General features: G+C 72.6%; 99 protein-coding genes, 2 pseudogenes and 2 riboswitches (1 of these 103 cut by a window edge). Of the genes and pseudogenes, 33 read left to right on the plus strand and 68 right to left on the minus strand.

Going from position 1 to position 113,914, the window contains the following annotated elements; genetic code table 11:
* The 5 genes and pseudogenes from IE177_RS26060 to IE177_RS26080 all read right to left on the minus strand — a co-directional run.
* Positions 1-679, minus strand: the start of a protein-coding gene (locus IE177_RS26060; protein WP_190017866.1) for an ATP-binding protein. 1,877 nt of this gene lie to the left of the window's left edge; the window shows 679 of its 2,556 coding nt (coding positions 1-679); the start codon lies at positions 677-679; the stop codon falls past the left edge of the window.
* Positions 680-898: 219 nt separating this feature from the next.
* Positions 899-1,623, minus strand: a pseudogene (locus IE177_RS26065) (hypothetical protein).
* A 157-nt stretch (positions 1,624-1,780) separates the two neighbouring features.
* Entirely contained in the window at positions 1,781-2,545 is a 765-nt protein-coding gene (locus IE177_RS26070; protein ID WP_190017867.1) for a DUF3710 domain-containing protein, read from the minus strand.
* 1 nt (position 2,546) lies between these two features.
* Complete coding sequence (gene dut, locus IE177_RS26075) at positions 2,547-3,107, minus strand: dUTP diphosphatase (protein WP_190017868.1); 561 nt, start codon at positions 3,105-3,107, stop codon at positions 2,547-2,549.
* Positions 3,104-3,688, minus strand: coding sequence for a PaaI family thioesterase (locus IE177_RS26080; protein ID WP_190017869.1), 585 nt, complete (start codon positions 3,686-3,688; stop codon positions 3,104-3,106). Before IE177_RS26080 ends, dut begins: the two co-directional genes overlap by 4 nt.
* 58 nt (positions 3,689-3,746) lie before the next feature.
* Between IE177_RS26080 and IE177_RS26085 the strand changes: the two genes are divergently transcribed.
* A complete protein-coding gene (locus IE177_RS26085; RefSeq protein WP_190017870.1) occupies positions 3,747-4,211 on the plus strand; it encodes a DUF3093 domain-containing protein in 465 nt (154 codons plus the stop codon).
* 50 nt (positions 4,212-4,261) lie between these two features.
* On the opposite strand, the gene IE177_RS26090 is transcribed toward IE177_RS26085, so the two are convergent.
* The 4 genes from IE177_RS26090 to IE177_RS26105 form a co-directional block, all read right to left on the minus strand.
* On the minus strand, positions 4,262-5,176 hold the full coding sequence (locus IE177_RS26090) for a hypothetical protein (RefSeq protein WP_190017871.1): 915 nt from the start codon (positions 5,174-5,176) through the stop codon (positions 4,262-4,264).
* Positions 5,177-5,189: 13 nt separating this feature from the next.
* On the minus strand, positions 5,190-5,486 hold the full coding sequence (locus tag IE177_RS26095) for a DUF4193 domain-containing protein (protein ID WP_005481602.1): 297 nt from the start codon (positions 5,484-5,486) through the stop codon (positions 5,190-5,192).
* 393 nt (positions 5,487-5,879) lie between these two features.
* Positions 5,880-7,127, minus strand: a complete 1,248-nt coding sequence (locus IE177_RS26100) for a sensor histidine kinase (protein WP_190017872.1) — start codon at positions 7,125-7,127, stop codon at positions 5,880-5,882.
* Positions 7,128-7,133: 6 nt separating this feature from the next.
* Positions 7,134-7,787, minus strand: coding sequence for a response regulator transcription factor (locus IE177_RS26105; protein WP_003993508.1), 654 nt, complete (start codon positions 7,785-7,787; stop codon positions 7,134-7,136).
* Between the two features lie 414 nt (positions 7,788-8,201).
* Between IE177_RS26105 and IE177_RS26110 the strand changes: the two genes are divergently transcribed.
* Complete coding sequence (locus tag IE177_RS26110; RefSeq protein WP_190017873.1) at positions 8,202-8,375, plus strand: hypothetical protein; 174 nt, start codon at positions 8,202-8,204, stop codon at positions 8,373-8,375.
* 82 nt (positions 8,376-8,457) lie between these two features.
* On the opposite strand, the gene IE177_RS26115 is transcribed toward IE177_RS26110, so the two are convergent.
* Both IE177_RS26115 and IE177_RS26120 read right to left on the minus strand, forming a co-directional pair.
* A complete protein-coding gene (locus IE177_RS26115) occupies positions 8,458-9,273 on the minus strand; it encodes an inositol monophosphatase family protein (RefSeq protein WP_190017874.1) in 816 nt (271 codons plus the stop codon).
* A gap of 8 nt (positions 9,274-9,281) precedes the next feature.
* Positions 9,282-10,409: a ferrochelatase gene (locus tag IE177_RS26120; protein WP_190017875.1), complete on the minus strand. Its 1,128-nt coding sequence runs from the start codon at positions 10,407-10,409 to the stop codon at positions 9,282-9,284.
* Positions 10,410-10,579: 170 nt separating this feature from the next.
* Between IE177_RS26120 and IE177_RS26125 the strand changes: the two genes are divergently transcribed.
* The 3 genes from IE177_RS26125 to sepH all read left to right on the plus strand — a co-directional run bounded on the left by IE177_RS26125 (position 10,580) and on the right by sepH (position 14,552).
* Positions 10,580-11,818 (plus strand): MFS transporter, encoded by a 1,239-nt coding sequence (locus IE177_RS26125; protein WP_190017876.1) that lies wholly within the window; start codon positions 10,580-10,582, stop codon positions 11,816-11,818.
* Complete coding sequence (locus tag IE177_RS26130; RefSeq protein ID WP_190017877.1) at positions 11,778-13,097, plus strand: D-arabinono-1,4-lactone oxidase; 1,320 nt, start codon at positions 11,778-11,780, stop codon at positions 13,095-13,097. The genes IE177_RS26125 and IE177_RS26130 overlap by 41 nt, the downstream gene beginning before the upstream one ends.
* A gap of 414 nt (positions 13,098-13,511) precedes the next feature.
* Positions 13,512-14,552 carry a septation protein SepH gene (gene sepH, locus IE177_RS26135; protein WP_190017878.1) on the plus strand — a complete coding sequence of 347 codons (1,041 nt, stop codon included), beginning with the start codon at positions 13,512-13,514 and terminating at the stop codon, positions 14,550-14,552.
* 63 nt (positions 14,553-14,615) lie between these two features.
* Here the strand turns inward: sepH and IE177_RS26140 are convergent, their stop codons facing one another.
* On the minus strand, positions 14,616-15,467 hold the full coding sequence (locus tag IE177_RS26140) for a sulfurtransferase (protein ID WP_190017879.1): 852 nt from the start codon (positions 15,465-15,467) through the stop codon (positions 14,616-14,618).
* Between the two features lie 319 nt (positions 15,468-15,786).
* Here IE177_RS26140 and IE177_RS26145 point away from each other — a divergent pair, with 319 nt between their 5' ends.
* Positions 15,787-16,578 (plus strand): VOC family protein, encoded by a 792-nt coding sequence (locus IE177_RS26145; RefSeq protein WP_190017880.1) that lies wholly within the window; start codon positions 15,787-15,789, stop codon positions 16,576-16,578.
* A gap of 300 nt (positions 16,579-16,878) precedes the next feature.
* Here IE177_RS26145 and IE177_RS26150 read toward each other — a convergent pair whose 3' ends face one another.
* Genes IE177_RS26150 through IE177_RS26170 form a run of 5 tightly spaced genes read right to left on the minus strand, consistent with a single transcriptional unit; the run spans position 16,879 to position 22,693 of the window.
* Complete coding sequence (locus tag IE177_RS26150) at positions 16,879-17,529, minus strand: thymidine kinase (protein ID WP_190017881.1); 651 nt, start codon at positions 17,527-17,529, stop codon at positions 16,879-16,881.
* 37 nt (positions 17,530-17,566) lie between these two features.
* Positions 17,567-18,757 carry an alkaline phosphatase family protein gene (locus IE177_RS26155; protein WP_190017882.1) on the minus strand — a complete coding sequence of 397 codons (1,191 nt, stop codon included), beginning with the start codon at positions 18,755-18,757 and terminating at the stop codon, positions 17,567-17,569.
* On the minus strand, positions 18,757-19,353 hold the full coding sequence (locus IE177_RS26160; RefSeq protein ID WP_190017883.1) for a DUF5998 family protein: 597 nt from the start codon (positions 19,351-19,353) through the stop codon (positions 18,757-18,759). The genes IE177_RS26155 and IE177_RS26160 overlap by 1 nt, the downstream gene beginning before the upstream one ends.
* Before the next feature lies 1 nt (position 19,354).
* Positions 19,355-19,762, minus strand: coding sequence for a hypothetical protein (locus IE177_RS26165; RefSeq protein ID WP_229816277.1), 408 nt, complete (start codon positions 19,760-19,762; stop codon positions 19,355-19,357).
* Positions 19,763-19,786: 24 nt separating this feature from the next.
* A complete protein-coding gene (locus IE177_RS26170) occupies positions 19,787-22,693 on the minus strand; it encodes a bifunctional acetate--CoA ligase family protein/GNAT family N-acetyltransferase (protein WP_190017885.1) in 2,907 nt (968 codons plus the stop codon).
* Between the two features lie 181 nt (positions 22,694-22,874).
* Here IE177_RS26170 and IE177_RS26175 point away from each other — a divergent pair, with 181 nt between their 5' ends.
* Positions 22,875-23,156: an HPr family phosphocarrier protein gene (locus IE177_RS26175; RefSeq protein ID WP_190017886.1), complete on the plus strand. Its 282-nt coding sequence runs from the start codon at positions 22,875-22,877 to the stop codon at positions 23,154-23,156.
* 148 nt (positions 23,157-23,304) lie between these two features.
* Here the strand turns inward: IE177_RS26175 and IE177_RS26180 are convergent, their stop codons facing one another.
* The 4 genes from IE177_RS26180 to IE177_RS26195 form a co-directional block, all read right to left on the minus strand.
* A complete protein-coding gene (locus tag IE177_RS26180; RefSeq protein WP_190017887.1) occupies positions 23,305-23,991 on the minus strand; it encodes a GntR family transcriptional regulator in 687 nt (228 codons plus the stop codon).
* Between the two features lie 200 nt (positions 23,992-24,191).
* The gene (locus IE177_RS26185) at positions 24,192-24,947 is read right to left on the minus strand and encodes a M23 family metallopeptidase (RefSeq protein WP_190017888.1); all 756 of its coding nucleotides are present in this window, start codon (positions 24,945-24,947) and stop codon (positions 24,192-24,194) included.
* Positions 24,948-24,959: 12 nt separating this feature from the next.
* Positions 24,960-25,122, minus strand: a riboswitch (cyclic di-AMP (ydaO/yuaA leader).
* A gap of 212 nt (positions 25,123-25,334) precedes the next feature.
* Positions 25,335-26,723 (minus strand): M16 family metallopeptidase, encoded by a 1,389-nt coding sequence (locus tag IE177_RS26190; RefSeq protein WP_190017889.1) that lies wholly within the window; start codon positions 26,721-26,723, stop codon positions 25,335-25,337.
* The gene (locus IE177_RS26195; RefSeq protein ID WP_190017890.1) at positions 26,720-28,114 is read right to left on the minus strand and encodes a M16 family metallopeptidase; all 1,395 of its coding nucleotides are present in this window, start codon (positions 28,112-28,114) and stop codon (positions 26,720-26,722) included. The genes IE177_RS26190 and IE177_RS26195 overlap by 4 nt, the downstream gene beginning before the upstream one ends.
* A 339-nt stretch (positions 28,115-28,453) precedes the next feature.
* Between IE177_RS26195 and IE177_RS26200 the strand changes: the two genes are divergently transcribed.
* Complete coding sequence (locus IE177_RS26200) at positions 28,454-30,913, plus strand: DNA gyrase/topoisomerase IV subunit A (RefSeq protein ID WP_190017891.1); 2,460 nt, start codon at positions 28,454-28,456, stop codon at positions 30,911-30,913.
* Here IE177_RS26200 and IE177_RS26205 read toward each other — a convergent pair.
* Together IE177_RS26205 and IE177_RS26210 are read right to left on the minus strand one after the other, a co-directional pair.
* Positions 30,910-32,058: a CobW family GTP-binding protein gene (locus IE177_RS26205; RefSeq protein ID WP_229816271.1), complete on the minus strand. Its 1,149-nt coding sequence runs from the start codon at positions 32,056-32,058 to the stop codon at positions 30,910-30,912. The two genes, IE177_RS26200 and IE177_RS26205, sit on opposite strands and share 4 nt — an antisense overlap.
* A gap of 147 nt (positions 32,059-32,205) precedes the next feature.
* Entirely contained in the window at positions 32,206-33,372 is a 1,167-nt protein-coding gene (locus IE177_RS26210; RefSeq protein WP_190017892.1) for a citrate synthase/methylcitrate synthase, read from the minus strand.
* Between the two features lie 121 nt (positions 33,373-33,493).
* Here IE177_RS26210 and IE177_RS26215 point away from each other — a divergent pair, with 121 nt between their 5' ends.
* From IE177_RS26215 to IE177_RS26230, 4 genes are all read left to right on the plus strand, one after another.
* Positions 33,494-34,750, plus strand: coding sequence for a citrate synthase (locus tag IE177_RS26215; RefSeq protein WP_190017893.1), 1,257 nt, complete (start codon positions 33,494-33,496; stop codon positions 34,748-34,750).
* Between the two features lie 53 nt (positions 34,751-34,803).
* The gene (locus IE177_RS26220) at positions 34,804-35,745 is read left to right on the plus strand and encodes a ferredoxin family protein (RefSeq protein WP_190017894.1); all 942 of its coding nucleotides are present in this window, start codon (positions 34,804-34,806) and stop codon (positions 35,743-35,745) included.
* Between the two features lie 81 nt (positions 35,746-35,826).
* Complete coding sequence (locus tag IE177_RS26225) at positions 35,827-37,524, plus strand: ATP-binding protein (protein WP_190017895.1); 1,698 nt, start codon at positions 35,827-35,829, stop codon at positions 37,522-37,524.
* The gene (locus IE177_RS26230; RefSeq protein WP_190017896.1) at positions 37,521-38,201 is read left to right on the plus strand and encodes a response regulator; all 681 of its coding nucleotides are present in this window, start codon (positions 37,521-37,523) and stop codon (positions 38,199-38,201) included. Before IE177_RS26225 ends, IE177_RS26230 begins: the two co-directional genes overlap by 4 nt.
* Positions 38,202-38,219: 18 nt before the next feature.
* Here IE177_RS26230 and IE177_RS26235 read toward each other — a convergent pair whose 3' ends face one another.
* From IE177_RS26235 to IE177_RS26245, 3 genes are read right to left on the minus strand one after another with little or no spacing between them, the layout of a single operon-like run.
* Entirely contained in the window at positions 38,220-39,278 is a 1,059-nt protein-coding gene (locus IE177_RS26235; protein WP_190017897.1) for an ABC transporter substrate-binding protein, read from the minus strand.
* Between the two features lie 50 nt (positions 39,279-39,328).
* Entirely contained in the window at positions 39,329-40,192 is an 864-nt protein-coding gene (locus IE177_RS26240) for an ABC transporter permease (protein ID WP_190017898.1), read from the minus strand.
* On the minus strand, positions 40,182-40,997 hold the full coding sequence (locus tag IE177_RS26245; protein WP_190017899.1) for an ABC transporter ATP-binding protein: 816 nt from the start codon (positions 40,995-40,997) through the stop codon (positions 40,182-40,184). Before IE177_RS26245 ends, IE177_RS26240 begins: the two co-directional genes overlap by 11 nt.
* Positions 40,998-41,155: 158 nt before the next feature.
* Here IE177_RS26245 and IE177_RS26250 point away from each other — a divergent pair, with 158 nt between their 5' ends.
* A complete protein-coding gene (locus IE177_RS26250; RefSeq protein ID WP_190017900.1) occupies positions 41,156-41,848 on the plus strand; it encodes a response regulator in 693 nt (230 codons plus the stop codon).
* Positions 41,849-41,908: 60 nt separating this feature from the next.
* Here the strand turns inward: IE177_RS26250 and IE177_RS26255 are convergent, their stop codons facing one another.
* From IE177_RS26255 to IE177_RS26285, 7 genes and pseudogenes are all read right to left on the minus strand, one after another.
* Positions 41,909-43,501 carry a monocarboxylic acid transporter gene (locus IE177_RS26255; protein WP_190017901.1) on the minus strand — a complete coding sequence of 531 codons (1,593 nt, stop codon included), beginning with the start codon at positions 43,499-43,501 and terminating at the stop codon, positions 41,909-41,911.
* Complete coding sequence (locus IE177_RS26260) at positions 43,498-44,046, minus strand: DUF485 domain-containing protein (RefSeq protein WP_190017902.1); 549 nt, start codon at positions 44,044-44,046, stop codon at positions 43,498-43,500. The genes IE177_RS26255 and IE177_RS26260 overlap by 4 nt, the downstream gene beginning before the upstream one ends.
* A 68-nt stretch (positions 44,047-44,114) precedes the next feature.
* Positions 44,115-44,804, minus strand: coding sequence for a response regulator transcription factor (locus tag IE177_RS26265; protein WP_190017903.1), 690 nt, complete (start codon positions 44,802-44,804; stop codon positions 44,115-44,117).
* Entirely contained in the window at positions 44,801-45,952 is a 1,152-nt protein-coding gene (locus IE177_RS26270) for a sensor histidine kinase (protein ID WP_190017904.1), read from the minus strand. Before IE177_RS26270 ends, IE177_RS26265 begins: the two co-directional genes overlap by 4 nt.
* Positions 45,953-46,035: 83 nt before the next feature.
* Positions 46,036-46,158: pseudogene (locus IE177_RS26275) on the minus strand (DUF1453 domain-containing protein); the annotation flags it as partial.
* Between the two features lie 319 nt (positions 46,159-46,477).
* Positions 46,478-46,846, minus strand: a complete 369-nt coding sequence (locus IE177_RS26280) for a hypothetical protein (RefSeq protein WP_229816278.1) — start codon at positions 46,844-46,846, stop codon at positions 46,478-46,480.
* Positions 46,847-46,982: 136 nt separating this feature from the next.
* The gene (locus tag IE177_RS26285) at positions 46,983-49,106 is read right to left on the minus strand and encodes a DNA gyrase/topoisomerase IV subunit B (RefSeq protein WP_190017906.1); all 2,124 of its coding nucleotides are present in this window, start codon (positions 49,104-49,106) and stop codon (positions 46,983-46,985) included.
* A gap of 439 nt (positions 49,107-49,545) precedes the next feature.
* Between IE177_RS26285 and IE177_RS26290 the strand changes: the two genes are divergently transcribed.
* Complete coding sequence (locus IE177_RS26290; protein ID WP_190017907.1) at positions 49,546-49,776, plus strand: DUF7455 domain-containing protein; 231 nt, start codon at positions 49,546-49,548, stop codon at positions 49,774-49,776.
* Between the two features lie 128 nt (positions 49,777-49,904).
* On the opposite strand, the gene IE177_RS26295 is transcribed toward IE177_RS26290, so the two are convergent.
* The 7 genes from IE177_RS26295 to IE177_RS26325 form a co-directional block, all read right to left on the minus strand.
* Positions 49,905-50,753: a serine protease gene (locus tag IE177_RS26295; RefSeq protein ID WP_190017908.1), complete on the minus strand. Its 849-nt coding sequence runs from the start codon at positions 50,751-50,753 to the stop codon at positions 49,905-49,907.
* Between the two features lie 124 nt (positions 50,754-50,877).
* Positions 50,878-52,419 carry an RNA polymerase sigma factor gene (locus IE177_RS26300; RefSeq protein WP_190017909.1) on the minus strand — a complete coding sequence of 514 codons (1,542 nt, stop codon included), beginning with the start codon at positions 52,417-52,419 and terminating at the stop codon, positions 50,878-50,880.
* A 420-nt stretch (positions 52,420-52,839) separates the two neighbouring features.
* Positions 52,840-53,727, minus strand: a complete 888-nt coding sequence (locus IE177_RS26305; protein ID WP_190017910.1) for a FadR/GntR family transcriptional regulator — start codon at positions 53,725-53,727, stop codon at positions 52,840-52,842.
* 162 nt (positions 53,728-53,889) lie between these two features.
* On the minus strand, positions 53,890-56,319 hold the full coding sequence (locus IE177_RS26310; RefSeq protein WP_190017911.1) for an ATP-binding cassette domain-containing protein: 2,430 nt from the start codon (positions 56,317-56,319) through the stop codon (positions 53,890-53,892).
* 158 nt (positions 56,320-56,477) lie between these two features.
* Positions 56,478-57,236, minus strand: a complete 759-nt coding sequence (locus tag IE177_RS26315; protein ID WP_190017912.1) for an NUDIX hydrolase — start codon at positions 57,234-57,236, stop codon at positions 56,478-56,480.
* 139 nt (positions 57,237-57,375) lie between these two features.
* A complete protein-coding gene (locus IE177_RS26320; protein WP_190017913.1) occupies positions 57,376-58,977 on the minus strand; it encodes a DUF4192 domain-containing protein in 1,602 nt (533 codons plus the stop codon).
* Between the two features lie 116 nt (positions 58,978-59,093).
* Entirely contained in the window at positions 59,094-61,253 is a 2,160-nt protein-coding gene (locus IE177_RS26325; protein ID WP_190017914.1) for a RecQ family ATP-dependent DNA helicase, read from the minus strand.
* Between the two features lie 323 nt (positions 61,254-61,576).
* Here IE177_RS26325 and IE177_RS26330 point away from each other — a divergent pair, with 323 nt between their 5' ends.
* Positions 61,577-62,197, plus strand: a complete 621-nt coding sequence (locus tag IE177_RS26330; RefSeq protein WP_190017915.1) for a hypothetical protein — start codon at positions 61,577-61,579, stop codon at positions 62,195-62,197.
* Between the two features lie 641 nt (positions 62,198-62,838).
* Here IE177_RS26330 and IE177_RS26335 read toward each other — a convergent pair.
* The 5 genes from IE177_RS26335 to IE177_RS26355 form a co-directional block, all read right to left on the minus strand.
* The gene (locus IE177_RS26335) at positions 62,839-63,474 is read right to left on the minus strand and encodes a hypothetical protein (protein ID WP_190017916.1); all 636 of its coding nucleotides are present in this window, start codon (positions 63,472-63,474) and stop codon (positions 62,839-62,841) included.
* Positions 63,475-63,542: 68 nt separating this feature from the next.
* Positions 63,543-64,244, minus strand: a complete 702-nt coding sequence (rnhB, locus tag IE177_RS26340; protein ID WP_190017917.1) for a ribonuclease HII — start codon at positions 64,242-64,244, stop codon at positions 63,543-63,545.
* 230 nt (positions 64,245-64,474) lie between these two features.
* Entirely contained in the window at positions 64,475-65,392 is a 918-nt protein-coding gene (locus tag IE177_RS26345; protein WP_190017918.1) for an ADP-ribosylglycohydrolase family protein, read from the minus strand.
* A 12-nt stretch (positions 65,393-65,404) separates the two neighbouring features.
* Entirely contained in the window at positions 65,405-66,064 is a 660-nt protein-coding gene (locus IE177_RS26350) for a histidine phosphatase family protein (protein ID WP_190017919.1), read from the minus strand.
* Positions 66,065-66,151: 87 nt separating this feature from the next.
* The gene (locus IE177_RS26355; protein WP_190017920.1) at positions 66,152-66,757 is read right to left on the minus strand and encodes a YdbC family protein; all 606 of its coding nucleotides are present in this window, start codon (positions 66,755-66,757) and stop codon (positions 66,152-66,154) included.
* A 151-nt stretch (positions 66,758-66,908) separates the two neighbouring features.
* Between IE177_RS26355 and IE177_RS26360 the strand changes: the two genes are divergently transcribed.
* Positions 66,909-67,442, plus strand: coding sequence for a TerD family protein (locus IE177_RS26360; RefSeq protein ID WP_190017921.1), 534 nt, complete (start codon positions 66,909-66,911; stop codon positions 67,440-67,442).
* A gap of 180 nt (positions 67,443-67,622) precedes the next feature.
* Here IE177_RS26360 and IE177_RS26365 read toward each other — a convergent pair whose 3' ends face one another.
* Both IE177_RS26365 and nrdR read right to left on the minus strand, forming a co-directional pair.
* Positions 67,623-70,526: a vitamin B12-dependent ribonucleotide reductase gene (locus tag IE177_RS26365; RefSeq protein ID WP_190017922.1), complete on the minus strand. Its 2,904-nt coding sequence runs from the start codon at positions 70,524-70,526 to the stop codon at positions 67,623-67,625.
* A gap of 166 nt (positions 70,527-70,692) precedes the next feature.
* Complete coding sequence (nrdR, locus tag IE177_RS26370) at positions 70,693-71,241, minus strand: transcriptional regulator NrdR (protein WP_190017923.1); 549 nt, start codon at positions 71,239-71,241, stop codon at positions 70,693-70,695.
* Positions 71,242-71,807: 566 nt separating this feature from the next.
* Between nrdR and lexA the strand changes: the two genes are divergently transcribed.
* Positions 71,808-72,587, plus strand: coding sequence for a transcriptional repressor LexA (lexA, locus tag IE177_RS26375; protein WP_190017924.1), 780 nt, complete (start codon positions 71,808-71,810; stop codon positions 72,585-72,587).
* A 238-nt stretch (positions 72,588-72,825) separates the two neighbouring features.
* Here lexA and IE177_RS26380 read toward each other — a convergent pair whose 3' ends face one another.
* Positions 72,826-74,802 carry an ATP-dependent DNA helicase gene (locus IE177_RS26380; RefSeq protein ID WP_190017925.1) on the minus strand — a complete coding sequence of 659 codons (1,977 nt, stop codon included), beginning with the start codon at positions 74,800-74,802 and terminating at the stop codon, positions 72,826-72,828.
* A 286-nt stretch (positions 74,803-75,088) separates the two neighbouring features.
* Here IE177_RS26380 and IE177_RS26385 point away from each other — a divergent pair, with 286 nt between their 5' ends.
* The 8 genes from IE177_RS26385 (at position 75,089) to IE177_RS26420 (ending at position 83,201) form a co-directional block, all read left to right on the plus strand.
* Positions 75,089-75,988, plus strand: coding sequence for a LysR family transcriptional regulator (locus tag IE177_RS26385; protein WP_190017926.1), 900 nt, complete (start codon positions 75,089-75,091; stop codon positions 75,986-75,988).
* A 125-nt stretch (positions 75,989-76,113) separates the two neighbouring features.
* Complete coding sequence (locus tag IE177_RS26390) at positions 76,114-76,575, plus strand: cobalamin B12-binding domain-containing protein (protein WP_229816272.1); 462 nt, start codon at positions 76,114-76,116, stop codon at positions 76,573-76,575.
* 29 nt (positions 76,576-76,604) lie between these two features.
* Positions 76,605-77,915, plus strand: a complete 1,311-nt coding sequence (locus IE177_RS26395) for a methylaspartate mutase (RefSeq protein ID WP_190017927.1) — start codon at positions 76,605-76,607, stop codon at positions 77,913-77,915.
* A gap of 100 nt (positions 77,916-78,015) precedes the next feature.
* Positions 78,016-78,951, plus strand: a complete 936-nt coding sequence (locus tag IE177_RS26400) for a transporter substrate-binding domain-containing protein (RefSeq protein ID WP_190017928.1) — start codon at positions 78,016-78,018, stop codon at positions 78,949-78,951.
* A gap of 32 nt (positions 78,952-78,983) precedes the next feature.
* Positions 78,984-79,979, plus strand: coding sequence for a DMT family transporter (locus tag IE177_RS26405; protein WP_190017929.1), 996 nt, complete (start codon positions 78,984-78,986; stop codon positions 79,977-79,979).
* Positions 79,976-81,019: an aspartate-semialdehyde dehydrogenase gene (locus tag IE177_RS26410; RefSeq protein ID WP_190017930.1), complete on the plus strand. Its 1,044-nt coding sequence runs from the start codon at positions 79,976-79,978 to the stop codon at positions 81,017-81,019. The genes IE177_RS26405 and IE177_RS26410 overlap by 4 nt, the downstream gene beginning before the upstream one ends.
* A complete protein-coding gene (locus tag IE177_RS26415; protein WP_229816273.1) occupies positions 81,016-82,155 on the plus strand; it encodes an amino acid kinase family protein in 1,140 nt (379 codons plus the stop codon). The genes IE177_RS26410 and IE177_RS26415 overlap by 4 nt, the downstream gene beginning before the upstream one ends.
* A 5-nt stretch (positions 82,156-82,160) precedes the next feature.
* The gene (locus tag IE177_RS26420; protein WP_190017931.1) at positions 82,161-83,201 is read left to right on the plus strand and encodes a TauD/TfdA family dioxygenase; all 1,041 of its coding nucleotides are present in this window, start codon (positions 82,161-82,163) and stop codon (positions 83,199-83,201) included.
* Between the two features lie 603 nt (positions 83,202-83,804).
* Here the strand turns inward: IE177_RS26420 and IE177_RS26425 are convergent.
* The 5 genes from IE177_RS26425 to IE177_RS26445 all read right to left on the minus strand — a co-directional run bounded on the left by IE177_RS26425 (position 83,805) and on the right by IE177_RS26445 (position 89,098).
* On the minus strand, positions 83,805-84,827 hold the full coding sequence (locus IE177_RS26425; protein ID WP_190017932.1) for an enolase C-terminal domain-like protein: 1,023 nt from the start codon (positions 84,825-84,827) through the stop codon (positions 83,805-83,807).
* 153 nt (positions 84,828-84,980) lie between these two features.
* Complete coding sequence (locus tag IE177_RS26430; protein WP_190017933.1) at positions 84,981-85,976, minus strand: LuxR C-terminal-related transcriptional regulator; 996 nt, start codon at positions 85,974-85,976, stop codon at positions 84,981-84,983.
* 115 nt (positions 85,977-86,091) lie between these two features.
* The gene (locus tag IE177_RS26435; RefSeq protein ID WP_190017934.1) at positions 86,092-86,775 is read right to left on the minus strand and encodes an HAD family hydrolase; all 684 of its coding nucleotides are present in this window, start codon (positions 86,773-86,775) and stop codon (positions 86,092-86,094) included.
* Entirely contained in the window at positions 86,772-88,043 is a 1,272-nt protein-coding gene (locus IE177_RS26440) for an acyl-CoA dehydrogenase family protein (RefSeq protein WP_190017935.1), read from the minus strand. The genes IE177_RS26435 and IE177_RS26440 overlap by 4 nt, the downstream gene beginning before the upstream one ends.
* A complete protein-coding gene (locus IE177_RS26445; RefSeq protein ID WP_190017936.1) occupies positions 88,040-89,098 on the minus strand; it encodes a ScbA/BarX family gamma-butyrolactone biosynthesis protein in 1,059 nt (352 codons plus the stop codon). Before IE177_RS26445 ends, IE177_RS26440 begins: the two co-directional genes overlap by 4 nt.
* A 249-nt stretch (positions 89,099-89,347) precedes the next feature.
* On the opposite strand from IE177_RS26445, the gene IE177_RS26450 reads away from it, so the two are divergent.
* Together IE177_RS26450 and IE177_RS26455 are read left to right on the plus strand one after the other, a co-directional pair.
* Positions 89,348-89,962, plus strand: a complete 615-nt coding sequence (locus tag IE177_RS26450) for a TetR family transcriptional regulator (protein WP_190017937.1) — start codon at positions 89,348-89,350, stop codon at positions 89,960-89,962.
* Between the two features lie 164 nt (positions 89,963-90,126).
* The gene (locus tag IE177_RS26455; protein WP_190017938.1) at positions 90,127-90,756 is read left to right on the plus strand and encodes a ScbR family autoregulator-binding transcription factor; all 630 of its coding nucleotides are present in this window, start codon (positions 90,127-90,129) and stop codon (positions 90,754-90,756) included.
* A 23-nt stretch (positions 90,757-90,779) separates the two neighbouring features.
* On the opposite strand, the gene IE177_RS26460 is transcribed toward IE177_RS26455, so the two are convergent.
* From IE177_RS26460 to IE177_RS26470, 3 genes are all read right to left on the minus strand, one after another.
* A complete protein-coding gene (locus IE177_RS26460) occupies positions 90,780-91,544 on the minus strand; it encodes a GNAT family N-acetyltransferase (RefSeq protein WP_373305183.1) in 765 nt (254 codons plus the stop codon).
* A gap of 96 nt (positions 91,545-91,640) precedes the next feature.
* Positions 91,641-93,557 (minus strand): IucA/IucC family protein, encoded by a 1,917-nt coding sequence (locus IE177_RS26465; protein WP_190017940.1) that lies wholly within the window; start codon positions 93,555-93,557, stop codon positions 91,641-91,643.
* A gap of 158 nt (positions 93,558-93,715) precedes the next feature.
* On the minus strand, positions 93,716-95,233 hold the full coding sequence (locus IE177_RS26470; RefSeq protein ID WP_190017941.1) for a diaminobutyrate--2-oxoglutarate transaminase family protein: 1,518 nt from the start codon (positions 95,231-95,233) through the stop codon (positions 93,716-93,718).
* Between the two features lie 397 nt (positions 95,234-95,630).
* Here IE177_RS26470 and IE177_RS26475 point away from each other — a divergent pair, with 397 nt between their 5' ends.
* Positions 95,631-96,860, plus strand: coding sequence for a trypsin-like serine peptidase (locus IE177_RS26475; RefSeq protein WP_190017942.1), 1,230 nt, complete (start codon positions 95,631-95,633; stop codon positions 96,858-96,860).
* Between the two features lie 68 nt (positions 96,861-96,928).
* Here the strand turns inward: IE177_RS26475 and hflX are convergent, their stop codons facing one another.
* The 6 genes from hflX to miaA all read right to left on the minus strand — a co-directional run bounded on the left by hflX (position 96,929) and on the right by miaA (position 105,165).
* The gene (hflX, locus tag IE177_RS26480; RefSeq protein WP_190017943.1) at positions 96,929-98,419 is read right to left on the minus strand and encodes a GTPase HflX; all 1,491 of its coding nucleotides are present in this window, start codon (positions 98,417-98,419) and stop codon (positions 96,929-96,931) included.
* 159 nt (positions 98,420-98,578) lie between these two features.
* On the minus strand, positions 98,579-100,081 hold the full coding sequence (locus IE177_RS26485) for a M1 family metallopeptidase (protein WP_190017944.1): 1,503 nt from the start codon (positions 100,079-100,081) through the stop codon (positions 98,579-98,581).
* A 132-nt stretch (positions 100,082-100,213) separates the two neighbouring features.
* On the minus strand, positions 100,214-102,409 hold the full coding sequence (locus IE177_RS26490; protein ID WP_190017945.1) for a RelA/SpoT family protein: 2,196 nt from the start codon (positions 102,407-102,409) through the stop codon (positions 100,214-100,216).
* A gap of 285 nt (positions 102,410-102,694) precedes the next feature.
* Positions 102,695-103,564, minus strand: coding sequence for a diaminopimelate epimerase (gene dapF, locus IE177_RS26495; RefSeq protein ID WP_190017946.1), 870 nt, complete (start codon positions 103,562-103,564; stop codon positions 102,695-102,697).
* Between the two features lie 51 nt (positions 103,565-103,615).
* Positions 103,616-104,119: a hypothetical protein gene (locus IE177_RS26500; protein ID WP_190017993.1), complete on the minus strand. Its 504-nt coding sequence runs from the start codon at positions 104,117-104,119 to the stop codon at positions 103,616-103,618.
* A 107-nt stretch (positions 104,120-104,226) separates the two neighbouring features.
* Positions 104,227-105,165 carry a tRNA (adenosine(37)-N6)-dimethylallyltransferase MiaA gene (miaA, locus tag IE177_RS26505; RefSeq protein WP_190017947.1) on the minus strand — a complete coding sequence of 313 codons (939 nt, stop codon included), beginning with the start codon at positions 105,163-105,165 and terminating at the stop codon, positions 104,227-104,229.
* 132 nt (positions 105,166-105,297) lie between these two features.
* Here miaA and IE177_RS26510 point away from each other — a divergent pair, with 132 nt between their 5' ends.
* Positions 105,298-105,585, plus strand: a complete 288-nt coding sequence (locus tag IE177_RS26510) for an antitoxin (RefSeq protein ID WP_190017994.1) — start codon at positions 105,298-105,300, stop codon at positions 105,583-105,585.
* 85 nt (positions 105,586-105,670) lie between these two features.
* Here IE177_RS26510 and IE177_RS26515 read toward each other — a convergent pair whose 3' ends face one another.
* From IE177_RS26515 to IE177_RS26530, 4 genes are all read right to left on the minus strand, one after another.
* Positions 105,671-106,384 (minus strand): class III extradiol dioxygenase subunit B-like domain-containing protein, encoded by a 714-nt coding sequence (locus tag IE177_RS26515; RefSeq protein ID WP_190017948.1) that lies wholly within the window; start codon positions 106,382-106,384, stop codon positions 105,671-105,673.
* Between the two features lie 48 nt (positions 106,385-106,432).
* A complete protein-coding gene (gene miaB, locus IE177_RS26520; protein WP_190017949.1) occupies positions 106,433-107,962 on the minus strand; it encodes a tRNA (N6-isopentenyl adenosine(37)-C2)-methylthiotransferase MiaB in 1,530 nt (509 codons plus the stop codon).
* Positions 107,963-108,051: 89 nt separating this feature from the next.
* Entirely contained in the window at positions 108,052-108,807 is a 756-nt protein-coding gene (locus IE177_RS26525; RefSeq protein WP_190017950.1) for a CbtA family protein, read from the minus strand.
* A gap of 25 nt (positions 108,808-108,832) precedes the next feature.
* A complete protein-coding gene (locus IE177_RS26530; RefSeq protein ID WP_190017951.1) occupies positions 108,833-109,054 on the minus strand; it encodes a CbtB domain-containing protein in 222 nt (73 codons plus the stop codon).
* Positions 109,055-109,089: 35 nt separating this feature from the next.
* Positions 109,090-109,245: riboswitch (cobalamin riboswitch) on the minus strand.
* Positions 109,246-109,339: 94 nt separating this feature from the next.
* Between IE177_RS26530 and IE177_RS26535 the strand changes: the two genes are divergently transcribed.
* Positions 109,340-109,927 carry a histidine phosphatase family protein gene (locus IE177_RS26535; RefSeq protein WP_190017952.1) on the plus strand — a complete coding sequence of 196 codons (588 nt, stop codon included), beginning with the start codon at positions 109,340-109,342 and terminating at the stop codon, positions 109,925-109,927.
* A gap of 100 nt (positions 109,928-110,027) precedes the next feature.
* Here IE177_RS26535 and IE177_RS26540 read toward each other — a convergent pair whose 3' ends face one another.
* Complete coding sequence (locus IE177_RS26540; RefSeq protein ID WP_190017953.1) at positions 110,028-110,777, minus strand: PP2C family protein-serine/threonine phosphatase; 750 nt, start codon at positions 110,775-110,777, stop codon at positions 110,028-110,030.
* Positions 110,778-110,907: 130 nt separating this feature from the next.
* Here IE177_RS26540 and IE177_RS26545 point away from each other — a divergent pair, with 130 nt between their 5' ends.
* The 3 genes from IE177_RS26545 (at position 110,908) to IE177_RS26555 (ending at position 113,472) form a co-directional block, all read left to right on the plus strand.
* Entirely contained in the window at positions 110,908-111,267 is a 360-nt protein-coding gene (locus IE177_RS26545) for a DUF6204 family protein (RefSeq protein ID WP_190017954.1), read from the plus strand.
* Between the two features lie 50 nt (positions 111,268-111,317).
* On the plus strand, positions 111,318-111,761 hold the full coding sequence (locus tag IE177_RS26550; RefSeq protein ID WP_190017955.1) for a MarR family winged helix-turn-helix transcriptional regulator: 444 nt from the start codon (positions 111,318-111,320) through the stop codon (positions 111,759-111,761).
* Positions 111,762-112,047: 286 nt separating this feature from the next.
* On the plus strand, positions 112,048-113,472 hold the full coding sequence (locus IE177_RS26555; protein WP_229816274.1) for a hypothetical protein: 1,425 nt from the start codon (positions 112,048-112,050) through the stop codon (positions 113,470-113,472).
* Positions 113,473-113,497: 25 nt separating this feature from the next.
* Here the strand turns inward: IE177_RS26555 and IE177_RS26560 are convergent, their stop codons facing one another.
* Complete coding sequence (locus IE177_RS26560; RefSeq protein ID WP_190017956.1) at positions 113,498-113,905, minus strand: pyrophosphohydrolase domain-containing protein; 408 nt, start codon at positions 113,903-113,905, stop codon at positions 113,498-113,500.
* Between the last annotated feature and the right edge of the window lie 9 nt (positions 113,906-113,914).

Raw genomic sequence — 113,914 nt, forward strand, 5'->3', positions numbered from 1 at the left:
TCCGGGAGACCCGGTGGGCGCTGCGGTATTCGTTCAGGTACTCGTCGACCCGGTCGGCCACCCACAGCAGCGCCAGCTCGCGCAGTGCGGTGAGGTTGCCGGGCCGGAAGTAGTTGGACAGGGCGGCGTCGACCTTGTCCGGCTGGTAGATGTTGCCGTGCGCCATGCGGCGGCGCAGGGCCTGCGGCGACATGTCGACCAGCTCTATCTGGTCGGCCCGGCGTACGACCTCGTCGGGCACGGTCTCGCGCTGCCGCACCCCGGTGATGGACTCCACGACGTCGCCGAGTGACTCCAGGTGCTGGATGTTGACGGTGGAGACGACGTCGATGCCGGCGGCCAGCAGCTCCTGCACGTCCTGCCAGCGCTTGGCGTTGCGGGAGCCGGGGATGTTGGTGTGGGCGAGCTCGTCCACGAGGACGACGGCGGGCGCGCGGCGCAGCACGGCGTCGACGTCCATCTCGCCGAAGGTGCCGCCCCGGTACTCCAGCTGTCTGCGCGGCACCTGTTCCAGGCCGTGGAGCAGCGTCTTCGTGCGCGGCCGGTCGTGGTGCTCGACGAACGCGACGACGCAGTCGGTACCCCGCTCGAAGCGGCGGTGGGCCTCGGAGAGCATGGCGTAGGTCTTGCCCACGCCCGGTGCCGCGCCGAGGTAGATCCGAAGCTTGCCGCGTGCCATTGCCCCATTGTCTTCCGGTGACTGCCGCCTACGCAGCGTCGACCCTACGGCCGGCCGGCACGGTGAACGGGCGGATGGGGGCGGGTGGCGGGCATCTTTGACGCAACCCTGATGAGCGGCCTGGTCAGCGGAGTGTTCGAGGGCCGCACGGTCGGCCTGCCGAACGGGCCGGGCGCCGGTGCCGCCGGGCGCCAGGCCGCTCGGTGGCCGGGGCGGCGGTCAGGAGGGGTTGTCGCCGTGGGTGAGGGTCTCCCAGGCGACGAAGAGGTTGTTGCTGCCGGCCGGGCGGTTGTTCAGGGTCAGGGCCCCGGTGCTGGTCATGGCGACGCCGCGGCGGTTGTGCAGGGCGTTGTAGCCGACCTCGGTGACCGGGCCCAGCCCGGGCTTGAGGGTGCCACCGCACAGCCAGCCGGGGACGGCGGCGCCGAGCTGGTACCCGGACTGGAAGCCGAGCGCCTGCCGCAGCCGCTCCCCGACGTCGGTGCCGTACAGGTCCCGGCCCTGGATGCGGCTGGTCTCGGCGATGTGCGAGATGGCGGAGATGCCGTAGCCGGTGTGGGTGAGGTCCCGGCAGGTCTCCTGGGTGAGCCCGGTGACGAAGGTGGACTGGCCCTGCCAGTAGGCCACGATCTTGTCGCGGGTGTTCAGGTTCTGGCTGGGCACGGTCTTCGGCAGGTCGCCGTCGGAGGCGAGGTAGACGTAGGCGGCCGTGCGGGGTCGGCGTACCTGCTCGCCAGCATCTGGTCGAAGGCACCCTTCCAGGGCTGGGCGCCGGCAAGCACCTTGCCGCGGGCGAAATCCAGCTGGCCCTGGGAGACGGTGACTCCGGGGTGGGCGAAGGCGGCGGGGGCGAAGCGGGCGGCGGGGGCGGAGCGGGCGGCGGGGGCCGCTAGGACGCCCAGCAGCAGGGAGGTCACGACGGCGAGCAGTGGGGTACGGCGCACGGTGACTCCGTTCTCGTCCGTGAACACGGAGCGCCCTCATGAACGAGGCGTTGACCGGAGACCGTAGGTACAGACCATTGCCCCGTCAAGGGCTCGCGCGCGAGTGCGTACACGAAAGGGCCGCACCCCGGCGGGGTGCGGCCCTCATGGAACTCCGCTACCGGACCTCGGTGATCTCCGGTCCGCGCTGCAGCTGGCCCATGCCGCCGGAGAAGCGCGAGCCCTCCTCCTGCTGGACGCCCTCGGGGACCATCTGGGCGTCGTTGGGCAGCTTGAGGACGATCGGGTCACGGGGCGCCATCGGACCCTCGCCGCGGACCACGACCGTGTCGCGGAAGATCTGCTCCAGCAGGCCGGCGGCCTGCGGCTGCACCGCGCCCTGGCCGGAGATCACACCGCGCAGGAACCAGCGCGGCCCGTCCACGCCGATGAACCGGACGACCTGGAAGCCGCCCGTGCCGTCCGGCAGCTGCACCGGCACCTGGGCCCGCAGCTCCCAGCCCAGCGGACCCTCGACCTCGTCGACGATGCCGCCCTGCTGGGTGATGCCGGCCCCGATCTCCTCGCGGACCTCGCCCCAGATGCCCTCGCGCTTGGGCGCGGCGAACGCCTGGAGCTGGACGGCGCTGTCCTGCAGCACCACGGTCGCGGCGACGATCGCGTCACCGGCGACCTCGACCCGCAGCTCCATGCCGTCGACGCCCGGCACGAACAGCCCGCCGAGATCCACGCGGCCCTCGCCCGGGTCGCGCACCTCATCGCTGTCCCACGGCCCGTCGGGCCGGGGCCCGGGCTCCAGCCGGACGCGCTCGCGCTCGGCCTCCACTTCCTCGTCCGCCTCGGTGTCGACGCTGTCGACGACCTGCTCGGCCTCGCCGGCCGCGTCCTCGGCGGCACCCTTCTTCTTGCGACGTCCGAACACGTCACTGTCCTTCCCGGTCGGATACGACCGAAGCGTATCGATTCCCACCCGTCGGACCGCCCTCGGCGGCCCGACCGCTTGTGCCGCTCTCGTCGCCCACCGCGGCATGGCCACCGGTGGACCCGAAGCCCCCTTCGGCCCGCGCCGAGCCGGGAAGTTCCGCCACCTCGCGGAAGCGGACCCTCTCGACCTGCTGGACGACCAGTTGGGCAATCCGGTCGAAGCGCTCGAACCGCACGGACTCGCGCGGGTCGAGATTCACCACGATCACCTTGATCTCCCCACGGTACCCGGCGTCAACCGTCCCCGGGGCATTCACGAGGGCGACACCGCAGCGGGCCGCGAGGCCGGACCGCGGGTGCACGAAGGCCGCGTACCCCTCGGGGAGGGCGATCGACACTCCCGTGGGCAGCACGGCCCGCTCCCCGGGCCCGAGCTCGCACGCCTCGGTGGTGCGCAGGTCGGCCCCGGCGTCCCCGGGGTGTTCGTACGCCGGAAGCGGTACGTCCGGGTCGACGCGCCGGATCAGTACGCCGAGTTCCCGGCGGGATCCACCGCTCACGGGTTCACCTCGAAGGCGCGGGCACGCCGGACCTGGTCGGGGTCGCTCATGGCCGCCTGGATCTCCTCCTCGCGGCCGTGGTCGATGAAGTGATCCACCTTGACCTCGACGAAGAGGGCGTCGGCGCGGACCGCCACGGGTCCGCCGTGGCCGCCGATGCGCCCGATGGCGGTGCAGTAGATCTTCCGTCCGGCGACGGCGGTGACCTCGGCCTCCAGGTACAGCGTGGTGCCGACGGGCACGGGCCGTACGAAGTCGGTCTCCAGCCGTCCGGTCACGGCGATGGTCCGCAGCATCCAGTTCAGCGAGCCGAGGGTCTCGTCCAGGGCCGTGGCCAGCACCCCGCCGTGCGCCAGGCCGGGGGCGCCCTGATGGGCGGGCTGGACGGTGAACTCGGCGGTCAGCGAGACGCCCTCGCCGGCCCGGGCCTCCAGGTGCAGTCCGTGCGGCTGCCCGGGGCCACAGCCGAAACAGTGCTCGTAGTGGGCGCCGAGGAGTTCCCCGGGCGCGGGCGCGTCGGGGTGCCGGACCGGTGTCACCGCGTCGGCGGGAGGCTGGAGGCTTGCGGAACTACCATTCACAGGCGCAGACCTTACCCGCGCGTCGGCGGTATGCGGATCCCGTGCCAAGCTTGGCTCCATGCAGCCCTCCGCCGCCCCCTACGAAGAACGCCTCACCGCCCCCAACTCGTGGTGGCTGATCAGCTTCCTCGTGGGGGTCTCCTTCGCCCTGATCCTGCTGCCCTTCGGCACCCTGCCGCTGCTCGGCGGCCTGGTCGGCGGCACGGCCGCGGCGGCGGTGGTGGCCAGCGCCTACGGCTCGCCGCGCATCCGGGTCGTGGGTGACTCGCTGATCGCGGGCGAGGCGAAGATCCCCGTCTCGGCGCTGGGCGGCTGCGAGGTCCTGGACGCGGAGGAGGCCCGGGCCTGGCGGACGCACAAGGCGGACACGCGCGCCTTCATGCTGCTGCGCGCGTACATCCCCGGAGCGCTGCGCGTGGAGGTCACCGATCCCGAGGACCCGACGCCCTACCTGTACCTGTCGACGCGTGAGCCGGAGAAGCTGGCGGCCGCGATCGACGCGGCCCGCAAGGCGCACGCGTAGCGGCTCGCGGGTCCTGGGGTGCCTGCTCCCCACAGGGGGGTTCCCCGGGCTCAGCGTTCCTCGGGCAAGTCGCGCAGGTCCAGCTCGTCGGCCGGTTTCTCCAGGGGCGGCAGCTGCGGCAGCCGCTCCCACGGCACCTGGATCCCACGCAGGTCGGCGCGGATGCGCGCCGCCAGTCTCCTGGTGTCCCGGCGGTTCATGGCCGCCCCGACGGCGGCTCCCACCATGAACGGCATCAGGTTGGGCAGGTCGCGGACCATCCGCTTCATGATCTGCTGACGCAGTTCGCGTTTCATCCGGCCGCCGAGGGCCGTGTCGTACGTCGCCGGCTTCATGATGTCGACACCGCGCTCCCCCGACCATGAGGACAGGTACGCGGTACTGCGGACGCGGAGGCCGCCCGGCGGTCGTACGCCGTACACCTCGTGCAGTTCGGCGATGAGCTTCAGCTCGATCGCGGCGACCCCCGTGATCTCCGCGGCGAGCTGGGTCGGCATGACCGGGGGTACCGGCAGCATGGCCGCCGCCCCGATCCCGGCACCGACCGCCGAGGTCCCGGCCGCCGCACCCGCCACCAGCTTGTCGGCGAGCTCCTCGGGCCCGAGACCCGGGAACTGCCCGCGCAGGGTCGCGAGGTCGCGTACGGGCACACGCGGGGCGATCTCGATGATCCGGTCCGCGAGGTACGCCAGACCCGCCCGAGCGCCGCTGCCGCCCTTGCGGGCGCCTTCCCGGGCCATGTCCCGGGCCTTCTCGCGTACGACGGCGGCCCGTCGCCGCGCGGCGGGCGCGGGCTGGGGAGCCGGCGCGGCAGGACCGGCCGGGTCCTGTGCCGGCTCGAGCGAGGCTCCCGCACCGGGTGAGCCCCGCCCGTCGTCACGCGCGCCGTCAGGGCCGCCGGACGGCCCTTCGTCCGCTCTCCGCAGGGAGAAGCGGTGCTTCCTCGGAGGGGTCGAGCCAGACACGGCCGACCAGTCCTCAGTCGCAGTCGCGGCAGATCGGCTGACCGTTCTTCTCGCGGGCGAGCTGGCTGCGGTGGTGCACCAGGAAGCAGCTCATGCACGTGAACTCGTCCTGCTGCTTCGGCAGCACACGGACGGCCAGCTCCTCGTTCGACAGGTCGGCGCCGGGCAGTTCGAGGCCCTCAGCGGCCTCGAACTCGTCGACGTCCACCGCCGAGGTGGACTTGTCGTTCCGCCGGGCCTTCAGTTCTTCAAGGCTGTCCGAGTCGACGTCGTCGTCGGTCTTGCGTGGAGTGTCGTAGTCGGTTGCCATATCGCTCTCCCCCTCTGGGTGGTCTGCGGTGTCTCCAGCGCACGTAACGCGTGAGAGGCCGGACTTGTGCCCGACCTGAGGCGGAGATTTTGCCTCACATCAAGGTCTGTTACTCAATCGACACCCAACCCGACCCCTCACGGGTGATCGGCTTGGTTGGCGGTGAGGACCGTACACGGTTCGAATGCCGCACCTCAAAGGCGCCTCACCGTGTACTTCCCGTGATCAGGAGGCCTGAAAACCAGGACTTTCCCGGCTTTCTCCCTGGTGTCATGATCACGGAGAGTGCATGGCTTGAAATCCGCCCATGTGATTGATCACACAGGAACAACCTCATTCAGGTCTGGGAAAATTCCGCGCAAAGCGAACATCCCCCTCGTGTGTCGACCCGGATCACAGCGGCAGGGTGACGTGCATCACCAGACCGCCGCCCTCCCGGGGCCGCGCCACGATGTGACCGCCGTGCGCGCGGGTCACCGACCGGACGATGGACAGGCCGAGGCCGACGCCCTTGTCGCTGTTCGTGCGCTCGGTACGCAGACGCCTGAACGGCTCGAAGAGGTTGTCGATCTCGTACGCCGGCACCACCGGCCCGGTGTTCGAGACGGTGAGCACCGCCTGACCGTGCTCCACACCGGAGTCCACCTCGACCCAGCCGTCCTCGGGCACGTTGTACCGCACGGCGTTCTGCACGAGGTTCAGCGCGATCCGCTCCAGCAGCACGCCGTTGCCCTGCACCACGGCCGACTTGCGCTCGCCGCGGATCTCCACGCCCTTGGCCTCGGCCTCGCCGTGCACCTGGTCGATGGCCTGCGACGCGACCTCGGCCAGGTCGACGGGCTTGCGCTCGACGATCTGGTTGTCACTGCGGGCGAGCAGCAGCAACCCCTCGACCAGCTGTTCACTGCGCTCGTTGGTGGCCAGCAGCGTCTTGCCGAGCTGCTGCAGCTCCACCGGCGCGCCCGGGTCGGAGAGGTGCACCTCCAGGAGGGTGCGGTTGATCGCGAGCGGGGTGCGCAACTCGTGGGAGGCGTTGCCGACGAAGCGCTGCTGGGCGGTGAAGGCACGCTGCAGGCGCTCCAGCATGTCGTCGAAGGTGTCCGCCAGCTCCTTCAGCTCGTCGTCCGGGCCGTCCAGCTCGATGCGGCGGGACAGGTCGGAGCCGGCCACCTGGCGGGCGGTGCGGGTGATCCGGCCGAGTGGGGACAGCACCCGTCCGGCCATCGCGTAGCCGAACGCGAAGGCGATGACGGCGAGGCCCAGCAGGGCCAGCAGCGAGCGGCTGAGCAGGTTGTCCAGGGCGGCCTGGCGCTGCTGGTCCACGCAGTGCGCGATGGCGTCGTTGAACTCCGACAACGACAGGCGGGTGGTGTTGATCACCGAGCAGCTGTCGCTGGAGACCTTCAGCTCCTGATAGCTGACGATCTTGAACAGCGGCTGGTTGCCCGTGCTGATCGCCTGCGCGGCCAGCAGGTAGATGATCGACAGCAGCAGGATGCCGGCGATCAGGAACATGCCGCCGTAGAGCAGCGTGAGCCGTATGCGGATGGTGGGGCGCAGCCACGGGAAGGGCGGCTGCGGCCTCCTGGGGTCCCAGGTGGGTTTCGGTGGCGCCTGCGGCGGCGCTGGGGTGGTGGCCATGGCCGGTCAGATCCGGTAGCCGGAGCCGGGGACCGTGACGATCACGGGCGGCTCGCCGAGTTTGCGGCGCAGGGTCATGACCGTCACGCGCACCACGTTGGTGAACGGGTCGGTGTTCTCGTCCCAGGCCTTCTCGAGCAGCTGCTCGGCGGAGACGACCGCGCCCTCGCTGCGCATCAGCACCTCCAGGACGGCGAACTCCTTGGGTGCGAGCTGGACCTCCTTGCCGTCGCGGAAGACCTCGCGGCGGTTGGGGTCGAGCTTGATGCCGGCCCGCTCCAGGACGGGCGGCAGCGGCACGCTCGTACGGCGGCCGAGGGCGCGGACGCGCGCGATCAGCTCGCTGAAGGCGAAGGGCTTGGGCAGGTAGTCGTCGGCGCCGATCTCCAGGCCCTCGACGCGGTCGCTGACGTCGCCGGAGGCGGTGAGCATGAGCACGCGTGTGGGCATGCCCAGCTCGACGATCTTGCGGCAGACGTCGTCGCCGTGCACGAGCGGGAGGTCACGGTCGAGGACGACCACGTCGTAGTCGTTGACGCCGATGCGCTCCAGGGCGGCCGCACCGTCGTACACGACGTCGACGGCCATGGCCTCCCGGCGCAGTCCGGTGGCCACCGCATCGGCGAGCAGTTGCTCGTCCTCGACGACGAGTACGCGCACGTCGCTTGTCCTTCCTGTGTCCACCCGCGTAGCGCGCCGTGGGCGCGTGCGGGCAGGGCCGTTCGTGGGGTGTGGCCTCCATCCTGCCCTTTTCGGTCATAAGTCGGCTGTAAGGCGGTGGCCGGCCGGGGGGAGGGCGGCTCCCGGGCCGGGAAAAGAGATTTTTTCCTCCGGTCGAGGTTTCCGGGTGAGGGAGCTGGGGGAGGACGGCTTTACATCCCGCGATCACGCTCTGCATGTGCCGCAGCACCATGCGGTACTTCGCTCTCCGCTTCCGCAGAGTCGGTCACGGGTGTCCGGCGCCGTCGCCGCCCAGCAGGGCAGCGCTGGGCACCTGCGTCAGACGTGATCGCCCCTTCCCAACAGGCACACCCCCGTGCCACCGACCCACGACCCAGGACGAGGGGGCGCAGCATGGACGCTTTCACCGCAGGACTTCTGCAGCGCATAAGGACGACCGAGTCCGACCTGACGCGGGCTCGTGACGAGGGTGACGACTTCCTCGTCGAGGTGGAGCAGGCAGAGCTCGACGACCTGCGCCGCCTCGCCGCCGAACACGGTGTGGAGGTCGGCGCGTCACGCGTCTGATCGGCCCGGAAGCGCAAGAGGGGACCCCGGCGAATCCAGCGCCGGGGTCCCTTTGCGTCGCCGGTCGGCGCCGGGCCGGCGCTCAGTCGTGCCAGGCCCCGAAGTCCTCCAGGAGCCGCTGGAGCGGCTCGAAGACACCCGGGGTGCCCGCCACCGTCAGTTCGCGCGACGGCCGGTCTCCGGGCCGTCCACCTGTCAGCGCGCCCGCCTCCCGGGCGATCAGGTCACCCGCGGCGTGGTCCCACGGGTTGAGACCCCGCTCGTAGTACGCGTCCAGCCGGCCGCAGGCCACGTCGCACAGGTCGACCGCCGCCGATCCGCTGCGCCGGACATCCCTGAGCAGCGGGACGAGCCGGCCCGCCACCTCGGCCTGGTGGGCGCGGACCTCGGCGACGTAGTTGAAGCCGGTGGCGACCAGAGCCTGGTCGAGCGGGGGCGCGGGACGGCAGGCCAGCGGCCGTTCGCCCTCCCACGCGCCCGTGGCCCACGCACCGCGGCCGCGCACGGCGTGGTACGTCTCGCCGCGCATCGGCGCCGCCACGACCCCGACGACGCTCTCGCCGTCCTGCTCGGCCGCGATGGACACCGCCCAGGTGGGCAGTCCGTACAGGTAGTTGACGGTGCCGTCGAGCGGATCGATCACCCAGCGGACGCCGCTCGTGCCGGGGGCGCGGGCGCCCTCCTCGCCGAGGAAGCCGTCGTCGGGCCGGCGTCCGGAGATGAGACCGGTGATCAGCTTCTCCGCCGCGATGTCCATCTCGGTGACGACGTCGACCGGGCTGGACTTGGTCCTCGCCACGGCCAGGTCGGCGGGGCGGCCGTCCCGCAGCAGCTCGCCGGCGCGGCGGGCGGCCTCCTGGGCCAGTTCGAGCAGGTCCTGGTGCAGGGCGTCGGTCACGGGTCTCCTCAGGCGTAGGGGCTGTCGGCGCCCGCGGCGGCCGGACGCGGCGCACGGGCGGGGCAGCAGCCGGCCGGGCACAGGTGGTGGCTCGGGCCGAGGGCGCCCAGGGCGCAGGGGGTGACCCGCAGCCCGCGCTCCACCGCGGCGCGCTCCACGATCAGCTCGCGCACGGCCGCGGCGAACCGCGGGTCGGCGCCCACGGTGGCCGAGCGGCGCACCGGCAGGCCCAGCTCCTCGGCCTTGGCCCGGGCCTCGGTGTCGAGGTCGTAGAGGACCTCCATGTGGTCCGAGACGAACCCGATCGGGGCCATGACCACGGCCGGGACGCCCGCCGCGTGCCGCTCCTGAAGGTGGTCGCAGATGTCGGGCTCCAGCCACGGGATGTGCGGGGCGCCCGAGCGGGACTGGTAGACGAGCTGCCACGGGTGGTCGACGCCGGTGCGCTCCCGGACGGCCTCCGCGATCAGCCGGGCGACGTCCAGGTGCTGCCCGACGTAGGCGCCGCCGTCGCCGTGCGCCTCGACGGGGCCGGAGGTGTCGGCGGCGGACACCGGGATGGAGTGGGTGGTGAAGGCGATGTGGGCGCCGTCGCGGACGTCCTCGGGCAGGTCGGCGAGGGAGCGCAGCACCCCGTCGATCATGGGTTCGACGAAGCCGGGGTGGTTGAAGTAGTGGCGCAGCTTGTCGATCTCCGGCAGGTCCAGTCCCTCGGCCCGCAGGGTGGCCAGCGCGTCGGCGAGGTTCTCGCGGTACTGGCGGCAGCCCGAGTAGGAGGCGTAGGCGCTGGTGGCAAGTACCAGGACGCGGCGGTGGCCGTCGGCGATCATCTCGCGCAGGGTGTCCGTCAGGTACGGCGCCCAGTTGCGGTTGCCCCAGTAGACCGGCAGGTCCAGGCCGTGCTCGGAGAAGTCCTTGCGCAGCGCGTCCAGCAGGGCGCGGTTCTGGGCGTTGATGGGGCTGACCCCGCCGAACAGGAAGTAGTGCTGTCCGACTTCCTTCAGGCGTTCCTTCGGGATGCCGCGCCCGCGCGTGACGTTCTCCAGGAACGGGACCACGTCGTCCGGGCCTTCGGGACCGCCGAAGGAGAGCAGGAGCAGGGCGTCGTACGGGGTGGCATCGAGCGCGTCTGGCATGCCTTGATCCTCCCACCCGGCGCCGACAGCGGGGAAACGACGGGGCGGGGAGTCGGATTCGGCCATGTCCGGCTGAATTTCCCGGCCGTCCGACGGGTGTACTTAGGGTTACCTCACTCGTAAGCTGTATCAGTTGCATTCGCGCCTTACCGAGTCGTCCCGGAGACCACGTGCCCAGCCCCTACAGCGCCCTGTTCGCCGAGCCCGGCACCAAGGCCTTCTCCGCCGCCGGCTTCGTCGGCCGGATGCCGCTGTCGATGATGGGCATCGGCGTGGTCACGATGGTCTCCCAGCTCACCGGGCGCTACGGGCTCGCGGGCGCGCTGTCGGCCACCATCGCGCTGTCCGCGGCCGTGGCCGGGCCGCAGATATCCCGCCTGGTGGACCGGCACGGGCAGAGCCGGGTGCTGCGCCCCGCGACCCTGGTGGCCCTGGCCGCGGCGGCCGGGCTGCTGCTGGCCGTGCACCTCGGCGGGCCGGACTGGGTGCTGGTCGCGTGCGCCGCCGGGATCGGCACGGTGCCCAGCCTGGGCGCGATGATCCGGGCCCGCTGGGCGGCGCTCTACCGGGGCACGCCGAAGCTGCACACCGCGTACTCGTTCGAGTCGGTCGTGGACGAGGTCTGCTTCATCTTCGGGCCGATCGTCTCCATCGGGCTGTCCACGGCCTGGTTCCCGGAGGCGGGCCCGCTGCTGGCCGCCTGCTTCCTCGCGGTGGGCGTCTTCTGGCTCACCGCCCAGCGCGCCACCGAGCCGGAGCCGCACCCGCGCGAGCGGCACGGCGGTGGCAGCGCCCTGCGCTCGCCGGGACTGCAGGTGCTGGTGGCGACCTTCACGGCGACCGGCACGATCTTCGGCGCCGTGGACGTGGTCACCGTCGCCTTCGCCGACGAGCGCGGTCACAAGGGCGCCGCGAGCGTCGTGCTGGCCCTGTACGCGGCCGGTTCGTGCGTGGCCGGAGCCGTCTTCGGGCTGCTGCGGTTCGCCGGTGCGCCGGAACGCCGCTGGCTCCTGGGCGTGGCGGCCATGGGCGTGAGTATGATCCCCCTCCTACTGGTCGGAAACCTGCCGCTTCTGGCCGTGGCGCTGTTCGTTTCGGGGCTGTCCATCGCACCGACGATGATCACGACGATGTCCCTCATCGAAGAGCACGTACCTCGCGCGAAACTCACCGAGGGCATGACCTGGGTGAGCACCGGCCTCGCGGTCGGCGTCGCGCTCGGCTCCTCCGCGGCCGGCTGGGTGATCGACGCGGCCGGGGCGCGGGCCGGGTACGGGGTCCCCGTCGTCTCCGGGGCCGTCGCGGTCGTGGTCGGTTTCCTCGGGTACCGCCGGCTGCGCAGGCCGGCCGCGGGTCGGGGAGGCACCGTTGAGCACCACAGCGAGCGCGAAGAACGGCACCTGGCGTAACTGGGGCGGCAACGTGACCGCCCGGCCCGCCCGGCAGGTCGCGCCTGCCTCGGTGGACGAGCTGGCGGCGGCGGTGCGCCGGGCGCGCGAGGACGGCCTGAAGGTGAAGGCGGTCGGTACCGGCCACTCCTTCACGTCGATCGCCGCGACCGACGGACTGTTGATCCGGCCTCACCTCCTGACGGGTATCCGCACGATCGACCGGGAGTCCATGACGGTCACGGTCGAGGCGGGCACCCCGCTCAGGAGACTCAACGCGGCCCTCGCGCGCGAGGGCCTGTCGCTCACCAACATGGGCGACATCATGGAGCAGACCGTCTCCGGGGCCACCAGCACCGGCACCCACGGCACGGGCCGCGAGTCCGGCTCCATCGCCGCGCAGATCGAGGGGCTCGAACTCGTCACGGCCGACGGCTCGGTGCTCACCTGCTCGCGGAAGGAGAACCCGGAGGTCTTCGCGGCGGCCCGAATAGGCCTCGGGGCGCTGGGCATCGTCACCGCGATCACCTTCGCCGTGGAGCCGATCTTCCTGCTCACCGCGCGCGAGGAGCCGATGCCCCTCGACCGGGTCCTCGCCCAGTTCGACGAACTGTGGGCGGAGAACGAGCACTTCGAGTTCTACTGGTTCCCGCACACCGGCAGCACGAACACCAAGCGCAACAACCGCAGCGCCGGCCCCGAGCGGCCCGTGGGCCGGCTGGCCGGCTGGTTCGAGGACGAGTTGCTCTCCAACGGCGTGTTCCAGGTGGCCCAGTGGGCCGGCCGCGCCGTCCCCGCCACCGTGCCGGCGATCGCGCGCGTCTCCAGCAGGGCCCTGTCCGCACGGACGTACACGGACATTCCGTACGAGGTCTTCACCTCGCCGCGCCGGGTGCGGTTCGTGGAGATGGAGTACGCCGTCCCGCGCGCGGCCCTGACGCAGACGCTCCGGGAGCTGAAGTCCATGGTCGAACGCTCGGGCCTGCGCGTCAGCTTCCCGGTCGAGGTGCGCACCGCACCGGCCGACGACATCACCCTGTCCACCGCCTCCGGCCGGGACAGCGCCTACATCGCCGTGCACATGTTCCGGGGCACGCCCTACCAGGCCTACTTCACCGCGGCCGAGCGCATCTTCACCGCGCACGAGGGACGGCCGCACTGGGGCAAGGTGCACACGCGGGACGCGGAGTACTTCGCCCGGGTGTATCCGCGCTTCGCGGAGTTCACGGCCCTCAGGGACCGCCTCGACCCGGAACGGCTGTTCCAGAACGACTACTTGCGGAGGGTTCTGGGCGCCTGACGCGCGGGAAGCCGATAGTTCCGTTTCCGCGCGATTGCGTGAAGTGCGCCACGTTCATGATCGACGAACCCGCCCACGGAGGGCCGATACGCCTTCCTTGCCAGAAGTTGGGCGGCGCGCCCATCCACCCACATGGTCCAAATGGAGTACTGTTGCGAGCCCTGGGCCCGGTCTCCCACCAGGGTGCCCGCGGCTCTGCAGGACCGCCGGGAGGGGGGCTGGTTGCACAGGGTGACGCATTTGGTCACTTAGCGTTGCGAACAGGTAACCGTGCCATAACGGCGGTCCAGGGCCCGTGCCCGACACGCCGGGCAACTCGGCAAGGTTGTGGCAGGCTGCACCCGGGCAGGCCACACTCGACTAGCGGAAGCAGCGACGCACGTGACGTCGGCAGGCACCACCCGGGAGGTCCCCATGCCCGAACTGCGTGTCGTGGCCGTCTCGAATGACGGCACACGACTGGTGCTGAAGGCTGCCGACGCCACGGAGTACACGCTTCCGATCGACGAGCGGCTGCGTGCCGCCGTGCGCGGCGACCGTCCCCGTCTCGGCCAGATCGAGATCGAGGTCGAGAGCCATCTGCGGCCCCGTGACATCCAGGCCCGTATACGCGCAGGCGCCACCGCGGAAGAGGTGGCGCAGCTCGCCGGCATCCCCGTCGACCGGGTGCGGCGTTTCGAGGGGCCCGTGCTGGCCGAGCGCGCCTTCATGGCCGAGCGCGCCCGCAAGACCCCGGTCCGCCGTCCCGGCGAGAACTCCGGCCCCCTGCTCGGCGAGGCGGTCCAGGAGCGGCTGCTGCTGCGCGGCGCCGAGAAGGACACCGTGCAGTGGGACTCCTGGCGCCGTGACGACGGCACCTGGGAGGTGCTGCTCGTCTACCGGGTCGCGGGCGAACCGCACTCGGCGAGCTGGACGTACGACCCGCCGCGGCGGCTCGTCCAGGCCGTGGACGACGAGGCACGCTCGCTGATCGGCGAGTCCGACGACCTCGCCGTACCCGAGCCCAGCTTCCCGTTCGTCCCGCGCATCGCCCGGCTGCCGCGCGAACGTTCGATGGACCGCGCGCTCGACCGCGGCGACCGGGAGCGGCCCGGCCTGCCGGCGCCGCCGTCCGACCCCGCCGAGGAGAGCGCGGGCGAACGCGACTCGCTGACCAGCCTGCTGGAGGCCGTGCCGAGCTTCCGGGGCGACCTGGTCGTTCCGGAACGCGTGCCGGAGGACCCCGACGAGCCCGTGGAGGAGGTCGTCGAGGAAGAGCCCCCGGCGCCCGCCGCCTCGGCCGGTTCGGCCTACGCGGACGTCCTGATGCCCCGCTCGGTCGGCAGCCACCGTGACCGCCTGATCGGGTCCACCGACCGCCAGGCCGAGGCCGACGGCGTGCGCCCCGGCCGCCGCGCCGCCGTCCCGAGCTGGGACGAGATCGTGTTCGGCACGCGCCGCAAGAAGCAGGAGTAACCGGCGCCGACGTCCTACGGGGGAGGGGGCACGGACGTGTGCCCCTCCCCCGGTGTGCTGCCGCTACTGCGGGTCCGCGCCCACCGCCACCGGGCGGGACGGGTCGGAGGACCACTCGGACCAGGATCCGACGTACAGGGCCGCCGGGATGCCCGCCACGGCCAGCGCGAGCACCTCGTGGGCGCCGGAGACGCCCGAACCGCAGTACACCCCCACCTCGGCGTCCGCGCACACCCCCAGGGCCTTGAAGCGGTCCCTCAGCTCCGCCGCGGGCAGGAAGCGGCCGTCGGGGCCGACGTTCTCCGTCGTGGGCGCCGACACCGCGCCCGGGATGTGCCCGCCGACCCGGTCGATCGGCTCCACCTCACCCCGGTACCGCTCCCCCGCGCGGGCGTCCAGCAGCACACCCGTGCGGGCCAGGGCCGCGGCCCCGTCCGCGTCCAGCAGCCCCGCGGCGGCCGGCGCCGGTACGAAGTCGCCCTCGGCCGGGTCGGGCACGCCGTCGGACAACTCGCCCTCCCACGAAGGCAACCCGCCGTCGAGGACCCGCACGTCCGGGTGACCCGTCCAGTGCAGCATCCACCACGCTCGCGCGGCCGCCCAGCCCTGCCCGCCGTCGTACACGACGACCGGCCGGCCCGCCGACACGCCCGCACGGCGCATCGCGGCGCCGAACTCCGCCAGGTCCGGCAGCGGGTGACGCCCGTTCACCCCGGGAACGCCCGCCAGCTCCCGGTCCAGGTCCACGAAGACCGCGCCGGGGATGTGCCCGGCCGCGTACTCGGCCCGCGTGTCGGGCTCCGGCGCGCCCGCCGCCTTCGCCAGACTCAACTGCCAGCGCAGGTCCAGCAGCACGGGCGGGTTGGCGCCGCTCAGCTCATCGGCGAGTTCGGTTGCGGTGATGATGGCTCTCATGGCGTCCATCCATACGCCAGGGGTGGCCGCGGCGTCCAGGTCCGGCTACTCTGCTCGGCCGGACGGCTCGATCACGGCACGTGAGGAATCGGGCACGGACCGTACGGCCGACGGGGCAGTCGCCGGCCGTCGCCGGGAAGCGGCGGAAGACGGCGGACCAGGCATCCTCCCCCGGTGGCGCCGTGCCGCGCCGCGGTACGGCGGGCGGCATCACGGAGGATGCGGGCACCGGCACGGGCGTACGCGCGATCGGCGCGGACACCCCTTCCGGGGGAGCGGAAGCGACACGGTCCCGCGAGGGGCCGGGAGAGAGTGATCGATGACCGAGACACGGGAGTCGGCCGGTCCGCACGCGCTGCGCGCGCCCGGCACACCCTGCTGGGTGAGCCTGATGGTGCACGAGCTGGCGGCCACCGAGGAGTTCTACGGTGAGCTGTTCGGATGGGAGTTCCGGCCGGGCCCGCAGCAGCTCGGCCCCTACGTGCGGGCCCTGCTCGACGGGCGGGACGTGGCGGGCATGGGCCGGCTCGCCCCGGACCAACGCCTGCCCGTCGCCTGGACGCCGTACCTCGCCTCCGACGACGTGGACCGCACGGCTGAAACGGTACGGCTGTGCGGCGGCACGGTCGCGGTCGGCCCGCTGGACGCCGCCGAGGCCGGGCGGATGGCCATCGCCTCCGACCCCTCCGGGGCGGTGTTCGGAATCTGGCAGCGCGACGCCCACCCGGGCACGACGGTCTCCGGCGTACCCGGTACGCCCGTGTGGAACGAGCTGCTCACCTACGAGACGGAGAGCGTCGCGACGTTCTACGGCACCGTGTTCGGCTACGAGGAGGAACCGGTGGTGTCCGCCGGCTTCGACTACGTGACCCTGCGCGCCGGCGGCCGTCCGGTGGCCGGCCTGCACGGTGTCGGTCACGCCCTGGCCCGGGACCGCGGCTCGTACTGGCGGACGTACTTCGAGGTCGCCGACGCGGACGCGGCGCTGCGCCAGGTCGCCGGCCTCGGCGGCCGCATCGTCCGGCCGCCCCACGACAGCCCGCACGGCCGGGTCGCGACGGTGGCGGACCCGGAGGGCGCGGAGTTCTCGGTGATCGAGAATCCGTGCTGACCGGCCCGCCGCCCCCACTCGCCGCCCAGAGCCGCCTTGGCCTCGCCGCCGTCCCAGCCGACCGGTATGTGCCGGGGGGCGGCAACTTGGCCGCGCCGGGAAGCTCGCGACGCTCGAGCTCACAGCGGACTCGCAGGACGAACCGTTCTCCGTCGATGTCGAACTCTGGGTGTCGAGCCCGGCGGGCGGACGTGAGAAGGACCCGAAGATCCTGGTCAACGTCGTATCCGGCTGCTGGCGCGCGCCCAAGGGGACGGACCTGGACGCCCAGTACTGATCAGTGAGCGGACCGGGGCCCGCTCAGGCCGGTGAGACCGGGAGGACGTCCGGGGAGAGGGCCGCCGCGCCGGACGTGGCGGCGGTCATGCGGCGGCGGTGGTGGCGGCGGCACAGCACCTCGTAGCCGATCTCGCCCGCCGAGTGGTTGACGTCGCCGACGACGACCTGGGCGCCCTCGACCACCATCTCGCCGTCTATCGTGCGGGCGTTGTGCGTGGCGCGGGCGCCGCACCAGCACAGCGCCTCCACCTGGAGCACCTCGATGCGGTCGGCCAGCTCCACCAGCCGCTGGGAGCCGGGGAAGAGCTTGGAGCGGAAGTCGGTGGTGATGCCGAACGCGTAGACGTCCAGACCGAGGTCGTCCACCACGCGCGCGAGCTGGTCGATCTGGCCGGGCGCGAGGAACTGGGCCTCGTCCGCGATCACGTAGTCGGCCCGGCGGCCCTGCGAGAGGTGGTCCACCAGGTAGGCGTACAGGTCCTGGTCGTCCGCGACCTCCACCGCGTCGGTGACCAGGCCCAGCCGGGAGGACAGCTTGCCCTCGCCCGCGCGGTCGTTGCGGGTGAAGATCATGCCGACGAGGCCGCGCGCGGAGCGGTTGTGCTCGATCTGCAGAGCCAGCGTCGACTTCCCGCAGTCCATCGTTCCGGAGAAGAACACCAGCTCGGGCATGAGGGGTTGAGCACCTTTCGGCAAGGATGGGGCGGAGTCAGGAACGTACTTCGAGCAGCGGGACCAGCTGCTCGGCGGGGGTCATCGAACCGTGGTTGCCGACCAGCGCCGACTCCTTGGGCTCCCGCTCGGAGGCGATGATCAGGACGTCGTCGTGCGCGGCCGCGATCACGTCCCCGAGCCGCGCGTACACGCGCTCGTCGACGTGCGGTCCGAACCAGCCCGCCGCGATCGCCTCGTCCCGGGAGGCCACCCAGAACTGCTCGCCGAGCACCTCGCGCCAGCAGGTCAGCACGTCGTTCGCGGCGCCCGGCACCGCGTACACGTGCCGCGCCCGGCCCTCGCCGCCCAGCAGCGCGACTCCCGCGCTCAGTTCCCAGTCCGCGTCGAAGTCGATGCGGTGCTCCTCGTCGAAGGGGATGTCGACCATGCCGTGGTCGGCGGTGACGTAGAGCGCGCTGCGGGGCGGCAGCTGCTCGGCGAGGCGCTGGGCGAGCCGGTCGACGTACATGAGCTGGCCGCGCCAGGTGTCGGAGGCCAGGCCGTAGCGGTGTCCGGCGCCGTCGAGTTCGGCGTAGTACGTGTACACCAGCGAGCGGTCCCCGGCGGCCAGTTGCCGGGCCGCGAGGTCCATGCGCTCCTCGCCGGTCAGCCGCCCGTGGAAGCTGCCGCCGCTGAGCGCGACCTTGGTGAGCGGGGTCTGCGCGAAGACCGGGGAGGACACCTGGGCGGCGTGCACACCGGCCTCGTGGGCCAGCTGGAAGACGGTGGGGTACGGCTGCCACGGGCGCGGCTCGGTGTACGGCTGCCAGCGCAGCTGGTTCATCAGCTCGCCGGTGGCCGGGTTGCGCACGGTGTAGCCGGGCAGGCCGTGCAGGCCCGGCGGCAGACCGGTGCCGACGGAGGCGAGGGAGGTCGCGGTGGTCGCCGGGTAGCCGGCGGTGAGCGGGCGGCCGGTGCCGCCGCGCGAGCCGGCGAGCAGCGAGGTCAGGAAGGGGGCCTCGTCGGGGTGGTCGCGCAGCTGCTCCCAGCCGAGCCCGTCGACCAGGAAGACGCAGACCCGGTCGGCCGGGGTGAGTTCCGTGATCGTGGCGGTCAGCCCGGGGACGCCCATCCCGGCGGCCACGGTGGGCAGCAGGTCGGCGAGGGAGCCGGTGCCGTACTCGGGCAGCGGCGCGGAGTCCAGGGCGAGGGGTTCCGGGTGGTCCCAGGCGGAGAGCTGGGTCATCAGCGCGCGAGGTCCGCGGTCGCCTCGGAGATGGCCTGGGCGAAGGCCAGCGCCTGGCGGACCGTCTCCGGGCCGTCCCCGGCCTCGCTGACGCGCAGGCTGAGGTCGTCCGCCGTGGAGTTGCCGGTGTAGCCGTGGTCGGCGTCGCAGTTGGGGTCGCCGCAGGCGGCGGGCTCCAGGTCGATCCGGCTCACCGCGCCCCAGCCGATGGTGAGCACGACCTCGCGGGGCAGGGTGCCCGGCTTGTACTGCTCCGGGTTCGCGACCACGCGGCTGACCACGACCGAGGAGATCCGGCCGAGCTTCACGGACTCGGTGGAGGTGGTGGCGTACGGGGTCGGGGAGGTGCTGTCGGCGGCCTGCTCGTCGGTGTGGCTGACGATGAAGCGGTTCCCGGTGAGGACCAGCACGGTGACGTGGCGGCGCACCTCGTTCTGGTCGAACGTCGTCTCCTGGTGGACCAGGTACGACCGGACGGGCTCGCCGCCCACGGCGGCCTCCACCGCCTCGGCCACGAGGGCCGGGTAGTAGCCGCTGCGCTCGATCGCCGCGCGCAGCCCCTGGGTCGTCGTACTGGTCTTGGCCATGGCGTCCATCCTAATCCGTGGGCAAGGGCGGTCCGGGCCAGTCGCGGGGACCGGGGACGGCCGGTGCGCACGCCGGTGGCGCCCGCCGGACGAGCCCCGGCCGGATGTCCAGCCGCTCGGCGGCGACGAGGCAGGAGACGGGTTCCGGTCCGCCGGCGTCCGCCTCGAACGCGACGACGACGTGCGGGGTCTCACCGAGCGCCCGTGCCAGGCGGTCCGTCTCCTCGGCCGTGGGCGCCCGGAAGGCGGGGTCCTGGAAGGCGGGCGGACAGGACACGAAGACCGGGTCGGCGAAGACGGCCTCCAGCCCGTGGTGGTACGTCAGGTCGTACCCGGCGGCCAGCCGCAGCTCCCCCGCGTTGCAGACGATCACCTCCCAGTCCCACCAGCTGCCCTCGGGCAGCCGGTGGCCGGCCATCTCCACGCGGCCCCCTCCCACGGATCAGTAGGCCGTCATGGTGCGGGGGCCGTGGTCGTCGCGGGCGGGCGGGGGCGCGAGGCGCACGGTGGCGTCGAGGACGCTCACGCCGTGCGGGGCGACGACGACCGGCTCCAGGGTGACGGCGACCACTTCGGGGTGGTCGTCCACGAGCCGGGAGACGCGCAGCAGCAGCTCCTCCAGCGCCGGGGTGTCGACGGGCGTCGAGCCGCGCCAGCCGAACAGCAGCGGCGCGGTGCGGATGGACCGGACCAGCGAGGTCGCCTCGCGGTCGGTGACCGGGATCAGCCGGTGCGCCATGTCCCCGAGCAGCTGCGAGGCGGCCCCGGCCAGGCCGAAGGAGAGCACGGCCCCGGCCGCCGGGTCGATCACGGCGCGCACGACGGTGTCGACGCCCCGGGGTGCCATCGCCTGCACCACCGGCCGCAGCGCCTCCGGCTCACCGAACAGTCCGGTCAACTCGGTGTACGCCCGCCGCAGTTGCTCCTCGTCGGCGAGGTCCAGGCGGACCCCGCCCAGGTCGGCGCGGTGCCTGAGGTGCGGGGCGGTCGCCTTGAGGGCCACGGGGTAGCCGAGGGCGCGGGCGGCCTCGGCGGCGGTGTCCGGGGTGGGCGCCGCGAGCGCCCGGCGGACGTGGACGCCGTACTTGGCGAGCAGCTCGCAGGTCCCGTCGGCGGGGATGGTGAGCCCCTCCCCGCGCGCGAGCAGTTCGCCGATCAGGCGGGCGGCGCCCTTCTCGTCGATGTCGTCGTACTCCGGCACCTTCCCGGGATCGGTGGCGTCCCGCCGCCACTGCCCGTACCTGACGGCCTCGGCGAGGGCCCGGACGGCCCGCTCGGCGGCGGGGTAGGCGGGGATGAGCCGGGTGCCCTCCGGAGCGGCCGGCACGGCGCCGGGCCCGCCGCTCCGCGCTCCCTCCGCCGCGGCGCCGGCCGCCGCCACGGTGGGCGGGCGTTCCACGGGGCGGACGGGCCGGGCATCGCCTCCGGTGGCCCGGGCACCGGCCTCGCCGGCGGTTGACCGGTCCACGGCCTGCGGTGCGGTGCTCGCCGCGGCCGACAGCGCCTCCGCGAGCCCCCCGAGTTCCACGTGGACGACGAGCACCGGCTTGCCCGGCACCGCGGCCGCCGCCGACCGCAGCGCCTCCGCCAGCTCCGCGTCTCCCGGCGACCCCTCGCCGATCGCGGGGATCGCCGTGACGACGACGGCGTCGTTCGCGCCGTCGGCCAGCGCGGCGGAGAGCGCCCGGTGGAAGTCCTCCGCCGTCGCCCCGGTCGTCAGGTCCAGCGGACGCGAGGGGCGCAGCCCCTCCGCGAGGCACCGGTCGTACGTCAGCACGCCGAGCGACTCGGAGTTGCCGAGGATCGCCACGCGCGGCCCGGCGGGCAGCGGCTGCCGGGCGAGCAGCAGGCCCGCGTCGACCAGCTCGGTGATCGTGTCGACCCGGATCACCCCGGCCTGCCGGAGCAGCGCGGAGACGGTCTCGTGCGCCAGCCGCGTGGCCCGGACCGCGTGGCCCTGCGGCGCGGCTCCCGTGCCCTGCACCACGACCAGTGGCTTGGCCGCCGCGGTGCGCCGGGCGAGCCGGGTGAACTTGCGCGGGTTGCCGATGGACTCCAGGTACATGAGGACGACGTCGGTCTCCGGGTCGTCGTACCAGTACTGCAGGACGTCGTTGCCGGAGACGTCGGCGCGGTTGCCCGCCGAGACGAAGGTGGAGACGCCGGTGACCCCGGTGACCCCTCCTCCGCGCCGGTGCAGCCGGGACAGCAGGGCGATGCCGATGGCGCCGGACTGGGCGAACAGCCCGATGCGGCCGGGGCGGGGCATCTCCGGGGCGAGGGAGGCGTTCAGCCGGACGCCGGGGGCGGTGTTGATGAGCCCGAAGGCGTTCGGGCCGATGATCCGCATCCCGTACGAACGCGCGAGGCGGACCAGGGCCCGCTGCCGTTCGCGTCCCTCGGGCCCGCTCTCGGCGTATCCGGCGGACAGCACGACGAGGCCCTGGACGCCGTGCTCGCCGCACTCGGAGACCACGGCGGGCACGTGCTCGGCCGGTACGGCGACGACGGCGAGGTCGACGTGTTCCCCGATGTCCCGCACCGAGCGGTGGGCCGCCACCCCGTCGACCTTCTCGAGGTCCTCGGGGAACGCCGTGTTCACGGCGTGCAGGCGGCCGGGGTAGCCGGCGTCCCGTATGTTGCCGAGGACGCTGCGGCCGACGCCGCCGGGGGTGCGGCCGACGCCGACGACGGCCACGGAGCCAGGTGCGAGCAGCCGGCGTACCGAGCGGCCCTCGGCACGCTGTTCCCGGGCGCGCTGGACGGCGACGGAGCGGTCGGTGGGTTCGAGGTCGAACTCCAGGCGCACGACGCCGTCCTCGAAGCTGCGCTTCTGGGTGTAGCCGGCGTCCGTGAACACCTTGATCATCTTGATGTTGGCGGGCAGCACCTCCGCCGCGAAACGCCGGATGCCGCGCTCGCGGGCGACGGCCGCGATGTGTTCCAGCAGGGCGGAGGCGACCCCGCGGCCCTGGTGGGCGTCCTGCACCAGGAAGGCGACCTCGGCCTCGTCGGCGGGCGAGGAGGCGGGCATCCCGTCGGCGCCGATGCGGTCGTAGCGTACGGTGGCGATGAACTCACCGCCGACGGTTGCCGCGAGTCCCACCCGGTCCACGAAGTCGTGGTGCGTGAAGCGGTGGACGTCCTTGGCGGAGAGCCGGGGGTACGGCGCGAAGAAGCGGTAGTACTTCGACTCGTCCGACACCTGCTCGTAGAAGCTGACCAGGCGGTCGGCGTCGTCGACGGTGATGGGCCGGATGCGCGCGGTGCCGCCGTCGCGCAGCACCACGTCGGCCTCCCAGTGGGCGGGGTACTCATGCCGGTCCTGTCGGTCCGCCGAGGTCTGCATGCGCCCCAGAGTACGGCTCGCGTACGACGGTGGCGCGAGGCAGTCTGTGGGGGACGGACGCCGGACCGGGGCCGCGGTCCGGTGACCCGCCGGAGGGGACGCCGCAGGGCCCGCTCCGGGGACGCTTTCGCGATATGGGAAACTGGTCTAGACAACCCTGAAGACTGAAGGGCAGCAACACATGGCTGAGCGCCGCGTCAACGTCGGCTGGGCCGAGGGTCTCCACGCCCGTCCCGCCTCCATCTTCGTCCGAGCCGCCACGGCCACAGGCGTCCCGGTGACGATCGCCAAGGCCGGGGGCGACCCCGTCAACGCGGCCTCCATGCTGGCCGTCCTGGGCCTGGGCGCCCAGGGTGGCGAGGAGATCGTCCTCGCCTCCGACGCCGAGGGCGCGGACGCCGCCCTCGGCCGTCTGGCCAAGCTGGTCTCCGAGGGCCTGGAAGAGCTGCCCGAGACCGTCTGAGCGCCGGCACGCAAAACGCGGGAGCCGCGTCGCCCTTTCCGGGCGACGCGGCTCCCGCGTTTTACCTTGAATTCCCGGGCGCAAGGTTCTTCCGGGCAGCATGAATACACGTCCCGCGAATTGCTCTTCTTTGTATACGGCGCCTCTGTTAATGCCGCAGGCTCGGCATGTTTACGGGATGTTGCGAAGTCCTCACACGTCCGGCCGCCGCGGAAAAACGGAGCCGGTGCGCGCCCGTCGCACGCTCGTGGTGCAGCGCGGTGAGGGCCCGCGCGCGCTCGCCGTCGCCGCGCGCCACCGCGTCCACGATCGCACCGTGCTCGGTCCAGGACTCCGCCGGACTGGCCGGCGCCTCGACCGTGTACATCCAGGCGATCTTGTGGCGCAGCTGCGTGAGCACCGAGGTCAGCGAGGGGCTGCCGGAGGCCTGGGCGAGCGTCTCGTGGAACCAGCCGCCCAGCGAGCGCAGATCGTCGCTGCTGCCCCGCCTGGCCCGCTCCTGGCCCAGCCGCACCAGGCCGCGCAGGACCTTGAGGTGGGCCTCGGTGCGCCGCTGCGCGGCCCGTGCGGCGCCCAGCGGTTCCAGCAGCGCGCGCATCTCGAGCAGGTCGGCGGCCTCCTGCTCGGTCGGTTCGGCCACGCACGCGCCCGCGTGCCGGCGGGTGACCACGAAGCCCTCCGCCTCCAGCGTGCGCAGCGCCTCGCGGACGGGGACGCGCGAGACGCCGTAGCGACGGGCCAGGACTTCCTCGGTGAGGCGGCTGCCGCGCTCGTGGACGCCGGCGACGATGTCGTCCCGGATCGCCGTGCACACCGACTGCGCCGGAACACGCATGACCGACCTCCGCCTTAATCCCCGTGAAACGTCGACGATGGACGTGTGTTCCGTGAACTCTATTCCAATGGGCCGGAATTTCCGACGGCGGGCCCCGATCCATGGATATTTTTTGGACAGCGGATCCGGTGACACCGTGAAAAAACGGCGAAAGCCCCGGCTCGGTGAGCCGGGGCTTCGTGGATGCCGTACCCGAGAGGTCAGAGGTGCACGCCGTGCTTGCGCAGATAGGCGATCGGGTCGACGTCGGAGCCGTAGTCGGGGGTCGTACGGGCCTCGAAGTGGAGGTGCGGGCCGGTGACGTTGCCGGTCGCGCCGGACAGGCCGATCTGCTGGCCCGCGGCGACCTTCTGCCCCACCGTGACACCGATGGACGACAGGTGGCCGTACTGGGTGTACATGCCGTCGGCCATGCGGATCACGATCTGGTTGCCGTACGCGCCGCCCCAGCCGGTGGAGACCACGGTGCCCGAGCCGGCCGCGTGGACGGACGTGCCGCTGGCCGCATGGAAGTCGATGCCGGTGTGCGAGCCGGAGGACCACAGCGAGCTGCTGGCCTGGTAGCCCGTGGAGACGTAGGAGTGCGCTATCGGCGAGACGAAGGTGTTCAGGAGCTTGCGCTCGGCCTCGCGGGCGGCCCGCGCCCTGGCCTCGCGTTCCTGCTTCACCTTCTCGGCGGCCGCCTTGGCCGCGGCCTCCTCGGCCGCCTTCTCCTGCGCGGCCTGCTCCTGCGCGGCGGCCTGCGCGTCGATCTGCTCGGCCACGTCGTCGTTGACCGCGAGGACGGGCGTGAGACCGGTCTGCTCCACGGGGCTCTCGGCGGCGAGCGCCGGGGAGGCGGCGAGCGTGCCGATGACGCCGGTGGTGGTGAGGGCCGCGACACCGGCCGCCTGAGCGGTGGTGCGCTTGACCCGGCCGGGCTTGCGGTGCTTCCCGGTGGCGCACATGAACGCCATGTAGTGGCTGTTCCTTTCCTTCCCTCTCGCCTACCGGGTTAGCTGACGGGTTCGGAGCAGGAAGGTCTCCTACGAGCCCCCTCGCTTCACGCGCGGGCGCCCGATTCACCCCGGGGGACGGTGGGTCCCCGGCTCCCCTGGCTCGCGCCGTACGGGGACTCGGCGATCGCTGTCCGGTGCCGCGGATGCGGCGCACTGCGCTGACGGACAGCCCGCAAGACGCTACGGAAGTCCGCGTTCAAGACTCAAACGAATCACGGTTTTTGTAGTGCATCCCACAGGGCAGACAGGCAACCTCCGCCCCAAATCGGGCATCTGGGCAAGCGAGTGGAACAGCGTGGGGCCCTGACGGCCGACCGGCCGTCAGGGCCCCACGCGCGCGAGCCGCTACTCGGCGGCGACGACGGTGACTTCGCCGATGCCGAGGGCCTCGACCGGCGCCTTGATCTGCGAGGCGTCACCGACGAGGACGGTCACCAGCCGGTCCACCGGGAAGGCGTTGACGGCGGCCGCGGTGGCCTCCACCGTGCCGGTCGCGGCCAGTTGGCGGTACAGCGTCGCCTGGAAGTCGTCCGGCAGGTGCTGTTCGACCTGGTCGGCCAGGGTGCCCGCGACGGCCGCCGCGGTCTCGTACTTCAGCGGCGCCACCCCGACGAGGTTCTGCACGGCGACGTCCCGCTCGGCGTCGGTCAGGCCCTCCGCCGCGAGGGTGCGCAGCACCTTCCACAGGTCGTCCAGCGCCGGCCCGGTGTTGGGGGTGTCCACGGAGCCGCTGATGGCGAGCATCGCGGCGCCCGTGCCGTCGGGGGCGGACCGGAGGACCTGCCCGAAGGCGCGCACGCCGTAGGTGTACCCCTTCTCCTCGCGCAGGACCCGGTCGAGGCGGGAGGTGAGGGTGCCGCCGAGGCAGTAGGTGCCGAGCACCTGGGCCGGCCAGACGCGGTCGTGCCGGTCGGGGCCGACGCGGCCGATCAGCAGCTGCGTCTGGACGGCGCCCGGCCGGTCCACGATGACGACGCGCCCGGTGTCGTCGGCGGTCACCGGCGGCACCGGCCGGGGCTCGCGCCGCGTGCCGGTCCACGCGCCCAGGGTGTCGCCGAGCAGCTCGTCCAGGTCCAGGCCGGTGAGGTCGCCGACGACGACCACGGTGGCCGTGGCCGGGCGCACGTGCCGGTCGTAGAAGGCGCGCACGGAGGCCGCGTCGATCTTCTCTACCGTCTCCTCGGTGCCCTGGCGCGGGCGGGACATGCGGGAGGTCGCCGGGAACAGCTCCTTGGAGAGTTCCTTGGCGGCCCGGCGGGAGGGGTTGGCCAGCTCGTGCGGGATCTCGTCCAGGCGGTTGCGGACCAGCCGCTCGATCTCGCTCTCGGCGAAGGCGGGTGCGCGCAGGGCGTCGGCGAGCAGGCCGAGGCCGCGGGCGAGGCGGGAGGCCGGGACCTCCAGGCTGACGCGGACGCCGGGGTGGTCGGCGTGGGCGTCCAGCGTGGCGCCCGCGCGCTCCAGCTCGGCGGCGTACTCCTCGGCGGAGTGCTTGTCGGTGCCCTCGGAGAAGGCCCGCGCCATGATCGTGGCGACGCCGTCCAGACCGGCCGGCTCGGCGTCCAGGGGCGCGTCCAGCAGCACCTCGACGGCGACGACCTGCTGACCGGGGCGGTGGCAGCGCAGCACCGTCAGGCCGTTGCCGAGCGTGGTGCGCTCCGGGGCCGGGAACGCCCACGGCCTGGCCTCGCCCGGCTGCGGCTGGGGGTGGAACTCCATGGTGGCGAGCTCGGTCACTTGGCCGTCTCCTCGTTCTCGTTGCCGGCCTCTACGGTCGCTTCCCGTTCCGGGTCCTCGGGGACGTCGGCGTCCTCGACGGTCTCCGGGGACTTCGGCTCGTAGACCAGGACCGCGCGGTTGTCGGGGCGCAGACGGGCCTTGGCGACCTCCCTGACCTCCTCCGGGGTGACCTCCAGGACGCGCTTCACGGCGGTGAGGGCGAGCTGCGGGTCGCCGAACAGGACGGCGTACCGGCACAGTTCGTCCGCGCGGCCGGCGACCGTGCCGAGCCGGTCCAGCCACTCGCGCTCCAGCTGGGCCTGGGCGCGCTCCATCTCCTCCGGGGTCGGGCCCTCCTCCGCGAACCGGGCCAGCTCCTCGTCGACCGCGGCCTCGATGACCGGTACCTCGACGTCGCCGGAGGTCTTCACGTCCAGCCAGCCGAGCGAGGGCGCGCCGGCCAGGCGCAGCAGGCCGAAGCCGGCCGCGACGGCCGTGCGGTCGCGGCGCACCAGCCGGTTGTACAGGCGGGAGGACTCGCCGCCGCCGAGGACGGTGAGCGCCAGGTCGGCCGCGTCGCACGCGCGCGTGCCGTCGTGCGGGAGCCGGTAGGCGGCCATCAGGGCGCGTGCCGGTACCTCCTCGACGACGACCTCGCGCAGCTGCTCGCCGATGGTCTCCGGCAGGGAGCCGTCGCGGGGCTGGGGCTTGCCGTCGTGGGACGCGATCGACCCGAAGTACTTCTCGATCCACGCGAGGGTCTGCTCGGGGTCGATGTCGCCGACCACGGAGAGCACCGCGTTGTTCGGCGCGTAGTAGGTCCGGAAGAACTGGCGGGCGTCCTCCAGGGTGGCCGCGTCCAGGTCCGCCATCGAGCCGATCGGCGTGTGGTGGTAAGGGTGGCCCTCCGGGTACGACAGCGCGGTCAGCTTCTCGAAGGCGGTGCCGTAGGGCACGTTGTCGTAGCGCTGGCGGCGCTCGTTCTTGACCACGTCGCGCTGGTTCTCCATGGACTCGTCGTCCAGGGCGGCCAGCAGCGAGCCCATGCGGTCGGCCTCCAGCCAGAGGGCGAGCTCCAGCTGGTGGGTGGGCATGGTCTCGAAGTAGTTGGTGCGCTCGAAACTGGTGGTGCCGTTGAGCGAGCCGCCGGCGCCCTGCACCAGCTCGAAGTGGCCGTTGCCCTTGACCTGGCCCGAGCCCTGGAACATCAGGTGCTCGAAAAGGTGAGCCAGGCCGGTACGCCCCTTGACTTCGTGGCGGGAGCCGACGTCGTACCAGAGGCAGACCGCCGCCACGGGGGTCAGGTGGTCCTCGGAGAGCACCACGCGCAGACCATTGGCCAGGCGGTGCTCGGTCGCTGCCAGGCCCCCGGAGCCTGCCTCGGCTGTGGTCGTGTGACCCATGGGCATGTACGTCCCTTCGCGAGCGGAGGCGGTTGTGAAACCGCGGTCTTCCTGCCGTTCCTGCCACTGTATGCAAAGCGTGCGGGCCCTTCGCGAAGTTCCCGCGGCACGTACGCCCACAGCGGATCGCGTAGCCTGCGTCAGGCGTGCCGTGGGGTGAGTTCCGGGCACCGGGCGGATGCCTTCCCGGCGCCGGCCGGGCCGCCGGGGACCGGGTCGTGGCCCGGGCTGTCGGTGCCGCGGTCCACAATGGTCCGCGTCAGATCAGTCAGTCGCTTCAGCAAGAGCGAGCCGCAGGGTGCGCGCCCCCTCGGTGAGCGACCAGATCAGGAGGAGCCGGCAGCGATGGCCCGCCGCAGCACGAAGACCCCGCCGCCCGACGATTCGTTCGAGGAGAGGATCCTCGACATCGACGTCGTGGACGAGATGCGTGGCTCCTACCTCGAGTACGCGTACTCGGTCATCTACTCGCGCGCCCTGCCGGACGCCCGTGACGGCCTCAAGCCGGTACACCGCCGGATCGTCTACCAGATGAATGAGATGGGCGTGCGCCCCGACCGCGGGTACGTGAAGTGCGCGCGTGTCGTCGGCGAGGTCATGGGCAAGCTGCACCCGCACGGCGACGCGTCGATCTACGACGCCCTGGTGCGCATGGCGCAGCCCTTCTCCATGCGGGTGCCGCTGGTCGACGGCCACGGCAACTTCGGCTCGCTGGGCAACGACGACCCGCCGGCGGCGATGCGGTACACCGAGTGCCGGATGGCCGAGGCGACGAGCCTGATGACCGAGTCGATCGACGAGGACACGGTCGACTTCAACCCCAACTACGACGGCCAGGAGCGGGAGCCGGTGGCGCTGCCGGCCGCCTTCCCGAACCTGCTGGTCAACGGCTCCTCGGGCATCGCGGTCGGCATGGCCACGAACATGCCGCCGCACAACCTGCGCGAGGTCATCGCGGCCGCCCGCCACCTGATCAGGTTCCCGAACGCCGACCTGGACGCGCTGATGAGGCACGTCCCGGGCCCGGACCTGCCCACCGGCGGCCGGATCGTCGGACTGGGCGGCGTCCGGGACGCGTACGCGACCGGCCGCGGCACCTTCAAGATGCGCGCCACGGTCTCGGTCGAGACGGTGACCGCCCGCCGCAAGGGCCTGGTGGTCACGGAACTGCCGTTCACGGTCGGCCCCGAGAAGGTCATCGCGAAGATCAAGGACCTGGTCAACGCGAAGAAGGTCCAGGGCATCGCCGACGTCAAGGACCTCACCGACCGTGAGCACGGGCTGCGCCTGGTCATCGAGATCAAGAACGGCTTCGTGCCCGAGGCGATCCTGGAGCAGCTGTACAAGCTGACCCCGATGGAGGAGTCCTTCGGCATCAACAACGTGGCCCTGGTGGACGGCCAGCCGCTCACCCTGGGCCTGAAGGAACTGCTGGAGGTCTACCTCGACCACCGCTTCGACGTCGTACGGCGCCGCAGCGAGTTCCGCCGGGGCAAGAGGCGCGACCGGCTGCACCTGGTCGAGGGTCTGCTGACCGCGCTGGTCGACATCGACGAGGTCATCCGGCTGATCCGGTCCAGTGAGAACTCCGCGCAGGCCAAGGAGCGCCTGATGCGGCGCTTCTCGCTCAGCGAGGTGCAGACGCAGTACATCCTCGACACGCCGCTGCGCCGGCTCACCAAGTACGACCGCATCGAGCTGGAGGCGGAGAAGGACAAGCTCACCGCGGAGATCGAGGAGCTGACCCGGATCCTGGAGTCGGACGCGGAGCTGCGCAAGCTGGTCTCGGCCGAACTCGCCGCGGTGGCCAAGAAGTTCGGCACCGACCGGCGCACGGTGCTGCTGGAGTCGGCGGACGCCCCGGTGGCCGCCGTACCGCTGCAGGTCGCCGACGACCCCTGCCGGGTGCTGCTGTCCTCGACGGGGCTGCTGGCCCGTACGGCGGCCGACGGGCCGTTCCCGGCCGCGGCCGGCGCGAAGCGCGTCAAGCACGACGTGATCGTCTCGGCCGTCCCGGCCACCGCGCGCGGCGAGATCGGCGCGGTGACCTCCGCGGGCCGCCTGCTGCGGATCAACGTGGTCGACCTGCCGCAGCTGCCCGAGCAGGCGGGCGCGCCCAACCTCTCCGGAGGGGCGCCGCTGGCCGAGTTCGTCTCCCTGGAGGACGACGAGACGGTGGTCTGCCTGACCACGCTGGACGAGTCGTCCCCGGGCCTGGCGCTCGGTACGGAGCAGGGTGTCGTCAAGCGCGTGGTGCCCGACTACCCGTCCAACAAGGACGAGTTGGAGGTCATCACCCTCAAGGAGGGCGACCGGATCGTCGGCGCGGTGGAGCTGCGCACCGGCGAGGAGGACCTCGTGTTCATCACGGACGACGCGCAGCTGCTGCGCTTCCAGGCCTCCATCGTCCGCCCGCAGGGCCGCCCGGCGGGCGGTATGGCGGGCATCAAGCTCGCCGAGGGAGTGAAGGTCATCTCCTTCACGGCGGTCGACCCGGCCGTCGACGCGGTGGTGTTCACGGTGGCGGGCTCGCGCGGCACGCTGGACGACTCGGTGCAGACGACGGCCAAGCTGACGCCGTTCGACCAGTACCCGCGCAAGGGCCGGGCCACCGGCGGCGTGCGCTGCCAGCGGTTCCTCAAGGGTGAGGACTGCCTCGCGCTGGCCTGGGCGGGCCCGGTGCCGGCACACGCGGCGCAGAAGAACGGCACCCCGGCGCAGCTGCCGGACATGGACCCCCGCCGGGACGGCTCGGGCACCTCGCTGCCGAAGACGGTCGCGGTGGTCGCGGGGGCCGTGCTCTAGACCGTGTCCGCCCGGACCTCGTGGCTCTCCGTGCCGGGCTCCTCCTCGGAGCCCTGCACGTAGCGCAGGACGCCCCACATGCCGTGCTCGTCGGCGTGCGGGGCGTCGTTCTCGCACGCCCGCAGTTCCCTGCCGAGGGCGGCGGTGTCGATTCCGGAGCCGATCAGCACGAGCTGGGTGAGGCGGTCCTCGCCGGCCGGCCAGGGCTCCGGGTAGAAGCGCAGGAACCGGCCGACGGCGTGCACGGCGTAGCGGTTGAGCGGGTCGTGCGGCCCGAAGTCGACGTAGCCCTTGATCCGGTACAGCCCCTCGGGCCGGCTGTCCAGGAACCGCATGAGCCGCCGGGGCTCCACCGGAACGCCGGAGGTGAAGGGCAGGCTGTCGTAGCCGGTGTGCGGGTGCCCGGTGTGGTCGGGGGCGCCGCGGTCGTGCAGGTCGTCGAAGGACAGCTGCCCGATGCGTTCCCCGCTCGGCCTGCAGTCGAAGAGGAACTCGGGGTCGACGCGGCCGTAGGTGGCGGGGACGACGGCGGCCCGGGCGGACAGCGAGCGGACGAGTTCCAGGACCCGGCCGGGGTCGTCCGCGCGGTCCAGCTTGTTCACGACGACCAGGTCCGCGAGGGCGAGGTGCCGGTCGATCTCGGGGTGCTTCGCCCGCGTGCCGTCGAACTCGGCCGCGTCGACGACCTCGACGAGACCGCCGTAGACGATGCGCGGATGCTCGCTGCCGACCACCATCCGGACCAGTTGCCGCGGTTCGGCGAGTCCGCTCGCCTCGATGACGATCACGTCGATGCCCGCGGCGGGCGCGGCGAGCCGGTCCAGGTACTCGTCGAGTTCACTCGCGTCGACGGCACAGCACAGACAGCCGTTGCCGAGCGAGACGGTCGAGTCGCCGAGGGCGCCGGCCACGGCCATGGCGTCGATCTCGATCGCACCGAAGTCGTTGACGACGGCTCCGATACGGCTGCCGCCGCTGCGGTGCAGGAGGTGGTTCAGCAGCGTGGTCTTCCCGGAGCCCAGGAATCCGGCGAGCACGACGACCGGGATCTGCCGCGTACCGCCGGGGCCCGCGGAGCCGTTCACCACGGCTCCCGCCGGGCCGGGGCCGGGGCCGTCCTCCATGCCTGCCGCCGGTCCGTTCACCGAGCTGCTCCTCAACGGACGACCTTCCTCACGCGGACGCGCGCACCGGCCCATGGACCGAGGCGCGCGGGACGAACACTGCGCGACCAGGATACGAGCGGAGGGGGGCGCGGCGTCCGGGCGGCTCGATCGGGGACTGCGGGCGGCTCAGGCGGGGACCGGGACCGACGGCTGCGGTTCCGGGCCGACGTAACGGGCCACCGGGCGGATGATCTTAGGGTCGTCCGCCTGTTCCAGGATGTTGGCGCTCCAGCCCACCACCCGGGCCGCCGCGAACGTGGGCGTGAACATCTCCCGGGGCAGGCCGCACAGTTCCATGACCACGCCGGCGTAGAACTCCACGTTCGTGTGGAGTTCGCGGCCGGGCTTGAGCTCGGCGAGGATGGCCTCGACCCGGCGCTCGACCTCGACCGCGAAGTCCACGCGCGGGCCGCCGAAGGACAGGGCCGTCTCCCTCAGCATCCGCGAACGGGGGTCCTCCGTACGGTAGACGGCGTGCCCGAAGCCCATGATCCGGTCACCGGCGAGCACCCGTTCCCGGATCCAGGGGTCGATCCGCTCCGGCGTGCCGATCGCGTCCAGCGTGTCCAGGGCCCGGCTGGGCGCGCCTCCGTGCAGCGGCCCGGACAGCGCACCGACGGCGCCGGTCAGGCAGGCCGCCACGTCGGCGCCGGTCGACGCGATGACCCGCGCGGTGAAGGTGGACGCGTTGAACCCGTGATCAATGGTTGAGATGAGGTATTGCTCGACCGCACGCGCCCGGCGCGGGTCGGGTTCCGAGCCGGTCAGCATGTACAGGTAGTTGGCCGCGTACGAGAGGTCCTCGCGCGGCTCGATCGGGTCGAGGCCCTGTCCCAGCCGGTGGAGCGCGGTGAGCAGCGTGGGCACGACCGCGCAGACGGCCACCGTGTCGGCCCTGCGCCGGTCGGCGTCGATGTCGTACACCGGCCGGAGTCCCCGTGCGGCGCCGAGCAGGGAGAGTGCGGTGCGCAGGCCGGCCAGCGGGCCGGAGACGCGGCTCGCCGCGGCGATGGCGGGCAGTGCCGTGCGGACCTCTCCGGGCAGCCGCCGCAGTGCCGCGGTCTCGGCGGTGAAGGCGGCGCGGCCCCGCGGGCCGGGGAGCGCGCCGTGCACCAGGAGGTGCCAGACGTCTTCGAAGCCGCGGGTCCGGGCGAGTTCGACGGCCGGGTACTGGCGGTAGTGGTAGAAGCCCTCCCGTCCCCGGACGTCGCCTACGCGTGTCTCGGTGACGACGACGCCCGCGAGACCGCGCGGTGCGTCGATGAGGGGCGTTGCCGTTCTGTCGATGGCCATGGCTCTCTTTCCTTCTTCATTTACCTTGACCTGACTGTCCATGCTTGATTGTGTCTCTGTCAACATTGATTTGATCAATGTGTAGCAGTCAATATGTCCGGGGGCGGATACGGTGACTTCCATGCGCGATCACGACCCCCTCCCCCACCGCCCCGGGCGGAGGCTGACCACCAAGGAGACCGCCGAGGTGCTCGGCGTGAAGCCCGAGACGGTGTACGCGTACGTGAGCCGCGGTCTGCTCGGCAGCAGGCGCGAACCGGGGGGCCGGGCCAGCACCTTCGACGCGAAGGAGGTCGAGGCCCTCGCCCGGCGCAACCGGCGCGAGGCGGCCGGGAGCCCGGGCTCCGGCGGTGATCTGTCCGTCCGTACCCGGATCACGCTGATCGAGAAGGACAGCTACTACTTCCGCGGCGTCGACGCCGTCGAGCTGGCCACCCGCCACTCCTACGAGGAGGTCGCGGAGTGGCTCTGGACGGGCCGGCTCGTCCCCGGCGCGGCCTTCACCGCGCCCGGGGCCACCGTCGAGACCGCCCGCCACGCGGTGCGGGCCCTGTCCGAGCACGCCTCCCCCGTCGACCGGCTGCGGGTCGCGGCGATCGCGGCGGCGGCGGAGGACCCGCTGCGCTTCGACCTGTCCGGGGAAGCCGTGCTGAACACCGCGCGCACCCTCATCCCCACCCTCGTCGCCGCGCTGCCGCCGGTCGCGCAGCGCCACGAGGACGGTGGTCCGCTGGCCCACCGCCTGTGGGGCCGGCTGACCGGCCGCCCCGCCGACGAGGCGTCCCTGCGCGTCCTGGACACCGCGCTCGCCCTGCTCGCCGACCACGACCTGGCCGCCTCCACCCTCGCGGTCCGGGTCGCCGCCTCGGCCCGCGCGCACCCCTACGCCGCCGTCTCGGCCGGGCTCGGCGTGCTGGAGGGCCCGCTGCACGGCGCCGCCAGCGGCCTGGCCCACCGGATGCTCCTCGACGTGCTCGACCAGGGCACGGCGGTCCCGGTGATCGCCGACGAGCTGCGCGCGGGCCGCCGCGTCCCGGGCCTCGGCCACCGGCTGTACCCGGGCGAGGACCCCCGCGCGCGCGTGCTCTTCGGCCTGCTGGAGCGGGTTCCGCAGGCCGAGCCCGCGCTGCTCGCGGCCCGTGACGTCGTCGCGACGACGGCCCGCCACACCCCGCTGCACGCCAACGTCGACCTGGCCCTTGCCGTGTTCACCGCGTCCTGCGGGATGCCGGCCACGGCCGGCGAGACGATCTTCGCCGTCGCCCGCACGGCCGGGTGGATCGCGCACGCCCTGGAGGAGTACGGCGAGCGTCCGCTGCGCATGCGGCCCAGCGGCCACTACGTCGGTCCTCGGCCGCCCCAGCCCCTGCCGGAGTAGGACACGGCACCGCCGGAAGTCGCCTCGGTCAGACTCAGGTTAGGCTCACCTCTGTGAGTAGGTGTGCGACCGTCTCCCGGAGCCTCGACGAGCCCGTTCCCGGTACGGCTGCCACGGCGACGACGTGGCTGCTGCTGGAGCAGCCCGGGCCGTGGGGCGCCAAGGCGCTCACGTCGAGCCACCTGGACCCCGCGCTGGGCCGCGCCCTGGAGGCCGCCGCCGAGGGGACGGGCGTCCGTGTCGCGCTCATCCGGCGCCCCGGACGCCACGCGGACCCCGGTACGCCCCCGATGCGGCACGTGTACGCCGCCCACACCGTTCCGGGGAACGTGTGGCTGCACGGCGCCACCACCCGCGATCCACGGCGTTTGCTGGACCTCGACTTCGCCGCGCTCGGCGCGGGCGACCCCCGTTCCTTCGGCACGGCGCTCGGCGGACGGCCGCACCGCGGCGACCCGCTCGCGCTCGTGTGCACCAACGGCAAGCGCGACCGCTGCTGCGCCCTGCTGGGCCGCCCCCTCGCCGCCGAACTGGCCGCCTCCGGGGTGCGCGGCGTCTGGGAGGTCACCCATCTGGGTGGACATCGTTTCTCGCCGACGGTGCTGGTCCTGCCGTACGGCTACGCCTACGGGCGCGCCGAGGCGCACACGGTCAAGGAGGCCCTGCACGGCGTCCGGGAGGGGCGCGTGGTCGTCGAGGGGTGCCGCGGGTGCTCCGCCTGGGACCGGCCCGGCCAGGCTGCCGAGCTGGCCGTGCGGGCGGCGGCGGGCGAGCACCGCACGGGTGTGCTGAGCGTCGTACGGACCGACGGCACGGCACCGCGCTGGGAGGTCACCGTGGGCCACACCGACGGCCGCCGCTGGCGGGTCACCGTCGCGCAGGGGTCTTCCCTGCCGCCCCGCCCGGAGAGCTGCGGCGCCACGGTGCTGGGCACACCCGCGCGAATGGACGTGCTGGCCGTGCGCGAGCTGCGGCCGACGGCGCTGGCGAGCTGACGCAGGGCCGCCGCCCGGACCCGGGAGATCCACGCCACACCCCCTGGGGCGGTCCGGCCCCTGCCACGTACGGTCAGGGGCATGAGCCCCACTCCCCCAGCGCGCCGGCTGCGTCTCGGTCTGCCCCGGCGGGTCTTCTCCCAGGTGCTGCTCATGCAGGTGGCGATCGCGGCGGGAGTGGCGGTGCTGGCGACCGGGCTGTTCCTGGCGCCGTTGAGCAGGCAACTGGACGAGGAGGCCATGCGGCGGGCACTGGCCATCGCCGAGACCACCGCCCAGGACCCGCTGATCGCCGAGGGGCTCCGCACCACCCCTCCGACCCGGAACGGCCCGGTGCAGCGGGAGGCCGAGCGGATCCGGCGGGCCACGGGCGCCGAGTACATCGTGGTGCTGGGCATGAACAAGGTGCGCTGGTCGCACCCCACGCTCTCGGAGATCGGCAGGCCGGTGTCGACCGACCCCCACGACGCCCTCGCCGGCAAGGAGGTCATGGAGATCGACAAGGGCACCCTGGGACGCTCGGCGCGCGGCAAGGTGCCGCTGTACGACTCCGGTCACCACATCGTCGGAGCGGTGTCGGTCGGCATCGCCTACGACAGCGTGCGGGCCCGGCTGACCGGCGCCATCCCGGGGCTGCTCGCCTACGCCGGCGGAGCTCTCGCGGTGGGCGCGCTGGCCGCCTGGCTGATCTCCCGCCGGGTGCAGCGGCAGACCCGGGACCTGGCCTTCTCCGACATCTCCGCGCTGCTCGCGGAGCGTGAGGCCATGCTGCACGGCATCCGGGAGGGCGTCGTCGCCCTCGACCGCGGCGGCCGCATCCGGCTGCTCAACGACGAGGCGGGGCGGCTGCTCGGCATCGGCGACGAGGCCGTCGGACGGACCCCGGACGAGGCGCTCGGCGAGGGCCGTACGACGGACGTCCTGACCGGCCGGGTGACCGGCACCGATCTGCTCACGGTGCGCGGCCGGCGCGTCCTGGTCGCCAACCGCATGCCCACCGACGACGGCGGCGCCGTGGCCACCCTGCGCGACCGCACCGAGCTGGAGCAGCTGGGGCGGGAACTCGACTCCACCCGCGGGCTGATCGACGCGCTGCGCGCCCAGGACCACGAGCACGCCAACCGCATGCACACCCTGCTCGGGCTGCTGGAGCTGGAGATGTACGACGACGCGGTGGAGTTCGTCGGCGAGGTGGTCGGCGACCACCGGGTCACCGCCGAGCAGGTCACCGAGAAGGTCCGCGACCCGCTGCTGGCGGCGCTGCTGGTGGGCAAGGCGACCGTGGCGGCCGAGCGCGCCGTCGCCCTGTGGGTGTCGGAGCGCACCTGGCTCCCGGACCGGCTGGTCGATCCCCGGGGGCTGGTCACGATCGTCGGCAACCTCGTGGACAACGCCCTCGACGCGGTCGCGGGCACCCCGCACGCGCGCGTGGAGGTCGAGCTGAGCGCGCGGGGCCGCACGGTCCTCCTCCGGGTGCGCGACACGGGTCCCGGAGTCCCGGCGGACCAGCGGGAACTGGTCTTCACGGAGGGGTGGTCCACCAAGCGGCCGCCCGCACACGGCAAGCGGGGCATCGGACTGTCCCTGGTGCGCCGGCTCGCCGAACGGCAGGGCGGCAGCGCGGTCGTCGGCGCGGCGGACGGCGGAGGCGCGGAGTTCACCGTGGTCCTGCCCGAGGCGCTGGACGGACCGGAGCCGGCGCCGGCCCCCACCGGGTCGGCGCGGCCGGGTACGGCACTCGCGGACGTGCCGGCCGCCACCGAGGAGGGTGCGGGGTGATCGAGGTCCTGGTCGTGGACGACGACGCCCGGGTCGCCCGAGTCAACGCCGCCTACGTGGAGAAGGTGCCCGGGTTCCGCGTGGCCGGTACGGCGCACGACGCGGCGGGGGCGCTGCGTCAGGTGGACGAGCTGCCGCGGCTGGACCTGGTGCTCCTGGACCAGCGTCTGCCCGACGGCACGGGGCTGGCGGTCGTCCGCGAGATGCGCCGGCGCGGTCACCAGACCGACGTGATCATGGTGACGGCGGCGCGGGAGGTGTCGACCGTCCAGGCGGCCCTGCGGCACGGGGTGCTGCAGTACCTGGTGAAGCCGTTCGCCTTCACCGGTCTGCGGACCAGGCTGGAGGCGTACGCCGAGCTGCGGCGCACTCTGGACGGCGGCGGCGAGGCCGAACAGGCGCAGGTGGACCGCATGTTCGGCGCGCTGTCCGCCCCGCCGGAGCCTCTCCTGCCCAAGGGGCACTCCCCCAGGACGGCCGGGCTGGTGCGCCGGGCGCTGATGGACGCCGAAGGCTCCCTGTCCGCGCGGGAGGTGGCCGGGCGGACAGGGGTGAGCCGGCAGACCGCCCAGCGCTACCTCAAGCTCATGGAACGCACCGGGCGGGTCCGGCTGACGCTGAGGTACGGGGACGCGGGCCGCCCGGAACACCGTTACGTGTGGGCGGCCCGCGTCTGAGCGCACGTCACGCGGACGTCAGCCGGCGGCCTTCACGAACTCGGTCGTGTACGTCCTGCTCAGGTCGACGTCCGCGTTCTTGATGTTGGGGTTGAACGCCTTGAGCACCTTCTCGACGGTCTCGGGGCCGCCCTCGGGCATCACGCCGTCCTCGGTGAACATCGGCAGCGTGCTCTTGATGGCCTGCGCGTAGAGCGTCTTGTCGCCCTGGGAGTAGTCGGCGGGCATCTTCGCGGCGATCTCGTCGGCGCTGTGCGTGGACATCCACTTGAGCGTCTTCACGAATGCGTCGGCCAGCTTCTGGACGGTCTTCTTGTGTCCGTTCACCCAGTCCGTCTGCATGTACAGACTCGACGACGGGTACGGGCCGCCCAGCGCCTGCCGCGAACCTTCCGGGGTGCGCATGTCGATGAGGATCTTCCCCGCCTTCTTGTCGAGGATCGTCGCGACGGTCGGGTCCGTGGTCATGCCTCCGTCGATCGCGCCGTTCTGGAGCGCCGCTATGAACGTCGGACCGGCCCCGACCGCGACCGGCGTGAAGTCGCTGACCTTCACGCCGTTCTTGACCGCGAGGTACTTGGTGAGGAAGTCGGTCGAGGAGCCGAGCCCGGTCACGCCCAGCTTGCGGCCCTTGAAGTCCTCGGGTGAGGTGAGGTCGCTGGCCGCCTTCGCGGAGACGACCTCGACCTCGCCGGGCGCGTGCGAGAACTGCACGACGGACTCGACCGACTTGCCCTTCACCTGGAGGTCGAGGGTGTGGTCGTAGAAGCCGACGGCTCCCTGCACCTGGCCGGAGACGAGCGCGGTCTCGGCCTGCACACCGGCGGGCTCGCTGAGGAGCTGGACGTTCAGGCCCTCCGCCTCGAAGTAGCCGAGGCGCTGGGTCAGCATCGCCGGCAGGTAGATGACCTTGTCCAGGCCACCGACCATGATCTTCACGGATTCGCCCTTGCCGCCGCCCCCGCCGCTGCCGGTGTCGGCGGTCGGACCGGCCGCGTCGTTGGCGCAGGCGGTGAGCGAGGAGAGGGCGAGCAGTCCGGCGGCGGCCAGGGAGGCGTATCTGACGGTCTTGCGCATGGTTCACGTCCTTGTGAGGGGGCGGCGTGCGGGGAAGGAGCGGGGGTGGCTCAGCTGTCGGAGCCGGCGGGCTTCCAGCGGAAGATGCGCCGCTCGGCGAAGGTCAGCAGTCCCTCGGCGACGAGGGCGACGACCGCGAGAATGACCATCGCGGCGTAGACGCCGGCCGCGTTGAAGGTGTTCTGCGACTGCGCGACGAGCAGGCCGATGCCCTTGGTCGCGCCGATGTACTCGCCGACGATGGCGCCGATGAGCGCGAAGCCGAAGCTGACGTGCAGGCTGGTGAAGATCCAGGAGGTCGCCGACGGGATGACCACCTGGAGGGTCACCCTGCGGTCGCTCGCACCCAGGATGCGGGCGTTGGCGACCAGGTTGCGGTCCACCTCGCGGGCGCCCTGGAAGGCGTTGAAGAACACCGGGAAGAAGACGAGCACCACCGCGGACGCGACCTTGGAGGAGGGCCCTAGCCCGAACCAGATCAGGAAGATGGGCGCCAGGACGATCCTGGGAATCGAGTTGAGCACCTTGATGTACGGACCGAGGACCTCGGCGAGCAGTCTGATCCGCCCGAGCGCGATGCCGAGCAGCACACCCGCGACCACACCGATGCCCCAGCCGAGCAGTGCTTCGTAGAGCGTGTACCAGATCTGCTCGCCGAGGGAGCCGAGCGCGGTCCCGTGCGTGACCCAGACCCAGATCTGGTCCCAGATCTTCGAGGGCATCGAGAAGTTGAACGGGTCGATCACTCCGGCCCGGGACAGTCCCTCCCACAGGCCGAGGACGACCACCAGGAGCAGTACGCGGGCGGCCATGACGAGGACCTTGCGGCGGCGGGCGGCCCGGGCGCGGGTCTGCGCGCGGTCGGGGACCTTGGCCGTGTCGACGACCGGTGTGCTGAGAACCTCAGGCGACACGGGCGGCACCCCTCTCGCGGGTGATGCGGACCTCTTCGCCGAGGGACTCCCAGATCTCGCGGTAGATCTCGATGAACCGCGGCTCCAGGCGCACCGACTCGACCTTGCGCGGCCGGGGCAGGTCGATGTCGAAGACCTGCTTCACGGTCGCGGGCCCGGCGGTCATCACGACGACCTTGTCGGCCAGCGCGATGGACTCCTCCAGGTCGTGGGTGACGAAGACGACGGAGGCGCCGGTGCCCTCCCACAGCTCCAGCAGCTCGTCCGACATCAGCGCGCGGGTCTGCACGTCGAGCGCCGAGAACGGCTCGTCCATGAGCAGGATCTCGGGGTCGTTGACGAAGGTGGCGGCGAGGGCGACGCGCTTGCGCTGGCCGCCGGACAGCTGGTGCGGGTAGCGGTCCTCGAAGGCGGCGAGTCCCACGCGGGCCAGCCACTCGCGGGCCTTGCTCCTGGCCTCTGCCTTGGGCACGCCCCGGAAGCGCGGGCCGGCCATGACGTTGGACAGCACGGTCCGCCAGGGGAAGGTGGCGTCCTGCTGGAAGACGAAGCCGACCTTGTCCCCGACGCCGTCGACCGGCTCCCCGGTCACCAGCACGTCGCCCTCGGTGGGCTCCTCCAGCCCGCTGACCAGGGTCAGCGTGGTGGACTTGCCGCAGCCGGTCGGTCCCACGACGGCCACGAACTCGCCGCGCCCGACGGTCAGGTCGAGACCGCGCACGGCCGTGTGCAGTGCCCCGGACGGGGTCCTGAAGGTCTTGCTCGCGCCCCGCAGCTCGATGGCGGGGCTGGTGTGTGCGCTCATGGCCCGGGACGGTAGGTGTGGCCCCGGCCACAGCAGCAGTCTTGTGAGCACAAGCCGTTCTTTTGCTCGCAAGGGCCTGTTGTGCTCATTTTGCTCGCGTTACAACTGCGGAGCCGAAACACGGGCGCAACGCTCGCCGGCCTTGGAGGACAGGCCTGATGATTGACGTCCTGGTCGTGGACGACGACTTCCGTGTCGCTGAGATAAACGCCAAGTACGTGGGAAAGGTTCCCGGCTTCCGGGTGGCCACCCGCGCGCACAGTGCCGCCCAGGCGCTGGCCGCTGTCGAGCGCGGCGGCATCGACCTCGTCCTGCTCGACCACTATCTGCCGGACCGGACCGGCCTGGAACTCGTCCACCGCATGCGGGAGCAGGGCCACGGCACGGACGTCATCATGATCACCGCGGCCAGTGACGTCTCGACCGTCCAGCAGGCGATGCGCCTGGGCGCACTGCACTACCTGGTCAAACCGTTCACGTTCGTCGCCCTGCGCACCCGCCTCGACTCCTACGCCGCCCTGCGCCGCACCGTCGACCGGGTGGGCGGCCGGGGACTGACGGGCCAGGAGCAGGTCGACCGCATCTTCGGGGCCCTGCGTACGGCCTCCGTCCCGGCCGCGCCCGGTCTGCCGAGCGGCCAGTCGGAACCCACCACAGACCTGATCTGCGGTGTCCTGCACCACGCCGATCATCCGCTGTCGGCCCACGAGGTCGCCGCCCGAACCGGCCTGAGCCGCTCCACGGCCCAGCGCTACCTGCGCCACCTGGAGCAGGCCGGCCGCCTCCGGCTCTCCCTCAAGTACGGCGACACCGGCCGTCCCGAGCACCGGTACGCCTGGGTCGCTCCCTAGGCCCTGCGGCACCGTACCGGCGGGGACGGCCGGATGGCGGCCTGCCCGCCGGCCCTGCGGTCACACGGCTCCGGCACCGGTCAGCGACCGTACCTCGGTCTCGGCGTACTTGGCCTGGTCCGCGACCTCGTCCGAGGTGACCGTGCCCAGCCAGCCGGCGAGGAACCCGAGCGGGATGGAGACGATGCCCGGGTTCTGCAGCGGGAAGTACTGGAAGTCGACGGCCGGGAACAGCGAGTCCGGGCTGCCGGACACCACCGGGGAGAGCAGCACGAGCGCGAGGGCCGGGACCAGCCCGCCGTACACCGCCCACACCGCGCCACGCGTGGTGAAGCCCCGCCAGAACAGCGAGTAGAGCAGCACGGGGAGGTTCGCCGACGCGGCGACCGCGAAGGCGAGTCCGACGAGGAAGGCGACGTTCATGTCGCGTGCCAGCAGACCGAGCGCGATCGCGACGACGCCGATCCCGACCGCGGCGAACCGCGCCACCGTCACCTCGCTGCGTGCCCTGCCGCGCGAGCGCCGCAGCGACGCGTACAGGTCGTGGGCCACCGAGGCGGAGGAGGCGAGCGTGATGCCGGCGACGACCGCGAGGATCGTGGCGAAGGCGACGGCGGCGACGACCGCGAACAGGACGGTGCCGCCGGTGGAGCCCGGGCCGCCGCCCAGATCGAGGGCGAGCAGGGGCATGGCCGTGTTCCCGGCCGCGTTCGAGGCGCGCATGGCCTCCGGTCCCACGATGGCGGTCGCCCCGAACCCGAGGACGATGGTCATCAGGTAGAAGCCGCCGATCAGGCCGATGGACCACACCGTGGAGCGACGGGCGGCCCGGGCGGTCGGCACGGTGTAGAAGCGGGACAGGATGTGCGGCAGTCCCGCCGTGCCCAGCACCAGCGCGAGTCCGAGGCTGATGAAGTCGAAGCGTGCGGTCCAGCTGCCGCCGTACTTGAGGCCGGGCGCCAGGAACGCCTTGCCGTGGCCGCTGCGCTCGGCCGCCGTGAGCAGCAGCCGGCCGACGTCCCCGTGGAAGCGGACCAGGACGAGCACGGTCAGCGCGATCGTCCCGCCGAGCAGCAGGGCCGCCTTCACGATCTGGATCCAGGTGGTGGCCCGCATCCCGCCCAGCGACACGTAGATCACCATGAGCGCGCCGACCCCGATGACCGTCCAGGCCTGGGCCGCCTCACCCGTGCGCCCCAGCAGCAGCGCCACCAGGCTGCCCGCGCCGACCATCTGCGCCACGAGATACAGGACGGACACCGTGACCGAGGACGTGCCCGCGGCGATGCGCACCGGCCGCTCGCTCATCCGTGCCGCCACCACGTCGGCCAGGGTGAACCGACCGCAGTTGCGGACCAGTTCGGCCACCACGAACAGCACGACCAGCCATGCCACGAGGAAGCCCACCACGTACAGCAGTCCGTCGTACCCGTACAGCGCGATCATCCCGGTGGCCCCGAGGAAGGAGGCCGCCGACAGGTAGTCGCCCGCGATGGCGAAGCCGTTCTCCATCGGCGAGAACAGCCGCCCGCCCGCGTAGAACTCCTCCGCCGAACCGTGCCGCCTGCGGCTCACCCAGGTCGTGATCATGAGGGTGACTGCTACGAAACCACTGAACAGCAGCAGTGCCAGCGTCTGGTGGTCACCGGTCACGAGGCACCTCCCCGTGCGCCGCGGGTCAGTTCCTGGGTGTCCCAGCGCAGCTCCAGCGCGGCCCGGTCCCGGCGCACCCGAGCGTGCCGGGAGTAGGCCCAGGTGAGCAGGAACGTGGAGAGGAACTGCCCGAGCCCGGCGAGCATGCCCACGTTCACGGCGCCCGCCACGGGCCGGGCCATGAGTCCGGGCGCGCTCGTCGCCGTGACCACGTACCCCACGTACCAGACGAGGAAGACGGCGGCTCCCGGGATCACGAACCGCCGGTATCTGCCGCGCACTTGCTGGAAGGCCGCACTGCGCTGCACCTCGACGTACACGTCAAGGGCACGGACCGCCGCCGTGCTCCGCTCCCCGCGAGGGGACGGCACGGCCGGCGCCGGCGTGCCGGTGTCGTCCGGTTCACCCCAGCCGGTGGCCAGTGCGTCGTGCCAGGGATCGTCGTACCTCACGTCGCGGGCGGGCGCCGCGTGGACTCCCCGCTGCTCGGCCGAACTCTCGAAACCGTCCCCGACTCCGTGGGAACGGCCGTTGCTTGACTGCATGCCCAAGCATGGACAGATCGGGAGCTTCTCTGACTCTTCTTCCTCCGCTCTTCACCCCATCAGGTGAGTCAGCCCGCGGGTGGCCGCGCCAGGCCCTTGCCGTAGGCGTAACGCACCGCCTGAGCACGGTCCTTGAGGCCGGTCTTGGCGAAGAGGTTGTTGATGTGCGTCTTCACGGTCGCGGTGGAGACGTGCAGCTCGCGCGCGATCTCGTGGTTGGAGAGGCCCGCGGCGATGAGTGCCAGAACCTCCGTCTCGCGGGCGGTCAGCCCGTCGGGTGACTGAGCGGGCGCCGGTTCCGGCACGGGTTCGGGCTGTGCGAGCCGCTCCAGCAGCCGGCGCTGCACACTCGGGGAGAGTCCCGCGTCTCCCGACAGCACGCTGTGCACGGCCCTGACGATCTCTTCGCCGCCCGCGTCCTTGGTCAGGTACCCCCGGGCGCCGGCCTGCAGGGCCGGGAACAGCGAATCGTCGTCTGCGTACGTGGTGAGCACCACGACCTGGGTTCCGGGGTATCGCGCCCGGATCCGCCGGGTGGCCTCGACGCCGTCGCAGCGCGGCATCCTGAGGTCCATCAGAACGACGTCCGGGGCGAGTTCCCCGGCCAGCCGCACCGCTTCCTCGCCGTCTCCCGCGGCACCGACGACCTCCACGCCGGGCAGCAGGCCGAGCAGCATCACGATGCCCTCGCGCACCACTGTCTGGTCGTCCGCGACCACCACCCGTGCGGGCTTCCGCTCCCCCTCCGTCTGTGTCATACGGGCACCTTCAGCGTCACCTCGAACCCCTCATCGGCCGGCCCCGCGTCCAGCGAACCGCCGAGCAGTTCGGCGCGCTCGCGCATACCCAGCAGACCGTACCCGCCTCCGCAGCCGGTGAGTTCGCCCGGCCTTCCGCCCGAGTCCCTTACTCTGAGTGTCACTTCGTGCTCTCGGTAGTCGAGCCGAAGGCGCACCTTGGCGCCCTGGGCGTGCTTGCGGACGTTCGTCAGCGCTTCCTGCGCGACCCGGCGCACGGCCTGGGAGGCCTCGGCCGGCAGGGGTCTGCGATCACCCGTGACGGTGACCTCCGCTCCGTCGGCCCCGCTGACGAGCTCGGTCAGGAAGTCCTCCAGCGGAGTCAGGTCGCCCCGCAGCGCGGAAAGGGCCTGCCTCGTCTCCACGAGGCCGTCCCGGGCCATGCCCCGCGCGGCCACCACCCGCTCCAGGATCCGTTCGCGGTCCGCACCGTTCTCGATCAGCAGCCGGGCCGCCTCCAGGTGAACCAGCTGCGCCGACAGGCTGTGGGCCAGCACGTCGTGGATCTCGCGGGCGATGCGGGCCCGCTCGGTCAACGCCGCGGACTCCGCTTCGGCGGCCCGCGCGGCGCGCTCCTGGGCGAGCAGCCGCTGCGCGCTTCCACGGGCCTCCGCGTCCAGACGCAGGACGTATCCGGCGAGGGCCATCCCCGCCACGGTCACGGCCGTGGTCGGCCAGGCGTCCGTGTCGAACACGGAGTACGAGGCGAGGGCCACCACCGCCACGGGTCCGGCAGCCGCGAGCGGCAGCCTCTCCAGGGCACTGACCCCGCAGCCGCACCAGAGGACGAGGGCCGGCACCGTGAATCCCGTCGCCTGGGCCCCGACCGCCACGCCCAGGAGCACACCCATGAGTGCGAGGGAGTGCGCCAGCCGGTGCTGGTAGGTGGTCCGGAAGAAGGCCCAGGCGGCGAGTGCGGCGACGAGCACTCCCGCCACCGCCCCGAGCGCCCCCCGGATGCCCGGGTGTCTGTTTCCGAACGCTCCCCACAGCAGCGTGGCCAGCGCCAGCAGCCGGACGGTCCAGGCGAGCAGGCGCCGGGGCCGGCTGGTTCCCGCTCGGCCGAGCGCTTCGCGTGACGGCCACCCGGTCCAGGCGTTCCCGCTCACACGCACTCCTTCCACGCCGGCCTGCCGCCGTCACCGTACGCCGGGCCGCACCGGCCGGCGGCGCCCGTGGACCGGGTGCGCCGGGCGAGGATCACGGGCGGCAGCCACCAGCGCCGGTCCGTGTCGATCGCGCGGGCCTGGAACCGCCGCACGGGCACAACGGCCACGACGGCCACGAGCAGCAGCGCGTTGACGAGCCCGGACATCACGGCCTCCGTGAGCGGGAAGGTGGGTGCCGGGGGCGGGCGCCGCCGGCCCTTCGAAACTACGCAAACCGGCGAGCCGAAAGATCGGAGCCGGGGTGGATCACGGGTGGAACTGTGGAGCGGCCGGCCTCCACCCGGGGGTGGAGAGGACGGGAGAGAACGGGAGCGGGCGGCAGCGGGGACCAGCTGCCCGCCGGTGAGCGGCCTGGTCCGCTCACGCGCCGGCAGGGCAGCCCTGTCCGAGCCGCCCTGCCGGCGTCCGTCTGCTCGGCCGGACCCGGCACGGCGGCCGGCAGTCCGGTGCGCCTTCGTGATCCGGCTAGGCGTCGAGGTAGTGGTAGTCCCCACCCGGGGGGCCGGTCACCAAGCCGCCGTCATGGACCCTCCACTCGCTCATGCCGTCGACGTCGTGGCTGACCAGGAACAGTCCCCGGGGCCTCTCGTCGTACTCGTCGTCCCGGCAGGAGGCCGGGATGAGGGCGATCTGGCGCAGCCTCTCCTCGAACCAGTCGAGGGAAGCCGCGCGGATGTCGCCCCCGTAGAAGGCCCAACTGACGTTGTTGTACTGCCGGGCGGGGAAGGCCCAGCCCCCGCTGTAGGTGCGCTCCGGATCGTCTGCTGCCACGATCTCCTTGATCCGGGCCAGCTGTGCGTCGTCACACTGCAGCCAGCCCCTGACCGAGACCATGGTTCCCACGGCGTTCGCTCCCCGTTCGTGTGCGCCCCGCCCCTGGCGCACGGTTCCTGCGCTTCCTGTGCGCCTGCACGCTACGGACGACCTGATCGGTCACGCAAAGGGATTGAGAGGTTGCCGGCCTGGTGAACTAGGCGTCGATGCGTGACCGGTCCAGGGTCGCCGCCGAGCTGGAGATGAACTCCTTGCGGGGCGCCACGTCATTGCCCATGAGCAGGTCGAAGACCTGCTCGGCGGCCTCCAGGTCGGAGAGGTTGATGCGGCGCAGCGTGCGGTGGCGCGGGTCCATCGTGGTCTCGGCCAGCTGGTCGGCGTCCATCTCGCCCAGGCCCTTGTAGCGCTGGATGGAGTCCTTGTACCGGATGCCCTTGCTCTGGAACTCCATGAGCCTGTCGCGCAGCTCGCGGTCGGAGTACGTGTAGACGTACTTGTCCTGGCCCTTCTTCGGCTGGACGATCTCGATGCGGTGCAGCGGCGGCACTGCGGCGAAGACGCGGCCGGCCTCGACCATGGGCCGCATGTAGCGCTGGAACAGGGTCAGCAGCAGGCAGCGGATGTGAGAGCCGTCCACATCGGCGTCGGTCATCATGATGATCTTGCCGTAGCGGGCCTGCTCGATGTCGAACGTGCGGCCCGAGCCGGCTCCTATCACCTGGATGATCGCACCGCACTCGGCGTTCTTGAGCATGTCGGTCACCGACGAGCGCTGCACGTTGAGGATCTTGCCCCGGATCGGCAGCAGTGCCTGGAACTCGGAGTTGCGCGCGAGCTTCGCCGTACCGAGCGCGGAGTCGCCCTCGACGATGAACAGCTCGCTGCGGTCGACGTCGTCACTGCGGCAGTCGGCGAGCTTGGCCGGCAGGGACGACGACTCCAGGGCCGTCTTCCGGCGCTGGGCGTCCTTGTGCTGGCGGGCCGCGACGCGGGTGCGGGCGGCCGCGACCACCTTCTCCATGACGACCCGGGCCTGGGCGGCCGCGTCGCGCTTGGTGGCGGTCAGGAAGGCCTTCAGCTCCTTGGTGACCACCTGGTTCACGATGCGGCGGGCCGCCGAGGTACCGAGGACCTCCTTCGTCTGCCCCTCGAACTGCGGTTCCGCCAGGCGCACGGTGACGACGGCGGTGAGCCCCTCCAGGGCGTCGTCCTTGACGATGTTGTCCTCGGCCACGCGCAGCAGCTTCTTGGCCCGCAGGACGTCGTTCATCGCCTGGGTGAGGGCCTGCTCGAAGCCCGCGACATGGGTGCCGCCCTTGGGGGTGGCGATGATGTTGACGAAGGACCTGACGGTGGTGTCGTAGCCCGTGCCCCAGCGCAGGGCGATGTCCACACCCAGTTCCCGGGTGACCTCGGTCGGGGTCATCTGGCCGTGCTCGTCCAGGACCGGCACGGTCTCCTTGAAGGTGCCCTGGCCGGAGAAGCGCAGGACGTCGCAGACGGGCTTGTCGCCGGCCAGGAACTCGCAGAACTCGCTGATCCCGCCGTCGAAGCGGAACGACTCCTCACCCTTGCTGCCGCCCTCACCGAGGCCGTACTCGTCGCGGACGACGATGGTCAGGCCGGGTACCAGGAACGCCGTCTGGCGGGCGCGCTGATGCAGATTCTCCAGGGAGAGCTTGGCGTCCTTGAGGAAGATCTGCCGGTCGGCCCAGTACCGCACGCGCGTGCCCGTGCGGGTCTTGGGGATCTTCCTGGCCTTGCGCAGGCCGCTCTTCGCCTCGAACTTCGCGTCGGCGCCGGCGGTCGCGAAGGCACCTGGCACGCCGCGCCGGAAGCTGATGGCGTGCGTGTGGCCGCCGCGGTCCACCTCGACGTCGAGACGGGCGGAGAGGGCGTTGACCACGGAGGCGCCGACGCCGTGCAGACCGCCGGAGGCGGCGTAGGAGCCGCCGCCGAACTTGCCGCCCGCGTGGAGCTTGGTCATGACGACCTCGACGCCGGACAGGCCGGTCTTGGGCTCGACGTCGACGGGGATGCCGCGGCCGTTGTCGCGCACCTCCACGGAGCCGTCGTCGTGGAGGACCACCTCGATGTGGTCGCAGTAGCCGCCCAGGGCCTCGTCCACGGAGTTGTCGATGATCTCCCACAGGCAGTGCATCAGACCGCGGCTGTCGGTCGAGCCGATGTACATGCCCGGGCGCTTGCGCACGGCCTCGAGGCCCTCGAGGACGAGCAGGTGCCGCGCGGTGTAGTTGGAACCGTCCCGGTCTGCTCCTGCCAGCAGCGCTGTGGACGGCACGGACGTGTCGGCGGTCACGCGGTTCGCTCCTCGCTGAATTTCAGGTTGCCCCCTTTTGGCAAGAGGGCGGCTTCGGTCGCCGCTCAGAGGGTACCGAGGCCTGGTAGAGCCGGTGTAACGCCACCCTCGTCACAAACTCAGACTAGTCCAGACTCGCATAGGTGTTCGATCCCTCGATGGAGTGAAGTACACATCACGTTCCCTTGGAGGCATGAACCATTTAGGCTCCGGGCACGTCCTCATGAACAACCGGCAACCCAGCCGGGAGGACCGAGACACAAGACAGCGCGAACCCGTAAGCATCCAAGTAACGCAATACGGCACATTCGCCGCCAACCGGCAGCAGACAGCCGCCCCCGAAAGATTTTTTCGAGGAAAAGCCACGAGCGGGAACGTTTTCGGGCTGGTTGGATGTTGACCCTGGTACGACAGCTCGTCGAGCTAGAGAAGAGGCGACGTGACTACTGTTCTGACCCCCGCGAGCCCGCTGACGGCCGCCGATCGCTGCGACCGCTGCGGCGCCCAGGCATACCTGCGCGTGGTCCTGCTCAGCGGCGGAGAACTGCTCTTCTGCGCCCACCACGGCCGCAAGTTCGAGCCGGAACTCAAGAAGATCGCCGCTGAGATACAGGACGAGACGGAGCGGCTGACGTCCGTTCCTGACACCCCTTCCACCGAAGAGCGCTGAATCTCGCACACACGACGAGCCAGCCCCGGCACAGGCCGGTGAACGGGCGGGCCCGCTCCTCTCCGGGAGCGGGCCCGCCCGTGCTCGTGCCGTGTGGGTGGGGTCGCCGGGACGCTTAGGAAGGACTGTCAGGCGTCCCCAGGCCTGCCGTGGCGGGAGGCCAGCTCGCGCACGACCTCGGAGACGCGTGTGTAGACGCCGGGGCTTCCCGGCCACCCGCAGCCGCTGCCCCACGACACGAGCCCGATCAGCCGCCCGCCGGCCACCAGAGGGCCGCCGCTGTCGCCCTGGCAGGCGTCCGGGCCCCCGGTGGTCTCTCCCGCGCAGAGCATCGTGCCGGCCCGGTAGGTGCCGTCCTCCCCGCCCGGATAGGCGCGGGCACACAGGTCGTCGGGCAGCACGCGCACGCGCGCGGCGTGGAGCCGGCGCGGGTAGGCGCCCGCGCCGGTCGTGTCACCCCATCCGGAGACGACGGCCCGCGTGCCCGGCGTGTAGGCCGGGTCGCCCGCGTCGGCCATGGCCACGACGGCGCTCTGCGGCACCGGCTTCGCGAGAGTGAGGACGGCGAAGTCGCCGGAATCGGTGGCGGCGTCGTAGCGGGGATTGATCCGCGCGGCACGGACGGCGATCTCCGCACCCCGGGCCGACAGCAGGTCGGTGCGGCCCGCGATCACCGTGAGGTCGCGGGCCCGGTCGGGCGGTGCCCCCAGGACGTCGTCGGCCAGGCAGTGGGCCGCGGTGATCACTGTCGTCCGCGCGACCGCCACACCGCCGCAGAACTGGCCCGCGCGCGTACCTCCGAACCGGTCACGGCTGGACAGGGCCACGGTCCATGGCGCCTGGGAGATGTCTATCGGGAATCCGCCCACGACCACGCTGTCGGAGGCCGCCGGGACGGCGCCCACCAGGGGTATGGCGGTCATGGCGGCCGCCACGACCAGCGGCCGGATCAGTGCCCGGGCAACGGAACGGCGCATGCAGGCTCCTCACTCTGGGGTCCTCCTGGGACACCCAGAGTCGTCCAGGGCGTGCGCGCCCGCAGCACGAAGGCCCGGCCCCCGGCGACGGGGACCGGGCCTTCGCCCGCGGAACGGCCTCGGACTAGTCGAGGTAGTCGCGCAGCACCTGCGAACGCGACGGGTGGCGCAGCTTCGACATGGTCTTGGACTCGATCTGGCGGATGCGCTCACGCGTCACGCCGTACACCTTGCCGATCTCGTCGAGGGTCTTCGGCTGACCGTCGGTGAGACCGAAACGCATGGAGACGACGCCGGCCTCACGCTCGGACAGCGTGTCCAGCACGGAGTGCAGCTGCTCCTGCAGAAGCGTGAAGCTGACGGCGTCGGCGGGGACGACGGCCTCGGAGTCCTCGATCAGGTCACCGAACTCGCTGTCGCCGTCCTCGCCCAGCGGGGTGTGCAGCGAGATGGGCTCGCGGCCGTACTTCTGGACCTCGATGACCTTCTCCGGGGTCATGTCGAGCTCCTTGGCCAGCTCCTCCGGGGTGGGCTCGCGGCCCAGGTCCTGGAGCATCTGGCGCTGCACGCGCGCGAGCTTGTTGATGACCTCGACCATGTGCACCGGGATACGGATGGTGCGGGCCTGGTCGGCCATCGCGCGGGTGATCGCCTGACGGATCCACCAGGTGGCGTACGTGGAGAACTTGTAGCCCTTGGTGTAGTCGAACTTCTCGACCGCGCGGATCAGACCGAGGTTGCCCTCCTGGATGAGGTCCAGGAAGAGCATGCCGCGACCGGTGTAGCGCTTGGCCAGGGAGACCACCAGACGGAGGTTGGCCTCCAGGAGGTGGTTCTTGGCGCGGCGGCCGTCCTCGGCGATGATCTCCAGCTCGCGCTTGAGCTTGGGGGCGAGCTTGTCGGCGTTGGCCAGCTTGTCCTCGGCGAACAGCCCCGCCTCGATGCGCTTGGCCAGCTCGACCTCCTGCTCGGCGTTGAGCAGGGGGACCTTTCCGATCTGCTTCAGGTAGTCCTTGACCGGGTCAGCGGTGGCACCGGCCGCGGCCACCTGCTGGGCGGGCGCGTCGTCCTCGTCCTCGTCGGACAGGACGAAGCCGGCGCTCTCGGTGCCCTCGGGCTCGTCGGCGACCTTGGTGTCCTCGAGGACCTCGTCCTCCAGGATCTCGCCGTCGTCCTTCTTGGCCGTGGTCTTCTTGGCGGCCGTCTTCTTCGCGACGGTCTTCTTGGCTGCCGCCTTCTTGGCCGTGGTCTTCTTGGCGGCCGCCTTCTTGGCAGGTGCGGCTTCCTCGGCGGAATCGGTCTCGACCGGAGCGGTGGGCGCCGCGGGAGCCGCCGTGGTGGCGGTGGCCTTGCGGGTGGTCACCGTCTTCGCCGCGACCGTCTTGGTGGCGGTGCGCTTGACCGGGCTCTTCGCTGCGACGCTCTTTCGGGTGCGCTTGGGCTCTGCGGCACTGACCATCAGCGTCACACCCTCTTCCTCAAGAATCTGGTTGAGGCTGCGCAGTACGTTCTTCCACTGAGTGGCCGGAATCTGGTCAGCTTCGAAGGCCCGACGCACATCGTCGCCGGCGATCTGCCCCTCAGCCTTTCCCCGCTCAATGAGCGCCATGACAGAGACGGACTCGGCGATCTCCGGCGGGAGCGTACGGGATGTGCTGGCCGACACGAACAACCTCTCGGAACGTTGGAAAACGGCTTCCGGCACCGTCCACTGCGGACGAGCGCCGACCACCGGCCTGGGGATGGGCCGACGGCGCGGGCGGGGGCCGGGGAGATGCACAGCGCCTGTCTCGGCGTCCGTATTCCCTCCGCGGCTGTCACCTCTTAGGTCATCGCGCTGTCTCCGTGAGCGTTACGCCCAATCTGCGTGGCCCGAGTCACATCCCATAAGCGGTCAGAAACGATCGGACGGGGACATACAACCCCCTGTACCCCGCCCCCGCCCACGCCTCGCCGGACCCCAAGGAATCCGAGCGAGGCGCGGACGGCCGGCCCCCGGCTCCGTGGAGCCGCGCGAGCCGGCCGGACACGGCCGCGATAACCACCAGGGTGCCGCACACCGGCGACCGCGTCGCCTCGTCGCCGATCAGTGCTCGCGCGGGGCGGGAACGACGCGCTCCACCTCGGGATGGACCGTGAGCAGCTGACGCATGGCCGTCTCCGCCGCCGCGCCGTCGCCCGTGCCGAGGGCGTCGACGATCCGCGCGTGCTGCGCGAGGGACGTCTCGTTCGCCCGGTCACAACCGGTGACCGGGCCGCCGGAGACCTGGAGGGCCGACGCGACGATCCCGGACAGGTGCTCCAGCATGCGGTTGCCCGCGATCTGGATGAGCAGCCCGTGGAACTCGTTGTCGGCCCGCGAGTAGGTCAGGGCGTCGCCCTGCGCCACGGCGTGGCTCATGATCTCGACCATGTCGCACAGGCGCTGCTGCACCTCCTCGCGCCCGTGTCCGGCGGCGAGGCGGGCGGCGAGCGGCTCGATCGTCCAGCGCAGCTCGCTCAGCTCCCGGCGCTGGTCGTCGCGCTGGGGCCCGAAGGCCCGCCACTCGATGATGTCGGGATCGAGCAGGTTCCAGTCGCTGACGGGACGCACCCTCGTGCCGACGTTCGGGCGGGCACTGACCAGGCCCTTGGCCTCGAGGACACGGAGGGACTCGCGGACGACGGTGCGGGAGACCTCGAAGCGCTGGCCGATCTCCTCAGGCACCAGCGGGCGGTCCGCCCCCAGATCCCCGGAGACGATCATCTGTCCCAGCTGTTGCACGAGTTGGCCGTGCAGCCCGCGCCCGCGGCTGCCCGCGGCGCGCCGGCCGACGCGCCCCAGATCCGGGTCCGTGCCATCCCAGGAGGGCGCTCCCACGCGCTCGGCCATCGAGGCCTCGGCGTAGGGATAGCGGTCGAGATCGCCCGGGCCGGTCAGACCAGAGTCTGCGGAGCGGGCGGCGGTCATCATGGTGTGCGCAAGGGTACTCACGGATCCTTTGTCGGCGTTGCCTCCAACTCCCTTGAGGTCTTTGGTGAAAAGCACACGAAAGGGTGATCGCTCACAACGTCGCAATTGACGCCTTATCGGAAAGAAACGGCCTTTCTGTGGGGAGTTGTGCGCACATAGGGACCTGAAGCGTACGGACGGCCGTCATCGAACCCTGGTGCGCAGCGTCGTCAGCAGATACGCGCACAGCAGCCCCGTGAGGGACAACGCCAGTGCGCCGCCCACGGGTTGAGCGAGCACACGGACCGCCGCGACCAGGTAGCGCTCCCCGCCGAAGGGCCACTGCAGCACGAGGACCTCCCGCATCCGCACCGGGAACCCGGCCGCCATGTGCGCACCCGGGGCCCGCAGCACCTGGTGCACGACCGGCACGACGAGCACGGGTACGGCGAGGACGGCGGCCAGCCCCGCCGTGGTGGACCGGAACACGCCGGCCGCCAGCACACCGGCCCAGGCACAGCCGACGACCAGGCCGAACCAGCTCGCGCACAGCGCGAGCCAGTCCCCGGGGAGTTGCGTGAGCTCCCGTCCGTAGACGACGTAGAGCACTTCGGCGTCACAGCCCACGGTGAGGAAGGCCAGCAGCAGCGCGGTGGCTCCGGAGACGAACAGTTTCGCGGCCAGCAGCCCCAGCCGGCGGGGCACCGTGCCGCGGTCCGCCGCCAGGGCGGGGTGGCGGAACTCGTCGCCGAAGGCCAGCGCGCCGAGGAGTCCGGCGGCCAGTGCGGCGGGCGGCAGCGGGAGCTGCCGCGGCCAGGCTGCGAACAGCCGCGCCTGCGGGGTGTGGCCGAGCCGGGCCAGCACTACGGCGGTGAGCGCCGACACCACCAGCACGGCCCCGCAGGTCACGAAGCCGGTGCCGATCCCGGCGGCCCGCCGGATCTCGTAGCGCAGGGGGCGCAGGGGGGTGGGGGCGGTGCGGACGGAGATGGGGGGCGGGAGGAGGGAGTGGGCGTCGCGGGGGCGGGCGCCGTCGGGGTCCGCGGCACGGTCGGGCTGTTGCCTGCGGGTGCCGGGGACCCTGGCGCCGGGCAACCGGGGGCGGGTCGCGAGGGCGCCTGCCGGGGATCCGCTCACGGCACCGGTGTGCGGCTCCGGCGACAGCGAGGGACCGGGGCTGCCGGCTCCGGTGCGTGACGCCGGGCGCGGCGAGTTCCCGGCGGGGTCGGTGTGCGACTCGGGTGCGGCGTCGGCGGGCCTGAGGTCACCGGCCGGGGCGATCGCCTCGGCGGGGGACGTACCGGCCGGCGACTCGACGGCGTCGTGCGCCGCGCCTCCGCCGGTCACGGGCGGCTCACCGGCCGGCGACACGTCGCGGGCGGAGGCGGGGGCGGCCGGGGTGGCCGCCGCCGGTCGGGCCGGCGTGGCCGTACCGGGTGCCGGTGCGGCCGGCTCCCCCGCCGGCGGACCGTACCCGGCCGGCGCGTCGTCGACGGAGGTTCGGCTCCGCTCCGGCGGCGCTCCGTCCACGGCGACCCGGCCCGGTCGCGCCGGCGAGGCGGTGAGCGTCTCGCGGCCGGTTTCCGGAGCGGAGGAGCCGAAGGGGGCTCTTTCCCGCTCCGCCGGCCGGCTGCCGGAGGCGGCCGCGTCCCGCTCCCCCGGCTCCGGGACCGCCTGCTGTGGGTCCTGTGCGGGCGTCCCGCGCCGGGCAGCCCGTGTGCCGCTGTCCGCCCCGAACCCGGCACCGGGCCCGGCGGCCGGCCCCATGCCGCCCACCTCGTCCGCGAGTTGGTGGACGAGGATCCCATGGCGGAACGCCGTCTCACCGACGTCCGCGGTCGTGCTGCCGTACACCGAGAGGCGGTTGCCGCCCTCGCACACGACCTCCACGGACCGGCGACCGGTGCGCGCCTCCTTGGCGAGCAGGGCGGCGAGCCGTGCCGCGTGGGGGCTGCGGACGGCCACGTGCGGGCGCAGCCGGGTGCGGGCGAACTCCCGGGCGTCCTGGTCGGCGACGACCCTGCCGCCGTCGAGGGCCACGACCCGGTCGGCCGCGCGCGCGGCCTCCTTGGGGTCGGCCGTGGTGTAGAGCACGGTGCCGCCCTGCTTGGCGTGGGCCCGCAGCATGCTGTGCAGCCACTGCGCCTCGCGTGCGGAAAGGCCGTCGGCCGGCGCGTCGAGGACGAGCGTGTGCGGGTCGGACAGGAGGGCGCCGGCCAGGCCGAGCCTGCGGTCCATGCCGCGCGACAGCGTGCCGAGGCGCTCCTCCCGGAAGCTGACGAGGCCGACGACTTCGAGCACCTCGTCGGCGCGCCTCGCGGGGACTCCCGACGCCGCGCACAGCATGCGCAGATGACCGCGGACCGTGCGGGCCGGATGGCCCGGTACGTCGCCGAGCAGCACGCCGACCTCCCGCGAGGGGTGGGCGATCCGGTGCAGGGGCCGGCCCCGGAAGTAGGTGATGCCGCGCCCCGGTTGCAGTTCGAGCATCAGTCTGAGCGCCGTCGTCTTGCCCGCGCCGGCGCCGCCGAGGAGCGCGGTGACCTGTCCGGCGGGCGCCTCCAGGGAGACGTCGTCGACGGCGGGCGGGTGCGCCTTGCGGGGGTTGCTGGTCAGTCCGAAGGCCTGGATCACCTGCAGCAAGATAGCGCGCTATGTCCGCTTTTGTGGTGTATAGCGCGGCCTGTCACACAGCACCTTGCGGACCGGCCCCGTCGGTGTCCGCCGTTCGACGGACACCGAGCCGGGATCCGGCACCCGGTCCGCCGCCCGGTGGCCCGTCGCCGTGCGGGTCAGACCTCGGGCCGCAGCATCGGCGGATTGAGCAGGGTGGCGCCACCGGCCCGGAAGAGCTGGGCCGGCCTGCCGCCCTGGCGGGTGGTCGTACCCCCCGTCGGGACCAGGAACCCAGGGGTTCCGGTGACCTTGCGGTGGAAGTTGCGCGGATCGAGGGCCACGCCCCACACCGCCTCGTACACCCGGCGCAGCTCTCCCACGGTGAACTCGGGCGGGCAGAACGCGGTGGCCAGCGACGAGTACTCGATCTTGGACCGGGCCCGCTCCACTCCGTCGGCGAGGATCCGGGCATGGTCGAACGCGAGCGGCGCCACGGGCTCCTCGTCCCGGCCGTAGCCCCCCTGCTGGAGCAGTTCGCCGACCGGCGCCCAGCGTGCGTTGCTGGCATCGCCACCGGCACGCGGTGCGGGCAGGTCGGGCGCGAGCGCGAGGTGCGCGACGCTGACCACGCGCATGCGCGGGTCACGCTCGGGGTCGCCGTAGGTGGCGAGCTGCTCCAGATGGGCTCCGTTGTCCTGGGCCGGGGCCGAGGGATCGTGTGCGCACAGCCCGGTCTCCTCCGCCAGCTCGCGCGCCGCCGCCTGGGTCAGGTCCTCGTCGGCCCGTACGAAACCGCCGGGCAGCGCCCAGCGCCCCTGGAAGGGAGGCTCGCCCCTGCGTACCGCGAGCGCGCACAGGGCATGGCGGCGCACGGTCAGCACGACCAGGTCCACGGTCACGGCGAAGGGCGGAAAGGCTGACGGGTCGTAGGGCATGCCGCGATCATAGTCGTCTTCCTGACGATAAACACTCCCTTCACCGGCCGCTTCACCGGTGGTTCCGCTTCCTTCCGGTATGCGGGTCGGCGCAGGCTCCCGTTCGTCCTCGCGGTCGCGCCCGTGGCCGCTGTGCTGGTCATGCGCCCCCCTCTCCTCCGTGGTGCCCGCCGGCATCCGGGGCGCCGCCGGTCCTGCCCGCGGTGCGGGTGCGCGGACGGCTCGCGCCCCGGCCGCCGGGGCGGGAGGGTTCGGCGGCCGGGGGCCGGGGATGCGAGCCGGCCGGTCGCCGCCACCCGTCCGCTGCCCGCCGGACCGCGCGAGACCCGTCGCCGCCCTCCACGAACCGCACGCGACGCCGTCGGCGCACACCGGCCCCCGGGGCGGGGACCGCGCCCCGGGCGACGGCCCCGCGCACACCCGGTACGGACACCGCGACGCCCGGACCGTCCACCCCGTCAGGAGCCGGCCCGGGTCCGGCGGCCGCCGGACCGCCCGCCCCGGCCGTGTCCGGCTCCGTCGCCGGACCCGCGGGCGTGGCGCTCTCGGCCCGGGTCCGTCCTGAGCCTTCCGTGCGCAGGCAGCGGCGGACCGACTCCGGGTCGAGGCCCTCGTTGCAGGCCTGGTGCAGCAGCCTGGCGAAGAGGTAGTCGGGGTCCGCCGCCAGCGCCATGGCCAGCGCCTCACGGGCTTCCAGATCGTCGCCCGTGGACCAGGCGACCCAGCCGGCCAGGGTCAGCGGGGCGGCGGCGTGCTCGCCGTAGGGTCCGACGCAGCGGCGGGCCAGGGCTCGCCAGAGCCGCAGTGCCGGGGCGGCTTCCTCTCCCTCCATCCACGCGGCCGCCCGGTCGCGGGTGGTGCGGTCCTGGAGTCCGAGGATGAGCGTCGCCGCCTCGTGGTGGCCGAGGAGGTCGTCGTCACGCAGGTCCGCCGGGTGGGTGCCGGACACGGGCGCGGCGGCGGCGAAGCGCCGGATGATCCGCTCGGCGAGGTCGAGGGTCTCCTCCGCGACCTCCACCCGGGCCGACCCGTCCACGAGGCGGGGGACCAGGGCCATGCCGGCCTCGTCGAGCGCGGTCTCCTGCTCCGCTGCCGCGGTCGTCTCCCAGGGCCGCAGCCTCGCGCGCAGCTCCTTGAGCGTCCCGCGGACCTGGATTCCGGCATAGGTGGCCGCGGCGGCCAGCACGGAGGTGCCGGGAACGCCCATCGGTGTGCCCTCGTCGGGGCAGCAGGCCTCGACAGGGCAGCAGTAGCTCCAGAAACGGCCGCCGGAGACGCACAGGGCCTCGATGACGGGCACGTCGAGGTCGCCGCAGGCGACGCGGAGCCGGTGGGCCAGCCCTTCGAGTCGCCGCTTGACGTCCCGGCCGGACTCCCCGGGCGCCGGCTCCTGGCAGACGTAGGCCACCATCTGTTCGGGCCGGGCGCCGCGCCGCTCGCTGCCGGTCACGAGCCCGCGGGCCAGTTGCCGTGCGGCCGCCTCCCAGTCCTCCTCGCTCGCCGGGATGCCGAGCCGGGCCCGGCCGCCGAACCTGCCCTGCCCCTCGCGGTCGTGGAGTGCGACCAGCACCATGCTGTCCTCCGGGCGGTAGCCGAGCAGATAGGGCAGGGCGTCGGCCAGCTCGGCCGCGGTGCGCAGGGTGACCTGCGTCTCCTGGGGGCGCGCTCCGGCCGCCGGCGGCTCCTCCCCCGGGATGCCGCCGCCTTCGAAGGGTCCGGTCGTTTCGCTGTGGTTCGTCATGCACCGACGATCTCGCGAATCCGGCGATTGCGGTTGAGCCTGTGGATAAGTCGCATCAGGGACACGACAACACAAAGGGTGCGACGTCGACGGGCCGTCCCAGCGGGCCGGGCGGCTCAGCCCGCCGCGGCCAGTACCAGGGGCAGCACCTGTGTGCTGCCCGCCCGGCGCAGCAGGCGGGCGGCGACGGCGAGGGTCCAGCCGGAGTCGGTGCAGTCGTCCACCAGCAGGACCGGGCCGGGATCGGCCGCCAGCGCGCCGGCCAGTTCGCCGGAGACGGTGAGGGCACCGGACAGCGCCCTCAGCCGCTGGGCGGAGTTGCTGCGGCGGGTCGTGTGCGGCCCGCCCGGCGCGGTGTACGTCAGACTGCCCAGGAAGGGCAGGCGGCCGACGGCCGCGATCCCCTGCGCGAGCGAACCCACCAGTTCGGGGCGGGTCGACGAGGGCACGGCGACGACGCCCACCGGTCGGGCCGGGGTGTCCGGGCCGGCCGCCGCCCAGCCGCCCGGCGAGCGTGCCCAGTCGGCGAGGACGGCCACCGCCGCCCGCAGCACATCGTCGGGGACCGGACCGTCGGGCGCGTTCTCGGCGAGCAGCGGGCGCAGCCGGTTGCCCCAGCCGATGTCCGACAGCCGCCCGAGGGCCCGCCCGGTGGCACACTGCTCACCGGCCGGGATGCGCCCCTTGAGGTCGATGCCCAGGGCCGGCATGCCCGTCGGCCACATCCGGCGGGGCTCGATCTCCACCCCCGGCCGGTCCAGCTCCCTGACCGCCGCGGTCAGCGTCTGCTCCGAGACGGAGGCATCCGCCCAGGGACCGGCGCAGTTGTCGCAACGGCCGCACGGGACCGCGTCATCGTCGTCCAGCTGGCGGCGCAGGAACTCCATCCGGCACCGGTCCGTCCCCACGTAGTCCCGCATGGCCTGCTGCTCGGCGGCGCGTTGCCGCGCCACGCGGGCATAGCGCTCGGCGTCGTAGACCCACTGCTCGCCGGTGGAGATCCAGCCGCCCTTGACCCGCTTGACCGCGCCGTCCACGTCGAGCACCTTGAGCATGGTCTCCAGCCGGGTGCGCCTGAGGTCGACCAGGGCCTCCAGGGCCGGCGCCGACAGCGGCCGTCCGGCATCCGCGAGGGCCGCGAGGGTCTGGCGCACCTGGGCCTCGGGCGGGAAGGCCGTCTCCGCGAAGTAGCGCCAGATCGCCTCGTCCTCCTTGCCGGGCAGCAGCAGGACGTCGGCGTGTTCGACGCCGCGGCCCGCACGCCCCACCTGCTGGTAGTAGGCGATCGGCGAGGACGGCGAGCCGAGGTGGACCACGAACCCGAGGTCCGGCTTGTCGAAGCCCATGCCCAGCGCCGAGGTCGCGACCAGCGCCTTGACCCGGTTCTCCAGCAGGTCGGTCTCGGCCTGCAGCCGGTCGGCGTTCTCGGTGCGTCCGGTGTAGGAGGCCACCCGGAAGCCGCGCTGCCGCAGGAAGGCGGTGGCCTCCTCGGCGGCGGCGACCGTCAGGGCGTAGACGATTCCGGAGCCCGGCAGCTCGTCGAGGTGCTCGGCGAGCCAGGCCAGCCGGCGTGGGGCGTCCGGCAGCCGGACCACGCCCAGCCGCAGGCTCTCCCGCTCCAGCGGGCCGCGCAGCACCAGGGCCTCGCCCGCGCCGGTGCCCAGCTGTTCGGCCACGTCCGCGGTGACCCGCGCGTTGGCGGTCGCGGTGGTGGCGAGCACCGGCACTCCGGGGGCGAGCTCGGCCAGCATCGCCCGCAGGCGGCGGTAGTCGGGGCGGAAGTCGTGGCCCCAGTCGGAGATGCAGTGCGCCTCGTCGACCACCAGCAGGCCGGTCGTGGCCGCGAGTTTGGGAAGCACGTGCTCACGGAAGTCGACGGCGTTGAGCCGTTCCGGGCTCACGAGGAGAACGTCGGTCTCGCCGCGTTCGACCTCCTCGTGGATGGTGTCCCACTCCTCGGGGTTGGCCGAGTTGATGGTGCGCGCCCGGATGCCCGCCCGCGCCGCCGCCTCGACCTGGTTGCGCATCAGCGCCAGCAACGGCGAGACGATCACGGTGGGTCCCGAGCCACGGCGGCGCAGCAGCGCGGTGGCGACGAAGTACACCGCCGACTTGCCCCACCCGGTGCGCTGCACCACGAGGGCGCGCCTGCGGTCGCGCACGAGCGCCGCCACCGCCTGCCACTGGTCCTCCCGCAGCCGCGCGCGGCCCCCGGGGTCGCCCACCAGCTCGGCGAGGATGGCGTCGGCTTCGGCGCGCAGCTCCATGTCGTCCATGCCTCCATGCAACCCGATGGCGCCGACAATCAGCCACCTCACTCACGGTGACGGCATGCTTCCCGTGACCGTGCGTGGTCGCCGGCGTGACGTGATCGGGCGGCCGCAGGCGTCAGCGGCCACCCCTGTGGGTAGGGATATAAACCCCGCACCGCCAGATAACCGGCGGTGGGACCAATTGCTCGTTGCCGCAACCCAGTTCGACAGGAACAATTGAGATCCGCTCCCCGCACGGTCCGTGATCCGGTAGGGCTTCGCTGCGGTGCGCGCTCCCCCGAACCCGACCTCGCCCGCAGTGTGGGCGCGTAGCCGAAGGGAGGAACGTGACCTTCGGATTCGCCTCGTCCTCGGCGGCCTCGTTGTCGACGTCCACATCCGCCGCCTCCGCCAGTCGTCTGCTCGAGCCGGCGGAGTGGGCCGCCGCCGGAATCCCCCTGCTGCGCAACCCCCGTGAGGTCGTCAGCGGGCTGCACGCCCGTCATCATCCGCAGCCGTCCACGGTGGTCGTGGCCGTCCTCGATCCGGACGAGCGGCTGTGTGCCAGCGCCTCGTTCACGCGGCGTGCCGCGCCTGCCGACGGGTGGATGTTCCGCAACGCGCTCCTGTCGCAGCTGCGCCGGGTGATTCCGCACGACCTGCGCCGGCGTACGCCCGTGCGTACGGCCGTCCTGCTCTACTGCCGTGAGGGCGACGCGCGTTGGACGGAGGAGGACGGCGCCTGGATGTGGGGGCTGCGTGACGCCTGCACGCTGCACGGGCTGCGGTGCGGGGCGTACATCACGCTGACGCACGAGGGCTGGCAGGTGCTCGGTGAGGGACGCGGCGGACGCCGGCCCAGCGCGCACTCCTCGCCGGAGCCTCTTGTCACGGCGGAGGCTCCGCCGCTTCCGCCGCGCACCGGGGGGCCGGTGTCGGAGGTTCTGCGGCGGGCGGCGGCTCGCTGAACGGGGCGGTGCGGTGGCTGGGGTGGCTGGTTGCGCAGTTCCCCGCGCCCCTGGGGGTGGTTCGGTGCGTTCGTCGCCGCGGGCTTCGGAGTGGCTGAGCGCGCAGTTCCCCGCGCCCCTGGGAGGGGCTGAGCTCGCAGGTTTCCGCGCCCCTGGGGGTGGTTCGGTTGGGGGTGGTTCGGTGCGTTCGTCGCCGCGGGCTTCGGAGTGGTCGAGCGCGCAGTTCCCCGCGCCCCTAAGGAGGGGCTGAGCTCGCAGGTTTCCGCGCCCCTGGGGGTGGTTCGGGTGGGGGTGGTTCGGTGCGTTCGTCGCCGCGGGCTTCGGGGTGGTCGAGCGCGCAGTTCCCCGCGCCCCTGGGAGGGGCTGAGCTCGCAGGTTTCCGCGCCCCTGGGGGTGGTTCGGTTGGGGGTGGTTCGGTGCGTTCGTCGCCGCGGGCTTCGGAGTGGCTGAGCGCGCAGTTCCCCGCGCCCCTGGGAGGGGCTGAGCTCGCAGGTTTCCGCGCCCCCCGGGGGGCTGAGCGGGTTTTCGGGGTTCGGGGTGGCCGCCCCTCGGGTGGGGGCGGCCGTTGGCGTTCGGGCATGCCCGAAGCCGCACCGTGCCGGCTCCTGCGTCACCCCGGCGCCCCAGGCGCCGGGCGCGGTTCAGACGACGGCGCCCAGCACCGCGTTGATCTGCTGCGGGTCGCCGCAGACGATCAGCAGCGCACCGGCCCGGGTGTGGGCCAGCGGAAGGACGGAGGCAGCGGCGGAGGCGTCGCCCCCGTTGACGGCCACGACGACCACGGGACGGGACGCCGCCCGCGCGGCGACGGAGGCGTCCGCGTAGAAGACGTCGTCACGGGCGTCTTGCTGCGCCCAGTAGGAGGCTTCGCCGAAGCTCAACTCGTGCTCGGCCCACGGGTGCTGGGCACCGGTGGTGAGCACGAGCACGTCGCCGGGGACACGGCCGGAGTCCAGGAGCAGGTCCACCGCCTCGTCGGCGGCGTCGAGCGCGCCCTCGGCCGTGGCCGGGATCAGCTGGACCTGAGGACTGGCCGCGGTCGCGGCGGGAGCGGCCGGGCCGGACGGGCCTGGCTTGGCCGGAACCACGTCGCGCGGCGTGCGCTGCACCGGCGGCGCCGGCCGCACGGGGCCGGGACGACCGGGGCGGGGCGGAGCCGCGGGACGGGGGCCGGGTACGGGGCGAGGGGTCGGCGCGGTGCGGCCGCTGGCCGCCGGGGTGGCGCGGGGACCCTGGGCACTCTCGTGAATCTGAGGCTCCTCGGGTATGAGAGGCATGAGCTGATTTTTATCAAACATTGATGCGGTACGGATGACCGGGTGGCACATCAGTGCGATCGGAACCGTCAGAAATCGAAGCCGAGCTGACCCTCGATCTCCGGAACGCTTCCGTCCGCCCAGCTGCGGACCTTCTTGAGGTGCCGCCACTGGGGCAGCGAATCAAGATACGCCCACGACAGGCGGTGGTACGGGGTGGGGCCCCGCTCCGCCAGTGCGGCCTTGTGCACGGGTGACGGATACCCGGCGTTGTCCGCGAATCCGAAGTCTGCATGGTCGATACCCAGTTCGGCCATCATATTGTCGCGCTGCACCTTGGCGATCACCGAAGCCGCCGCGACGGCCACGCAGGAACGGTCGCCCTTGATCACCGTGCGCACCCGCCAAGGGGCGCCGAGATAGTCATGCTTCCCGTCGAGGATGACGACCTCGGGACGGACCGGCAGGGCGTCCAGGGCGCGGCCGGCGGCGAGCCGCAGCGCGGCCGTCATCCCCAGGTCGTCGATCTCCTCGGGCGAAGCGTGCCCCAGGGCGTAGGACGTCACCCATGTACGGAGGATCTCGGCCAGTTCCGTACGCCGCCTGACGGTCAGCAACTTGGAGTCGGTCAGGCCCTCGGGCGGACGGCGGAGTCCGGTGACCGCCGCGCAGACGGTGACGGGCCCGGCCCAGGCGCCGCGCCCCACCTCGTCCACACCGGCGATGACCCTGGCTCCGGTCGTGGCGCGCAGTGAGCGCTCGACGGTGTGGGTAGGCGGTTCGTACGGCATGGCGCCCTTAGCGTACGCCGCCTGGATCGTCGCGCGACACCCCGGCCACCCCCTTCGCTCACGCACACCTCCGACCGGGGCGGCGGCATGGCCGGGAGGGCGCCGCGGGCCTGGGGCACGGGCAGCTTTCGGACACGCGTCCGGCTCGCCCCGAGAGGCCCGGAGCGCGACGTTCCGATTGCTCACGGTCGCATTCGTGAAGCATCGGGAAGCCTCGCGCACAGCACCGGTCAGAGTTCGGTGGGCACCCAGTCCGGCAGTGCCTCCGTGCGCGCCACCCAGTCCACGGGCGGCGCCCCCGCCCTGCCGGCGCCGAGCACCCCGCCCATGATCGCGCAGGTCGTGTCCACGTCCCCGCCCGCCTGGGCGGTCGTCCAGAACGCCATCCCGAAGTCGCCGAGGCTGCGCGCGGCGGACCAGAGGGCGAAGGGGACGGTGTCGTGGGCGGTCGTACGCCGCCCGCACCCCAGCACGGCCGCGACGGTGGCCGCGTCGCCGTAGTCGAGCATGTCCCGGGCACGGCGCAGGCCCTGGCCGACCGCGCTCTTCGGCACCAGGGCGATGACACCGTCGAGGAGGGCCTCGGGGCCGGGCGGTCCGTCCGGCGAGCCGGCCAGCGCTGCGGCCGCGGCGACGGCCATGGCCCCGACCACGGCCTCCCGGTGCTGGTGCGTCGGGTAGGCCGAGATCTCGGCTTGGTGGGTCGCCTGCTCCGGGTCGTCCGCGTACCAGGCGCCCAGGGGGGCGATCCGCATCGCCGCGCCGTTCCCCCAGGACCCCTGTCCGTTGAAGAGCCCGGCGGCCAGCTCGCGCCAGTCCCCGCCCTCCCGGACGAGCCGCAGCAGACGGTTGACCGCGGGACCGTACCCCCGGTCGAAGTCGTGGTGCTCGGCGAAGGAGCGGGCCAGCGCGTCCTGGTCGACGCGCCGGTGCGCGGCGAGCACGGCGACGACGGAGCAGGCCATCTCGGTGTCGTCCGTCCACTGCCAGGTGCCCGCGGGCACCTCGCGTCGCTTCAGCAGGGGGTAGTTCGCCGGGACGAAGTACTGGGAGCCCAGGGCGTCCCCCACGGCCAGTCCACGCAGGCTGGCCAGGGCGCGCTCCAGGCGTCCGGGGGAGGATGCGGGGGCGGAGGAGTCAGCGGTCATCGCGCAGCCACTCTATCCGGTGACCCAGTACGGCACCGGTTCCCGCCAGCGGTCGAAGGGCCGGTCGAGTGTGTACTTGCCGTTCTCCCCCAGGACGAGCATCCGCATCTCGGCGTTCCCGGGGTTGGACAGGGACTCGAATTCCGCGACCGTCCAGTGGAACCAGCGCATGCAGAACAGCCGCATCGCGAGGCCGTGTGTCACCAGCAGCACGTTCGGCGGATGGTCCGGCGCCTCGAAGCTGCGGAAGAGGCTCTCCAGGAAGCCGCCGACCCGGTCGTACACGTCGGCGCCGGACTCGCCCTGCGGGAACCGGAAGAAGAAGTGGCCGTAGGCGTCGCGGTACGCCTTCTGCAGGCGCACGTCGTCGCGGTCCTGCCAGTTGCCCCAGTCCTGCTCGCGCAGCCGGGGCTCCTCGCGCACCCGTATGAGACCGGGGTCGAGCCGGAAGGCGTCGAGCGTCTCGTGCGTGCGGCGGTACGGGGAGACGTACACGCTCACGCGCTCCCGTCCGAACACCTCCCGGAGTGTCCTGCCGGTCTCCTCCGCCTGCCGCCGGCCGCGCTCGGTCAGCGCGAGGGCGTGGTCGGGTTCGCGTTCGTACACGGAGTCGTCGATGTTCCCGGTCGACTCCCCATGCCGGACAAGGACGATGCGCCGTGGTCGTGCCATGCCGAAACCCTAGATCGAGCGAGCGGCCGCCGAGCACACGTAGGGGCCCCATACGGCGTAGATCACAGAAAAACCCGTCCGCCGGACTCACACCGTCCAGGTCGGCTCCAGGTCCACGATGTCCCCCGAGAGGGCCGCGACGTCCGCTTCCGTCTGGGCGCGCAGGGCGAGGCGTTCCACCCGCTCGGTGCGGTACTTGCCGTGCTCGGCCGCCGACCGCCACATCGACAGGATGAGGAACTCCTGCTCGGGCGCCTCGGCGAACATGCCGCGGATCATCCCCGGTGAACCGGCCATCGCGGGGTTCCAGACCTTCTCCTGCATGAGCGTGAAGTGCTCCACGCGTTCCTCGTGCACCCGGCACCGGGCCACCCGGATCAGGTCGGCGTCGGTGAACCGCGGCTCGAAGCCCGTCTTCACGTCGAAGCGGTACTCGAAGAGTCTGGCCTGGCCGTCGTTGAACGTGCCGGACTGGGCGGCGGCCAGGCGGTCGTGGGAGCGGGCCATGAAGGAGTCGTAGAAGGCACGGCTCTCCCAGAAGGCGAAGATGTGCGCCACTCCCTGCCGCTGCCGGCTCCAGCCTCCGCCCTGTCCCCGAAACCCCGGCTCCCCCAGAAGCCCCGCCCATTTCCGCTGTCCCCGCTCGAATCCCCGGCGGTCCACCACGGTGCAGCGAATCCACTTGACCAGCACCGCGCCATCGTAAGGCCAGCGGGCGTGGCGCCGGTCACGCTCGGAGCGGATCGCCCGCGCACGCGCCCCCTCGCTCATGGCACGATGAACAAGCGGCCCTGTACAGGGGGCAGTTGGCAGACAGTGATCTTCAAGGGGGTGGCGAGGCCCGGTGGCTGGCTTCAGCAAGGGAATCCGCAAGGTCGAGGTCGCGCTCAAGTGGGACCCCAGTCCGGCGGGCCGACCGCCCACGGATCTGGACATCGTCGCCGCGCCGTTCGAGTCCGGCGACCCGTACGGTGCTCCGGCCTACCTGGTGCACTTCGACAGCCGCTCCCCGGACGGCACGATCTTCCTCAACCGGGACAGCAAGGACGGCAAGGGCTTCGGCTGGGACGAGGTCATGACGCTGGAGCTGGACCGGCTCGACGGCCGGTACGCGCGCGTGGTGGTCGGTGTGGTCATCCAGCAGGGAACCGGGCGTCAGGACTTCGCCAACGTGCTCAATCCGGGCATGCGGATCCGGGAGGGCTACACCGTGCTCGCCGAGGACGACTTCACCGAGGTCGCCGAGGCCACGGCGGCCACGATCGGCGAGTTCCACCGGGACGACTCCGGCGGGTGGACGTTCCATGCCGGGGTCCACGGCTTCGACGAGGACCCGGCGTCCTTTCCCCGGGTCATGGGCAGCAGGCGCCTGTCCTGAAGGTCAGCCGGTGTAGCGGGCCGCGATCGTGAGCGTGCGGGCCGGCTCCTCCTCGACGGCCCGGCGGCGGGTGGGCGCGGCGGCTCGTCCGTGTCGCGCCTGCTCAGGGCGGTTCGTCGACAGATACGGCAAGGGGCGCCGGCACAGGCCGGCGCCCCTTGTCTCAGTTACGGCGTGTCATCAGCTGCAGCCGCTGGTGGAGCCGCAGCCCTCGCAGATGTAGCAGGAACCGGCCCGCTGCATCTTCGTACCGCAGGAGAAGCACAGCGGGGCGTCGGCCTGGATGCCCAGCTGCATCTCCACCAGCTCGGCGCTGGTGTGCGCCTGCTTGGGGACGGGCTTGGCCGCCTCGGCCTCGGCCTTCGGAGCGGCGACCGCCTTCAGTTCCTGGGCGCGCGGCGCCGACTGGGCCAGTCCCTCGACGTCGACCTCGTCGTCGTCGAGGGACTGCTCGTAGGAGCCGGTCTCCAGGTGGCGCTGACGCTCCTCGGCGGAGTGGATGCCGAGCGCGGAGCGCGTCTCGAAGGGCAGGAAGTCCAGCGCCAGGCGGCGGAAGATGTAGTCGACGATCGACTGCGCCATCCGCACGTCCGGGTCGTCCGTCATGCCGGCCGGCTCGAAGCGCATGTTGGTGAACTTCGAGACGTACGTCTCCAGCGGCACGCCGTACTGGAGGCCGACGGAGACCGCGATGGAGAACGCGTCCATCATGCCCGCGAGGGTCGAGCCCTGCTTGGACATCTTCAGGAAGACCTCGCCGAGACCGTCGTCGGGGTAGGAGTTGGCGGTCATGTAGCCCTCGGCGCCGCCGACCGTGAAGGACGTGGTGATGCCGGGACGGCCCTTCGGGAGGCGCTTGCGGACCGGGCGGTACTCGACCACCTTCTCGACCGCGGTACGGATCGTCTCCTCGGCCTTCTCGGTGATCTCGGCCTTCTCCTCCTCCTTCTTCTTGGCGGAGAGCGGCTGGCCGACCTTGCAGTTGTCGCGGTAGATCGCGAGCGCCTTGACGCCCAGCTTCCACGCCTCGTAGTAGATCTCCTCGACCTCCTCGACGGTCGCCGTCTCCGGCATGTTGACCGTCTTGGAGATGGCGCCGGAGATCCAGGGCTGGATCGCGGCCATCATGCGGACGTGGCCCATCGGGGAGATGGCCCGCTCGCCCATGGCGCAGTCGAACACCTCGTAGTGCTCGGGCTTCAGGCCCGGGGCGTCGATCACATTGCCGTGCTCGGCGATGTGGGCGACGATCGCCTCGATCTGCTCCTCCTGGTAACCCAGGCGGCGCAGGGCCTGCGGGACGGTGCCGTTCACGATCTGCATCGAGCCGCCGCCGACCAGCTTCTTGAACTTCACCAGCGCGAGGTCGGGCTCGACACCGGTGGTGTCGCAGGACATCGCCAGGCCGATGGTGCCGGTCGGGGCGAGGACGGACGCCTGGGAGTTGCGGAAGCCGTTCTTCTCGCCGAGGCGCAGCACGTCCTGCCAGGCCTCCGTGGCGGCGGCCCACACCGGGGTGTCCAGGTCGTCCATGCGCACGGCCGTGCCGTTGGCGTCGGCGTGCTGCTTCATGACGCGGTTGTGGGCGCCGGCGTTGCGGGCGTAGCCGTCGTAGGGGCCGACGACCGCGGCCAGCTCCGCGGAGCGGCGGTAGGCCGTGCCGGTCATCAGCGAGGTGATGGCGCCGGCCAGGGCGCGGCCGCCCTCGGAGTCGTACGCGTGGCCCGTGGCCATCAGCAGGGCGCCGAGGTTGGCGTAGCCGATGCCGAGCTGGCGGAAGGCGCGCGTGTTCTCGCCGATCTTCTGGGTCGGGAAGTCCGCGAAGCAGATCGAGATGTCCATCGCGGTGATGACCAGCTCGACGACCTTCTGGAAGCGCTCGGCCTCGAAGGACTGGCTGCCCTTGCCGTCGTCCTTCAGGAACTTCATCAGGTTCAGCGAGGCCAGGTTGCAGGACGTGTTGTCCAGGTGCATGTACTCGCTGCACGGGTTCGACGCGGTGATGCGGCCGGACTCGGGGCAGGTGTGCCAGTTGTTGATGGTGTCGTCGTACTGGATGCCCGGGTCGGCGCAGGCCCACGCGGCCTCGGCGATCTTGCGGAAGAGCGCCTTGGCGTCGACCTCCTCGATGACCTCGCCGGTCATGCGGGCGCGCAGCCCGAACTTGCCGCCCGCCTCGACGGCGGTCATGAACTCGTCGTTCACGCGGACCGAGTTGTTGGCGTTCTGGTACTGGACGGACGTGATGTCGTCGCCGCCCAGGTCCATGTCGAAGCCCGCGTCGCGCAGGACGCGGATCTTCTCCTCCTCGCTGACCTTCGTCTGGATGAAGTCCTCGATGTCGGGGTGGTCGACGTCGAGCACGACCATCTTGGCGGCGCGGCGGGTGGCGCCGCCGGACTTGATGGTGCCGGCGGAGGCGTCGGCGCCGCGCATGAAGGAGACGGGACCGGAGGCGTTGCCGCCGGAGGAGAGCAGCTCCTTGGAGGAGCGGATGCGCGAGAGGTTCAGGCCGGCGCCGGAGCCGCCCTTGAAGATCATGCCCTCTTCCTTGTACCAGTCGAGGATCGACTCCATGGAGTCGTCGACGGACAGGATGAAGCAGGCGGAGACCTGCTGGGGCTGCGGGGTGCCGACGTTGAACCAGACGGGGCTGTTGAAGCTGAAGATCTGGTGCAGGAGGGCGTAGGCCAGCTCGTGCTCGAAGATCTCGGCGTCGGCGGGCGAGGCGAAGTACTTGTGGTCCTCGCCGGCCTTCCGGTACGTCTTCACGATGCGGTCGATCAGCTGCTTGAGGCTGACCTCGCGCTGCGGGGTGCCGACGGCGCCCCGGAAGTACTTGCTGGTGACGATGTTGACCGCGTTCACCGACCAGAAGTCGGGGAACTCGACGCCACGCTGCTCGAAGTTGACCGAGCCGTCGCGCCAGTTGGTCATGACGACGTCACGGCGCTCCCAGGCCACCTCGTCGTACGGGTGCACGCCGGGGGTGGTGTGGATGCGCTCGATGTGCAGTCCCTTGTTACCCGCCTTGGCTCCCTTGGCTCGGGAACCTCGTGCCGGACCGCTCGCCGTCTCTGTCATGCCGCCTCCCTGTACGGGCGAAAACGCCCTGAAGTGCCCCGTCTGTTCCCGTGGCACGGTGTTCTGTCTTGTGTCGCGGGCTCCCTCAGCTGCCGCCCGCGACAGGTCTTCGGTCGCCGCCTCCCGGCCGGTCCCCGGGCGTCCGTCCGGGGTTCCGGCGCGCCGGTCAGTCGGCGGCGTGGGCGGGCACGGGGACCTCGATGGTCCCGCCGGGCCCGCGTTGGTCCTCCTGGCTCCCCGCTCGCGCGTCCTCGTCGTCCGCGGCGGGGCCTCGCGCCTGCCTCAGCTCCGCGATGGCGGCCTCGAAGTCCTCCAGCGAGTCGAACGCCCGGTAGACGGAGGCGAACCGCAGAAAGGCGACGAGGTCGAGCTCCTGCAACGGGCCGAGTATGGCCAGGCCCACGTCATGGGTGGTCAGCTCGGCGCTCCCGGTGGCCCGCACCGCCTCCTCGACCCGCTGGCCGAGCTGGGCGAGCGCGTCCTCCGTGACAGGCCGTCCCTGGCAGGCCTTGCGCACGCCGTTGATGACCTTGGTACGGCTGAAAGGCTCGGTGACCCCGGACCGCTTCACCACCATGAGCGAGCACGTCTCCACGGTCGTGAAACGACGGGAGCAGTCGGGGCACTGGCGGCGCCTGCGGATCGACGTGCCGTCGTCGGTCGTACGACTGTCGACCACACGGCTGTCGGGGTGCCTGCAGAAGGGGCAGTGCATGATCTCCAACCCTCCTCACAGCAGACTCAACAGCCTCGCCGGGCCACACGAGCCCCTCGAAGCAGCCCTAAGCATAGGCGATCGCGAAGCGGTCGCAGACCCGGGGGACCACAACTTGTGGGCCGCGGTAAGCATCCAACCACTAGATGTAGGGATTGGCTCATACACCGAGGCGGTCACGCGTGTCGGTGCCGCAGGGCACGCCCCGGATACCCGCCGCGCGGATTTCCGAACACGCGGAAGCGGGAACGCGGCGATCCCGGGGTTACGGAGATACGGTGGGCGCCGCACGGAGACCGCGCGGGACTCCGGGGGCGGTAGGGAGCCCGGGTCCAGGTGGACGGGGTTCCGGATGGCAGACGAGGGCACAACCCACAAGGTCACCGAGCCCGGCGGTGAAGAGTACAACAATGGGAGCTTTCGCCCGCCGGGTTCCCGCTTAGCCATACACCCAGACACTCGATCACGTCAGGCGAATCGCACTTTTTCACTCGAACGTGTGTTTGGCGCAACCTTTCGAAAGCAACTACCGTTGTCCAGCAGGGAGACCATCGAGAGGGGCCGACGTGACCACCACCGCAGACAGTGCCACCATCACCGCCCAGGACCGCTCCATGGGCCGAGTCGAGCCGGTGCATGCGATGAACGAAGCCACGAATCCCGAGGGGCACAAGCGCTCCCTGCCGGGCCGACCTCCAGGCATCCGGGCGGACAGCTCCGGCCTCACCGACCGGCAGCGCCGGGTGATCGAGGTCATCAGGGACTCCGTCCAGCGGCGGGGCTACCCGCCGTCCATGCGGGAGATCGGCCAGGCCGTCGGCCTCTCCAGCACCTCCTCCGTCGCGCACCAGCTGATGGCGCTGGAGCGCAAGGGCTTCCTGCGCCGCGATCCGCACCGTCCGCGCGCGTACGAGGTGCGCGGTTCCGACCAGGCCGTGACGGTCCAGCCCACCGACACCGCCGGCAAGCCCGCGGCGTCCTACGTCCCGTTGGTCGGCCGCATCGCCGCCGGTGGCCCGATCCTCGCGGAGGAGTCCGTCGAGGACGTCTTCCCCCTCCCCCGCCAGCTCGTCGGTGACGGCGAACTGTTCGTCCTCAAGGTCGTCGGCGACTCCATGATCGAGGCCGCGATCTGTGACGGTGACTGGGTGACCGTCCGCCGCCAGCCGGTCGCCGAGAACGGCGACATCGTCGCCGCCATGCTGGACGGCGAGGCCACCGTCAAGCGCTTCAAGCGCGAGGACGGCCACGTCTGGCTCCTCCCGCACAACTCGGCCTACGAACCGATCCCCGGTGACGACGCCACCATCCTCGGCAAGGTCGTCGCCGTGCTGCGCCGCGTGTGACCGCCGCGGCGGACGGGCCTCTCGTGCCCGCTCCCTGACCGGGCCCCGGAACCCCTGCGCCGGTTCCGGGGCCCTGCGTGTGCCCTCCGGCGCGACGCGTCGGCATACCGAGGCCCGCCCGATCCGTGCGGTCGGGCCGCGCCACGATCACGTGGTCGGGCCGCGCCACGCTCACCACGCGTCCACGGTTCGTCCGGGCTCCGTCCTGCAGGACGGAGCCCGGCGTCAGAGCCCGGCGTCAGTTCCCTTCCGTCTGCCTGGCCGCCGCGTCGATCGCCGCGAGGGACTTGCGGACCTGGTTGCGGTCGGTCGTGTACCAGAAGTCGGGCAGTGAGGCCTTCAGGTATGAGCCGTAGCGCGCCGTGGCCAGCCGCTGGTCCAGGACGGCGACCACGCCGCGATCGCCCGACGCGCGGACGAGGCGGCCGGCGCCCTGGGCCATCAGCAGGGCCGCGTGCGTGGCGGCCACCGCCATGAAGCCGTTGCCCCCGGCCTCCTCGACCGCCTTCTGCCGTGCGCTCATCAGCGGATCGTCGGGCCGCGGGAACGGGATCTTGTCCATGACGACCAGCTGGCAGCTGGGCCCCGGGACATCGACGCCCTGCCACAGCGACAGGGTCCCGAACAGGCAGGTCTTCGGGTCGGCCGCGAAGTTCTTGATGAGCTCGCCGAGGGTCTCCTCGCCCTGCAGCAGGATCGGGAACTCGGGAATCCGGGAGCGCAGCTCCTCCGCGGCCAGCTGCGCGGCCCGCATGGAGGAGAACAGTCCGAGCGTGCGGCCGCCGGCCGCCTGGATCAGTTCGGTCAGCTCGTCGAGCATGTCGGCGCGGTCACCGTCACGCGCGGGGCGCGCCAGGTGCTTGGCGACGTACAGGATGCCCTGCCTGGGGTAGTCGAACGGCGAACCGACGTCGACCCCCTTCCACTGCGGCAGATCCTCGCCCTCGACGCCCTCCGGTCCCAGCCCCAGGGAGGCGCCGACGCCGTTGAAGTCGCCGCCCAGCTTGAGGGTCGCGGAGGTGAGGACGACACTACGGTCCGCGAACAGCTTCTCCCTGAGCAGGCCCGAGACCGACATGGGAGCGACCCGCAGCGAGGCGCCGAAGCGGTCGTGCCGCTCGTACCAGACGACGTCCCACTCCGAGCCGTTCACGACGCGCTCCGCCACGTCGTGCACCGACTCCACCGAGGCCAGCGCCTGCTTGCGGACCGCGTCCTCGTCCTGGACCGACTTGTCGCGCGTCGCGCCGATGGCGGAGATGACCGTGCGAGCGGCGTCCCTGAGCGCCGTCAACGCGTAGCCGAGGTCCTCCGGGATCTCCTCCAGGCGGCCCGGCAGGGCCAGCTCCATCAGCCGCTCGAAGCCCTCCGCGGCGGTCTGGAGCTGGTCGGCGGCCTTCTCGTTGACCAGCTTGGCGGCCCGGCGCACGGCGCGGTTGACCTGGCCCGGCGTGAGTTCACCGGTGGCCACGCCGGTGACCCGGGAGACGAGCTCATGCGCCTCGTCCACGATGAGCACCTCGTGCTGGGGCAGCACCGGGGCGCCCTCGATCGCGTCGATGGCCAGCAGCGCGTGGTTGGTGACCACGACCTCGGCGAGCTTGGCGCGCTCGCGGGCCATCTCCGCGAAGCACTCGGCGCCGTACGCGCACTTCGACGCGCCCAGGCACTCCCGGGAGGAAACCGACACCTGCGCCCAGGCGCGGTCCGAGACGCCGGGGGTGAGATCGTCCCGGTCGCCGCTCTCCGTCTCGTCCGCCCAGTCGCGCATGCGCAGCAGGTCCTGGCCGAGCCTGCTGGTGGGGGCGGCGGCCTCGAACTGGTCGAAGAGGCCGTCCTCCTCGTCCTGCGGCATGCCCTCGTGCAGGCGGTGCAGGCACAGGTAGTTCGACCGGCCCTTGAGCATGGCGAACTCCGGGCGCCGGCGCAGCAGCGGGTGCAGGGCGTCGACCGTGCGGGGCAGGTCGCGCTCCACTAGCTGGCGCTGCAGTGCGAGCGTGGCCGTGGCGACGATCACCCGTTCTCCGTGCGCGAGCGCGGGCACCAGGTAGCCCAGCGACTTGCCGGTGCCGGTGCCGGCCTGGACCAGCAGGTGGGATCCGTCGTCGATCGCCTCGGCGACCGCTTCGGCCATGGTCACCTGGCCGGGGCGCTCCGTGCCGCCGACAGCGGTGACGGCGGCATGCAGGAGTTCGGGGAGTGAGGGCTTCGTCATAGCCCGACCAGCCTACGGCCCGGCACCGACAGAGGGGTGGTTCCGGCGCGGGCGAGCGGCACGATCCCGCCGTCGCGCCGTGAACGGTGGGGGCGCGATCCGGTGCCCCGGGCACGGCATCCGCACGGGTGACGGCCCCTCGGGCGGCCCCCGGCGACCCCGGCACATTTCTGTCGTGGGCACTGTGTGCCACCCGGATCTCCTTCCGCCGCCCGGGGCGGGGTCGGCAGGCTCGTTGTCCCGACCACTGAGGATCAATTCCGTCGCATCCCTCCGGGAGAGACCAATGGACATCCGGCAACTCCGGACCTTTCACCGTGTGGCCACGCTGGGGAGCTTCACCCGGGCCGCGGCCGACCTCAACTACGCGCAGTCCAGCGTGACCGCGCAGATCAAGGGCCTCGAAGTGTCCCTCGGCAGCGAGCTGTTCGAGCGGGTCGCGGGCAAGGTCAAGCTCACTCCGGCGGGTACGCGGCTGCTGCCGTACGCCGGGCAGATGCTGTCGCTCGCGGACGAGGCGCGCGGGGTGGCATCGCCGGACGCGGGCCCCGAGGGCGTGCTGACGGTCGGGACGATGGAGAGCATCACCTCCTACCGGATGCCGGCCGTCCTGGAGTACTTCCACCACCGCTACCCTCGGCTGCAGATCGCGCTGCGGCCCAGCCTGTGCGCCGAGACCCTTCACTCGCTGCGGCAGGGGGTGTTCGACGCGGGCTTCCTGATGGAGGCCGAGACCCAGCACTCCGGTGTGCACAGCGAGGTGCTCGGCGTCGAGCCGCTCGTCATCGTGGCCGCCCCGGGTCACCGGCTGGCCGGCGAGGCCAAGGTGGAGACCGACGAGCTGCGCCAGGAGTCGGTGCTCGCGCCGGAGGCGGGGTGCGCCTACCGGGAGCTGCTGGAGGCGGAGCTGAACGACGGCTCGGGCGAGCCGGTGCCGTTCCTGGAGTTCGGCAACATCGAGGCGATCAAGCGCGGTGTCGGCGCGGGGCTCGGAATCAGCCTGCTGCCGCGGATGACGGTCGCCGACGAACTGGCCGCCGGCTCGCTGGTGCCGCTGGCCTGGGAGGCGCCGTTCGAGCTGTACACGCAGCTCGCCTGGCGCAAGGGATCGCAGCTCTCGCGTGAGCGCCAGGTGTTCGTGGAGCAGGTCATCGAATTCCTCACCCGGGAATACCAGGAATCCTGAGGAATTCCATCGATCGATTCGGTCGATAAAGCTCATCCGCAATTCCGAACGGATCCTCTGGACTCGGCTGCAGCCCGGCACGGAGACTAAAACAGTCACCGTTACAGAGGCAAGGAGAAGCCCTTATGTCTCAAGTCATGCTCCCGGCGAAGAAGTTTGTCGTGTCGAGCGTGTCTTCCGACGCCCATATGTGGAATCTGGTGTTTCTGCAGTTGCTGCTCGAGGAGCAGGGCGCGGAAGTCACCAATCTGGGTGCGTGCGTGCCGGACGACCTCATCATCGAAGAGTGCCGGCGCACCCGGCCGGACGCCCTCGTCATCAGCACGGTGAACGGCCACGGCCACCTGGACGGACTGCGGCTGATCCGCCGTATCCGCAGCGAGCCGGACCTCGTGGGGCTGCGCGTCGTCATCGGCGGGAAACTCGGGGTGCGCGGCGCGGAGAACATCGTATTCGCCGAGGAACTCGCCCTCAGCGGTTTCGACGCGGTGTTCGAGGCGGATGCCGGTATCGACAGTTTCCAGGAATTCCTGGCGACGCTCGACGGCGCCGACCGGCCGGCACTCACCACGGGAGCCGCCGCGTGAACACACCGGCGCATACGAGGGAGAATTCCGTGGCCGATACCAGGCCGCGGGGACGGTTCTCCCGTCGAATACGCGAAGCCCACGCACAGGGCCGTCTCGTCGTGCAGCCGCGCATGGGTTTCGCGGATCTCGCCACCATGCGTGAGGGACTGCTCGGGGTGCGGGCCGCCGACGCCGCGGCGGTCGGCACGATCACCCTGGACAGCTACACCCGCGTCAACGACCACGACTCGGCGCGGGCCGCCCTGCGCACCGGCGCGGAGCTGAACGGCTTCCCGCTGGTGGCGCACGGGCCGGGGACCACCCGGCGGCTGCTGGACTCCGTGTCGGGGGACGACTTCCCCGTCCAGGTCAGGCACGGCTCGGCGCTGCCGTACCCGCTGTTCCGGGCGATGGTGGCGGCCGGGGTGGACGCCACCGAGGGCGGCCCCGTCTCGTACTGCCTGCCCTACAGCCGGGCGCCGATCAGCGAGGCGGTGAAGGCGTGGGCGCAGTGCTGCGAACTGATCGCGGCGCAGCCGGACCCGATGCACCTGGAGAGCTTCGGCGGCTGCATGCTGGGGCAGTTGTGCCCGCCCAGCCTGCTGGTGGCGCTGAGCGTGCTGGAGGCGCTGTTCTTCCGTGAGCACGGACTGAGCGACATCTCGCTGAGCTACGCCCAGCAGACACACCCGGGGCAGGACCTGGAGGCGATCGCGGCGCTGCGCAGGCTCGCGGGCGAGCGGCTGGCGCAGGCCGACTGGCACGTGGTGCTGTACACGTTCATGGGGGTGTTCCCCCGGACCCCCGTGGGGTCGTTCCGGATCCTGGAGGAGAGCGTCCGGCTCGCGGTGCGCAGCGGCAGCGAGCGGCTGATCGTGAAGACCCCGGCGGAGGCGCACCGCATTCCGACGATCACCGAGAACGTGGACGCCCTGGAGTTCGCCGACTCGATCGCGCGGGACGAGGCGGGCCGGGCGCCGGAGGTGGAGGCGACCGAGTCGGGGATCTACGAGGAGGCCCGGCTGCTGGTCGACAGCACCCTGGAACTCGCGCCGACCGTCGGTGAGGCGCTGATCCGCGCCTTCGCGCGGGGCCACCTGGACGTGCCGTACTGCCTGCACCAGGACAACGCCAACAGATCGCGGGCGTACGTGGACCCGGGCGGCATGCTGCGCTGGGCGGAGCCCGGGCGGATGCCGCTGCGGGTGGAGCGCGGCCGCACCCGGCGGCCGGTCAGCGCCAAGGGGCTGCTGACGATGCTCGGCTTCAACGAGCGCCGTTTCGACCGCGAGCAGCTGACCCACGGGCACCTCAGGGGGCTGCAGTACGCCCCCCGTCGTCCCAGGAGTCTTTCGTGAGCGCGCCCGGCGCACCGGCCCGGGCCCCGCGCCGGGCCGGGGTGCCGCCGCGCGGCCGGCTGCGCACGGTGGGCCGGTTCACCCGACCGAGGAGCATGTCATGAACACACCTACCTTGGACTCGGTCCGCGAGCGCGGGGCGCTGCGGGCCGCGGTCAGCCGCGGCATCCGCGGTCTGTCGCTGCGCGACGGGGACGGCGGGTGGAGCGGACTCGACGCCGACGTCGCCCGGGCCGTCGCCGCGGCCGCCCTCGGCAGCTCGGACGCCGTCGAGTGGGCTCCCACCGACCCCGCGGACCGGCTCGGCCGACTGGCCGCGGGCGAGGTCGACCTGACCGTCTGCAACGTCAGCTGGACCCTGGGCCGCGAGGCCGCGCTGCCCGTGCTGTTCGCGGGGGTCACCTGCTACGACGGCGAGGGGTTCCTGGTCCGCGCCGACAGCGGGATCACCCGTCCCGAGGAACTGGCCGGCCGGCGCGTGGCCGTGCAGGCCGGCACCACGAGCGCGGCCAACCTGGCCTCCTGGTACGGAGGCCGGGGGCTGTCGGTCGAGCCGGTCGCGTTCGCCACGCCGGGCGAGACGCTGGCCGCCTACGCCGCCGGCGAGTGCGCGGCGTACGTCCTGGACCGGGTCGCCCTCGCCGGTGAGCGGGCCGCGCTCGACGACCCGGCGGCTCACCGCATCCTCGACGCGGCCATCTCCCGGGAGCCGATGGCGGCGGCCGTCCGGGACGACGACCCGGCCTGGTTCCGGCTGTGCCGGTGGGTGCTGCAGCTCCTCGTGTCCGCCGAGCACCACGCCGACGAGGTGGGCGAGCGGGACAAGGCACTCGCCCAGGCCGCCGAGACCGCGGGCGCGCACGGCCCCGCCGTCGGACTCGACCAGGACTGGGCCGCCCGGGTCCTGGACGCGGTCGGCACGTACGCGGACGTCTACGAGCGCAATCTCGGCCCCGCCACCGGCCTCGCCGTACCGCGCGGACTCAACGAGCTGTGGACCAGGGGCGGCCTGCACTACGCCGTGCCCCTGCACTGACAACCGTCCCTACCCCCAGAAAGGCACTCCACATGAGTACCGACACAACGGCGACGAACCAGGAGAAGAAAGGAGCGGTCGAGCTGACGCTCGCCATGGTGCTCTCCGGCACCCTGGGCGTCTTCGTGATCGAGTCCGGCGCGTCGCCCTTCAACGTGGTGTTCTTCCGCTGCCTGTTCGGCACCGTCGCACTGGGTCTGTACTGCCTGGTGCGGGGCTTCTTCAAGAACCACGGGTTCACCGCCAAGAAGCTGGGCCTGGCGGCCCTCGGCGGCGCGTTCATCGTGTTCAACTGGGCTTTCCTGTTCAAGTCGTACGAGGGCACCTCGATCTCGGTGGCGACGGTCGTCTACCACACGCAGCCCTTCTACGTGATGCTCCTCGGCTCGCTGCTCTTCCGCGACAAGCTCACGGCCACCAAGTTCGGCTGGCTCGGCGTGGCGTTCGTGGGCCTGATCCTGGTCGCCGGGGTGTCGGCGTCCGACCTGACGGGCAGCGGTGACAGCTCCTACGTGGCAGGCCTCGGCTACGCGCTGCTCGCCGCCGTGTTCTACGCCGTCTCGACCCTGATCACCAAGCGGGTCACCGGGGTCCGGCCACATCTGGTGGCACTGGTGCAGCTGGTGCTCGGCATCTTCCTGCTGCTGCCGTTCACCGCGCTGAGCGAGACGAAGGGCCTCGGCGCCGACTGGGGCTGGCTCGTCGGGCTGGGCGTCATCCACACCTGCGTGATGTACGTCCTCATGTACTCCTCGTACCAGAAGCTGCCCACCCCGAAGATCGCCGTCCTGGCGTTCGTGTACCCGGCCGTGGCGATGCTCATGGACTGGGCCGTCTACGGACACAGCGTCAGCCTGCTGCAGGCGCTCGGCATCCCGCTGATCGTGGCCGCCAGCCTCGGCATCAACCTCGGGTGGTCCTTCAAGGGCCGGACCGCCGAGCCCACGCCCGCCGCACCCGCCGCCGGCACCGTCACCGCACGGGCCGCCGGGGCCAAGGTCGAGATCAACTCCGGAGGCACCCGATGACCCGCGTGACCGACCCCACCGCACCCCGCATCGCCATCGTCGGCGCCACCGGCGCCGTCGGCAACACGCTCATCGGCCTGATCGAGCAGCGCGGTCTGCGCTACCGCGACATGCAGCTGGTGGCCTCGGCCCGATCTGCGGGCACCGAGCTGGAGGTCGACGGCGTCTCCTACCCGGTGCAGGCCGTGGACGAGTTCGACTTCTCCACCGTCGACCTGGCGTTCTTCTCCGCGGGCACCGAGGCGAGCCAGCAGTGGGTGCCGAAGGCCACCGCGGCCGGCGCCGTCGTCATCGACAACACCATCGCCTACCGCATGGACCCCGACACCCCGCTCGTCGTGCCGCAGGTCAACGCCCACGAGCTGGACCGGCGTCCGAAGTCCGGGGTGATCGCGAACCCGAACTGCTCGACCATCCCCCTGGTCCGGCTGCTGCGGGGGATCGAGCAGCGGTGGGGCGTGCGTCAGGCCGTGGTCAGCACCTACCAGGCCGCCTCCGGTCTGGGCCACCCGGGCGTCGAGGAACTGCGGGAATCCAGCCGGGCCGCCCTGGAGCACCCCGAGGAGCCGTACCCGGCGAAGGAGTTCACGCCGTCGCTGGCCTTCAACGTCATTCCGAAGATCGACAGGTTCCTGGACACCGGCTTCACGCTGGAGGAGCAGAAGATGCTCCAGGAGTCCCGCAAGATCCTCGGCCTGCCCCACCTGGACGTCACCACCACCTGTGTGCGCGTGCCGGTCGTCAACGGCCACTCGGAGGCCGTGTGGATCGAGGCGCAGGGCGTGGTCGACCGCGCGGAACTCGTCGAGGTGCTGGCGGCGCTGCCCGAGGTGACGGTGCACGACCGGGAGTCGCCGCGCGAGTTCCCCACGCCGGCCACCATCGACGACCCCCACCGGGTGCACGTCGGCCGGGTCCGCGTGAACCCGAACAACCCGCGCGCCTTCTGGCTCTGGCTCGTCGCCGACAACCTCACCATCGGCGCCGCGCTCAACGCCATACAGATCGCCGAGGAACTCGTGGCCCGGGGGACCCTGTGACGGAGACGCCACCGACGGGGGCCCAGCAGCCCCCCGCGGTACTGAAGTTCGGCGGCTCCAGCTTCCGCACGCTGGCCGCGTACCAGCACCTGGCCGAGGCGCTGTCCCGGCGGGTCGAGGAAGAGGGAACGCGCCTGGTGGTCGTGGTGAGCGGCCAGCCCGGTGAGACGGAGCAGTTCCGGGAACGGCTCAGCCAGGTCAACCCGCACCCGGAGGACGAGACCGTCGCCGGTCTGCTGACCCTCGCCGACACGGTGGGCGCGCAGCTGCTCGCCACCGCGCTGCACCGCACGGGCCGCACGGCCACGGTGCTCGCCGGCCACCAGCTGGGGCTGACCACGGACTCCGCCTTCATGTGGGCCCGGTTGGAGCACACCGACCCCGAGCCGCTGCGCACGGCGGTCCGTGACCACGAGGTCGTGGTGGTGCCTGGCGGCCAGGCAGCGGACCGGGAGGGCCGGCCGACCTGGCTGGGCAAGAACAGCTCGGACCTGTCGGCCGTGGCGGTGGCCGCGGCGGTCGGTGCGCGCGCCTGCGAGATCCACTCGGACGTCGACGGCATCTACAGCTCCGACCCGCACCTGATCACGGGTGCCCGGCTGCTGGGCGAGGTGTCCTACAACACGGCCGCGCTGATGTCGCTGTACGGCGCGAAGGTGCTGCACCGCCGGGCCGTCCGGCTCGCCCAGCGCAACCGCATCGAGATCGTGTGCCGCTACAACCGGCCGCCGTTCCCGCGCGGTTCGGTGATCGGGACCGCCGGTTCGTCGGTGGCCGCGGTCGTCCTCAACCAGCGCTCGACGGCGCTGCGGTACGCGACGGAGGAGCTCGCCGACCGGGCGTACACCGTCTTCCACGGCGCCAACATCGACGTCGTCCGGCTGACGTCCGGCCCGCTGGTCGCCGTCACCGGCGGATTCGTCGACCTTCCCGAGTTCCAGCGGCGCAACGGGCTGACCCCCGGTGAGTACGCGGGCATCCCGGTGACCGCGGTGCGCGGCAGCCAGGTGGCCACCCGGCTCGCCGTGGACGAGGAGGACGCGCTGCACCTCACGCAACGCCTGCACGACCACGTGAACCGTCCCGGCGCGGACCTGTCCCCGGACGCGCCCCTGCTCGAGATGCAAGGAGTGTGACACCCATGACCGCCACCACCGTCCACACCGTCCCGGCCGCCGAGCCCGTCACCACCGAGACCTTCCGCGAGATCGCGCTCTCCGACGACGTGCGCGACCTCCTCGGGGACCAGCTGCGGCGCCTGCCCGATCCGAACATCGACATCGACCACTCCACGGCCCGGCTGCTGCAGATCTTCTCGACGCTGCCGACCGCGCTGCTGCAGCAGGTCCTCGACTTCGGCCGGCACATCGACACCCCCGGCGTGACCCTGATCAGCAATCTGCCGGTGGACGCCGAGCTGCCCGACACCCCGTCGGACGGCGGGCCGAGCCGGGAGAAGAAGTCGTACGTGGCGGAGGGCGTACTGCTCGGCCTGAGCGGTCTGCTCGGAGAGCCGATGGGCGTGCTCACCGAGAAGGCCGGGCAGCTGGTGCACGACGTCATCCCGGTCGCGGGAGGAGCGATGACCCAGACCAACCAGGGGTCGGAGGCCTTCCTCAACTTCCACAGCGACATCATGCACGACGTGATCGGCCGGTACGACGTGGCCAACCCCGACTTCCTGGTGCTCAGTTGCCTGCGTGCCGACCACGAGGGCGTGGCCGGCACCTTCTACGCCGACGCCCGTGACATCTCGGCCGCACTGCCCCCGGAGGTGCTCGACACGCTGCGCAGCCCGCTGTTCCGGCTGAACGCGCCGGGCAGTTACGTGCGGGACGTCGCCGGCGGCCAGGAGGTGCTGTCGGAGCCGGTGCCGATGATCAGCGGCCACCAGGACTTCCCGGAGATCGCGATCTCCGCCAACGGCGTGCACCCGCTGACCAGCGGGGGGCGCGAGGCCCTGGAGACGCTGCAGCAGGTCTGCCGCCAGGTCGCGCACAGCGTCAACCTGGCGCCGGGCCAGGCGCTGCTGATCAACAACCGCAAGGGGGTGCACGCCCGGTCCGCCTTCACGGCCCGCTACGACGGCCGGGACCGCTGGCTGCAGCGGACGTACGTGCGCCGGAGCCTGTGGAACGTGCGCTACCGCGTGACGGAGGGCAACCGCCGCGTGCACTACTGATCCGCCGGCAGGTTCCGGCCGGGTGCGCCGCTCAGTGACGAGCGGCCTGGCCCGGTCCCGTGCCCCGCAGGCCGTCCGGGTGACACCCGGCGGCCGGCGGGGCTCGCCGCTTCATGGGTCGTGCCCGCGAAGTCGCTTCGTTCGCCCGCAGGGCGGGCGCCCCGGCGTCAGGTGCGTGCTCTCGGCGTGCCGGGTCCTGGCCCTCGTACTGGGTGTACTCGGTCCTGGGCCCGGTACGGCGAGAGTGCGTGCATGGCGTCGTGGGGCAGGCGGGAGTTAGACGACAGGGCCTGGGGCGGAGCGCGGGCCCGCCGTGGCACCGACCGGTCATTCCCCTACCGGCCAGCCCGGGCCCGTGCCATGCGTTCCGGGTTCGTCCGATGATCGATGTGCCCGGTCCACCTCCGCCGTCCGCCGATCCGGCGGGCGCGCGGCCGAAGAGGGAGAGTCACCATGCACCTGTTCCGTCGAGGCGACGCCGGCCGGCCCCCCGGGACGCATCCCGCGGTGGCGGACGACGACCTGATCTGGGGCTGACGGCCCGCGCGGCCGGTGCCCGAACGCGGCGCTCACCCCTGCGTTCCCGTCAGCCGGTCCGGACGGTCAGCCCCACAGGTCGGCGGAGGGCGGCGCCAGCGTGCCGCCCGTTCGCCGCGGTTCGCCCGGCTCCCCCGGTACGCGCAGTTCCTGCGGCAGGTTCACGAGGTGGGCGCGCGGCGCCGCGTGCAGCGTCGCCGCCCAGGACCGTGCGGTCGCGGGCGGCGAGCCGAGCAGCACGAGCAGGCCCCGCTGCTCGGCCTGTTCCATCATGCCGAGTGCCGTGGTCAGGCCGCCCACGGCGTCCAGCTTGAGGTTGATCCCGTCGTACCGGGACACCAGCCGCCCCAGGTCCGCGGCCTCCCCGCGGTGCGGGTCGGCGATGATAGGGAAGGGGCGGCGCAGGGCGGCGAGGGCACCCGACTGGGCCTCCGGCAGCGGCTGTTCGAGCACCCGCACCCCGTGGTCCGCCAGCTTCGGCAGCATCGTGCGCAGCCGGTCCACGTCCCATCCGCCGCCGGCGTCGGCCATCAGCCACGCGTCCGGCCGGTGGCGGCGCACCGCGTCGAGCCGGGCGAGGTCGTCCTCGACGGCGCCGGCACCGAGCTTCAGCTTGAGCGAGGCGAAGCCGTCGCTGTGGTGCAGCTCCTCCTCCAGAGTCGCGTGCCCGAGCAGGGGCAGGGTGCGGATGGCCGGTACCGGGCGTGGCCGGGGCACCCCGAGCAGCTCCCAGGCCCGTTGCCCGCTGCGCTTGGCGAGCAGGTCCCACAGCGCGGTGTCGAGGGCGCTGCGCAGCGGGCCCGGGGGCAGCAGGTCCGGCAGCTGGACCGGGCTGATCATGTGTGCCAGCCCGGCCTCGGCCGAGGCCAACTGCGCGCCGAGCGCCTCGGGGCGGTGCGCCTCCAGGTACGGCAGGAGGGTGGCTTCCCCCCGCCCGGTGCTGCCCGCGCCCCGCAGGGTGACCCGCAGTACGGACCATTCGTGCCGCGCGTGGGCGGCCCCGCCGCCGGGTGCGGGCACGGGCAGTACGGCGCACCGGACCCGCAGCGGTGTCCCCGTCAGGGATCTGAGGAGTACCGGGTCGAACACGAGGGCTCCTGACTCACTGGCATGTTGCCGGAGCTCCATCCTGTCCACCGGCCCCCGGTGCGGGCCAGAAGGGCAGCCCTGCCCATGGCGGCCTGGCCGCAACCGGACAGCCCGGGCCTCGCGAGCCGGGTGGGACGTGGTGGAAGAGGGCCCTCAGTCGAGCAGGCCCATCCTCGCCGCCGTGAGTCCCGCCTGGAACCGGCTCTCCACACCCAGCCGCACCATCAGGTCGGCCATCATGCGCCGCAGCGTCCGTACCGAGACGCCCAGTTCGCGGGCGATCGCCTCGTCCTTGCGGCCGGTGGCCATCAGCCGCAGCATCCACCGCTGCTGCGAGCCCAGCCCCGGTTCCGCGCCGTCACCGGCCGCCTCCAGGGGTGCGGCGGACGCCCAGCACATCTCGAACACCTTGACCAGCAGGGCGGTGACCGCCTCGCCGCGCAGCACCATCATGGCGTTGCCCGACCTGCTGTGCAGGGCGGGCACCAGCGCCTGCACCCGGTCGACGAGGATGAAGCGGAACGGCACGATGCTGGCGATCCGCAGGTGTGCGCCCGCCGCCCGCAGTTCCTGCAGGTGGGTCATCGCGTAGGTGATCCGGGTCATCGGCCGCAGATGGATGCTGCGCATCGACACGCCCCGGTCCAGCACCCGCAGGTCGCGCCGGAGCCCCTGGGCGAGCGCGTCCGGCGCCATCACGGGGCCGGGGTGCATGCTCAGGATCTCCGACGTCGCGATGTCGGCGGCGTCGCCGAGGACGCGTGCGATCTGCTCCGGGCTGGTGACCACTTCGAGGCCACTGGTGCGCGCGGTGTGCAGCGGCAGGAACGCCTCGCGCATCGCGCCGATACGCTCGCGGGTGCGCCGTATCTGCTCGGTGAGTTCGGCGGCCGCCTGTTCCTCGGCCGTCAGCAGCCGGAGCAGCGCGGCTTCCGGCGCGGTCGCCCTGGCGGTCCGCTCCCCGGCCGCGGAGGCGCTGTCGGGTGCCTCGATGAGGAGTCCCAGTCCCAGCAGTTCCTGCCGGGCCTCCTCGATCTCCTCGGCGCTGGTGTCGAGTTGCTCGCAGGCGCTGCGCACCGTCCAGTCGCTGCGGGCCGATGCGTACTCGAAGAGCCTCAGGGCCTGGGGCCCGATGGTCGGTGCGCTCATACCGTCCGCTGCCTTTCCCCCTGTCCTGGGAGTACCCGAATAACATACCCTCTTGAAGGTATTTTTTCCAGTGAAAGAAAACGGGCCCCGCCGCTCATGCCGGCGGGGCCCGCTGTCAGTTCACGGCGAGGACGCCGCCGCGGCGCGCACGCGCGCACGCTCGCGCGCCCAGCGTCGCCCAGCCCCGGGCCGCGCCGTGCGCGCGGAGAACCGGATCGTCCCCGACGACGACGGGGTGCCCCACCGAGGACAGCATCGGCAGGTCGCTGCTGTGGTCGCCGTAGGCGAAGCAGTCAAGGGCCCGTACCCCCCGGCGCTCGACGAGCGCGGCCACGCTCTCCGCCTTGGCCGCTCCGATCAGGGGCCGCCGCACCGCACCGGTGAGGATTCCCCGGGCGTCGGTCAACTGCTCGGTGGCCAGGACGTGCCGCACGCCGAGGTCCTCGGCGACCGGCCGGACGAGCGCCGCACCCGAACCGCTGACGACCGCGATCTCGTGGCCGGCGGCGCGATGCCGCTCCAGGGCGTCCAGCGACTCGGCCAGGTAGGCGCGCCGCTGCCGGCGGTGGTCCGCGTACCACCGCCGGGCGGCCGCCTCGAACCGCGCGAGCGGTACGCCGGCGAAGTGGGCGAAGTAGTCGCGGTTGAGGGCTTCCCGGTCGGCACCCGTCACCCGGAGCACCGGGGGTGTGCGGCCCTCCCGGACGAGCAGGGCACTCCAGTGCCGCCAGAAGCCGAGCATGCTCTTGCCGACGAGCAGGGTCTCGTCCAGATCGAAGAACGCGATCCGGCGGGTCATGCGGTGGTTCCGAGGACGGCCTGCGCGTAGGACTGCGCCGAGGGATCGAAGCGGAGCATCGCGTGCGTCGACGCGGACTGGATGTCGCGCCAGCGGCGCTGGACCGGATCCAGGTGGGACTGCCCCCGACCGCCGGTCGTACGGAAGAGCCGGTCCACGGCGACCACGCACATCTCCACGGCCGCGACGACGTCGCGCACCGTCTCCGCCACCGTCAGCGACTCGACGCGCGCCGTGTCGGCGCGGCTCGCGGCGCCGTCCAGCAGCAGGCCGGCGGCCCGCAGCTCGGCCGACGAACGCGCGAGCGCGGTGCGCATGGCGGGGGTCGACGCCGCCGGCCGGCCGTCCTGGCCCGAGCGTCCGGCGGCGGCACGGGTCCAGTCGGCCAGGGCGCCCCGGGCGGCACCGAGCACCGGCGCCGCGAACATCAGCGCTGCCACGAGCGGGTACGGAACGCTGTGGCAGCGCGCCGCGCCCGGCTCGCGCGGAGCGAGCAGCCGCTCCCGGGGCACCGCGCGGTGCCCCGGCACGTGGACGCCCCCCGCGCGGACGGTGTTGCTGCCGGTGCCGCGCATTCCGAGGGTGTTCCAGGTGTCGAGGACCTCGCAGTCCTCGATCGGGACGAGGAAGAGCATGGACACCTCGGATCCCGGCGCCCCGCCTCCCGGTTCCGCGCCGCCGGAGCCGGTGCCGGCGGAGCCCGCGCCGCCGGAGCCGGTGTCCGCGGATCCCGCGCCACCGGACACCGCGCCGGCGGGCCTCTCGGCGAGGGCCGCCAGGAGCACCCAGTCGGCGAAGTCCACCCCGCTGACGTTCGGCCACTCGCCGCTCAGCAGCCAGCCGCCGGGCACGGCGGCGGCGCGCAGCCGGGGCGGAGCGACACCGGCCGCGATGCGGACGTCGGGGGACTCGCCCCACAACTCCCGCCGGGCCCGCTCGGGCAGGTAGGAGGCGATCCGGCCGTGGGCGGCGAAGAGCGTGGCGACCCAGGCGGCCGATGTGCAGCTCTCACCGAGGCGTGCGGCGGCCTCCACCAGGTCGGTGAACGTGCCCTGGGCTCCTCCGTGTTCCGCGGGTACGAAGTGCCGGTTGAACCCTGCCCGGCCCAGTTCCGCGACCACGTCGAGGTCCAGCCGGCGCCGGGCGTCCGCCTCGTCGGCGTGCCAGGCCGCCACCTTGGCCGCGCGACGCGCCGCCAGGCCGGGGACCGGAGAGGGACCCTGTTCCCCGCCGGAGTCGCCGGGGGTCGGGGCGGAGGGCCGGATCACGCGACGACCTCCTGCGCGCCGGCGCGGACCACGCCCGGACCGGACGCCGGAGCCGCCTTCCAGCGGGCGCTGCCGGAGGCCACCGTCCTGCCGTCCTGCACCACCTCCACAACCAGCGCGGCCTCGTCAGCCGCGCCGGGGGTGGCGGACTGCCGGACGACCAGCCGGGCGGGCGCGGTCAGTTCGCAGTACGCGGCGAACTCCACCCGGCCACCGGACATCGTCCACTCGCACAGCGGGGCCGGCGCCGGGCCCAGGGCCGCACGCGAGGCCTGCCGGACGGCTTCCAGCAGCAGCATCCCGGGGACGTGATCGCTGGGGTGGTCGAAGAACACGGGGTGGGACTGGTCGGCGTGGAGCAGCCAGGTGCCGCCCGGCTCCTCGGCGGCCGTCCGTTCGTCCGGCAGTCCGAGTTCGGCGACGACCACGTCCATCGCCCGCTCACGGCCCACGAGTTCGGGCGCCATCACCCGCGCGCCGGGCTGGACGGGGGTGACCGCGGCGCCGGGTACGGGCGGCGGCTGCTCGCAACCGCGGCGGCGCACCACGGCGTAGCGCCCGGGGTCGACCGCCTGCCAGGTGACGTTCCCGGTGGCGCGCACCCCACCCTCGGAGACGAGCGTCGCCTCCAGCGTCATGGCCGCCCGCTTCGGCGAACGCTCCTTGGTCTCGCGGCACCGGACCTCCAGGACGACGGTCCCGTCGTCCGCGTCGCCGGCGCCAGGTGCCGCCATGTCGAAGCCGAGCGCGCAGAAGATGAACGGGTGGTCGAGCGGCACCCCGTAGAACCGGTGCGAGAGGTAGATCGCCGTCTGCCTCAGCATCTCCACGAACAGGGTCGGATCGCCGGCCCCGGCGGCGTCGGGGCGGTACAGCCCGTGTCCGGCCGGCCGGCGGACGGCCAGGAAGAAGTGCCCGGGACGCACGCGCACCGCGTCGGTCAGGAGCACCTCGTCCGCCGCGGTCTTGTGGACCAGCCGTCGCGGAACGACCCGCTCGAAACCCTCCCCCCGCGCGTCCTTCGGTATGTCCGCCGTCAACACGTCACCACTCATAGCAAGCCCCCACCGCAGATGGACGATTCAGACGTTGAGCACACACGCAGCCGGCCGGGGCACTGGTCTCCCCCGGCGACCGCGAAAAAATATACCTGCGGGAAGGTATATTGCAACGGCACTTTCTGAGATGGTTGGCGCGAAGGTGCCGTGGCCCGACCGGGCCGCACCACCTGGACCAGAAAACATACCTTGGGGATGGTATTTTTCCCTCGGCAATGGAGACATGAGGCGAAGGGGGGCCTCGGGATGGTCAAGCAGGAGCGCGCGCGACGCACGTACGAGGTGATACTGGACGCCGCCGCCAGGGAGTTCGTCTCCCTCGGCTACGCGCGCACGACACTCGGCGGCGTCATCGCGCACACGGAACTCAGCAAGGGCGCGCTGTACGGCCACTTCTCCTCCAAGGAGGACCTGGCCCGCACGCTGGTGCGGCACGGCGCCACCATCTGGGGCGCGGCACTGGCCGACATCGAGTCGGCACGGCTCGCGCCGCTGAACGCCCTGCGCGTGCTCACCGTGTCCCTGGCCGGCCGGCTCTGGGCGGACGTCCGGGTCCGGGCGGCGTTCCGCCTTGCCGCGGAGCTGCCGGGGGAAGCGCTGGACGGCGGTCCACTGCTGACCGACGTCTGGGACTTCCTGGTCGACAGCACGCGCCGGGCCCAGGCGGCGGGCGAGATCCGCACGCACTGCTCACCGGAGTCCGTGGCACAGCTCCTGCTCTCCCTCGTCGTGGGCGTCCAGCACCTGCCCGACCCGCAGCGCGACGCACCGGTCAAGGACCGCATCGAGGAACTGTGGATCATCATCGCCGCGGCGCTGCGCTCACCCGGCCCCGCACCCGCACCCGTATGTGACGCATGACCGCCGACCACACCCGCACTCTTAAACCTTCATGACGGTATATTTAGAGCGGAGCGGTGAGGCCAGGGAGCCGGCCTGGATGACCCCCGAGCCTCTGGCGTACGCATCTGAACCAACGCGTCCGCTTCCCGCGCCGCGCTGCCCGCCGGAAAGGCCGAAGATCCATGAGCCCCACGTCCACCGCCCGCGCAACGACGGGCCGCGAACCCAAGCAGGAACGCGCCGTGCGCACCCGCGCGCAGGTCCTCGACACCGCCGCCGAGCTCTTCGCCACCCGCGGCTACGAGGCCACCTCCGTCGTCGACATCGCCGAGCACGTCGGCATGACCAAGGGCGCCGTCTACTTCCACTTCAAGAACAAGGAAGCCATGGCCATCGCGGTCGTGGAGAACAACTACGACAAGTGGCCCACCTTCCTGGCCGACGTACGCGCCCGGGACCTGGACCCGCGGCAGACCATTCTCGCCCTCCTGGACCGCACCGCCGAGGCCTTCCGGACCGACCGCACCGTCCAGGCCGCCGCCCGCCTCCAGTCCGAACGCTCACTCATCAACACGCCGCTGCCCGAGCCGTACATCGGGTGGATCGACCTCCTCGCCGACCTCTTCGCGGAAGCGGCGGACGCCGGCCAGCTCAAGGAGGGGGTCCCCCCGAGGGCCGCCGCCCAGATCGTCGTGTCCTCCTTCTACGGCATGCAGCACATCTCCGACGTCCTGCACCAGCGGGCCGACCTCATGGAACGCTGGCAGGAGCTGCGCGACGTCACCCTCGACGCCCTCCTCCCCCACGACTGAGGCGAGCCCTCCGGCCCGCCGCCTCACAGCACCCGGCGCAGGGCCCGGTCCCGGATCATCAGGGCGGCCCGCTTGCCGGGCAGGTCGACCTCGGCGGCGTAGCGGAAGCCGGCGCTCAGGAACGCGGCGACGGACGGAACGTTGCGCAGATCGGGTTCCGCCACGACCCGCGCGCAGGCGGGCCGACGGTCCAGGACGAGGTCGGCCACGGCCCTGATCAGGCCGGACCCCAGTTTTCGTGCGCGGTCCTCGGCACGTCCGACGAGCACGTGGATCCCGGTGTCGTGCGGACGGGCCGGATAGTGGCGGGCCAGCGGGTCCAGGTCCGCCCGGTAGATCTCCCAGTAGCTCATCGGGACGCCGTCCAGCGTGCCCAGGCACGGCACGCTGCGCCCGTCCCCGGCGAGTTGGGCCCGCAGGTGGTCCTCGAGCCGCTGCCGGGGGCCGGCCAGTTCCCAGAACTCCGCGACGGCGGGGTCGTTCATCCAGCCGTGGATCAGCGGCAGATCACGCTCGACGCGTACGGGCACCAGCCGGAAGGAGCCGGCCGGGGTGGTGACCGGTCCCCATGCGGGGAGCCGGTCGAGCAGGCCGGCCGTCCCCACGGTGAAGAGCGCGACGAACTCCGAGGGCAGGTGCAGGTCCAGCGTGTCCTCGCTGTCCGCGTCCTCGTCCTCGACGGTGAACTCGCTGAACACGACGTCCCTGGTCGAGGCCGGATCCGCACGGGCACCGCCGCGGTCCGGACGGACGGGGACGGGGCCGGTGTTCGCGTCGGCGGAAGGCACGTTGCGCTCCTTACGGGAGACGGAGTGGGTCTTGGTCCTTTGCGGGCCGGGAACGGAGTGGGTCATGGGCCTCTGCGGGCGCGGGACGGGGTGGCCTCAGCGGTTCAACGGGTTGGCGATGGTGACGTAGACGGACTGGGTGTCCACGGGGCCGACCAGCTCGTCCAGGCCGTGCAGGCGGGTGAGCAGATTGGCCTTGCAGCGCAGCACGGGGGAGTCGAGCAGGCGGCCGGGCAGGGAGCCGGCACCTGCCCGCAGGTCGGTGAGGAAGCGGCGGAAGGCCGCGATGAGCAGGAGCTCGTCGGCGAGGCCCTGGGAGCCGAAGGCGCCGATCAGGCCCAGCACGTTGTTGACGGCGAGGTAGTAGGCGAAGCGTTCGTCGGTGACCTCGTCGGAGACGAAGGTGTCGCTGCGCTCGCCGATGCCGGGCAGCCGGGCGTCCAGTTCGGCCCGCCGGGACTCGCGGAAGTAGTACCCCTGGTTGTCACGGTACCGGCCGCCCGCCGGCCAGCCGTCGCGGTCCAGCAGGACCAGCGTGTTCTGCTGGTGCGCTTCGAGGGCGATGCCGGCCGCGCCGTCCAGCCAGAGAACGGGGCGTACGACCTGTTCCAGGTAGCGCAGGAACCACTCCGCCGCGACGGCTCCGACGGGCCGGCCCGTGCGTACGGCGAGCCGCGTCACGAGCTGGGCCAGGCGTGAGCGCATGCCCCGGGGTTCCTGGTCCAGGGCGGAGCCGGGCTCCGGCCCGGGCAGCGGCCGGGGCGAGACGAGCCCGGCCACACAGCCGGCGTCGTCGGTGGGGGCGAACGGGTTGTGCCTGATCATGACGTCGAGTCCGGGTACGGGCAGCCCGTCCGCATCGTCGACGGCGAGCCAGGCCGGATCGCGGACGATGTCGAACCCGGGGTGCGCGGCCTGCCACCGCCGGGACAGACCCGTGCGCAGCAGCCGGTGCACCTCGACGCCGCGGTGCAGTTCCTTGCGCAGGTTCTCGCGGCGGGAGTTGGTGATGCGCAGGCCCAGCGACAGCTTGAGCATCGCGGACGCCCCGGTCCGGTGGACGGTGCGCACGGAGGACGTGGGGTGCCAGGGCGCGCCGGCCGGGCCGAGATCGCGCAGCAGCCCGGCGTCGAGGAGGGCCGCGACGGGTGCGCGGTACCGCGCCTCGCGTGCCTGCCAAGGATGCAGGGGCAGGAGGGCGTACCCGTCGGGCAGCGGCAGTGCGGTTCCGGCGAGGCGCCCCGTGAGGGCCGCGGCGGGGACGGGGCGGCCGCGCTCGGTCCAGGCCGAGTCGGTGGCGAGCAGCGCGGGGGCGACGGCCATCCAGTGCAGGGGGAAGGAGCCGCGCAGCTCCGGTGAGTACCGGCGGGCCTCGGCGTCCGTCAGGCCCTCCCGGCTCTTGGGGGTCGGGTGCAGGGGATGTCCGAGGAGGAGGGCCTGCTCGGCGCTGAGGAAGAGGTCGGGGCTGTCGCCGGGGTGGGCGCGCCGGTCGCGGACGAAGGTCTCGGTTCGGCGCAGGGAGTCGGCGACCCTGGCCACGAGGTCGCCGCGGTCTCCGTGTCCGTCGGCGCGGGGGGCGGTGGCGGACTCCCTCACCAGCAGTGCCGTGAGGGTGACGGCGTCGACGGGAGGGGCGGCCGCGGGCGCCCCGGTGAACCGCGGTGGCCCGAAGCGGTGCCAGCCGGTCGGGGACCAGTAGCGCACCGGGACGACCAGGGCGGTGCCGCTTGCGGGCAGCGGGATGTGCAGGATGCCGGCCGCGGGGGCGGGGACGCCGGTCTCGCGTACCCAGCAGCGCAGGAGGTTGTCCACGGCGGCGCCCTCGGCCGCGGCGCCGGGCTCGGGGTCGTCCAGCGGGTCGGCGCCGGGGCCCGCCGGCGACGCCGGCGGCACGCTACGCCGCTTCTGCTGGGGAACCGACTCGGCGAGCGGAACGGGAACGTTCGGCGCGCCGGCGTCGGCCTGTTCGTCGGGGCCACCGGAGCGGCCGTCGGGGGTGGGGGTGTCGGTCATGGCGGCTCCTGGTGCTGGAGGTCGGCGGTGCGGGCCGTTCCCGTCGTCGATGTCTGCGGCCGTTCCTGTCTCGCGGTCTGCGGCCGTTCCGCACGGCCGGGGCGGCGATGGGCGCCCTCGCGCGGGCCTGGCGGCGCGTGCCGTTCTCAGCCGGCGTGTTAGGCGGACCGGTGTTGTCGTCGACCGCGCGGTGGCCCGCTCGCGTGGTCGCGGGCCACCGCCGCCACCGCGTCGGTCAGCCGGTCCAGGACCGCTGCCGCCTGTTCGTCGCTGATCGTCAGGGGTGGGAGCAGCCGGACCACGGCGTCGTGACGTCCGCCCAGTTCGACGATGAGCCCGCGCTGGAGGCACGCACGCTGGACGGCTGCGGCGAGTTCGGGGTTGGCGGGGCGCGGGACGGGGGCCGACGCGGGGCTGAACGCCGGGCCGGACGCGGAGCCGGACGCCTGGCCAGGCGCGGGGGCGGATGCCTGGCCGGACCGGAGGCCGGACGGATCCGCGGGCCGGGCGCCCGCCCGGTGTTCGCCGTCCGCCTCCGGTTCCACCAGCTCCAGTCCGAGCATCAGCCCGCGCCCACGCACCTCCCCCACGCACGCCAGGTCGCCGACGTACTCCCTGAGTTGGGTCAGCATGCGGCGGCCGAGGTCCGCGGCCCGCTCGGCGAGGTTGTTCTCACGGACGTGGGCGAGGGTCGCGGTTCCGGCGGCCATGGCGAGCTGGTTGCCGCGGAAGGTGCCGGCGTGCGCGCCGGGCCGCCAGACGTCCAGATCGTCGCGGTAGACGACCACGGCAAGGGGGAGGCTGCCGCCGATGGCCTTGGACAGGACCATGACGTCGGGCGTGACGCCACTGTGGTCGACCGCCCAGAAGGCACCCGTGCGGCCGACTCCGGTCTGGATCTCGTCGGCGATCAGCGGGATGGACCACTGTGCCGTGAGCCGCCGGATCCGGCGCAGCCAGTCGTCCGGCGCGGGGATCACCCCGCCCTCGCCCTGGACGGGTTCGACGATCATCCCGGCGGGCAGCGGGACGCCCGACTTGGGGTCGTCGAGGAGGGACTCGGTCCAGCGGGCGGCGAGTTCGGCGCCGAGGGGGCCGCCGACACCGAAGGGACAGCGGTAGTCCTGCGGGTAGGGCAGACGGGCCACCTGGACGTCGCGGGCGCCTCCGGAGGCGGCCAGCGCGCCCGCGGTCATGCCGTGGTAGGCGCCGGTGAAGGCCAGGATGCCGGTCCGGCCGGTCGCGGCCCGCACCAGCTTCAGGGCGGCCTCGACCGCGTCGGTGCCGGCCGGTGAGCAGAACTGCACCCGGGCACGTCCGGCCAGGCCGGGCGGGAGCGTGTGGAACAGCTCGGTGACGAAGGCGTCCTTGACCGGGGTCGCGAGGTCCAGCACGGACAGCGGGGCGCCGGAGTCCAGGACCCGGCGGACGGCTTCCAGCACCACCGGGTGGTTGTGGCCGAGGGCGAGGGTGCCGGCGCCGGAGAGGCAGTCGAGGTAGCGGCGGCCGTCGGCGCCCTCGATGGTGAGCCCCCGTGCCCGGACCGGCACGATGGGCAGCGCCCGGGCGTAGGTGCGCGCCGAGGATTCGCGCGCCGACTGGCGTCCGAGGATCGCCTCGGGTCCGGCGGGCGCCTCCCCGTGCGGCCCGCCGGGCACCGACTCCGTCACGGCCACGGTTCGTCGTCCTCCCGCTGTTCCAGGACAGGTTCGTCCAGGGGCCCGCGCGAAGGCGGCGGCCCCCACGGCTACAACCGCGGACCGTTCGGCGGGTTACGGGTCGCGCCGGGATCGTTGCCGTCACGCGACCTCCGCCGCCTTCCGGCCCGCCGGCCGGCCGCCCGGAAGGGGTGGAATGCGGGCAGACGCCGGATCGGTGACGGGACGTATGGTTGTCCAGGTCAGCGGCTTGTAGCCGAACCGTTGCCGTTCCGTCGGAAGTCCCCCACAGCGAGCGCATAGTGTGTGATGCCGTTCCCAGAAGGTCGCGGAACCGGCATGCACTCCACGGGAGTTCGCGGTCGGAGTCACGGCCGAAGCGCCGAGTTCCTTCACAGCAGGGGGAGTCAAGAGCATGCGATCCATACGGCCGTCGTTCACCGTTCGGCGAGGGAGGGGCAGCCGCCGCACCTCCCCCGCGCTGGCGGCGGTCGCCCTCGTCTCGGCGCTGGCACTGACCGCCACCGCCTGCAACGACGACGGTGACGACAACGCGGGCGGCGATCCGGCGGCCTCCGCGACCGCGGCGGGCACCGGCGACGGAAAGATCAGGATCCCGGACGACCTCAGGAAGAGGCTCAAGGAGCACGGGATCGACGTCGACAAGTGGAAGAACGGCGCCTGGAAGAACTGGAACAAGCAGGACTGGCTCCGCGAGGCCAACGACTTCGTCAACCCGATCATCAAGGGCCTGTGGGACCCGGACCGGATGCGGGACGCCAACGACCCGGACCGGGGTGTCGACGACAACGACATCTCCGGTGACCAGGGTGTCACGGACCCGACACCGCAGCCGGTGAAGGCGCGGGCGGTCACGGCGCCGTACCACGCCAACGCGGCCACCTCGGGCAAGGTGCTCTTCGACTCGCCCGAGGGCACCATGGTCTGCTCGGCGACGGTCGTGAAGGACCCCGCGCACCCGGGCAAGTCCAACATGATCTGGACGGCGGGTCACTGTGTGCACGCCGGCAAGAGCGGCGGCTGGTACCGCAACATCGCCTTCGTCCCGTCGTACAACAACGCCGGCAAGTCGGCCGCGCAGCTGGAGGGCGCCGGCCGGTCCGAGGTGGCCCCGTACGGTGTCTGGTGGGCCGACGCCGCGCAGACCTCGCAGCAGTGGATCGACCAGGGCGGCCACACCGGCGGCACCGGCGCCTCGTACGACTTCGCGGTCATCCACGTCACGCCCGAGCAGGGCGGTGGGGGCAAGTCGCTGGAGGAGACGGTCGGCGGGGCGCTGCCGGTGAACTTCGACGCGCCGGCCGTGCCCAAGGTGCGCGACATCACGGCCTTCGGGTATCCGGCCGCGGCCCCGTACGACGGTCAGCTGCTGTACCAGTGCCAGGACAAGCCGGGACGGCTGTCCATCCGCGAGTCGGATCCGACGATGTACCGGATCGGCTGCACGATGACCGGTGGTTCCTCCGGCGGCGGCTGGGTGGAGACGGGCGCGGACGGCAAGCCCGCGCTGGTGTCCAACACGTCCATCGGCCCGGTGAGCGCCGGCTGGCTGGCCGGGCCCCGGCTGGGTGAGGTGGCCAAGGGCGTGTACGACTCGGTGAGCAAGAAGTTCGCCGGACGGTAGGTCACGCGCGCGAGCACGGCGAAGGCCCGCCGCCCCGAGGGGGTGGCGGGCCTTCGCCGTGCCGTGGGTCAGGCCGCGGAGACCGCCGCGTACGGGGCCAGGTCCGCCGCCAGCTCCGCGTGCACCCGGACCTTGAGCAGGGTGCCCTCCGCGGTGTGCTCCTCGGAGATCACCTCGCCCTCGGTGTGGGCGCGGGCGACGAGCTTGCCGTGGGTGTACGGCACGAGCGCCTCGATCTCGACCGAGGGACGGGGCAGCTCGTCGTCGATCAGGGCGAGCAGTTCCGCGATGCCCCGGCCGGTGCGGGCCGAGACGGCGATGGAGCGCTTCTCCACCCGCAGCAGGCGCTGGAGCACCAGCGGGTCGGCCGCGTCCGCCTTGTTGATCACGACGATCTCGGGCACGTCGGTGGCGCCGACGTCCCGGATCACCTCGCGCACGGCGGCGAGCTGCTCCTCGGGGACGGGGTGCGAACCGTCCACCACGTGCAGGATCAGGTCGGCGTCGCCGACCTCCTCCATGGTGGAGCGGAAGGCCTCGACCAGGTGGTGCGGCAGGTGCCGGACGAAGCCGACGGTGTCCGCCAGCGTGTACAGGCGGCCGCTCGGGGTCTCCGCCCGGCGGACGGTCGGGTCCAGGGTCGCGAACAGCGCGTTCTCGACCAGGACGCCCGCGCCCGTGAGGCGGTTGAGCAGGGAGGACTTGCCGGCGTTGGTGTAGCCCGCGATGGCGACGGACGGCACCTTGTTGCGCCGGCGCTCCTGGCGCTTGACCTCGCGGCCGGTCTTCATCTCCGCGATCTCCCGGCGCATCTTGGCCATCTTCTCGCGGATCCGCCGCCGGTCCGTCTCGATCTTGGTCTCACCGGGGCCACGCGTGGCGAGGCCGCCGCGACCGCCACCCATCTGCCGGGACAGCGACTGACCCCAGCCGCGCAGCCTCGGCAGCATGTACTGCATCTGCGCGAGCGCGACCTGCGCCTTGCCCTCGCGGGACTTGGCGTGCTGGGCGAAGATGTCCAGGATCAGGGCCGTCCGGTCGATGACCTTGACCTTGACCACGTCCTCCAGCTGGATCAGCTGGCCGGGGCTCAGCTCACCGTCGCAGATGACCGTGTCCGCGCCCGTCTCGAGGACGATGTCGCGCAGCTCGGCGGCCTTGCCGGAACCGATGTAGGTGGCCGCGTCGGGCTTGTCCCGGCGCTGGATGACGCCGTCGAGCACGAGCGCGCCCGCCGTCTCCGCGAGGGCGGCCAGCTCCGCGAGGGAGTTGTCGGCGTCCTGCGCGGTGCCGGTGGTCCACACCCCGACGAGTACGACCCGCTCCAGACGGAGCTGGCGGTACTCGACCTCGGTGACGTCCTCCAGCTCGGTGGACAGGCCCACGACGCGGCGCAGGGCCGCGCGCTCGGAGCGGTCGAACTGGTCGCCGTCCCGCTCGCCGTCGATCTCGTGGCTCCAGGCGACGTCCTCTTCCATCAGGGCATCGGCCCGAAGGCCCTCGGGGTAGGCGTGCGCGAGGCGCTGGGTGTCCTGGGAAGGGGAAGAAGAGGAGGTCATTGGATCCTTAACGTCGATGGAATGCCGTGACGGCGCCGGTACGGCGGCCGCCCGGGGCCGCTCGTGATGTCCAACGCACGGGTACCCCGGGAGATTCCCGCGTCCCGTGCCGCGCCGACCCGAAAATGGTCGCACGGGACGGTGCGTCCCGTCACCGGGTTAACGCCGGGTGTGCGCCTTGCCGCCCGGGGCCTTCGCCGAGGGCTTCCAGTCCGGGTGGCCGGGCATCGGCGGGGTCCGCTCGCCGTACAGCCAGGCGTGGAGGAAGCCGCTCAGATCGCGGCCGGCGACCGCCGAGGCCAGCCGGACGAAGTCGGCGGTGGTGGCGGTGGAGTCCCGGTGGTTCCGGACCCAGAGCCGCTCCAGCCGCTCGAAGGCCGGCCGGCCGATCTCCTGCCGCAGGGCGTAGAGCGCGAGGGCGGCGCCGTCGTAGATGTTCGGCCGGAAGATGCCGATCTTCTGGCCGGGCGCGGGCGGCTTGGGCCGGGCGGGCGGGCCGCCGGACTGCCGCCAGCGGTCGGAGGCGCCGTAGGCGGCCTTCATGCGGTCGGCCATGGGCCGGTGCGCGGTCTCCTCGGCGTACAGCTCCTCGTACCAGGTGGCGTGCCCCTCGTTGAGCCAGACGTCGGACCAGGCCCGGGGGCTGACGCTGTCGCCGAACCACTGGTGGGACAGCTCGTGCACCATGACCGACTCGACGTACCACTTGGGGAAGGCGGGGTCGGTGAACAGCCGCTTCTCGAAGAGCGACAGGGTCTGCGTCTCCAGTTCGAAGCCGGTGGCGGCCTGTGCCATGAGCACTCCGTACGTCTCGAACGGGTACCGGCCGACCTTGCCCTCCAGCCAGGCGATCTGGCCGGGCGTCCTGGCGAGCCAGGGTTCCAGGGTCTTGCGGTCGGCGCTGGGCACGACGTCGCGGACCGGCAGACCGTGGGGTCCCGAGCGGTGCACGACGGCGGAGCGGCCGATGGACACCTGGGCGAGTTCGGTGGCCATGGGGTGCTGGGTGCGGTAGGTCCAGGTGGTCCTGGGGCCGACCCGGTCCACCCCGGTGGGCAGGCCGTTGGCGACGGCGGTGTAGCCGTTCGGGGCGGTGATGCGGAAGGTGAAGCGCGCCTTGTCGGACGGGTGGTCGTTGCACGGGAAGACCAGGTGGGCGGCGTCGGCCTGGTTGGCCATCGCCAGGCCGTCGGAGGTGCGCACCCAGCCGCCGTCCTGGTCCTTGCCGGCGACCGGGTCGCTGGTGTGCCGCACGGTGATCCGGGTCCAGACGCCCCTGTGCAGGGGGTGGGCCGGGGTGACGACGAGGTCCTCGCCGGCGCGGGCGAAGTCCGCGGGCCGGCCGTCGACCTCGACGGAGTGCACGGTGCCGTGCGCGAAGTCGAGGTTCAGGCGGTCCAGGTCGGCGGTCGTCCAGGCGTCGATGGTGGTGACGGCCCGCAGCGGCTTGTCGTTGGCGCCGGGGTAGGTGAGGGACAGGTCGTAGGCGGCCACGTCGTAGCCGGGGTTGCCCAGGTAGGGGTAGAGGCGGTCGCCGACGCCCAGGGGCTCGGCCGGGGCGGCGGCGGCGAGGAGGCAGGCGGAGACGGCGGCGGCGAGCAGGGCGGCCTTCCGGTGCCGGGGGGCCCGGGGCCGGGTCCGGGGGCGTGGGGTGAGCAGCATGGACCACCGCTACCAGCGCCCGCCCGGGCCACGGCGGCGACTCGCGTCCGGCCCACCCGAACGGGTTGGTGCCGGGGGCCCTTCTGCGTCACGTCCCCGGGCAGCCCGGGTGCCGCGCCGGTGCGGCGGTCGTCAGAAGGCGGGCGCCTGGTGCTGGGCGCGGCTGACGTCGTACACCCCGGGCACGTTCCGCATGGCGCGCATCAGGGCCGGGAGGCGGGCCGCGTCGGGGAGCTGGAGGGTGTAGGTGTGGCGGACCCGCTGCTGGCTGGGCGGTTCGACGGTGGCGGAGACGATCTCGGCGCCCTCCGCGGCGATGGCCTCGGTGAGGTCGGCGAGGAGATGCGGCCGGCCGAACGATTCGGCGACCAGCGTGACCCGGCACTCGGCGGTCTCTCCCCAGCGCACGCCGATCTCCGCGCGCCCCCGGCTCTTCATGTGTGCCACCGCCGCGCACTGCAGGCGGTGCACGGTCACCGCTCCCCCGCGTACCGCGAAGCCGGTGATCGCGTCCGGCGGTACGGGGGTGCAGCACCCGGCGAGCCGTACGTGCGCCCGCCCCCGCTCCAGCAGGACGTCGGCGCCCCGGGGGCGCAGGGCCGCGGCGGCGCCGGCGGGGCGGCCGGGGGGCGGGTCCTCCGGGGCGGGGGCGCGGTCCCCGGTGGGTTCGGTGCGGGCGGCGTCCACCGGCTCGGTCTGGGTGCCGCCGCCGGGGTGCGTGGTGAGCCAGCGCTGGATGGCGATGCGGGCGGCCGCGGTGTGGGCGTGGTCCAGCCATTCGCGGGAGGGCTCGGAGGCGGGGTCCTGGCCCATCAGGAGCTGGACGGTGTCGCCGTCCGTGAGAACGGTGCTGAGGGTGGCGAGGCGGCCGTTGACGCGGGCGCCGATGCAGGCGTGGGCGTCCTCGCCGTACTGCGCGTACGCGGCGTCCACACAGGTGGCGCCCTCGGGCAGGCCGAGGGTGCCGCCGTCCGGGCGGAAGACGGTGATCTCGCGGTCCTGGGCGAGGTCCTCGCGCAGGGTGGACCAGAAGGTGTCGGGGTCGGGGGCGGCCTGCTGCCAGTCCAGGAGGCGGGAGAGCCAGCCGGGGCGGGTGGGGTCGCAGCGCTCGCCGTCGGCCGGGTCGTCGGCTGCGGGGGCGTACGGGTTGCCGAGGGCGACGACACCGGCCTCGGCGACCCTGTGCATCTGATGGGTGCGGATGAGGACCTCGACGACCTGCCCGTCGGTGCGGGCGACGGCGGTGTGCAGGGACTGGTAGAGGTTGAACTTCGGTACCGCGATGAAGTCCTTGAACTCCGAGACGACCGGCGTCATACAGGTGTGCAGTTCGCCCAGGACGCCGTAGCAGTCGGCGTCCTCGTTCACCAGCACCAGCAGGCGGCCGAAGTCGGAGCCGCGCAGCTGTCCTCTTTTGCGGCCGACCCGGTGCACGGAGACGAAGTGCCGTGGGCGGATCAGGACTTCGGCCTGGATGTCGGCCTCGCGCAGCACACCGCGCACCTCGTCGGCGACCTCGGCCAGCGGGTCGCCGGAGCGGGCGGCGTTGGCGGCGATGAGTTCCCTGGTGTGGTCGTACTCGTCGGGGTGGAGGATGGCGAAGACCAGGTCCTCCAGTTCTGTCTTGAGCGCCTGCACGCCGAGGCGTTCGGCGAGCGGGATGAGGACGTCGCGGGTCACCTTGGCGATCCGCTCCTGTTTCTCGGGGCGCATCACGCCGAGGGTCCGCATGTTGTGCAGGCGGTCGGCGAGCTTGATCGACATCACGCGCACGTCGTTGCCGGCGGCGACGAGCATCTTGCGGAAGGTCTCGGGTTCGGCGGCGGCCCCGTAGTCGACCTTCTCGAGTTTCGTGACGCCGTCGACGAGGTAGCGGACCTCCTCGCCGAACTGCTCCCGCACCTGGTCCAGGGTCACGTCGGTGTCCTCGACCGTGTCGTGCAGCAGCGAGGCCGTCAACGTCGTCGTCTCGGCGCCGAGTTCGGCGAGGATCAGCGTCACCGCGAGCGGGTGGGTGATGTACGGCTCCCCGCTCTTGCGCATCTGGCCGCGGTGCGAGGACTCCGCCAGGACGTAGGCGCGGCGCAGGGGTTCGAGGTCGGCGTCCGGGTGGTGGGCGCGGTGGGCGTCCACGACGTGGCCGATGGCGTCCGGCAGCCGGTCGCGTGCGGCCGGGCCGAGCAGTGCGGCCCGGCCGAGCCGGCGCAGGTCGATCCTGGGCCGGGACTTCCGGCGCGCCGCCGCGGGTGCCGCGGACGCGGTGAGCGCCTGCGGCGCTGTGGGCGCTGCCGGGCCAGCGGTCGCAGGGTTCGTGGCCTCCGCACTCATGGGCACCTCCGGCTCGTGGACCGGCGGACGGGGGCCTTCAAGGCGTACGCGGCTCAGGGATGGCGACGTTCCCCCGTCCGTGCCGGTGCTTGATGCTACCGAGCCGACCGCGTGCGATCGGCCGCCTCTTGCCGAGCGTGAAACGGATCACCCAATCGAGCGACGCGCGGGAGGTTTAGAGTTTGCGCCACTTGCGCTGGACTCGGCCCCGGCGCGGAACGGCCCCGGGCGTGCGGAACCGCTGGTCCGGGGGTGCGGGGCCCTCTCGGGGGTCGTACCGCAGGGTCAGCGCGCGGCGCTTTCCAGCCATTCGGCGTCGATCTCGCCCTCGGCGACGATCACGGCGGGTCCGGTCATCTCGATCTCGCCGTCCGGCCGCTCGGTGATGACCAGGCGGCCGCCGGGGACGTCGACGGTGTACGTCGCCGGGGTGCCGGTGACGGCCGGGTCGGCGGCGTCGCGCCGGGCGGCGGCCACGGCGACGGCGCAGGCTCCGGTGCCGCACGAGCGGGTCTCGCCGGAGCCGCGCTCGTGCACGCGCATGGCGACGTGGCGGGGGCCGCGGTCGACGACGAACTCGACGTTCACGCCGTCCGGGTAGGCGCCCGCCGGGGCGACCGGCGGCGGGTCGAGCAGGGATCCGGCGTGCGCGAGGTCGGAGACGAAGGCGACCGCGTGCGGGTTGCCCATGTTCACGTTGCGCGCGGGCCAGCTGCGCTCGCCGACGCTCACCGTGACGTCGCCCCCGGGGAGGCGGGCGCGGCCCATGCCGACGGTGACGTCCCCGTCCTTGGCGATGTGGACGGTCTTCACTCCCCCGCGCGTGGCGATCGCGAGGTCGCCTTCGGCCACATGCCCAGCGTGCTGGAGGTAGCGCGCGAACACACGGACGCCGTTGCCGCACATCTCGGCGACCGAGCCGTCGCCGTTGCGGTAGTCCATGAACCACTCCGCGGCCGCGGCCATCGCCACGGCGTCCGGGTGCGCCGCGGACCGCACCACGTGCAGGACCCCGTCGCCGCCGATGCCGGCCCGGCGGTCGCACAGCGCGGCGACGGCGGCCGGGGTGAGGTCGAGGTCGTTCCCGGGGTCCGGGAGGATGACGAAGTCGTTCTCGGTGCCGTGGCCCTTGAGGAAGGCGATCCGCGTGCTCATTCCTCGATCGTAGCCGCACACCGGGCACGGCCCCGTGCCCGTCGCGGGGCCTCAGCGCAGCCGGGCCACGCGCCACACGGCGAGGACGGCGGCCAGGGCCACCAGCAGCACGTAGGCCAGCACCACCCGCCAGTCGGGGCGGCGGCCCGCGCCGCGCGGGGGCAGTCCCGGCCAGGTGTAGCCCACCCGGCGGGCGGCCATCATGCCCCAGCCCGCGGCACAGCAGCAGATGAGCAGGCCGAGCATGGCGATGACGGCTCCGCTGTCGCCGAAGTCGAAGGCGAGCGGGAAGGCGAACATCAGGGAGCCGACGGCGGACAGTCCCACGATGGGTGCGAGCTGCCAGATGCGCAGCCGGCGCTGCGGGCGCAGCTCGACCTCGACCTCCGGCCCGCCCGGGTACATCTCCTCGGGCGCCGGGCCGTCGGCCGTCACGCCGCCGGGCGCCTCCTCGGGCCCGTCGTCCGTCAGACGGTCCTCGGTCTGGTCCGGACGGTCACCGTCGGTGGTGACGTGCTCGGCACTTTGTGCGGTGTCGTGAGGGCCGGCCTCCATCGCCACGCGCCCTCCCAACTAGGCTCCACTTGGTCGATCGAAGCTCGATGATGGCACGGCCCCGAAGGCCGGGATGACCGGCGGCGCATCCCGATGCCATCACGTGATCAGGCTGTGACCGGTCGTTCGATCAACGTCAGGGCCTGCTGCGGAAGTTCCCCGCGGTTCGCCAGGGCCCCGCTCAGCCAGTGCACGCGGGGATCGCGCCGGAACCAGGAATCCTGACGGCGCGCGAAGCGCTTGGTGGCGCGTACGGTCTCGGCCCGCGCCTCCGCTTCGGTGCACTCACCGGCGAGCGCCGCGAGCACCTGCTGGTAACCCAGCGCACGCGACGCGGTGCGCCCCTCGCGCAGCCCCTGCGCCTCCAGGGCGCGCACCTCGTCGACGAGGCCGGCCTCCCACATCACGTCGACGCGGCGCGCGATCCGCTCGTCGAGCTCCGGCCGGGCCACGTCGACCCCGATCTGGACGGTGTCGTAGACGGAGTCGTGCCCGGGCAGGTTCGCGGTGAAGGGCTGGCCGGTGATCTCGATGACCTCCAGGGCGCGGACGATGCGGCGGCCGTTGCCGGGCAGGATCGCACGGGCGGCCTCGGGGTCGGCGGCGGCCAGGCGGGCGTGCAGCGCGCCGGGGCCGCGCAGTGCCAGCTCCTCCTCCAGCCGGGCCCGGACCACGGGGTCGGTGCCGGGGAACTCCAGGTTGTCGACGGCACCGCGGACGTACAGGCCGGAGCCGCCGACCAGGATCGGCCAGCGGCCCTGGGCGAGCAGCGCGTCGATCCGCGCACGGGCCAGCTTCTGGTACTCGGCGACCGAGGCGGTGACGGTCACGTCCCAGACGTCCAGCAGGTGGTGCGGGACGCCGCCACGCTCCTCGGGGGTCAGTTTGGCGGTGCCGATGTCCATCCCCCGGTACAGCTGCATGGAGTCGGCGTTGACGACCTCGCCGCCCAGCCGCTGGGCGAGGAAGACACCGAGATCGGACTTCCCGGCCGCGGTGGGACCGACGACGGCGATGACACGGGGGGCGACGAGTGCACTGCTCACCGCACCAGTCTCGCAAACTCGGGGTGAGGTCTCGAACGAGTTGCGTGACGCGGGAACTTCGCCCGGGCGAGTACCGTATGAGGTGGTATGGACGTGTTCGCGCTACCGGCCGCGAGCCAGGGAAGGTGGATCATGGGTCTGCTGGACAACATGAAGGCCAGGCTCGCCCCGGCCAAGGACAAGGTGTCCGATCTCGCGCGCCAGCACGGGGACAAGGTGCAGCACGGCATCGACAAGGCCGCGAGGGCCGTCGACGAGCGGACCAAGGGCAAGTACAGCGACAAGATCCACGCGGGCACGGGCAAGGCCAGGGAGGCGATGGACCGCCTCGCCCACAAGGAGGGCCCGGGGCGCGCCACCGGTGGCCCGACGACCCCTGCCCCGCCCCCGCCGGAGGGCCCGCCGCCACCGATGTCCTGATCCGGTGCCCTGCCGAAGTGTCCTCGTAGGGGCGGCAGGCCGCCCGGGGCGAAGTGCCCCGGAGGCAGGCAGGCCCGCCCCGGGGCTAGGACCAGGTGGCGACCAGGTATCCCACGCCGTACGGCGCGTCCTCGTAGAGCAGGGCGCCGCCGAGGCTCGCCCCCTCGCCGGCTCCGGCCAGGACCTGCCAGGGTGCGCGGCCGGACGCCTTCAGGTCGGCGGCCAGCCCGGGGTCGAGCGCCTTGACGGCCGCGACGTCCGCCGCGCCCAGTGCCCGTGCGACCTCCGCGTCGAAGGGCGCCGCCCGCTCGTCCAGGTAGCCCGGCGCCTTGACCGTGCGGCACGCGCTGGCGTCGCCCATCACCAGCAGCGCCACCCGCCCGGCCCGGGCGCCGATCTCCCTGCCGGCCTTGGCGCACCGCTCGGGTGCGAGCGGTTCGCCCACGCCGAGCCCCTCGATCGGGGCGGCCGCCCAGCCGGTCCGTTCCAGCAGCCAGGCGCCGACGGCCAGCGAGGACGGCAGCTCCCGTCCGGGAGCGGTGTCCGTGGCGGAACCAAGGCGTACGTCCAGGTCGACGCCGAACCCGCGGAAGGACCCCGGGGAGCCCTGCGGGAACGGTCCGCGCCCGCTCCGCCCGGCGGGCCCGAGGACCACCAGCAGGTCCGGGCGGGCGGCGGCGAGGACGCCCAGCGCGTCCGCGCACGCCGCGCGCGCGGCGTCCATCTCGGGGGCCGCGCCCGCGGCGACCTCGGGCACGAGCAGCGGCGGACAGGGGCAGACTGCGGCGGCGACAAGCATGATCGGCAGGGTACGCCGTCGGCCGGCCGGCCGTTCGCCGGCGGCAGGTCAGTCGCAGCCGCAGCCGCTGCCCGTGGCGACCGGCAGCGGCGCCGGTGCGCCGATCTTCGGCAGGCCCAGCATGACGCCCGCCGGCTTGGCGGCCTCCGCGGCGTTGCGCTTCTCCCAGGCGTCCCCCGCGCGCGTGCGGCGCACGTCGAGGACCGCGCCCTCGGCGAGGAGGTGGTGCGGGGCGGCGTACGTCACCTCGACGGTGACCACGTCGCCGGGGCGCACGTCCTGCTCCGGCTTGGTGAAGTGGACCAGCCGGTTGTCGGGGGCGCGGCCGGACAGGCGGTGGGTGGCGCCGTCCTTGCGGCCCTCGCCCTCGGCGACCATCAGCTCCAGGGTGCGGCCGACCTGCTTCTTGTTCTCCTCCCAGGAGATCTCCTCCTGGAGGGCGACGAGGCGCTCGTAGCGCGCCTGGACGACCTCCTTGGGGATCTGGTCCTCCATGGTCGCGGCCGGGGTGCCGGGGCGCTTGGAGTACTGGAAGGTGAAGGCCTGCGCGAACCGGGCCTCACGCACCACGTGGAGGGTCTGCTCGAAGTCCTCCTCCGTCTCGCCGGGGAAACCGACGATGATGTCGGTGGTGATCGCGGCGTGCGGGATGGCGGCGCGGACCTTCTCGATGATGCCGAGGTAGCGCTCCTGCCGGTACGAACGGCGCATCGCCTTCAGGACGGTGTCCGAGCCGGACTGGAGCGGCATGTGCAGCTGCGGCATCACGTTCGGCGTCTCGGCCATGGCGGCGATGACGTCGTCGGTGAAGTCGCGCGGGTGCGGGGAGGTGAAGCGCACCCGCTCCAGGCCGTCGATCCCGCCGCAGGCGCGCAGCAGCTTGCTGAAGGCCTCGCGGTCGCCGATGTCGGAGCCGTAGGCGTTGACGTTCTGGCCGAGCAGCGTGATCTCGGAGACGCCCTCGGCGACCAGCGCCTCCACCTCGGCGAGGATGTCGCCGGGGCGGCGGTCCTTCTCCTTGCCGCGCAGCGCCGGGACGATGCAGAAGGTGCAGGTGTTGTTGCAGCCGACGGAGATCGACACCCACGCCGCGTAGGCGCTCTCGCGCCGGGTCGGCAGCGTGGACGGGAAGGCCTCCAGCGACTCCGCGATCTCGATCTGCGCCTCTTCCTGGACGCGGGCGCGCTCCAGGAGGACGGGCAGCTTGCCGATGTTGTGGGTGCCGAAGACGACGTCCACCCAGGGCGCCTTCTTCACGATGGTGTCGCGGTCCTTCTGCGCGAGGCAGCCGCCGACCGCGATCTGCATGCCGGGCCGCTGGGCCTTCCTGGGCGCGAGCCGGCCGAGGTTGCCGTAGAGCCGGTTGTCGGCGTTCTCGCGCACGGCGCAGGTGTTGAAGACGACGACGTCGGCGTCCCCGTCCGCTCCCTCGGGCGCCCGCACGTACCCGGCCTCTTCGAGCAGTCCGGACAATCGCTCGGAGTCGTGGACGTTCATCTGGCACCCGTAGGTGCGGATCTCGTAGGTCTTGGAAGATCGCACGTCCACTGCCGGGCCCCGGTCGCTGCTGCTGGTCATGCGTCCAAGGGTAGGCGGTCCGCGGGGAGCCCCGTCCCCCCTTACCCACGGGCCCGCCGGCGGCCCGGACCCGTGGGGAAAGGGGAACGTCAGCGGGAGACCGCCGAGGGTGCGGCCACGGCCGCGCGTTCGGCGGGCTTCGGGGTCAGGACCCGTTCGGCCAGCGGTCCGAAGACGAGCCCGAAGGCGGTCCACAGGGTCAGCTGGACGGCGAGGGCCGACAGGCGGAACTGCCAGAGGAGGGTGGCCGAGAAGTCCTTGGGCACCTCGTTGACGGCGGGCAGGAACGCGTACGCCAGTCCGACGGCCAGGACGAAGAACGCCCCCGCGGCCACCGTCGCGTTCCAGTTGCCCAGCCGGGGGGCCAGGCGCTTGCCCAGGATCACGGTGGCGATCGCCAGCAGCACGCTGAGGAGCATCATCAGGAAGTACAGGGTGGTGCGCCTGCCGATGGTGTCCGGGTCGCCGACGGACGGCGGGTTGGCGGGGTACTTCAGGAAGGGCACGACGTACACGGCGATCAGGCCGGCCGCGGCGAGCAGCAGCGCGCCGGCGCGCGGCCCGAAGCGGCCGATCCGGCCGAGCGCGAAGCAGTAGGCGAGGGCGGCGATGCCGCCGAAGGCGACGCCGTAGAGCAGTACACCGGTGGCCAGGCCGCCGGTGGACTGCATCGTGCGGCTGACGGCCTCCACGCCGTGTTCGTGGGAGTGCGCCTCCTCGTAGGCGATGGCCGAGTCGACGCGCGGCTCACCGAGGAAGTAGGCGGTGACCAGGGCGAGCAGGCCCGCGGCGAGACCCGCGAGCATGCCACGCACCAGCAGGTTGCGGACGGTTGCCGAGTTCATGGGTCGCTGGGTCTCTTCCCCGCCGTCAGTGGCAGGGGAAGCCGAGCAGGTGCCGAGCGTCGTGCACCCACTCGTGCACGTTCTCGCCGGACATCACGGAGGTGGCGCCCTGTTCGGCGCCGACGAAGTAGAGCAGGGCCAGCATCAGGATGCCGAAGAAGACCGCCCAGGGGGCGATCGCGCCGACCGGCAGTTTGGCCGGCGCGGTGGTGGTGACGGTGGTCGGCTGAGCGACGGACTGCGCCATGGCAGGACCTCCTGGGGAACTCGCGTCCCGTCTCGGTGGTGCACAGGACGACGGCGCGGGTCTGACTTGCCCACCACACAACCGGGATGTGCCGTGGGGGCTTACAGTGGCGCGACCGTGCCGGATTCCCACCGGCTTCCGCGATCCGTCGTCTATTTCGCCGAGAAGGTACCGCGAAGCCGGTGTCCGGCCAAGGGCGCACGGGGAGCGAACGGGCGCCCCTCGGACCACCGTTCCCTGTCGAGTCCTTGTGGGAGAAGGGCCGTCGACCGTGAGAGCGAGTACATGACCACCCGAGTGATGTTGATCTCACCCGCCGTGAACGCGGCCCTGCGGCAGGCCCGTTTCGACGAGGGGTGCCCGCTCGACCCGGCCGGGGCGGAGCACGCCGGCGCGGCGGCGGCAGCGCTCCCGCGCGCCGCGCGGGCACTCGTCTCCCCCAGCGTCCGCTGCCGGCAGACGGCGGCCGCGCTCGGCCTCGACGCCGGTGACGCCCCGGAACTGGCCGGCCTCGACGTGGGCCGCTGGCGCGGCCGCACGCTCGACGAGGTGGGCGCCTCCGAGCCGGAGGCGGTGGCCCGGTGGCTGACCGATCCCGCGTCCGCGCCGCACGGCGGGGAGTCGGTGCACGAGCTGTGCGAGCGGGTCGGCGCCTGGCTGGAAGACGCGGCGCGCTGCGACGGCCGGACGATCGCCGTCGTGGAGCCTGATGTCGTACGAGCCGCGACCGTCCGGGTGCTCGGGGCACCCGAGGCGGCCTTCTGGCGGGTCGACGTACGGCCGTTGCACGCGGCCGGGTTCAGTGGCCGCGCCGGCCGCTGGAACCTCACGGCCGGACGGCCGCTCGGCCGGGACGGCGACGGCGGCGGCTGACGGGGCCTTGCGACGGCTGACGCCTTGCGAGGGCTGACGGAGGGGCCGGAAGATCTCCACGCGGGCGCGGAACGGCCGAACGGCGGCCGTCGCCCGGCCTCTACTCCTGCGAGACCCGTACGACGGCCAGCGTGATGTTGTCCGGGCCGCCGGCCTCGATGGCCGCCTTCCACAGTTCGAAGGCCGCGCGGCCGTCGTCGTGCTCCCGCAGCACGTCGTCGAGCACCTCTTCCGGCACCGGGTCGGTCAGGCCGTCGGTGCACACCAGGAAGCGGTCGCCGGGCGCGAGCGGCACGGCCGTCACGTGCGGGGTGACGGCGCTGAAGGGACGGGTGCCGCCCAGGCACTGGGTGACGAGGGACGTGGTGCGCCGGCCGGGCCCGGCCGGCGGGCTGTCGTCGACGCTCACCTGGCGCAGCCCGTCCCGGCCCGCCGCGAAGACCCTGCTGTCGCCCACGTTGAACACCAGCACCGAGCCGGGCCGTACGACGACGCCGGCCACCGTCGTCCCCATGATGGCGATCTCACTGCCCCCGGTGCCGCCGGCGGCCTCGTACACGGCGCGGTTGCAGGCGCCCAGGGTGTCGCGGACGGCGTCCTCGTCACTCAGGGCGGCACCGGCCGCCGCGATCCGGCGGGCGACGAGCGCGCTGGCCACGTCACCGCCGGGATGCCCGCCGAGCCCGTCGGCGACGGCGACGACGAGGGGGCCGCCGAGCGGGAAGACCAGGGTCTGCGGACTGTCGGTCACCGTGGCGCACAGGGTCCACGGCCCGGCGACGAGGCTGTCCTCGTTCCGCTCGCGGAGCAGCCCGGGGTGGCTCAGTGCGCTCACCGCCACGTACGGCATGGAACGCCACCGCCTTCCCGCGGATGGGGGTCGCCCTGCGCGCTGCTTTCAGGGTAGGCGGTCACCCGGGGAGACTTCCTGCCGTGGAAACCGGTGGAGGACCGGCCCGGGCTGCGCCTAGGGTCGCGGAATGAGTACCCGGACCTTCCGTATCACCGTGCGCGGCGTCTTCGACGCCCTCACCGGCGCACAGCGGGCCGCGTTGCTGGCCGACGCCGCCGAACACGACGTGCTGCGCGCCGCGTTCACCCCCGAGGGGACCCTGACCTACGACATCGCCGCCCGGCCGGCGTTCGTCTTCCGCTTCTCCGACACCGGGGAGGAAGAGGAGGACGCTTTGGAGGCGGCCGAACGGGCCGAGGAGCGGGCGACGGCCTGGCTGACCGAGCGCGGCTACGGCTTCAAGAACCTCCGTTCCACCGCCGAGGACCTCTCCCAGGCACCCATGGGCAAGCGGCAGCGGCGCGCGGCGCGTTCACTCGGCTCATGAACTTGAGCAGTCAAGGAGATAGCAAGGGAATGGGGGGTGCTGGGGCTGTCATGAATGAGTCTCTGGACGTGGTGCTGCGGCTGGTGCGGGCGCAGGCGGCGCTCGTGCGACGGTTCGACGCCCGGCTGGGCGGGCTGCACGGCGTCAGCCTGTCCGACTTCACCCTGCTGCTGCGGCTCGGGCAGGCGCCCGGCGGCCGGATGCGGCGGGTCGACCTCGCCGAGGTCCTGGGGCTGACGGCCTCCGGGGTCACCCGCGGGCTGGCTCCGCTGGAGCGGATCGGCCTGGTGACACGCGAGCCGGACGCCCGGGACGCGCGCGTCGCCTACGCCTCGCTCACCGGGACGGGACGCCGGCGGCTGCGGGAGATGCTGGCCACGGCCGAGGAGACCGCCACCGACGTCCTCGCCGTTCCCGCGTGGGGCAAGGAGGACGTCGCAGTGTTCTCGGACCTGCTGTCCCGGCTCGGCGGCACCGGACCGTCCGGCCGCTGACGTCCCGAGCGGGGCGTGGGCCACCGGTTCCCCGTGACCGGCGGCCCACGCCTCGGCTCCCTCCCGCACCCGTCTCCGGCACCCCGGGCCTCCGCCGCCCTCGACGCCAACTCGCGGTGTCACACGTCACGTTGGAGTGTGGCCGATTGTGGGGGGCCGCCACTCGCGGGCGTGGCATGCTCAGGCCCGTCACCGAGTTACCGGCCGGTACTACCCGTTTGCAGCCCACTCGCCGGCACCTCTCTGCCACCCCCCACTTCACTCAGGACCCACCTTGCGCACACGCATGAGGCACAGACGTGCCCTGCTGCCCACTTTCGCCGTCGCCACGGTCTTCCTCGCCGCGGCCTGCTCCTCCTCGGCGCCGCATGCCGAGCAGTCCGCGGCCGGCGGACACTCCCGTCAGGCCGCGGCCGACGACCGACCCGCCGACGGTACGGACCACGCGCTCACCGTCGCCGCCGCACCCACCGCCACCGCGACCGCCACGGCGAGCCCGGGCGGCACGGGCGGCCCCGGCCACCGGGCGCACAAGACCACGCTCACCGTCAGCTCGTACGACAGCCGTACCCGGCGGGCCGTCATCTCCGACAAGCCGGTCAAGCGCGGGAGTTCGCCGACCGCGCCCGCTCCTTCCGGCACCCCTTCCGCGGCACCGCACCAGGCCGCCGTGGGCGACGTGATCGCCAGCGCGCCCGCACCGGGCGCGCCGCACGGACTGCTCGCCAAGGTCACCAAGGTGATGGGCGAGACGGACGGCGGCACCCGGGTGCAGACAGAACCGGCCACCCTCAACGCGCTGCTGGGCGACGACACCGCGAAGGGCGACGTGCCGGTCGACCCGTCGTCGTTCACCGTCGACAAGCTGCTGCCCGACGTGAAGGTGTCCTGGTCCAAGACCGGTGACGTGCACGCCGGCCCCAGGGGCGCGGCCGTGCCCCTGGGCAGCCTCCGGCTCGACGTGAGCGCCGAGGTGCCCACGGCCAAGGACGCTCCGGTCTCCGCCTCCGCCTCGGTGAAGGGCTTCGTGCAGGTCGCGCCGCAGGTCGACTTCGCCTACGGCGGCACCGGGACCGACGCCGCGCCCGGTTCGGCGTACCTCGGTGTCTCCGGTGACTGGGCCTCCGGATGGGCGGTCAAGGGCCGCGCGGCCGCCACCACCTCGACGCCGCTGCGCATCCCGTTCGCCAAGCTGCACGCCGACCCCGTCCTGCAGGTCGGCCCCGTCCCCGTGGTCGTCAACCTGGACCTGACCTGCTACCTGCAGATCAGCGCCGACGGGAAGGTCACCGTCGACGTCCGGCAGAACCTCAAGGGCGACTTCAAGGCGGGCGGCACCTTCGGCATCGGCAGGGGCTGGACCCCGGTCAGCTCCTCGGACATGACGAGCACGCCCGTACGCGCCTCGGTCACCGCCGACGGCAGCGTGAAGACGGCGCTCGGCGCCGAGGCGTCCGTGGGCCTGTACGGCACCGTCGGCGTCACCGCCGACCTGGCCCCCTACCTGCGCGGCGAGGCCTCCGGATCGGTGACCACCGGCGATGGCGGGCCGAAGGCCGAGGGCTCCTGGGCCGTGTACGGCGGGGTCGACCTGTCCGGGACCCTCCGGCTCCAGCTGTCCGTCTTCGGTACGCCGGTCATCCAGCGGAGCATCCCGCTGGGCGCCCTGCACCGCGAGTGGAAGCTGGCGGGCGGCTCCTCGTCGGTGTAGGCCGCGCCGGACGCCGTACGGGCCGTCAGGCCGCGCCGCCCGGTATCCAGCCCTGGCGGCGCAGCACGGCCGACACGTCCGGCGCCCGGTAGTGCTCTCCCTTGAGGACCTTGCCGTCGGCCCGGCGGGCGACCTGCCCGTCCGGGCCGAGCTTGCTCATGTTCGCGCGGTGGATCTCGGCGATCACCTCGTCGAGGTCGACGCCGTGGACCAGCGCCGTGCCGTACGCCACGTAGACCACGTCGGCCAGTTCGTGCGCCAGCCGGTCCAGCGGGCCCTCGACCGCCACCTCGGCGGCCTCCGCGGCCTCCTCGGCGAGCAGCTCCCCGCGGTGGGCGGCCAGTTCGGGCGGGACCTCCGCCGGCGTGCTGCGGGCGTGGAGGCCGAAGGCGAGGTGGAACTCGCGGACGAGGTCGGCGGGGGAAGCGGTCATACGGGGACT

It is taken from the genome of Streptomyces lucensis JCM 4490 (genome assembly GCF_014650035.1).
In the GTDB taxonomy this organism is placed as follows: Bacteria; Actinomycetota; Actinomycetes; order Streptomycetales; family Streptomycetaceae; genus Streptomyces; species Streptomyces lucensis.

Bases quoted from the DNA above. Each gene is read 5' to 3' on its own strand.
- IE177_RS26085 (WP_190017870.1), top strand. From the start codon at position 3,747: ATGCAGCCCTCCGCCGCCCCCTACGAAGAACGCCTCACCGCCCCCAAC.
- IE177_RS26095 (WP_005481602.1), bottom strand. From the start codon at position 5,486: ATGGCAACCGACTACGACACTCCACGCAAGACCGACGACGACGTCGAC.
- IE177_RS26100 (WP_190017872.1), bottom strand. From the start codon at position 7,127: ATGGCCACCACCCCAGCGCCGCCGCAGGCGCCACCGAAACCCACCTGG.
- IE177_RS26110 (WP_190017873.1), top strand. From the start codon at position 8,202: ATGGACGCTTTCACCGCAGGACTTCTGCAGCGCATAAGGACGACCGAG.
- IE177_RS26120 (WP_190017875.1), bottom strand. From the start codon at position 10,409: ATGCCAGACGCGCTCGATGCCACCCCGTACGACGCCCTGCTCCTGCTC.
- sepH (WP_190017878.1), top strand. From the start codon at position 13,512: ATGCCCGAACTGCGTGTCGTGGCCGTCTCGAATGACGGCACACGACTG.
- IE177_RS26140 (WP_190017879.1), bottom strand. From the start codon at position 15,467: ATGAGAGCCATCATCACCGCAACCGAACTCGCCGATGAGCTGAGCGGC.
- IE177_RS26145 (WP_190017880.1), top strand. From the start codon at position 15,787: ATGACCGAGACACGGGAGTCGGCCGGTCCGCACGCGCTGCGCGCGCCC.
- IE177_RS26150 (WP_190017881.1), bottom strand. From the start codon at position 17,529: ATGCCCGAGCTGGTGTTCTTCTCCGGAACGATGGACTGCGGGAAGTCG.
- IE177_RS26155 (WP_190017882.1), bottom strand. From the start codon at position 18,757: ATGACCCAGCTCTCCGCCTGGGACCACCCGGAACCCCTCGCCCTGGAC.
- IE177_RS26160 (WP_190017883.1), bottom strand. From the start codon at position 19,353: ATGGACGCCATGGCCAAGACCAGTACGACGACCCAGGGGCTGCGCGCG.
- IE177_RS26165 (WP_229816277.1), bottom strand. From the start codon at position 19,762: ATGGCCGGCCACCGGCTGCCCGAGGGCAGCTGGTGGGACTGGGAGGTG.
- IE177_RS26170 (WP_190017885.1), bottom strand. From the start codon at position 22,693: ATGCAGACCTCGGCGGACCGACAGGACCGGCATGAGTACCCCGCCCAC.
- IE177_RS26175 (WP_190017886.1), top strand. From the start codon at position 22,875: ATGGCTGAGCGCCGCGTCAACGTCGGCTGGGCCGAGGGTCTCCACGCC.
- IE177_RS26180 (WP_190017887.1), bottom strand. From the start codon at position 23,991: ATGCGTGTTCCGGCGCAGTCGGTGTGCACGGCGATCCGGGACGACATC.
- IE177_RS26185 (WP_190017888.1), bottom strand. From the start codon at position 24,947: ATGGCGTTCATGTGCGCCACCGGGAAGCACCGCAAGCCCGGCCGGGTC.
- IE177_RS26195 (WP_190017890.1), bottom strand. From the start codon at position 28,114: ATGCCCATGGGTCACACGACCACAGCCGAGGCAGGCTCCGGGGGCCTG.
- IE177_RS26200 (WP_190017891.1), top strand. From the start codon at position 28,454: ATGGCCCGCCGCAGCACGAAGACCCCGCCGCCCGACGATTCGTTCGAG.
- IE177_RS26210 (WP_190017892.1), bottom strand. From the start codon at position 33,372: ATGGCCATCGACAGAACGGCAACGCCCCTCATCGACGCACCGCGCGGT.
- IE177_RS26215 (WP_190017893.1), top strand. From the start codon at position 33,494: ATGCGCGATCACGACCCCCTCCCCCACCGCCCCGGGCGGAGGCTGACC.
- IE177_RS26225 (WP_190017895.1), top strand. From the start codon at position 35,827: ATGAGCCCCACTCCCCCAGCGCGCCGGCTGCGTCTCGGTCTGCCCCGG.
- IE177_RS26235 (WP_190017897.1), bottom strand. From the start codon at position 39,278: ATGCGCAAGACCGTCAGATACGCCTCCCTGGCCGCCGCCGGACTGCTC.
- IE177_RS26245 (WP_190017899.1), bottom strand. From the start codon at position 40,997: ATGAGCGCACACACCAGCCCCGCCATCGAGCTGCGGGGCGCGAGCAAG.
- IE177_RS26250 (WP_190017900.1), top strand. From the start codon at position 41,156: ATGATTGACGTCCTGGTCGTGGACGACGACTTCCGTGTCGCTGAGATA.
- IE177_RS26260 (WP_190017902.1), bottom strand. From the start codon at position 44,046: ATGCAGTCAAGCAACGGCCGTTCCCACGGAGTCGGGGACGGTTTCGAG.
- IE177_RS26265 (WP_190017903.1), bottom strand. From the start codon at position 44,804: ATGACACAGACGGAGGGGGAGCGGAAGCCCGCACGGGTGGTGGTCGCG.
- IE177_RS26280 (WP_229816278.1), bottom strand. From the start codon at position 46,846: ATGGTCTCGGTCAGGGGCTGGCTGCAGTGTGACGACGCACAGCTGGCC.
- IE177_RS26295 (WP_190017908.1), bottom strand. From the start codon at position 50,753: ATGCGCCGTTCCGTTGCCCGGGCACTGATCCGGCCGCTGGTCGTGGCG.
- IE177_RS26315 (WP_190017912.1), bottom strand. From the start codon at position 57,236: ATGCCCTACGACCCGTCAGCCTTTCCGCCCTTCGCCGTGACCGTGGAC.
- IE177_RS26320 (WP_190017913.1), bottom strand. From the start codon at position 58,977: ATGACGAACCACAGCGAAACGACCGGACCCTTCGAAGGCGGCGGCATC.
- IE177_RS26325 (WP_190017914.1), bottom strand. From the start codon at position 61,253: ATGGACGACATGGAGCTGCGCGCCGAAGCCGACGCCATCCTCGCCGAG.
- IE177_RS26335 (WP_190017916.1), bottom strand. From the start codon at position 63,474: ATGCCTCTCATACCCGAGGAGCCTCAGATTCACGAGAGTGCCCAGGGT.
- rnhB (WP_190017917.1), bottom strand. From the start codon at position 64,244: ATGCCGTACGAACCGCCTACCCACACCGTCGAGCGCTCACTGCGCGCC.
- IE177_RS26345 (WP_190017918.1), bottom strand. From the start codon at position 65,392: ATGACCGCTGACTCCTCCGCCCCCGCATCCTCCCCCGGACGCCTGGAG.
- IE177_RS26350 (WP_190017919.1), bottom strand. From the start codon at position 66,064: ATGGCACGACCACGGCGCATCGTCCTTGTCCGGCATGGGGAGTCGACC.
- IE177_RS26365 (WP_190017922.1), bottom strand. From the start codon at position 70,526: ATGACAGAGACGGCGAGCGGTCCGGCACGAGGTTCCCGAGCCAAGGGA.
- nrdR (WP_190017923.1), bottom strand. From the start codon at position 71,241: ATGCACTGCCCCTTCTGCAGGCACCCCGACAGCCGTGTGGTCGACAGT.
- IE177_RS26380 (WP_190017925.1), bottom strand. From the start codon at position 74,802: ATGACGAAGCCCTCACTCCCCGAACTCCTGCATGCCGCCGTCACCGCT.
- IE177_RS26385 (WP_190017926.1), top strand. From the start codon at position 75,089: ATGGACATCCGGCAACTCCGGACCTTTCACCGTGTGGCCACGCTGGGG.
- IE177_RS26390 (WP_229816272.1), top strand. From the start codon at position 76,114: ATGTCTCAAGTCATGCTCCCGGCGAAGAAGTTTGTCGTGTCGAGCGTG.
- IE177_RS26400 (WP_190017928.1), top strand. From the start codon at position 78,016: ATGAACACACCTACCTTGGACTCGGTCCGCGAGCGCGGGGCGCTGCGG.
- IE177_RS26405 (WP_190017929.1), top strand. From the start codon at position 78,984: ATGAGTACCGACACAACGGCGACGAACCAGGAGAAGAAAGGAGCGGTC.
- IE177_RS26410 (WP_190017930.1), top strand. From the start codon at position 79,976: ATGACCCGCGTGACCGACCCCACCGCACCCCGCATCGCCATCGTCGGC.
- IE177_RS26420 (WP_190017931.1), top strand. From the start codon at position 82,161: ATGACCGCCACCACCGTCCACACCGTCCCGGCCGCCGAGCCCGTCACC.
- IE177_RS26430 (WP_190017933.1), bottom strand. From the start codon at position 85,976: ATGAGCGCACCGACCATCGGGCCCCAGGCCCTGAGGCTCTTCGAGTAC.
- IE177_RS26435 (WP_190017934.1), bottom strand. From the start codon at position 86,775: ATGACCCGCCGGATCGCGTTCTTCGATCTGGACGAGACCCTGCTCGTC.
- IE177_RS26445 (WP_190017936.1), bottom strand. From the start codon at position 89,098: ATGAGTGGTGACGTGTTGACGGCGGACATACCGAAGGACGCGCGGGGG.
- IE177_RS26450 (WP_190017937.1), top strand. From the start codon at position 89,348: ATGGTCAAGCAGGAGCGCGCGCGACGCACGTACGAGGTGATACTGGAC.
- IE177_RS26455 (WP_190017938.1), top strand. From the start codon at position 90,127: ATGAGCCCCACGTCCACCGCCCGCGCAACGACGGGCCGCGAACCCAAG.
- IE177_RS26465 (WP_190017940.1), bottom strand. From the start codon at position 93,557: ATGACCGACACCCCCACCCCCGACGGCCGCTCCGGTGGCCCCGACGAA.
- IE177_RS26475 (WP_190017942.1), top strand. From the start codon at position 95,631: ATGCGATCCATACGGCCGTCGTTCACCGTTCGGCGAGGGAGGGGCAGC.
- hflX (WP_190017943.1), bottom strand. From the start codon at position 98,419: ATGACCTCCTCTTCTTCCCCTTCCCAGGACACCCAGCGCCTCGCGCAC.
- IE177_RS26485 (WP_190017944.1), bottom strand. From the start codon at position 100,081: ATGCTGCTCACCCCACGCCCCCGGACCCGGCCCCGGGCCCCCCGGCAC.
- IE177_RS26490 (WP_190017945.1), bottom strand. From the start codon at position 102,409: ATGAGTGCGGAGGCCACGAACCCTGCGACCGCTGGCCCGGCAGCGCCC.
- dapF (WP_190017946.1), bottom strand. From the start codon at position 103,564: ATGAGCACGCGGATCGCCTTCCTCAAGGGCCACGGCACCGAGAACGAC.
- IE177_RS26500 (WP_190017993.1), bottom strand. From the start codon at position 104,119: ATGGAGGCCGGCCCTCACGACACCGCACAAAGTGCCGAGCACGTCACC.
- IE177_RS26510 (WP_190017994.1), top strand. From the start codon at position 105,298: ATGGGTCTGCTGGACAACATGAAGGCCAGGCTCGCCCCGGCCAAGGAC.
- IE177_RS26515 (WP_190017948.1), bottom strand. From the start codon at position 106,384: ATGCTTGTCGCCGCCGCAGTCTGCCCCTGTCCGCCGCTGCTCGTGCCC.
- miaB (WP_190017949.1), bottom strand. From the start codon at position 107,962: ATGACCAGCAGCAGCGACCGGGGCCCGGCAGTGGACGTGCGATCTTCC.
- IE177_RS26525 (WP_190017950.1), bottom strand. From the start codon at position 108,807: ATGAACTCGGCAACCGTCCGCAACCTGCTGGTGCGTGGCATGCTCGCG.
- IE177_RS26530 (WP_190017951.1), bottom strand. From the start codon at position 109,054: ATGGCGCAGTCCGTCGCTCAGCCGACCACCGTCACCACCACCGCGCCG.
- IE177_RS26535 (WP_190017952.1), top strand. From the start codon at position 109,340: ATGACCACCCGAGTGATGTTGATCTCACCCGCCGTGAACGCGGCCCTG.
- IE177_RS26540 (WP_190017953.1), bottom strand. From the start codon at position 110,777: ATGCCGTACGTGGCGGTGAGCGCACTGAGCCACCCCGGGCTGCTCCGC.
- IE177_RS26545 (WP_190017954.1), top strand. From the start codon at position 110,908: ATGAGTACCCGGACCTTCCGTATCACCGTGCGCGGCGTCTTCGACGCC.
- IE177_RS26550 (WP_190017955.1), top strand. From the start codon at position 111,318: ATGAATGAGTCTCTGGACGTGGTGCTGCGGCTGGTGCGGGCGCAGGCG.
- IE177_RS26555 (WP_229816274.1), top strand. From the start codon at position 112,048: ATGAGGCACAGACGTGCCCTGCTGCCCACTTTCGCCGTCGCCACGGTC.
- IE177_RS26560 (WP_190017956.1), bottom strand. From the start codon at position 113,905: ATGACCGCTTCCCCCGCCGACCTCGTCCGCGAGTTCCACCTCGCCTTC.